Genomic DNA, 115,343 nt, shown 5'->3' with positions numbered 1-115,343 from the left:
CAGTCGAGAGTCGAGTTCTCGGCACTGGAGACGATCTGGAGGGCGATCTCCTTCTTTGCCGGATCGTCGAGGTCGGCCGTCTCGGCGGCCCGGCCGACGCTCATGGCGACGATGGCGGGCACGGCGGCGAGCGCCATGGCGAGGGCGATCCGGAGTCCGGTACGTCGTCGGCGGGGATGCCGTCGGAACGGTGGGGAGACGGACCCCGGGCGGGGTGTGCGCATGTGGTTCCTCCACTTTCCTTGCGGTTGTGGGGCATGCCGGCGCCGGTCCTGCAGCAGTGGGGGCGGCAGCAGTTGACTGTTAGGAAGCTTTCCTTCCTATTGCTGGCCACATTGGTACGCTGTCGGCGAGTCGGGCGCAAGGGTGCGCGCGCAAAAAATATAGGACTACCGGGTGGGCGGGGGGAGTTGGGTGCCCGACGCCCGACGGGGAAGAACCTCCCGGTGAACTGCCCGAATATCAGACGCACTTCGCCCCCGGGGGCGTGAACGTCACCCTGGGGGCGCCCCACACGTTCGGTGCTCTCCTGGAGCGGTTCAGGAACCGGGGCCCACCGTGGTCAGCCCGTGTGCGTGGGTCGGGGGTGTGCCGGCGGGCGTACGGTCACGCGTCGGCCGGTGCCGTGTACTGGCGGCACTCGCCGGTGAAGACGGCCGCGAGCTCGGCGGCGATCACCGATGCCGACAGCTCGTCCGCGGGCACCCCGTTCACCCCGGCGGGATCGCGGTAGACCTGCATCGCGAGCCCTTCCGTCACGGCGGTGAGGCGAACGGCCGCCGGCCAGGGATCCAGGTCCGCCTCGACCTCGCCGCACTCCTTGCCGTGGTGGACGGCCCGGGCGATGTCCTCGCGCAACTGCCGGGCGGTCTCCACGTCGACCTCGGCGAGGGCGGGCGCGTCCAGGGCGCGGCCGGCGAACGCCCTGGTGACCCGGAACTCGGTGCGGCGTCTGTCGTCGAGGGGGATGAACTCGACCATCGCCTCGGCCAGGACCCGCGAAATGGGCCGCCGGTGCTCGGCCCCGGCCCGGATGTGCTCGTCGGCCCGGCTCCGGATGCGCGCGCCGACCTCGTTGAACGCGTGCAGCAGCATCTGGTCCTTGGTGCGGAAGTAGTGCTGCACGAGTCCCACCGACATCCCGGCGGCGCCTGCCGTGCGGGCGACCGTGACGGCGTCGAGCCCGTGTTCCGAGATGAGTTCGCAGATGGCATCGGCGATCTGGCGTCGGCGTTCGTCATGGTCCGCAGTCCTTGGCACTTGATAACCGTACCAGCGTACGGTAAAAACCATATGGCCATACGGTTATCAGTCCTGCCTTCGAGGAACGATGAGGAACCCCATGCGTATCCGCCTGCGGCGCGCCGTCGCGAGCACGTTCGCCCTCCTGTTGTGTTTACTCCTCTGCGCACCGGCGGCCTCGGCCACCGACCCGTCTCGCCGGTCCGAGCGTTTCGCCGCGATCGACGCCTACGTCCGCGACCGGATGGAGGCCACCCGCACGCCCGGAATCTCCTACGCGGTGGTCGGCCCCGACGGGCCGGTCCACCGGAGGCCCTGGGGAACGGACGGACGGGGCCGGCGGGTCGGGGCCGGAACGCCGTTCCTGTGGGGGTCGGTGGCCAAGCCGATCGCCGCGACCGGTGTGATGACCCTCGTTCAGGACGGCCGCCTGAGCCTGGAGGACCGAGTCGTCGACCATCTGCCCGCATTCCGGTTCGGCGGTGCCGCGCACGCGTCCGGGGTCACGGTCCGCCATCTGCTCAACCAGACCTCCGGGCTCCCCGAGTCGGCCACCTTCGACGTCGCCGACTGCCTGGACGCCGACTGCCCCCGTCCGGCCGAACGCATCGGCGACCTGGACGAGGTGCGCCCGCTCGGCCCGCCCGGCACCGCGTACGCCTACACCAGCGCCAACTACGTGGTCCTCGCCGCCGTGGTCGAGTCCGTCACCGGGCGCCCCTTCGCCGACCACCTCAGGCGGAGCGTGTTCGAACCGGCGGGCATGCGCGGTGCCATCGCCGACCAGGCATCGGCCAGGAAGCGGAACCTGGCTCCCGGACACCAGCTGCTGTGGGGCATACCCGCCGCGATCGCCGGTGGGGTGGACAACCACGGCGCGGCCTACGGCTACACGGGCGGCGACCTGAACGACCTGGCGGCCTTCGCCTCGTTCCAGCTCCGGTCGGGGAGGACCGCCGACGGCGACACCGTCCTCACCCCCGACTCCGTACGGCTGATGCGCGAAGAGGGCAGACTCCGGCCCACCGGCACCAGGAACGGGACCGGCGTCGGTACCGGCTACGGGCTGGGCTGGCGGGTCGGCGGTCCGGACGCCCCGCTCGACGATGCCATCTGGCACACGGGTGCGACTCCCGGCTACTCCGCGATGCTGTTCCTGCTGCCGAAGCGGAACATCGCCCTCGTCCTGGAACAGAACCTGTACGGACTGCTCCAGGACGGGGCGGTCATGCAGGTCGGCTTCGGGGCCGCCCGCATCCTCGCGGGCGGTGAGACGCCCACGGGCGACGGGTCCGCCTCCGGCTACTACGCGACCGTCTGGGGAACCACCGCCCTGGCCGCCACCCTGATCCTGGCGGTGGGCCGCTCGTTCCTGCTCCTGCGGCGCCCGCTCCCGCCCGCCTCCGCGCAGCGCCGCACCACCCTGACCGCCCTGTGGTGCCTGGCGGGCGCGCTGCCCTGGATCGGCCTGACCCTGATCGTGGGGCAGATGGGTCCCGGCCAGCTGATGAACTGGGTCCCCGACACGTTCATCGCCCTCTGTGTCGCGGCGCTCGCGGGCGCCATGACCATCGTTCTGCGCCTCGCCCTCGCGATCCGCTCCTCCCGTACCGGCGGCGGGCGAACGAACTTTGGGCGTACGACGGCCCCGCCGATGCCGCCATGAAGGCGACGGCGTCACCGATGACCAGGAGACGGCAGGCGTAAGGGTGTTGACCTGGACCGGCCCGGACCCCGTGGGCTACCGGACGGGGCCGACCAGGCCCGACTCCCAGGCGGCCAGCGCCGCCTCCACGCGGTTGCGCACCCCGAGCTTGCCGAGGATCGCGCTGACGTGTGCCTTCACCGTGCCCTCGACCAGGTGCAGGCGGGTGGCGATCTCGGCGTTGGACAGGCCGACGCCGAGGAGCGAGAGGACGGAGTGTTCGCGTTCGGTGAGCGTGTTCACCGGGTGGTGGGGCGCCGCGCCGACCGGCATGCCGTGCGTGCGCAGTCCACTGATCACCCGCGCGGCGACCCTGGGCGACAGATAGGCGCCCCCGGCGGCCACGGCGTGCACTCCTGCCAGCAGTTCCCTGGGGTCGTCCGCCTTGAGGAGGAATCCACTGGCACCCGACCGCAGGGCACGGGCGATGAAGTCGTCCTCGCCGAAGGTGGTCAGCATGACCGTTGCCGTGTCCGGCAGTTCGCGGTAGATCCGGGCAGCGGCGGCGATCCCGTCCATCCTCGGCATCCGGATGTCCACAAGAGCCACGGCGGGCCGGTGCTCGCGCACCGCCTCGACGGCGGCGAGGCCGTCGGCCGCTTCGGCGACGACCTCGATCGCGGGATCCCGCGCCAGGATCGCGCACACCCCGGCACGGACCATCGCCTCGTCGTCGGCCACCAGCACTCGTACCACCGGCACAGAGTAACCAGGGACTGTTCCGCGATCCCCGGCGGGCGCACGTGGACCCACCGGCGGCGAAGGGCGGAGGGACGGCCCCCGGCCGCATGCGGCGGACTGCCGTACGGCGGAGGCCCCCTGACGAAAGTAGGGGGTGTGATCACCTCCACCGGACGGATGTGGCGGGTGCCCGTCGGTTTCTACCGTCTGGGGAGACCTGGAGAACAACGGCGGACGGAGAGTGCGCATGATCACCCTGAGGGATCTGACGAAGCGGTACGGAGAGAGGGTCGCCGTCGACCGGTTGACCTTCGACATCGCGGAAGGGCAGGTGACCGGGTTCCTCGGCCCGAACGGGGCGGGCAAGTCCACGACCATGAGGATGATCCTCGGCCTGGACCACCCCTCCCGGGGGGAGGCGCTCATCGACGGCCGGCCCTACTCCGCGTACCGCCACCCCCTCCGGGAAGTGGGAACACTGCTCGACGCGAAGGCACTGCACCCCACGCGATCCGCACGCAGCCACCTCCTCGCACAGGCCCGGAGCAACGGCATCTCCGCGAAGCGGGTCGACGACGTACTGGAGACGGTGGGGCTGGCCACGGTGGCGCGGCGGCGGACGGGGGCGTTCTCGCTCGGCATGTACCAGCGACTCGGCATCGCGGGGGCCCTGTTGGGCGATCCGAAGGTGCTCGTCCTCGACGAGCCGGTCAACGGCCTGGACCCCGACGGAGTGCGCTGGGTGCGTGACCTCGTCCGGGAGCAGGCGGCGGAGGGCCGGACGGTCTTCCTCTCCAGCCACCTCATGAGCGAGATGCAGTTGACGGCGGACCGGCTGGTCATCATCGGGAAGGGCAGACTGCTCGCGGACCGGCCCATGCCGGAACTGCTGGCGAGCAGTTCCCGGACCTCGGTGCGCGTGCACGTACCCGGCCAGGAGGGTCTGCGCCATCTGGTCGAGCATCTGACCGGGCGCCCCTCGGTGGAGGTCGCCTCCGCCGGTGAGGGACTGGTCGACATCAAGGGATGCGGTGCCGGTGAGGTCGGCGACCTCGCCCACCGGTTGGGTGTGCGTCTGCATGAACTGCGCACAATCTCGGCGTCTTTGGAGGATGCGTACATGGAACTCACGGCCCGCAGCGTGGAGTACGGGGTCGCCTCCGAACCGGCACCGAAGGAGCGGGTGTGAGTACCGGAAGCATCGCGCAGGCCACCCGGTCAACCGGACAGCGGAACCGCGGGGGCGGGGTGTCCGGAGCGATCCGCGCCGAATGGGTCAAGCTGTGGTCGGTCCGCTCGCCCTATGTCTGTCTGACGGCGGGCGTGGTGGTGACGGCGATCTTCACCTTCTACTACGGTTCCATCGCCCGCATCAACGACCAGCCGCTCCAGCCGGTCGGCAACGCGTCGGCGGCCTCCTTGCTCCTCGTGCAGTTCACCTGCGCCGTTCTCGCGATGCTGACGGTGACCGGCGAATACGCGACGGGCAGCGTCCGCGCCTCGCTGCTGTGGGTGCCGGTCAGGCAGCGGGTGCAGCTTGCCAAGACGGTCGTGGCCGCGGCGGTGGCGTTCGCCGCCGGAGCGCTGTTCGGTGTGCTGGGCATCGCCGTGGCGTGGGTGCCCTTCCGCGGCCATGCGACGTTCCAACTGGCTTCAACCGTGGGCCAGGTGACCGCGATGGGTGTGTACTGCGCGCTGATCGCGGCGACGGCGGTGGGGGTGTCGTTCCTCCTGCGGGCGTCGGCGGGAGCGCTGACGGTGCTCTTCATCCTGATCGCGGCCGTGCCGAGCGTGCTCACCGGGCTGGGGGGAGACATGCTGCTGGCGGTCAACGACGTCATGCCGCAGACCGCGGGCATGCACCTGATGCGGGCAGGCGCGGACGCGCCGTACACGTGGCCGGTGGCCTTGCTCATCGTGCTGTCGTGGACGGTCGCCGCGTACCTGGCGGGCTCTCTGCGGCTGCGGAGCCGTGACGCGTGAGGCATGGGTGTGACGCGCTGAAGGGGCCGTCCGCCCGTCCGGGGGTCCAGGGGATCACCCGCTGCCCGGTCCCCGGGGGTCACCGACCGCCCGGGGTCCCAAGGAATCATTCGCTGCCCGGCAGCACGTCCTTGGACACCAGCCGGGAGTCCGACCAGCAGAGCCGGTACACGTCCACCTGCTCCAGGAGATCGCTGCCCGACCGGTAGAAGTCGCAGGTGGACCGCGGGGGAGCGGGGACCGCTCTCATGCGGTCGGACGGATAGCGGAACGGCCGTGCCGGAAACACCGCGCGGTGATCCGCACGTGCGGCACCGATCCGCAGCGCGGCATAGTCCGTCGGGTGCAGCACGGCAGTGGACATCTGGTAGCCGAGCAGCCCGGCGGACAGGAGAGCGACGAGTCCCACTCCGGCCGGGGCGACGAACGCGAGAGCGAAACGCAGCCGGGCGCGGCGACGGGCGGACGAGGCCAGCTCACCGACGGCGGACGAGGCCAGCTCACCGACGGCGGACGGGGCCGGGGCGCCCACGGTGGGTGTGGCCGGGTCGACCGCGGCGGCCGGGGCCGCGGTTCCCGGCCGGGAACCGGTGGTCCTCGGCCGCCCGGCGCGGGGGTCGTCCGGGAGGACGGCCACTACGTCGAAGCCGCCCGCGGCGGGTTGCGTCCGCAGCGTCCCCCCGAGCATCAGGACGCGCTCCCGCAGCCCGGTCAGCCCGTGGCCCGGCAGCGCGGCCGGTGCCGTCGGACCCTGCCGGGGACGGGAGTTGGTCACCCGAACCCGCGTCCGGCCGCTCTCCCTCACGATGCGTACGAGCACCTCGCTGCCGGGCGCGTGCTTGATGGCGTTGGTCAGCGACTCCTGCACCACCCGGTACGCCGCTCGGTCCACGAGCGGCGGCAGCACAGGCGTCCCGCCGTCGCGGCGCAGTGCGACGGAGACGCCCGACTCCCTTACCCGCTCGACGAGTTGTTCCACGGACTCGGCCGGCAGGGTCCCCGGCGTCCGGGGCGGCTCCGGGGCCGAGGACATCCCCCGTTCATCGGGGACGACGTCCTCCCGCAGAATCCCGATGACGTCGCGGAGCTGGTCGACCGCGTCCGTGACCATCACCCGAAGCTCGGCGACATCGTCCCGGTCCTGGCCGGCCAGCGTCGGGGAGAGCTCCAGGGCCCCGGCGCGCAGCGCGATGAGGCTGAGCACATGGCCGAGGGAGTCGTGCATGTCGGCCGCGATCCTGGTCCGCTCCCGCAGCCGGGCCTGTTCGACGACGTACCGTTGCTCCTTCTCCAGGTTCCGCGCCCGTTGCCAGCCGCCGTGAACCAGTGCCTGCCGGGCGTGCCAGTAGCGGCCGGTCAGCCACGGCAGCACCATGGCCACCGGGAGCAGTGTCACGGCGTAGAACCAGTGCACGGCTGCGGACCCCAGCGCGGCGCAGACCCCCAGGTCGACCGCCACACAGCCCGCGAACACGCCCGAAGCCGCCCGTGCGCCGGCCGACCTCGTGCCCAGCAGGAAGGACAGGACGCCCAACGCCAGCAGGTAGGGGTTCGCCGGTGTTCCTGGCGCGGCCAGACCGAGCGCGCACAGTCCGTTGGCGAGGAGCACGGCGCGTCCCGGGTGCCCGCGACGGCTGTCCGGTATCGCCACCGCCAGCACCAGCGCGGGTATCAACAGCCCGGTGAGAAGCGGTGATTGCGACCGGTCCAGATACCACAGGACGCCGCTTCCCATGAGTGCCGTCCACAGCGCGGCATCCATCAGAGCCGGCCCTGCGGCCGGGTACCGGGCCCGCGAGGCCCACCGTGCGCCATTCCTGCCCACACCCGTACGACTGATCACCCGCCGAGGCTACCGAGGGAGTTCCCGGACCTCCGGAGGCAGGCAGGGCGAAGTCCCGTGCGGACGCGCGTCTCCGTATACGCGATCGCCCTCGACGAGGCCCGTCCGCTGTTGACGCGGCGCTCGGCCGCCTTACAGATGCTCGCTCCCGGGCTCCGGCATCTCCCCGGCGGATTCCGCTGCCGGACCTGGGGAATCACCGCTGTCCCCGGCCGCCGCCGACGGTCTCGCGATCACCGGGGGCCTCGCCATGATCGGCAAGGGAGCCGGTGCACCCGCGCGTGCCACCGGACCGGACCGTCGCCGGCCCGGCCCCGGGCTCCGATCGCGGCATCCCGCCCAGGTGACACCGGCTGGAGGGGCGACACCGTTTGGTTGATCAAAATGGCAGCGGGTTACCATATGAGCGCCGCCTAGCTCGAAAGATAAACCTGTGACTGTCAATGAAGACGCGTTCACCAACTGGAAGCACCGCGAGGAGATCGCGGAGTCGATGATCCCGATCATCGGGAAGCTGCACCGGGAGCGGGACATCACCGTCCTGCTCCACAGCCGTTCCTTGGTCAACAAGTCGGTGGTCAGCATCCTCAAGATCCACCGATTCGCCCGGCAGATCGCCGGTGAGGAGCTCTCGGTCACCGAGACGCTGCCGTTCCTGAACGCGCTCACCGCGCTCGACCTCGGCCCGTCCCAGATCGACATCGGCATGCTCGCCGCGACGTACGCGACCGATGGGCGTGGCCTCTCGGTCGAGGAGTTCACCGCCGAGGCCGTCGCCGGAGCCACGGGCGCCGACAAGATCGAGCGCCGTGAACCGCGCGATGTCGTCCTGTACGGATTCGGCCGCATCGGCCGCCTCATCGCCCGCCTGCTCATCGAGAAGGCGGGCTCCGGCAACGGTCTGCGGCTGCGCGCCATCGTCGTCCGCAGGGGCGTCGGCCAGGACATCGTCAAGCGCGCCTCCCTGCTGCGCCGTGACTCCATCCACGGCCAGTTCCAGGGCACGATCACCGTCGACGAGGCGAACAGCAGGATCATCGCCAACGGCAACGAGATCAGCATGATCTACTCCGACGATCCGACGTCGGTGGACTACACGGCGTACGGCATCAAGGACGCCATCCTCATCGACAACACCGGCAAGTGGCGCGACCGCGAGGGCCTGTCGAAGCACCTGCGTCCCGGCATCGCCAAGGTCGTCCTGACCGCGCCGGGCAAGGGCGACGTCCCCAACATCGTGCACGGCGTCAACCACGACACCATCAAGCCGGACGAGCAGATCCTGTCCTGCGCGTCCTGCACCACCAACGCGATCGTCCCGCCGCTGAAGGCGATGGCGGACGAGTACGGGGTCCTGCGCGGCCACGTGGAGACCATCCACTCGTACACCAATGACCAGAACCTGCTGGACAACTACCACTCGGGCGACCGCCGCGGCCGTTCGGCGGCGCTCAACATGGTCATCACCGAGACCGGCGCCGCCTCGGCCGTCGCCAAGGCGCTGCCCGAGCTGGACGCGCCGATCACCGGCAGCTCGATCCGTGTCCCGGTGCCGGACGTCTCGATCGCGATCCTCAGCCTGCGGCTCGCACGCGAGACCACCCGCGAGGAGGTCCTCGACCACCTCCGGGACGTCTCGCTGACCTCGCCGCTCAGGCGACAGATCGACTTCATCAGCGCCCCCGACGCGGTCTCCAGCGACTTCATCGGCTCGCGCCACGCCTCGATCGTCGATGCCGGCGCCACCAAGGTCGACGGCGACAACGCGATCCTCTACCTCTGGTACGACAACGAGTTCGGCTACTCCTGCCAGGTCATCCGGGTGGTCCAGCACGTCTCCGGGGTGGAATACCCGACGTACCCGGCCCCGGCGGTCTGATCCCGGGTTCCGGGATCGATCCCGCGACTTCGCCGGCCATGAAGGCGGTTCGTCGGCAGTGGGCCGGCGAGTCCGCGATCGCTTCGGCGAGGGCAGCGTTCAGTTGGCGGCCTCCTCGCAGGGCGCGGAGTGTGACGGACGCGAGGTGGGGTCTTCCGCCGGTGGAAGACCCCACAGGCCCCTGGACAGCTGAGGTCACCAACGTTCGTGCGTTCTCGGGGAGCTCGGGCCGGGAAGCGTGCGGATTCTCGCCCTCTGCCCAGCGGGCGCCCGGCACGTCCGGTCCCTCCCTGCCGCCCCGCCGTCCCGGCTACGGCACGAACGAGATGTCCGGGTAGCGCGGGGACGGTGCGGACAGCAGACGGCTGTCGTGGCCGCGCAGATGGAGGTCGAAGAATGCGCCCAGATAGGCGCGTTCGGCGGCGACGGCCCGGTCGGCGTCGATCGTGCCGATGCCGGCGGTCAACTGGGCCACCACCTCCGGCGGGAGGGGGAGCGCCCGCTCCAACTGCTGTACCAGCGGCGACAGATCGGTATAGGTCTGGTGTCCCGAGTCGCGCAGGCGCAGTTCGAGGTGCCAGCCACGCAGATGTGACCAGAACTGTTTCCAGGACGGGTCGTTGTGACGCCCGTGGTTGGCGTTGCTCATCAGCAGGAACGGGCGGTCGAGGCCGGTGGCGGCGACGGCTCCGTTGAAACTGCCGTCCAGATCGACACCGGCGAGCACACGGCTGTCCCGTGCCATGACCTCGGCGGCGGTGTCACCGCCGAGTGAATGCCCGAACATGCCGATCCTCGACAGATCGAGGGAGCCGCGCACCCCCCGGGGCAGCTGCCCGTGTCCGGCGCCCGAACCGCTGCCGCTGTGCGCGGCATTCGTCGCCCTCCCGGCGTTCAGCGCGGCGAGTCTGTCCAGGACGAACCCGGCGTCGTCCATACGGACCCGCAGCGCCTTCCTGACGTCGGCATCGGTCGGCCGGGCCGGCTGCCTGCCCAGCTCCAGCCGGCCGCCGGGGAACTCCACGATCTGACTGTCGTACGTGTGGTCGATGGTCACGACCGCATAGCCCCGGCCGGCCAGGTCCTCGGCGAGCGCGGTACTGAGCCCACGCTGCGCGCGGTAGCCGGGGGAGAAGAGGATCACCGGATGACCGCCGGGGTACGGGCGCACGGGCGCGCCCTCATGGCCGTGGGTCAGTGGGAAGTCCACGTGGTCCATCGGCGTCCGCAGGTCCTTGCTGATCTGCTGCCGGAACTGGGCCGCCGCCTTGGGTGGCAGCAAGGGGGCGCGCCGGAAGCCCCGGGTGCTCCGTGCCGGGTACCACAGGGTGATCATCAGCTCGCGCGGTGACGGGTGCGACGTCCACGGATCCTGGCGCGCACGGTCGATCAGGTGCAGGGAGAGGGTCCCGATCTGCCGCGGTCCGGCCGGCCTCGGCAGCGTCAGCCGTACCCGGCCCGTCCGGATTCCGGTGGCCGATCGTGAGCCCGCCCCCGCGGGCAGGGCGCCGAGAGGGCGGGTGTGCGCCTCGGCCACGCCCGCGGTGGCGAGCACAAGTCCCGCCGCCCCGGCTGCGGTCAGTACTGATCTGCGTGTCGGGCGGCCTGCTGCGTCGCTCATCGGCATTCCTCATCTGTGGTCGGAGGTCACGCGGCCTTCTCCCGTCGAGACTGGCAGCGTCGCGGCGCCCGCCGACGGCGCACGGCGGGAACTCCGGGTACGACCGGGGACATCCCCGACTCGCGCTCAGGGGCGCGTACGCCGCCGGTGAAGGGAGCCTCGGGACGGGTGGGACGGGGCGAGACGAGACGGGGGGCCGGGGAGGATGTGGAGCGGGCTTCCGTCGGCCATCACGCGGTTCCGGCCCGCAGGTCATGGATCGAGCGGAGCACGACCTCCCAACGCTCCTCGTGAAGCCAGCCGTGCCCGGCGTCGTCAAGGATCCGGTGCTCACCGTGCGGGACCGAGGCGACCAACTGCGCGTGCAGCGCGGTCTTGGCCTCGTTGATCCTTCGCAGGGTCTGCGCGGACCACAGCTGGGCCTGGGTGTCGTCGTGCCCCAGGACCGTGATCACGGTCAGCGGTACGTCCGGGAGGTCCGGCGCGTTCCGGAGTTCGTCGGCGACCTCGCCGTACAGATTCCGGTCCTCGTGCAGCCCGGCCTTCCAGGCGGCCGTGATGTGGTGCTCGATGAGCGGTTCGCGGACGGGGAGCGGCCATGTCTCGAAGAGCGGTGCGACCTGGTCACGGGCTTGCCGGAGCTGTTCCCGCGTCAGCTCCGGCACGTCCCGGGCGTGCATCTGCGCCAGCTTGTCCCGTGCCTCCTGGGGGCCGTGCGCGTGAAGGTCCTCGTGGAAGGGGTCCAGCAGGAGCAGCCCGGCCACCTCGTCGGGGAAGCGCTGCGCGTAACGGCGCGCGTAGGCGCCGCCCAGTGAGTGGCCCACCAGTACGTAAGGAGCGGGAACACCGGCGGCGCGCAGGACCGCGTGGAGTTCGTCGGCAACCTCGGCGGCGGAGCGGGGGAGTTGGGCCCGCGCACTCCACCCGGTCCCGGCGCGGTCGTAGAGCACGCTGGTGGTGAACTCGGCCACCTTGTCGTGAGTGTTCAGATAGTCCAGGCCCACCATCCCGGCGCCCGGCAGGAAGACGACGGCCGGGCCCCCGGTGCCGGAGCGGTGCAGCATCAGCTGTCGCCCCCCGATGTCGTACAACCGGCCGAGCGGTGGCCGCGGGAGTGCGGTCCGGGGCTGATCTGCGGGTGACTGACGCGACATGGTCCGCTCCTGGTGTTCTCAAGTTTGAGAAAGGTATCGAAGATGAGAACATACATCCATGGACACGGTCGATCTGCTCCTGCACCCCGTACGCATGCGCATCGTGCACGCCATGTACGACGGTGGGACGCGCACGACCACCGAACTCTGCGCACTCCTGCCCGATGTCTCGAAGGCCACCGTCTACCGGCATGTCGGCCTGCTGGCCGACGGCGGCCTGCTGACGGTGGAGGGTGAGCGGCGGGTCCGCGGCTCCGTCGAGCGTCAGTACCGGCTGCACCGCTCCCGCGCGACGATCGACGCCGCCACGGCCTCGTCGATGTCGCTGGAGGACTACCGCCGCGGCTTCGCCGTGGCCATGGCCACCTTGATGGCCGAATTCGACGCCTACCTCGACCGTGACGGCGCCGAACCGACCGCGGACCTGGTGGGTTTCCGTCAGCACGCGCTCTGGCTGAGCCAGGATGAACTCGCCGAGATGATCAACGACCTGCGCGGCGTGATCGTGGCCCGAATGAACCGTGAACCCTCGCCGGAGCGCTCGCGCTATCTGCTCAGCCCGATCCTGTTTCCCGCCGAGACGCGAACGCCGCGAACGCCGGACCCGTACGCCTGACCCGTACGCCGGGCAGGAGTGGTGGGCGGTCCTCCGGTTCTCCACGCAGCCGGCCGTGCGGCGCGGTTCACCATGTGCCGCAGCGCCGGCAACGCCCCTTCCGCTCCGGTGCCGTGAGCTGTTGACGTCTCCGGAGTGAAGGCCATAGGTTCGTGGAAAGCGCTTTCCAGGCGTATCCACAGGAGACTCGGACATGAGCAGTCCACTGCGTATCACGCATGCCCACGGGGACCGGATCACGGTCACGGACGAGAGCGGCGGCGTCGATCTCATCAGCTACGTCTACCGGCCGGAAGCGGCCTGGGAGGCCCCGAAGCCGTATCTGCATCCCATCCGCACGCTCGGCGATAACGTTGTCACCGACTACCGTCCGAACGACCACCGATGGCACAAGGGCCTGCAGATGACGGCCTCCCATCTGTCCGGACAGAATCTGTGGGGCGGCAACACCTATGTCCACGGCCAGGACTACGTGCCGCTGCCCGAACGCGTCGGCTCCATGGCCCACCTGGGCTTCGACGAGGTCGCGGCGTCGGACGGGCGCGCGGTCGTCGCCGAGCGGCTGAGCTGGCGTCATCATGACGGTACGCACTGGGCGGACGAGCTGCGCCGTATCGAGGTGCACGACGTGGAGTACGCCCCCGCGCCCACCGGCACGGGGGCGACCGCCGAAACGGGCGGCACCTGGACCCTGACCTGGTCCAGCGCCATCACCAACCGGCGTGCCGAGCCGCTGCGCTTCGGCAGCCCCACCACCCACGGCCGGGAGGCCGCGGGCTACACCGGGCTCTTCTGGCGCGGGCCGCGCGCGTTCCGGGGCGGGCGGGTGCTCGGCCCGGAGGGTGAGGGGCCCGGACTGATGGGGACGCAGGCCCCCTGGCTCGCCTACAGCGGGGAGCACGACGGCGCCGACGGGCACGGCACGCTGATCTTCCGGCACGCCCCGGAGAACGACCACATGGGGAAGGACGGCACCCATCCCGCGCACTGGTTCGTCCGCAACGAGCCCTTCGCCGCCGTCGCCCCGTCCTTCGCGTTCTTCGACGAACTGGAACTCGCGCCGGGCGACACCCTCGCCCGCCGCTACCGCGTCACCGTCGCGGACGGCGCGTGGGACCGCGGACGGATCGAGACGTACCTGGAGGAGCACCCGTGGTGAGTACAGGTACGAACGACGCCCGCCTGTACGTGGAGTTGACGCTCGACGACGATGAGCGGGCGCGCCTTCGCAACCTCTGGCGCGGGCCGGTCCGGTTCGCGGAGCCGGGGACCACCGGCGCCGACGACGCGCGGGCCCTCGCCGACGCCGACGTAGCCCTGGGCAATCCGCGGGCGGACCGGGTCGCCTCGGCGCCCCGGCTGCGCTGGCTACAGCTCGCCTCGGTCGGGATCGACAGCTACCTGGGGCTCGACTGGGCGGTCCTGGGGAGGCGGTTGACCGTCACCAACCTCGGCGACCTCTTCGCCGACCCGGTGGCCGAGTCGTGCCTGGCAGGCATCCTCGCGCTCCACCGGGGCATCGATGAGCTGTCCGGCCTCCGTGCGCGGGGTACCTGGGCCAAGCCCGTGGTGCGGCCCCGGCTGCGCCTGCTGACCGGCGCGCGGGTGCTCGTCCTGGGCCGGGGGTCCATCGCCCGGCGGCTGGCCGAACTGCTCGGCCCCTTCGGCTGCGCCGTGTCGCACTTCGCCCGCGGTACGGGGGACATCCGTACCCTCGCGGAGCTCGATGAGCGACTGCCGTCCTTCGACGTGGTGGTCGGACTTCTGCCGGGCACCGCGGAGACCCGCGGTCTGCTCGACGCGCGTCGGCTCGCCCGGCTGCGGCCCGGCGCGGTCCTGGTGAACGCGGGGAGGGGATCGCTGGTGGACGAGGACGCCCTGGTGGCCGAACTCGCCTCCGGCCGGCTCGGCGGCGCGGTGCTCGACGTCACCGAGCAGGAGCCCCTGCCCTCCGGGCACCCGCTGTGGACCTGCCCGAACGTCGTCCTCACCCAGCACACCGCCGGCGGCTCGGACGACGAGAGCAGCCGGGTCATCGATCTGTTCGCGGAGAACAGGCTGCGATACGGGACCAGGGCACCGCTGCGCAACACCGTGCAGTGGACCCGGGGATTCTGAGGTGACGACAGGATGAGTGAACGCACAGATCCCGGCGCCCGGATCGCGGCGATCCGGCCGGTGCTGCTCAGCGCTCCGTACGCGGATCCGGAGAACCTCGAAGTGATCACGTCCCTGCCCACGGGGTGGCGGACGACCGGCCTGGTCGAGGTGACTCTGGACGACGGCACGACCGGGCTCGGCGAGGCGTACCTCGCGGTCTTCGCGCCGCGGGTCTTCACGTCGACGGTCGAGCTGATGGCCCCCTATCTGGTGGGACGCCCGGCCGATGATCTGGCCGGCCGGTATCGCGACATGGTTCTCGTCACGGGGTACTGGAGCCTCCAGGGGGCCGCCCGGCACGTCGTGTCGGCCGTCGAGACCGCCCTTGTCGACGCGCTCGGCAAGCGGGCGGGCCGCCCGGCGTACGAGGTGCTGGGCGGCCGCCGCGCCGACCGCATCCGGCTGTACGCCAGTGGGGGTGATTCGGCCTCGCCCCCGGCGATGGGTGCCGAGATCGAGGCCGTCGCCGCACTCGGCATCGGCACGTTCAAGATCAGGGCCCGCGGCCACGAGGTGGACAAGGCCGTGTGGACGCTGGAGCATGCCGCGCGCCACGGCGTGGGCATCGCCATCGACATGGCGCAGAACCTGGCCGATCCCGGACAGTCGGCGGCGGACACCCTGGCGTTCCTGGACGCGGTCAGGGCCAGGACCCGGGAGCCGGTGCACTTCCTGGAGGAGCCGTTGGGCCCGGCCCGTACGGCGGACTACCCCGCTCTCCGGCGGGCTGCGGGCTGCCCCGTGGCGGGCGGCGAAACGGTTTCCACGGCCGAGGAGCTGGCCGAGCGGATGGCGCGGGGGTGCTACGACATGGTGCAGCCGGACGTCACCGTCGTCGGCGGCCCGCGGCAGGCGCTGGCCGTCTTCGCCGGGGCTCGGGAGCACGGTGTCGAGCCGGTCGTCCACTGCTGGGGCAGTGCCGTGTGCCAGGCCGCGAACTACCATGTGGCCTTCGCCGGGGGCGGGCGGCTGGCCGAGTGGCCGATGCCCGGCTACCCCTTGCGGTCCGAACTCCTCGCCGAACCCTTCCGGCTGGAGTCGGGACACCTCCGTGCCCCGCGGGCTCCGGGGCTCGGTGTACGGCTCGACCCGGAGACGGAGCGGCGCTACCCGTTCCGTGAGGACGCCGTCTACCGCTGTCTGGTCACCCTGCCGCAGGCAGCGCCGGGAGTGTGGGACATGGCCTGATCGCCACCCGCCCGCCAACTCGGGCCACTTGGTCCAGACCTATTGACCGGAGGTCTGGACCATTTTACGGTTTGGCAGGGTCACGACATGGGTGGGGTCGGGTGCGAACCTTTCGCGCCGGACGGCGGCAGGCCCTGGCGGGAAGGGACACGGATGATGGGTCGCACGTCACGTCTGCTGGGCATCGGTCTGGCAACGGCGTTCGTCGTACAGATGATGGTCGCGGCGGCGCCGCCGAGTGCGGAGCGGGCGGACACGCCGAGCGCGGCGCAGGCGGACACCTGCGCGGTGAAGTCGAAACCTGCGGGCAAGGTCCTCCAGGGCTACTGGGAGAACTGGGACGGCGCGGCGAACGGGGTGCACCCGCCGCTCGGCTGGATCCCGATCACCGACTCCCGCATCACGGGCCACGGGTACAACGTCATCAACGCGGCCTTCCCCGTCATCCGCTCGGACGGAACCGTCCTGTGGGAGGACGGGATGGACGCGACGGTCAAGGTCGCGACCCCGGCGGAGATGTGTCAGGCCAAGGCGTCCGGCCTCACCACCCTCATGTCGATCGGTGGTGCGGCGGCCGGGATCGACCTGAGCTCCAGCGCCGTCGCCGACCGCTTCGTCGCGACGGTGGTGCCGATTCTGAAGAAGTACAACTTCGACGGCATCGACATCGACATCGAGACAGGGCTTGTCGGCAGCGGCAACATCAATCAGCTGTCGGCCTCGCAGGCCAACCTCATCCGGATCATCGACGGGGTGCTCGCTCAGATGCCGTCGAACTTCGGCCTCACGATGGCTCCCGAGACGGCGTACGTCACCGGGGGCAGCGTGGTCTACGGCTCCATCTGGGGCGCGTACCTGCCCATCATCAAGAAGTACGCCGACAACGGCCGCCTCTGGTGGCTGAACATGCAGTACTACAACGGCAGCATGTACGGCTGCTCCGGAGACTCCTACTCCGCGGGAACGGTCCAGGGATTCACCGCGCAGACCGACTGCCTCAACGCCGGGCTCGTCGTCCAGGGCACCACGATCAAGGTGCCCTACGACAAGCAGGTGCCCGGACTGCCCGCGCAGCCTGGCGCCGGTGGCGGCCATATGTCGACCGGGCTCGTCTCGCAGGCATGGAACCGCTACAGCGGCGCGCTGAAGGGCCTGATGACCTGGTCCCTCAACTGGGACGGTTCGAAGGGCTGGACCTTCGGTGACAACGTGAAGTCCCTGCAAGGCCGTTGACCGACACGGTGCACCGGGCGGCGTCGGCGCCCGGTGCACCACCGGCCGGCTCCTCCGGGACGGAGCGGCCCGCCGGTGTGCCGCTCGCCGTCGGACCGCGGCGCGAACCGGTCAGCGCGGCCGCAGGCGGCGCCGGGGATCGGGTACATATCGTGGTGCCCGTCCGCACCGGGCGGTGGCCCGCCCGCGCGGGCCGACCGACGACAACGAGGAGAACCGATGGTGCACGAACGGGCCGGGCAGCCGGCACAGCCCGGAGATCTGGTCGATGTGGCGCGGCTGGTGACGGCCTATTACGCCCTCCACCCCGACCCGGCGGAACCCTCCCAGCGCGTGGCCTTCGGCACCTCGGGACACCGCGGCTCGGCCCTCTCGGCCGCGTTCAACGAGGACCACATCGCCGCCACCACCCAGGCGATCTGCGAGTACCGGTCCCGGCAGGGAACCGACGGGCCGCTCTTCCTCGGCGCCGACACCCACGCCCTGTCCGAGCCCGCCCGGGTCACCGCGATCGAGGTGCTCGCCGCCAACGGGGCGCTCGTCCTCATCGACTCCGACGACGGCTACACCCCCACCCCCGCCGTCTCGCACGCCATCCTCACGTACAACAGGGGCCGCACCGGCGGCCTCGCCGACGGCATCGTGGTCACCCCGTCGCACAACCCGCCCGCCGACGGCGGTTTCAAGTACAACCCGCCGAACGGCGGACCGGCCGGCTCGGACGCCACCTCGTGGATCCAGGACCGCGCCAATACCCTGATCGAGGGCGGGCTCAAGGAAGTCCGCCGCATCCCGTACACCCGGGCGCTGGCCGCCGCGACCACCGGCCGCCACGACTTCCTGACCGGATACGTGGACGACCTGCCGTCCGTACTCGACCTGGACGCCGTACGGGAGGCGGGGATCAGGATCGGCGCCGATCCGCTCGGCGGCGCCTCGGTCGCGTACTGGGGCCGTATCGCCGAACGTCACCGGCTCGACCTCACCGTGGTCAATCCGCTCGCCGACCCGACCTGGCGGTTCATGACGCTGGACTGGGACGGCAGGATCCGGATGGACTGCTCCTCGCCGCACGCCATGGCCTCACTGATCGCCCAGCGCGACGCCTACACGATCGCCACCGGGAACGACGCCGACGCCGACCGGCACGGCATCGTCACCCCGGACGGCGGTCTGATGAACCCCAACCACTATCTGGCCGTCGCCATCCGCTACCTCTTCTCGCACCGCGAGGGATGGCCCGCCGGTACGGGTATCGGCAAGACCCTCGTCTCCTCGTCGATGATCGACCGGGTCGCCGACGACCTCGGCCGCCCGCTGGTGGAGGTGCCGGTGGGATTCAAGTGGTTCGTCGACGGGCTCTTCGACGGCACTCTGGGCTTCGGCGGCGAGGAGTCGGCCGGCGCCTCGTTCCTGCGCCGCGACGGCCGCGTCTGGACGACCGACAAGGACGGCATCCTGCTCGCCCTGCTGGCCTCCGAGATCACCGCGGTCACCGGGTCCACCCCGTCCCAGCACTACGGCGAGCTCACCGCCCGCTTCGGTGACCCGGCCTACGCCCGCGTCGACGCGCCCGCGACACGGGAGGAGAAGGCGGTGCTGGCCCGGCTCTCCCCGGACCAGGTCACGGCCGACACCCTCGCGGGGGAGCCCATCACGGCCGTCCTCACCGAGGCGCCGGGCAACGGTGCCGCGATCGGCGGCCTCAAGGTCTGCACGGACAGCGCCTGGTTCGCCGCCCGGCCCTCCGGCACCGAGGACGTCTACAAGGTGTACGCGGAGAGCTTCCAGGGCCCCGCTCACCTGGGCCAGGTGCAGGAGGAGGCCCGCGCCCTGGTCTCCACCGCCCTGGGCGGCGCCGGCTGACGGCCGCCGGGTCCGGCTCCAGGATCTCCGGAGCCGGACCCGCCGGTGGGAGCCCCTGGCCGTCACCGGGCTTTCCCGAGGTGCTCAGGTGCCGGGAACGGTCCGGTGCACCTGACGGAGGAACGTGGCGTTGTCCGGGGTGCGGCGGAGCTTGTCCAGCAGCGTCTCCAGGGTGGCCTGACCGTCCCTGGCGTGGAGGGCGCGGCGCAGTCCCCGAACGACGGTCAGTTCGGCTGCGGGCAGCAGGAGTTCGTCCCGGCGGGTGCCCGACGGGGCGATGTCGACGGCCGGGAAGATCCGCTTGTCCGCGAGCGTCCGGTCCAGGCGGAGTTCCATGTTGCCGGTGCCCTTCAGCTCCTCGAAGAAGTAGTCGTCGGCCCGGGATCCGGTTTCCACCAGGGCCGTTGCCAGGATGGTGAGCGAACCGCCCTCCTCGGCCAGGCGCGCGGCACCGAACAGCTTCTTGGGGCCGCCGAGCGCGGCCGCGTCGACGCCACCGCTCAGCGTGCGCCCGCCCGCTCCGGCCGCGTTGTTGTGGGCCCGGCACAGCCGGGTGAGGGAGTCCAGCAGCAGGACGACGTCCTGGCCCTGCTCGACCAGGCGCTTGGCGCGTTCCACCGCGAGGTCGGCGAGAGCGATGTGCTCCTTGGCGGGCCGGTCGAAGGTCGAGGCGAACACTTCGCCCCGTACCGAACGGCGCATGTCGGTGACCTCCTCCGGACGCTCGTCCAGGAGGACCACCATCAGATGGCACTCGGGATGGTTGGTGGCGACGGCCGCGGCGAGCTGTTGCAGCAGCACGGTCTTGCCGGTCTTGGGCGGTGCGACGATCAGTCCGCGCTGTCCCTTGCCGACGGGCGCGATCAGGTCGACCAGGCGCATCGCGGGCCCGCCCTGCGCGGTCTCCAGGCGCAGCCGGTCGCGGGGGTGGAGCGGGGTGAGATCGCGGAAGTGGGGGCGGCCGAGCAGCGCGCGGGGGTCACGGCCGTTGATCCGGTCGATCGCGGTCAGGGCGCGCGGCCGCTCGCAGGTGCCCTCGACGACATCGCCCTTGCGCAGGCCGTGCCGGCGGATCAGTGCGGGCGACACCTGAATGTCGTCGGGGGAGGGGTGGCCGCCGTTGACGCGGAGCGTGCCGTGTCCGTTGTTCGTGGTGTCGAGGACACCAGCGGTCCGGACGGGCCGGTGTTCGGCGGCAATGGGGCGTTCGAGTGTGGTGGTCATGAGAGGAGGTCCTTTCGCGGACAGGCGAACGAGAGGCCCGGCGATCGGAGGGGCGGCGATATCACGCCCCGTACCACGGGCGGAAAGAGCCCGGACCGGACTGAGAAGTGGTGCGAGAAAGCTGGATCACGGGTCCTGAGAAGGACGAGCGCAACAGCGGGGGAGAGAAATTAGCACCGGAGCCCGAATACGGGGGCTTACACACGTGCTGTTCGCACTGTACCACTAAGAATGGAGGCAAGGGGAGAGGGGGGCGACGGACGGAAGGCCGACCGCCCGACCGCCGCCGCCGGGCAGCCCGCACCGCACTACTACTGCCTGCCTGCCGCCCCCGCACAAGGTCGAGGCCCGGTGCGGGGGCGGGGGCGTCCGGCCGATCAGCCGCGCGGCCCCGGCGTCGTCCCATCGCCGTCACCGCTGCCATCGACAGCGTCGCCGTCGCCGCGGAAGACACCGAGAATGCGCTCGGCGGCGAGTGTGGCCGTCAACTCGCCTTCCCGTACGCGGTGTTCGAGATCCGGGGCGAGCTCCCGTACCGCCGGATGGTTGCGCAGGCTGTCCAGCAGGTCGTCGCGGACCATCGTCCATGTCCAGTCCACCTGCTGCTCGCTGCGCTTGGCCACCAGCCGCCCCGTGGACTCCAGGAGGGACCGGTGCTGCTCCAGCCGCTCCCACAGCGTGTCGAGACCGCTCGACTCCCGGGCGCTGCAGGTGAGGACCGGGGGAGTCCAGGCGGCGTCGACCGGGTGCATCAACCGCAGCGCGCCCGCCAGTTCACGCGCCGCCGAACGGGCATCGCGCTCGTGCGGACCGTCGGCCTTGTTGACCGCGATGGCGTCCGCCAGCTCCAGCACCCCCTTCTTGATGCCCTGGAGCTGATCGCCGGTGCGGGCCAGGGTGAGCAGCAGGAACGTGTCGACCATGTTGGCGACGGCCGTCTCGGACTGGCCGACGCCGACCGTTTCCACCAGCACCACGTCGTAACCCGCCGCCTCCATGACCACCATGGACTCACGGGTCGCCCGTGCCACCCCGCCCAGTGTTCCGGCGGTGGGCGAGGGGCGTACGAACGCGTTCCGGTCGACGGCCAGCCGTTCCATCCTGGTCTTGTCACCCAGGATGGAGCCGCCCGTGCGGCTGGACGACGGGTCGACAGCCAGCACCGCGACCCGGTGCCCGAGCCCCGTGAGCATGGTGCCGAGGGCGTCGATGAACGTGGACTTGCCCACGCCGGGCACTCCGCTGACGCCGATGCGCCGGGCCCGCCCGGAATGCGGCAGCAGCTCACCGAGCAGACGCTGGGCCAGCGCCCGGTGATCGGGGCGGGTCGACTCGACGAGAGTGATGGCGCGGGCGATGAACGCCCGTTTCCCGTCGAGCACCCCGTTGACATAGGCGTCGATGTCGATCTTCACAGCCATCCGGTCAGCGGCTCACAGCTCGTGGCCGAGCGCGGCGGCGAGCCGCGTGACCAGGTCGTGTGCGGCGTCCGGGATCACCGTTCCCGGCGGGAACACCGAGGCGGCGCCCGCCTCGTGCAGGGCCTCGATGTCCTGCGGCGGAATCACCCCGCCCACCACGATCATGATGTCCTCGCGCCCCTCCGCGGCCAGTTCCTCGCGCAGCGCCGGGACGAGGGTGAGGTGCCCGGCGGCCAGCGAGGAGACGCCCACGATGTGCACGTCGGCCTCGACCGCCTGGCGGGCGACCTCGCCCGGCGTCTGGAAGAGCGGGCCGACGTCGACGTCGAAGCCCAGGTCGGCGAAGGCGGTCGCGATCACCTTCTGGCCGCGGTCGTGGCCGTCCTGGCCCATCTTGGCCACCAGGATGCGCGGACGGCGGCCCTCGGCCTCCTCGAACTCGTCGACCAGCTTGCGCGTGCGGTCCACCGAGGGGGACTCTCCTGCCTCTTTGCGGTACACCCCGGAGATCGTACGGATCTGGCCCGCGTGCCTGCCGTAGACCTTCTCCAGAGCGTCCGAGATCTCCCCGACCGTGGCCATGGCGCGCGCGGCCTCGACCGCCAGCGCCAGCAGATTGCCCTCCAGGCCCGGCCCCGGCTCCCGTCCGGCCGCGTCCGTCAGCGCGCGCAACGCGTCCTGGCAGACCCTCTCGTCGCGTTCCTCGCGCAGCCGGCGCAGCTTCTCGATCTGCTGGGTGCGGACGGAGGAGTTGTCGACCTTGAGCACATCGATCTGCTCATCGGTCTCCACCCGGTACTTGTTGACCCCGATGACGGGCTGGCGCCCCGAGTCGATCCGGGCCTGGGTGCGGGCGGCGGCCTCCTCGACCCGGAGCTTGGGGATGCCGGCGTCGATGGCCTTCGCCATCCCTCCGGCCGCCTCGACCTCCTCGATGTGCTGCCAGGCCCGCTCCGCCAGGTCGTGCGTCAGCTTCTCCACGTACGCGCTGCCGCCCCACGGGTCGATGACCCGGCAGGTGCCGGACTCCTGCTGGAGCAGCAGCTGGGTGTTGCGGGCGATCCGCGCCGAGAAGTCCGTCGGCAGGGCCAGGGCCTCATCCAGGGCGTTCGTGTGGAGCGACTGGGTGTGCCCCTGGGTGGCGGCCATGGCCTCCACACAGGTGCGGGTGACGTTGTTGAACACGTCCTGCGCGGTCAGGGACCAGCCCGAGGTCTGCGAATGGGTCCGCAGGGAGAGGGACTTGGCGTTCTTCGGCTCGAACTCCTTGACGAGCCTGGCCCACAGCAGCCGGGCCGCCCGCAGCTTGGCGATCTCCATGAAGAAGTTCATGCCGATCGCCCAGAAGAAGGAGAGCCGCGGTGCGAACGCGTCGACGTCGAGCCCCGCCGCCCGGCCCGCCCGCAGATACTCCACACCGTCGGCCAGGGTGTAGGCCAGCTCCAGATCGGCCGTCGCCCCGGCCTCCTGGATGTGATAGCCGGAGATGGAGATCGAGTTGTAGCGCGGCATCCTCTGCGAGGTGAACGCGAAGATGTCGGAGATGATCCGCATCGAGGGGCCGGGCGGATAGATGTAGGTGTTGCGGACCATGAACTCCTTGAGGATGTCGTTCTGAATGGTCCCGGCCAGCTTCTCCGGCGGTACGCCCTGCTCCTCGGCGGCCACGATGTACAGCGCCAGCACGGGGAGCACCGCACCGTTCATCGTCATCGACACCGACATCCTGTCCAGCGGGATGCCGTCGAACAGCTGACGCATGTCGTAGATCGAGTCGATCGCGACCCCCGCCATGCCGACATCGCCCGTCACCCGGGGGTGATCGCTGTCGTAGCCGCGGTGGGTCGGCAGATCGAACGCGACCGAGAGGCCCTTCTGCCCCGCCGCGAGGTTGCGCCGGTAGAAGGCGTTGGACTCCTCGGCCGTGGAGAAACCCGCGTACTGACGGATCGTCCACGGCTGGTTCACGTACATCGTCGGGTACGGGCCGCGCAGATACGGCGCGATGCCGGGGTACGTCCCCAGGGAGTCCAGACCGTCGAGGTCCTGCCCGGTGTACAGCGGCTTGACCGTGATGCCCTCGGGGGTCTCCCACAGCAGATCGGTCTCAGGGCCGCCGGTCGACTCCTTCACCGCGGCCCGCCACGCGTCGGCCGTCGCGGTGGGCGGTGCCTGGGACTCCAGCGGGACGGTGGAGAAGTCCGGCACCGGGCTCACGGGTGTCCCCGCGGCCATGGAGGTCTCGCGGGTGTCGGGGGTCTGCATCACGCCACTCCCATGCGGTCGAGTACGGAGGAGAGGACGGCGATCGCGTCGCAGCCGGCGAATACGAAGGAGTCGACGCCGGGGTGATCTCCGGGCCGTCCGGCGAGGAACACCTGACCGGCGCCCGCGGACCTGAGCGCCGAAGTCACCCCTTCCGCGTGCTCCGCGTAGAGCGGGTCGGAGGAGCACAGGCACGCGACCGTCGCCCCACTGGCGGCGAACGCCCCGGCGGCCGTCGACGCGTCCACCGACACCGGGTCGTGCACCGCCTCGATCCCGCCGGCGAGGAAGAGGTTCGCCGCGAAGGAAGCCCGCGCCGTGTGTGCCGAAGCGGGGCCCAGTGCGGCGATGAACACCTTCGGGCGCGCCCCCGTCGCCGCCAGATGAGCGTCCGAACGGGCCCGCAGCGCCTCGAACGCCTCGTCACGGCGGACCTTCGGCAGCCCGCCCTCCGGTGCGCCGGGGCCGGCGGGCACGGGCTCGCGCTCCACCGGCCGCTCCATCAGCTGCGGGAACTCGCTGACCCCGGTCACCGGCTCCTTGCGCCGGGCCAGGTCCTTGGACCGGGCCGCCCAGGTGGCCGCGAGCCGCTCCGCGACCAGCCCGGAGCGCAGGGCGGTGGCCAGGCCGCCCGCCCGTTCGATCTCCTGGAAGAAGGACCAGGCGGCGGCGGCGAGTTCGTCGGTGAGCCGCTCCACGTACCAGGAACCGCCCGCCGGGTCGATGACCCGCGCCAGATGCGACTCCTCCATCAGGATCGTCGAGGTGTTGCGGGCGATCCGCCGGGCGAACGCGTCCGGCAGGCCCAGCGCGTGATCGAACGGCAGTACGGTGACGGCGTCGGCCCCGCCGACGCCCGCGGCCAGCGCGGCCAGTGTGGTCCGGAGCATGTTCACCCACGGATCACGGCGCGTCATCATCACCGGTGAGGTCACGGCGTGCTGACGCTGCGCCCCCGCTCCGGCGGCCCCGCACGCCTCGGCGACCCGCGCCCACAGCCGGCGCGCGGCCCGCAGCTTGGCGATGGTCAGGAACTGGTCGGCGGTGGCCGCGTAACGGAACTCCAGCTGTGCGCAGGCCGCTTCGACGGACATCCCGGCCCCGGTCAGCGCCCGCAGATAGGCGACCCCGGTCGCCAGGGAGAGACCCAGTTCCTCGGCGGCCGAGCCACCGGCGCCGTGGTACGGCAGCGCGTCCACGCCCATCGCACGCAGCCCGGGGTACTCGCGGTCGCACACCCCAGCCCAGTGGACGGCGGCGGTGAGGTCGGGCTCGGCGCCGGTGCGGGCCGCCTGTCCGAGCGGGTCCGCGCCGAGACTGCCGCGCGCGGCGGCCTTCGGTACTCCCCGCTCCTCGTACAGGCGGAGCAACTCCCGTACCGCTGAATCGAATTCGGTGGGGGCGTCGAGGGCGACGGGTGCCAGGTCGAGATAGACGCCGTCCAGCGCGCGGGCGAGGCCGGAGACCGGAATCCCGGTGGGGGCGCCCACGGTCAGCCACAGTGAGGTGACGCCGTTCTCCAGATCGCCGAGCACGGCCTCGTTGAGCCGGGCGGGGTCCGGCAGCGCGTGGCGCTGCCGGACATCCCAGCCGGCCGCTGCCGTCCCCTCCGCCCTGCTGCCTCTGGTGAAGGGGGCGAAGCCGGGAAAACCGGTGTCGGGCGAGGTGTCGTGCGAGGTGTAGAGGGGCCGGGTGGTGAGCCCGTCCTCCAGCGTGGTGGACAGCGCTTCCTCCGCTGCCGCGCCCGAGACTTCCTTGCCCGACTTGCGCAGTACGCCTTCGACGAGGCTCTGCCACTGGTCATGGGAGGGGTCAGGGAACCCGGCGGCCGGAGGGAGCCCGTCAGCAGGCAGGACCGTCATGCTCAGATGTTAGGTCAGGGCATGGAATGAGCAGCAGGGGCACCGTCTGTGACCTTGCCCTCTCCGGAACGCACTTGATCCTTTACGTACCGTGGCGTAACCGGCCGGGCCGTGCGGCGTCGGAGGGGCCGCGCGGGTGTGGCGGGCCGCTCCGCGCCCGCCGGGGATCGGCGACCGGCCGATGCCCCGGAGTGGTGTCCGGCGTTTTCCGTTGTCGATTCCCGCGCCGCATGCGACGTTGATCCTGATATGCGTAATTCACGTAGTTAATCAGGAAAAGAGGCATTTCATCGTGCAGACCGCCCGGGCCGTCCCGGCCGCCACCGTTGTCAATCTGCGCGATCTGGGCGGCATCGCCCTGGGGTGCGGCCGCCGGGTGCGGCAGGGAGTCCTCCTGCGCTCGGGGCAATTGAGCGACCTCGATCCGCAGCGCGACATGGCGGTGGCCGCACTCGGCATCCGTACCGTTGTCGATCTGCGCACCGCCGATGAGCGCCAGTGGGCCCCGGACCGGCTGCCGGCCGGGGCCAGGCTCTTCGTCGCCGATGTGCTCGGGGGGCACCCGGGTGTCGCCCCGGCCAGGCTGCGGGCGCTGCTGGCCGACCCGGAGGAGGCGAGCCGGGCGCTGGGCGGCGGCAGGGCCGAGGGGCTGTTCGCCGACACCTATCGGCAGCTGGTGCTCTCGCCCGGTGCCGCGGCAGCGTACCGGGCTCTGGTGGAGACGGCGGCCGATCCACGGGCGAGACCGGTGCTCTTCCACTGCACGGCGGGCAAGGACCGTACCGGCTGGGCGGCGGCCCTCCTCCTGATGATCGTGGGCGCGTCGAGGGAGGTCGTCAGGGCGGAGTTCCTGGCGGTGAACCCGGCGGTGCGGGCGGCATTCGCGCCGTACGTCCAGAAGTTCCTCGACGCGGGCGGCGACCCCGACATCGCCTCCGCGATCACCGAGGTCCGCCCCCGCTATCTGGACGTGGCGCTGGATGCCATGGAGGAGCGGTGGGGCGGGCTCGACGGATATGTGCGTGACGGGCTGCGGATCCCCGAATCCGCGATGGAGCGGCTGCGCGGCGAACTGGTGATGCCCGTCTGAGGGCTGCCCCGAGCTCGGCCCAACACCCCTGGGGGCGCTCTGCGCGCCGGAGAGCCGGGCGGTCTCGGCCTCACCGTGAGCAGGAACGGCCGCCCGGTCACCGGCCTCCGGCCCTGTTTTGGGCGTACGGGCACCTCGTCGCCCTGCACTCGGGCGACCCGGCCCCTCTGTACTCCCACCCGAACGAGGGCGGACCCGGCACGGAGGTGCTCTTCACGGCGACCGCGCCCAGCGAGGGCACCTGCCGGCTGCGGCGGTCTGTGTATCGTGAATGTGCTGGATCGGAAGACCTTCGAGAGGGGCACGCGGTGACTGAACGGAAGCCGGCCGGGGTCAGTTTCGAATCCTGGGTCGACAAGCAGATCCGTGAGGCCGAACAGCGTGGCGACTTCTCCCGGCTGCCCGGTTTCGGCAAGCCGCTCGCCGGCCTGGAACGCCCGTACGACGAGGCGTGGTGGATCAAGGCGAAGATGCAGCGTGAGGGCCTGTCCGTACTGCCACCGGCCCTGGCACTGCGCAAAGAGGCGGAGGACGCCCGCGACGCGTTGCCCGGAGCCAGGAACGAGGCCGAGGTGCGGCGGATCCTGACCGAGGTGAACGAGAAGATCCGGAAGGCGGTCCTGATGCCGCCCGCGGGGCCGCCGCTGAACCTCACGCCCTTCGACGTCGAGGCCACCGTCCAGGAATGGCGCGCCGAGCACGGCCGCGCCTGACGCGTTCGCCCCCTTCGGTCTCCTTCCCTCCCTCTCGCCCTTCCCTTCCCGCCCCCTGCCTCCCTGCTGCCCGCAGGACCCGTCGGAGCCGGACCGGCCCACGTCCGACGCATCGAAGTCCTCGCTCCGGGCACTCGCGTTGTACGCAGATGTGCCGCGCACCAGGAGATGAAGGAGGCCGACGTGACATCAGCACACGCCCATGGGCGACGTGGTGGAGCGAAGCGGGGAGGCAGACGCTCCGCGCAACGCTCCGCCCCGCGCGAGACGTTCACCGCCGCGGGCCGGGCGGGATTCATGGCCCGCGGCGTGGTCTATGTCCTCATAGGGGTCCTGGCGGCCCGGATCGGTCTCGGCGACCGCGGGGAACAGGCCGACCGGCAGGGCGCGCTGGGGCAGGTCGCCGCGCAGCCGTTCGGCAACGTGATGCTGTGGACACTGGTCGTCGGTTTCGCGGGCATGGCCCTGTGGCGGGGCTCCCGCGCGGTCCGTGGCAAGGGCGGCGGCGCCAAACAGGCGGGTTCGCGGCTGCTGGACGCGGGCCGGGCCGTCTTCTATGTCTCCGTCGGCTGGGGAACGGCCGTCTACGCGGCCGGGCAGGGTCAGGGGGCCGACGGCGACGCCCAGTCGCGCGACTGGACTGCCAAGGCACTGGAACTTCCCTACGGGCAGGTCATGGTGGGCGCCGCGGGCTGTGTGCTGATCGGCGTCGGCGTCGTACTCGCCGGGCGCGCGGGGCTGAGGCGCTTCCTGCGCCGCCTGGACACGGGCGCGATGAGCCGCCGGACCAAGCGAGCGGTCACGGTGCTCGGCGTCGGCGGGGGAGTGGCTCGCGGCGCCGTGTTCGCCGCGGCGGGTCTCTTCGTCGTGGTCGCGGCGGTCCGCTTCCAACCGGACGAGGCCAAGGGGGTCGACGAGACGCTCCGCAGCTTCGCCACGACCCCGGCGGGTCCATGGCTGCTGATCGCGGTCGCCTTCGGCCTCGTGCTGTTCGGGGTGTTCTCGTTCGCCTCCGCCCGCTGGCGCCGACTGTGAGTGCCCACCTGACCGATACGTCATACTTCCTGTATGACGTCACGCATGACGACCTCGCGGAGCGGCCCGCACCGCGACGACGTGGTGATCCGGCGGGCGACGGCGGGCGACGCCAAGCGGCTCACCCGGTTGGTCAGGACCTCGCGTGCGTATGAGGGCCCCTACGCGCCGATGGTGGCGGGCTACCGGGTCGGACCGGACTACATCGAGACGCACCGGGTCTTCGTGGCCACGACCGGGGCCACCGCCGCCGCCCCCGGAACCGAAGCTGCCGGCCCCCGGGTGTTCGGCTTCTACTCGCTGGTCCTCTCGCCGCCGGAGCTCGACCTGATGTTCGTCGCCGACGACGCCCAGGGGCTCGGCATCGGGCGGCTCCTCGTCGGCCATCTGCGCGACGAGGCGCGGCGTGCCGGGCTGAGCGGTGTGCGCATCGTCGCGCACCCGCCCGCCGAGGGTTTCTACCGCAGTGTGGGGGCCGAGCGCACCGGCACACTGGCCGCCAACCCGCCCGCGGTGATGTGGGACCGGCCCGAACTGATGCTCGCGGTCGTTTGAGCGATCCGGCCAGGTCCGAGAGCTTCGCGTCGGCGCGCCCCCTGAGTGTGCCGACGGGCGGGAAGAAGGCGCGGAGGGCGCCCGGCCGGCAGTGGCCGGGCGCCCTCCGCGTTCCGACGCGCTCAGGGAGTCCGAGGGCTACGACCAGCCGCCGTACGGACGCGTGATGAGCTCCAGGGCATGACCGCTCGGATCGAGGAAGTACACGCCCCGGCCGCCGTCATTGTGGTTGATCTCGCCGGGGAGCTTCTTGTGGGGATCGCCGTAGTAGGCGATGTCCTGTTCCTTGATCCGGGCGAACGCCGTGTCGAACTCCGCCTCCGAAATGAGGAAGGCGTAGTGCTGCATCGTGATCGAACCCTCGGGAATCGTCGCGAAGTCCAGGGTGACGCCGTTCGCGAGGACGACCGGAATGAAGGGGCCCCATTCCGCCCCGACCTCCAGGTCCAGAAGGTGCGCCAGGAACTCGGCGGATTCCCGATTGTTCCGGCAATGAACGATGGTGTGATTCAACTCGACTGACACTGTGGAATGCCTCCAACGGGCATCTCACGGGCTACCTCCACGCCTCACCCGGCCGGTGACCGACGCGCGATGCCGTGCGAGTGATCCTAGGCGCGCGGGCGGAAGGGCGTCGAGAGCCCAGGATGCGATGGCTGGTTTCCGCCCGCCGGGCGGGCCGTCGCCCCGCGGTCGTTCCGGCGGGCGGAGTCGCCCGTGATGCGGTCACCTTGGAGATACCGGGTTCACCTCGCGGCACCGGGGGAACCCGTAGCACCTCGCGCACCGTGAGGGAGCCGACCCGCACAGGCGCAGTGAGGAGGCAGCCGGTGGTACGGAGATCCGGCGGTGCCCGGGACACGGGCACGGACCGCGGGGAGAACCCGGACAGCGGGCGTCAGGAGACCGAGGAGGAGCGGGCGGACCGGCGGTGGAGCGATCTGCTCCAGGAGTTGCGCGTCGCCCAGACCGGCGTGCAGATCCTGTTCGGCTTTCTGCTCGCCGTGGTCTTCCAGCCACGGTTCGCCGAGCTTTCGGTGGCCGACCGCAACATCTACGTGGTGACGGTGCTGCTCGGCGCGGCGACGGCGGCCACGCTCATCGGGCCCGTCTCGTACCACCGGCTGCTCACCGGCCGCCGGCTGAAACCGCAGACGGTCACCTGGGCCTCGCGCCTGACGGTGCTCGGGCTCGTGCTGCTGTTCTGCACGATGTGCTCGGCCCTGCTGCTGATCCTCCGTGTCACCCTGCACAACGGGCTTGCCCTGTGGCTGGCGGGCGGCATGGCGCTGTGGTTCCTGATCTGCTGGTTCGCGTTCCCGCTCCGGGAACGCGTCCGCGCCGCCGCGGGTACGGCCCCGCACCGGCGGTCCGGGCCGCCCAACTGACGGGGTCAGCCCCCCGTGGACGCCGGGCTGCGCACATCGGTGATGGTGAAGAGCGCGCCGTCCGGGTCGCGCAGGGTCGCCTCACGGCCCCGGAGCACGGCCTGCTCCTCGATCAGCGTCCCGCCGTGCGCTCGCGCGGCCGCGACCGTTTCGGCCAGGTCCGCCACGGGGAACTGGACCTGCCAGTGCGGGCGCACCACGGGGTCCACGGCCGCTTCCACCGCTCCGGAGCTGATCCGGGCCAGCGGGCGCCCCTCGCACCGGACGATGACCTCTTCCCCCTCGTACGCCACGTCGCAGCAGCCGGGGCGCCCGCCGGCCCAGTCGAGCACCTCGCCGTAGAAGATCGCGGCGTCGAACGCGTTCCGGGTCCGCAGCCGCAGCCAGGCGTGCGAATGGTCCTCCGGTGCGGGGGGCGAGGTGGCGGGTGCGGTCCGCTCCCAGAGGCCGAACGCCGCACCGTCCCGGTCGGCCGCCAGGACCCCGCGCCCCTTGCCGAGCGCCAGCGGGCCCACGGCCACCGTTCCGCTGCGCTCACGGATCCGGGCGGAGGCGACATCGGCGTCCTCGACGGCGAAGTACGGCATCCAGGCCACGGCGACCTGGTAGACGGCCGACATGGCGCTGATCCCGGCGACGGGCACCCCGTCGCGGCGTGCGACGGAGAACTCCTGGCCGAGCCTCCCCGGGCGGAACGTCCAGCCCAGCACCTCACCGTAGAACTGCTGCGCGGCCACCAGATCGCGGGTCATCAGATTGACCCAGCACGGTGCCCCCGCTCCTGTCAGCGGCGCCGGACCCGGGGCCGTACCCGATGCGCTTGTGCTCATGACCCCACCGCCTTCATCGGTTCTGCGGGGGATCCACGTCGGGCGGGATCACCTCATTGCCGTGGTCGCCGAGCTCGTACGGTGACAGGCCCCGGCCGTCCTCGGGAAACCGGTCCGAGCCGTGCACGTCGGGCTCCTCGATATGGCTGCGGTGGTCGGGCATGTGCGGTTGCTCGTCGGGGCGCGGAGGCGGCAGTTCCGCGTCCCGTTTGCGCATGCCCCACCAGAAGGCACCGATCAGCACGGCCACCACGGCGACCCCGGCGATGGGCAGCACGACCCCGAGGGCTCCCGCGTCCGCGAGCGTGGTGGCGAGGGAAGCCTGGGCTCCGTTCGTTACGTCCATGCATGCCGCATACCCCGGATAAAGCCCAACAGTCGACTAACTGCGTTAATTCATATTTTATGGGGATGTAAAAGAAAAAATGTTTCATATGGTGCGCCCGGCTCCCTGACCCGCTGATCATCACGGTTCGCCGGGCACGGCCCGTGCCCGGCGAACCGGGTGGCGCTCTCGTGTCGCCGCCGGCCGGCTGCTGGGTGAGCCTGGAGGGGGTCCCCGAATTCCCGGCTCCCAGCGGAAGGAACCACGGTGAACAGCACGCGAGAGCAGAGTCGAGACCACCCGGCGGGCCGCGAAGTCGTGGTCGCGCTGACCGGATGCGCCACGGAGGACGCCAGGACCGTCTTCGACGTGCTGCGTCGCTCCTTCGACTCCGACCGCCCCGGGAGCGACGCACCCCAGGAGGGGGCGGGACCGCGCCCGACCGTGTGGATGGCCACGGTCGACGTGTCCGAAGCGAGGGCGCCGGCCGAACCCGCACAGCTCTCGGCCCCGGTCACGGTCGATGTGCAGGGCGGCTACTGGGCCGTCGAGCGATTGCGCGGCCAACTGACGGGCGCGTTCACGGTACGGGTCGTCGGCACCGCCGCCGGTGACCAGGAGGAAGAAGTCCGACTGCGGCTGGAGAGCCACTGATGGAACCCCTCGACTCCATGCCGCTGGACGCCGGAAGCCACGACACCGGACGGCGCCGGGCGGCCGACGAGCGCTCCACCCTCACCCTGTACGTCAACGGCACGGCGACGACCCTGACCCTCGACCACCGCACCACCGTCCTGGACATGCTGCGTGAGCACCTGGGGCTCACCGGGGCGAAGAAGGGCTGCGACCACGGGCAGTGCGGTGCCTGCACCGTGATCGTCGACGGCCGCCGCGCCAACAGCTGTCTGCTGCTGGCCGTCGCCCACGACGGCGCCTCGGTCACCACGGTCGAGGGACTGGCCGACGGGGACTCGCCGCACCCCGTGCAGCGGGCCTTCGTGGACCGGGACGCCCTCCAGTGCGGCTACTGCACTCCGGGACAGATCTGTTCCGCCGTCGGCATGCTCGGCGAGGCGGCGGACGGCTTCCCCTCGCACGTCACCCCCCGGTCCACCGGGCCCGGCGGACCCGCCGCCCTGGACGCGGACGAGATCCGCGAGCGCATGAGCGGCAATCTGTGCCGCTGCGGCGCCTACCCCCGCATGGTCGAAGCGATCGAGGACGTGGCGCCATGAAACCGTTCGCCTACCTGCGCCCCGCGTCCGCCGCCGAGGCGGTCCGCCTCGGCGCCGCCCGGCCCGGCTCCCGGTTCCTCGGCGGCGGCACCAACCTCGTCGACCTGATGAAACTCGGGGTCGAGACGCCCGGACTGCTCATCGACATCGGCGGACTGCCACTGGACCGGGTGACCCGTACCCCGGACGGCGGCCTGCGCATCGGCGCGACCGTGCGCAACAGCGACCTCGCCGCGCATCCGGACGTACGCGTCCACTACCCCGCCCTCTCCCAGGCCCTGCTGGCCGGCGCCTCGGGACAGCTCCGCAACACGGCCACCACCGGCGGAAACCTGCTCCAGCGCACCCGCTGCCCGTACTTCCAGGACATCTCCAAGCCCTGCAACAAGCGCTCACCCGGCTCCGGCTGCCCCGCCCGCGAGGGCGCCCACCGGGACCTCGCGGTCCTGGGACACTCCGCGGAGTGCGTCGCCACCAACCCCTCGGACATGGCGGTCGCCCTCGCCGCGCTCGACGCCACCGTCCTGCTGCTCGGACCCGAGGGCGAACGAGCCGTGCCCCTCACCGAATTCCACCGGCTGCCCGGTGAGAACCCGGATCAGGACACCGTCGTCCGGCCCGGGGAACTGATCACCGACGTGCTGCTCCCACCGCGCCCCGACGGCGCCGTCTCCCTCTACCGCAAGGCCCGCGACCGGGCCTCGTACGCCTTCGCCCTGGCCTCCGTCGCCGCGCTCGTCCAGGTACGCGACGGGCGCATCACACACGCCGCACTGGCCTTCGGCGGACTCGCCCACCGACCCTGGCGCGCCCGTACCGCGGAAGGGGTCCTGCGGGGCGCACCTGCCACGAGGGCCACGTTCGCGCGGGCCGCGGACGCCGAACTCGACGCCGCCCGGCCGCTGCGCGACAACGCGTTCAAGGTGGACCTCGCCCGCAGGATGGCGGTCGACGCCCTGGGCGAACTCACCGGGCAGCCCGCGCCGACGACCTGAAACCCCCGACAACCCGAACCCGCCCCGACGACCCGACACCGGATCAAGGACCCCGCCATGACCCACGCCCCCCACCCGCTGGGCGCCCCCGTCGTCCGCCGCGAGGCCCTGGACAAGGTCACCGGCAGCGCGCGCTACGCGTCGGAGCACACCCCGCCCGGCTGTCTGTACGCCTGGCCCGTCCCCGCCGCCATCGCCTCCGGGCGCGTCACCGCCGTGCGCACCGCCGACGCCCTCGCCGTCCCCGGCGTCCACGCCGTCCTCACCCACGAGAACGCCCCTCGGCTCAAGGAGCCCGACGACCCCATCCTCGCCCTCCTCCAGGACGACCGGGTCCCGCATCGCGGCTGGTACATCGCCCTCGTGGTGGCGGACAGCCTCGAATCCGCCAGGGAGGGCGCCGAGGCCCTCCTCATCGAGTACGCGAGCGCCCCGCACGATGTCACGCTCACCGAGGACCACCCGGGCCTCTACACCCCGGAACAGGCCAACGGCGGCCACCCGGCCGTCCGGGAACGCGGCGACTTCGACGGAGCCTTCAGGGCGGCCCCCGTACAGATCGACGCGACCTACCGCCTCGGCGCCCTGCACAACCACCCCATGGAGCCGCACGCCTCCACCGCGGTGTGGGCCGACGGGCATCTGAGCGTCCATGACTCCAGTCAGGGCTCCACCTCGGTCCGCGACAGCCTCGCCTCCGCCTTCGGCCTCGAACCCTCGCGGATCACCGTCGTCTCCGAGCACGTCGGCGGCGGCTTCGGCTCCAAGGGCACCGCGCGCCCGCAGGTGGTGCTCGCCGCGATGGCCGCCCGGCACACCGGACGTCCGGTCAAACTCTCCCTGCCTCGAGGTCAGTTGGCCGGGGTCGTCGGGCACCGTGCCCCCACGCTCCAGCGGGTACGGCTCGGCGCCGACCTCGACGGAATCCTCACGGCGCTCGCCCATGAGGCGGTCACCCACACCTCCACGGTCAAGGAGTTCGTCGAGCAGTCCGCCGTGCCCGCCCGCACCATGTACATCTCCCCGCACAGCCGCACCACCCACCGGGTGGCCGTACTGGACGTCCCCAGCCCGTCCTGGATGCGCGCACCGGGGGAGGCGTCCGGGATGTACGCGCTGGAGTCGGCGATGGACGAACTGGCCTGCGCGCTCGGTGTCGACCCGGTCGAACTGCGCGTGCGCAACGAACCGGCGAGCGAACCGGACAGCGGCCGCCCGTTCAGCAGCCGGGGTCTGTCCGCCTGCCTGCGCGAGGGCGCCGAACGCTTCGGCTGGTACGACCGGGACCCCGCGCCCGCCATCCGCCGGGACGGGCCGTGGCTGCTCGGCACCGGGGTGGCCTCGGCGACGTACCCCGTACTCGTCTCCCGCTCCAGCGCGTCGGCGCACGCGGCCCCGGACGGCGGCTACCGCATCGCCGTCAACGCCACGGACATCGGCACCGGTGCGCGTACGGTCCTCGCGCAGATCGCCGCCTCGGTCCTGGGCACACCCGTGGAGAACATCCGGATCGCCATCGGCGACAGCGACCTGCCCACCGCCCCGCTGGCCGGCGGTTCCTCCGGTACGGCCTCCTGGGGCTGGGCGGTGCACAAGGCCGCCACCGCCCTCGCCGCACGGCTGGGCGAGCACACCGGGCCGCTCCCGGCCGACGGGCTCACCGTCACCGCCGACACCGAGGAGGAGACCGCCGCGGAGTCCCCGTACGCGCGTCACGCCTTCGGCGCCCACTTCGCCGAGGTGGCCGTCGACACCGTCACGGGAGAGATCCGGGTACGCCGGCTGCTCGGCGTGTACGCGGCCGGGCGCATCCTCAACTCCCGTACCGCACGCTCCCAGTTCATCGGCGGCATGGCCATGGGTCTGGGCATGGCGCTGACCGAGGGAAGCAGCATGGACCCCATCTTCGGCGACTTCACCCAGAGCGATCTCGCCTCCTACCATGTGCCGGTCCACGCGGACGTGCCCGACATCCAGGCCCACTGGATCGACGAGGAGGACCCCCACCTCAACCCCATGGGCAGCAAGGGCATCGGGGAGATCGGCATCGTCGGCACCGCCGCCGCCATCGGGAACGCCGTGCGCCACGCCACCGGAGCGAGGCTGCGTGAACTGCCGCTCACCCCGGACCGGCTTCTGCCCTATCTGCCCTGACCCGTCGAAGGTGCGGGGCGGAGACCGGCTCCCGACCGGGGAGTGCGGGCCCGACAGAAGATCCGGCCCCCGAAAACCGCACTATCAGGTCAAATGGCCTATCTGTTGCGCATTCGACACTGCCGGGTCACCCTAATGAGTGACCCATACGTGATAAGTGCTCACGCTTCGTATTCGGGGGTCGGTGGTTCATCAGGGTGAAGCACGTGGGCCTCGTGGTGAGGAGCCTCGACGATGACCGTTCCACTCGACCGGCACTACCTGGTCGAACTGCAGGTGTCCGCAGAGCGGGTTCCCCAGCTGCGGCGGATCGTCGCCGCACACCTGCGTCACTGGAGCCTCGAACTGCACGTCCGGCCGGTGTGCCGGGCCCTGGACGAGCTCCTGACCAACGTCCGCCGGCATGTCGGTGACGACAACGCGTGCGTCATCGAACTCCGCTGGACGGGACGGCACCTGACGGTGTCGGTTTCCGACAACGGGAGCGAGATGCCCCGGCTGCTCGGCACCGGCGGCGGACTGAGCCGGGTCATGGCCCTCAGCGACAGCTGGGGAACCTGCCGGACCACCGACGGAAAAGTGGTCTGGTTCACCCGCTACGCGGAGGCGCCGCGCACCGCGGACCTGCTGCCGCTCACGCCGCCGGACGGCGTACGCGAAACCCGGCTCCAGCCGCTCGCCGTTCTGGTGTGAGCGTCGCGCACGGCTCTCCGGCCGGTGCGGATCGGGTGCCCCCGCGCACGCATGATCCGCGCCGGCCGGGTACGTGTGGGGGACGAGGGGCCGCGTTGCGCGGCGGCGCGAGGCGCGGCACGGTCGGAGTACCGATGCAAGGAGGCCACTGCCATGCCCATCGCGACGGTCAACCCCGCGAACGGCGAGCTGCTCAAGGCGTACGAAGCGCTGGGCGAGGAGGAGATCGAGAGCAGGCTCGCCGCCGCCGAGAGCACCTTCCGCCACTACCGGACCACCACGTTCGCCGAACGGGCGGAGCGGCTGAACCGGGCCGCCGACCTGCTGGACGAGGACCGGGACGACATCGCCCGCACCATGACCACCGAAATGGGGAAACCCATCGGGGCGGCCCGCGCGGAGGCCGCGAAGTGCGCCAGGGCGATGCGCTGGTACGCGGCCAACGCCGAACGGCTGCTGTCCGACGAGCACCCCACGGACGCCGACGCGCACGACTCCGGTGCCTCCCGTGCCCTGGTCCGCTACCGCCCCCTCGGCGTCGTCCTCGCCGTGATGCCGTGGAACTTCCCGCTGTGGCAGGTGGTGCGCTTCGCCGCCCCCGCGCTGATGGCGGGCAACGTCGGACTGCTCAAGCACGCCTCGAACGTGCCGGGGACCGCCCTGTACCTGGAGGATCTGTTCCACCGGGCCGGCTTTCCCGCAGGCTGCTTCCGGACGCTGCTGGTCGGCTCCGGCGCCATCGAGGCGATCCTGCGGGACAGCAGGGTCGTCGCCGCCACCCTCACCGGCAGCGAACCGGCCGGCCGCTCGGTCGCGGCGATCGCGGGCGACGAGGTGAAGAAGACCGTACTGGAACTGGGCGGCAGCGACCCGTACCTCGTCCTGCCGTCGGCGGACGTCGAGCAGGCGGCCGCGACGGCGGTGACGGCGCGCGTCCAGAACAACGGCCAGTCCTGCATCGCCGCCAAGCGCTTCATCGTCCACACCGACGTGTACGACGCGTTCGCCGAGCGCTTCACCGCGGGCATGGCCGCCCTGACCGTCGGGGACCCGATGGAGGAGTCCACCGACATCGGACCGCTCGCCAGCGAGCAGGGCCGCACCGACCTGGAGGAGCTGGTCGACGACGCCGTGGACCGGGGCGCGAGCGTGCTGTGCGGCGGCGGCAGGCCGGAGAACCTGGGCGGCGGCCTGGACCGGGGCTGGTTCTACCGCCCCACCGTGCTCGCCGGGATCACCCCGTCGATGCGCGTCCACCGCGAGGAGACCTTCGGCCCGGTGGCCACGCTCTACCGCGTCGCCGACCTGGACGAAGCGGTGAGCCTGGCCAACGACACCCCGTTCGGGCTCAGTTCCAACGTATGGACGAGGGACCCGGCGGAGATGGACCGCTGCGTACGCGACCTGGAGGCGGGCGGTGTCTTCTTCAACGGGATGACGGCCTCGCACCCGGCGCTGCCCTTCGGCGGAGTCAAGCGCTCCGGCTACGGACGGGAGCTCGCCGGTCACGGCATCCGCGAGTTCTGCAACGCCACCACGGTCTGGTACGGCCCCGTCCGCCCGTAGCCGTAGCCGTAGCCGTAGCCGTAGCCGTAGCCGTAGCCGTAGCCGTAGCCGTAGCCGTGGTGGCAGACGTGCTTGTCGCCCTTCTCATCCTTGGGCCGTGGGCCGGACGACGAGTTCGGTGACATCCACACCGGCGGTCTGAGGGCGTGGAGGACCGCCTCACCGGTCGCGGCGGCGGTCATCGCGATGTCCGTCCGATCAGTCCGCCGGCCGGCCCCGGAGCGGCCGACGCGCCCGCTACCCGAGGGACCGCCGTTCTTCGTCATGGGCGATCATGAGGGCGTTGGATGCCACGAGGGGGAGAGAGTGCCGTGAAGCTGCGCTGTGCCGTGATCGACGACTTCCAGTCCGTCGCCACCACCGTCGTCGACTGGTCCCCGGTGGCCGAGGACGTCGAGGTCGTCCCGTTCCGCGAGCACTTCGGTACGGAGGGCGAACTGGCCGCCGCGCTGGCGGACTTCGAGATCGTGGTCACCCTGCGCGAACGCGTCCGTTTCCCGGCGACGCTGTTCGCCCGGCTGCCCCGGCTCAGGCTGCTCGTCGCCTCCGGTATGCGCAACTCCGTCATCGACTTCGCCGCCGCCGAACAGCACGGCGTCACCGTCTGCGGCACCGCCAGCTCCGTCACCGCACCCGTCGAGCTGACCTGGGCCCTGCTGCTCGGCCTGGCCCGGGGGATCGTTCCCGAGGCCACCGCCCTGCGTACCGGCGGCCCTTGGCAGTCCACCCTCGGGGCCGACCTGCACGGCAGGCGCCTCGGTCTGCTGGGTCTGGGCAGGATCGGCGGCCGGGTGGCCGCGGTCGGCGGGGCCTTCGGCATGGACGTCGTGGCGTGGAGTCAGAACCTCACGACGGAGCGCGCCGAGGAGGTCGGGGTCCGTCGTGCCGCCTCCAGGGAAGAACTGCTGGGGACCAGTGACTTCGTCTCCGTCCACCTGGCGCTCGGCGAGCGTACGCGGGGGCTGATCGGGGCGGCCGAACTCGCCCTCATGCGCCCCACCGCGTATCTGATCAACACCTCCCGGGCCGCCATCGTCGACCAGGACGCGCTGCTCGCCGCGCTGCACGGCGGAACCATCGCCGGTGCGGGCGTCGATGTGTTCGACGTGGAGCCCCTCCCGGCCGACCACCCGATGCGCACCGCACCGCGACTGCTGGCCACCCCGCACCTCGGCTATGTGTCGCGCGGCAACTACGAGACGTACTACGGCCAGGCGGTCGAGGACATCAGGGCGTTCCTCGCGGGCCGGCCCGTCCGCCGGCTCGGCTGACGGTGTGCGCCGGGCGGGCGCCTCGCGGTGTCACCGGCCGGGCGGGCGCCCCCCGGCCGCCCGCCTTTCCACCGGTTCAGTAGCGCAGGGCCGCCGCGATCCGTCCGTGTCCGGCGAGGGAGTCGTCGGCGACGAAGACCACGTCGGCGCCGCTGTCCAGGGCCGCCTCGACGAGTTCGTCCACGATGTCCTCGCGCACCTCTCCGTCCGCCGTCCGAGCGGCGTCCACGCCGACCGGCTCCAGATGCCCGTCCGTCACCCTGACGGTCCGCTGGACGTGTTCCTCCACCGCGACGAGACCGGCGCGACCCTCCCGTACGGCGGCCCACACCTCGTCGAGACCACCGGCGAACGTGTGGCTGCCGCGCGCGTGGTCGAGCCTGGTCTCGATCTCGTCCGCCGTCCGGCCCGACCCCGCCTCCAGTGCGGGCCGCAGCTCCCGGAGCAGTTCGGCGGGGGAGATGTCGGCCGGCGCTCCCTTGGTGACGCGGCCGATGGCCGTCCCGGCGCTCTCGCCGACCTCGTCGAGCAGCGCGAGCGCGGGCGCCAGACCGATGAGGTACAGGGGGCGCGGGTCCGCAGCGAGCACCGCGCGCAGCTTCTCGTCGACCGTACGCAGGAACTGCCGCGTCTCCTCGTCGCTGAAGGTGCTCGGGGTGTCGCCGATCCGCTCCTCGCGCTGCGGGTTCGGCGCCTCCTTGGGCGCCGTCAGCGGGAAGCCGTTCCGCTCCTCCGGGCGGACCGCGTCCGCGGTGCCGCTCCACAGGGCCGCGTGGTCGGCGGCGACGGTGAGCACCCAGAACGGCCGGGCCTGTGCCTTCGCGGCGACGAGGTTGCGGGTGAGGAAGGTGTCGCTCAGGACCACTCGTTCGGGTGCGGTACGCGGCAGCTGCCAGATCTGGTACTCCTCGGCCGTGGCGAGGATGACCAGCGAGTCCAGTGCCCGGCGCGGGTCCACCTCGGCGACCGCCCGGTCCAGCTGTTCCCGGACGGCGGCGCGGGCCTCGCGGGTCACCTGAGGGTCGGCCTCCAGCCGGTTGCCGGCCTCCGCCACGAGGTTGCGCAGCCGTACGGCGTCCTGGGCGTTGTCCGGGGCCCGGCGGTGGGTCGGCATGGTCAGGGAGACGGCCGGATAGGGCCTGGTCGCCCGCAGCTCCCTCAACAGACCGGCGGTCAGGGCATCCGTATCCATCGTTCCCTCCCAGGGCTTGTCCCCGCTCCCGTATGGAACAGGTGATTCAACGAGTTAATTCATACCTTTTGATCCTAATATGGGCGAATTGGTCATCAGGGGTTTTCTCCCGATTGGACGGAGCGTCCGTGAACCGGAACAGTCCTCCGCGGTTGCCGCGCGGCAACCGCGCCGCCCGCGCCCTGGTTCCCGCCGTGCCCGCGGCGGTGGTCCTCGCGGGGAGCGCGGCCCGCCCCCGGACCGCCCGGGCCGGGCGCGGCTGAGGGCCGGGCCCCGATGAGCGCCGCCGACGCCGTGACCGATGCCCTGCGGGAACTGCGCGCCGAGTTCATCGGCGTACGTGAGGGGCAACTGGCCGACTACATCCCGAAGTTGACCCTTGCCGACCCGGACGCCTTCGGGCTGGCCCTGGTCAGCATGGACGGACATCGCTACAGCATGGGTGAGGCGGAGATCCCCTTCACCCTTCAGTCGATCTCCAAGCCGTTCGTCTACGCGCTCGCCCTGTCCGTCCTCGGCCTCGACGAGGTGGGCCGCTGGGTGAGCGCGGAACCGAGCGGCGAGGCGTTCAACGCCATCAGCCTGGAACCGGTCACCGGACGGCCGGCCAACGCCATGGTCAACGCGGGCGCCATCGTCACCACCGCGCTGATCCCCGACACCCCCGACGAGCCCGCGTTCGACCGGATCCTGCACTGCCTGGGCAGCTTCGCCGGACGGCGTCTCGACGTCGACGAGGAGGTGTACGCCTCCGAGGCGGCGACCGGGGACCGCAACCGGGCGCTCGCCTATCTGATCCGCAGCGCCGGAACCCTGCCCGTCGACCCCGTGGCGGCGGTGGAGACGTACTTCCGGCAGTGTGCCGTCCGGGCCACCGCCGTCGATCTCGCCACGATGGCCGCGACCCTCGCCCACGGTGGCGTCAATCCACTCACGGGGGACACCGTGGTCTCGGCCGAGGTCGCGGCACAGGTCCTCGCCGTCATGGCCACCTGCGGCATGTACGACGCCTCCGGCGACTGGCTGCTGCGGGTCGGTCTGCCGGCCAAGAGCGGAGTGTCCGGCGGACTGATCGCGGCGGGCCCGGCCCGTTTCGGTCTGGCCACCTACAGCCCGCCGCTGGACGCGTCCGGCACGTCGGTGCGCGGGCACGCCGCGCTGGGCGCACTGTCGCGGCGGCTCGGACTCCATCTGATGAACAACCCGGCGCTCCCCGGATCCACCGTCACCCTCGCCACCACCGCCGACGATCTGCCGTCGGCGCCCGCCGACGACCGCGAACGCGCACTGCGGGAAAGGGTGGGGGTGGTCGCCGCGCAGGGCGCCCTCGACTTCACGGCCGCGGAACGGGTGCTCTACGCCCTGGACGAGTCCGGACCTGAGCGGACCGGCTCCGTCGTGCTCGACCTGCGCGAGGTCACCACCATCGACTCCGTGGCCCTCGCGATGCTGCACACCGGGCTCTCCCGGCTCGCGGGGGACGGCCGGCGCGCGGCTGTCGTCGACCCGGCGGACCGGCTCGGTCCGCCCGACCTCGTCAGGGAGCGCACCGGCCAGGATCTGCCGCGCTACGCCTCCCGCGAGCAGGCCGTCCAGTACTGCGCCCACGCACTGCCGGGGGCCGGCTGACCGGGGCGGCGCGTGCGGCGGAAGGGGCTCGGCCGGGAACGCTCCCCGACGCGGTGGCACGACGTGGCGCGGGAGGGCACCCGCGTTCAGGTGCGCGCCGCATCGTGCCGGACAGCCGTCCGCGTGGGGGAGCGTGGCCGGAGCGGTCCGCCTACCAGATGGCCTCGACCCATTCGGGGTGGTCGATGAACGGGTTCCGGTTGTGCTGGTACTGGTCGAATATGACGTCGTTGCGCCGCTGTTCGAAGGTGTCCGGCGGGTCTTCCTGGCTCCACTGCTTCAGTACGGACAGCTTGCCGATGTTCGGGGCGGAACCGTTTCCGACCCGGTCGTTGGGTTCGAGGTCGGCGAAGGAGTCGTCGCCCTCGTACCGCACCGCCATGTAGAGGATCATCCGGGCGACATCGCCCTTGACCGCGTCACGCGGTTCGAAGGAGTCGCTGTCGGTGTAGTTGCCCGGGGCCTCGCCCAACTGGCTGCCGCCGTTGTCGAAGTCCTTGTTGCCGCGGGTGGAGTTGACCGAGACATCCTCGGGGCGCAGGTGGTGGATGTCGGTGCCGGGGCCGGTCGCCGTGCCGAAGTCGCCGTGCGACTTGGCCCAGACGTGCTCCCGGTTCCACTGGTCCGCGTTGCCGCCGTTCTCGCTCTTGGACTGCGAGCGCCCGGTGTAGAGGAGGATGACGTTGGAGGAGTTGGCGGGGTCCTCGTCGGTGTTCTTGAGGGCGTCCCACACCTGGCTGTAGGAGAGCTTGGTCTGGTCGCTGATGATCGTGTGCAGGGCGCCCTTGAGCTCGGTACCGGTCTTGCCGAGGGCGTCCTGGTAGTACGTGTCGTCGAGGGCGGTGGACGGGGCCGCCGAGGCCGCTCCGTCCGGCCGGGGCTGGGCCGGTGCGGCGGCCGCGGTGCCCGCGAGCACGGCGACGGCGGCCGCGGTGGCCAGTAGTGGACGCGCGTAGAACAGGTGACGACGGGACATGTGGGGTGTCCTCTCCGGAACGCGGGCACCACGGACGCCGGCACTGGGTTGGGGACGGCATCGCGGTGGTCGTGTGGTGTGTGGTCAGCCGGGAGCCTTCCACACGCACCGTGCCCCCTGTGTGAACGCTGCGTACCTATCATGTGCAGGTCAAGTGAGGGTGGCCCGTACCGCCCCGCCGGGGCGCCTCGGCGGGGCCGCGACCAGTCCGGGAGCGGGTCCGGGAGTGGGTCCGGGACCGGCCCGGGACCGATCCCGGCGGGCGGCTTCCCGACCCGGATGCGGTCACGTCCGTGCGGCGCGAGAATTGCCGGGAAGGACGAGGAGGCGGCATGAGCGAAGAGCCCGAATCCGTATCCGTGACCACACCTGTGCCCGAGTGGCAGGAGGTGACTCCCGACCGTCTTCTGCACACGGGCGGGAGCGACCGGCCGACCGCGGAGGACCTGGTGCTCGCCTCCGGGCGGGATCTGACACCGCAGACGCTGGAGTGGGCGCGGCGCAAGCTGGCCGCCGAGGGGCGGTCGGCCATCGACAAGCAGCTTCCGTAGCGGGTCCGGAGGAGCGGCCGGGAGCGGCCGGGAGCGCGGGGCCCGGCGACGGCCGGCCCCGCCGATGGCCGCCGGACGCGTGCGTCCCGTGAGGGTGGCGCGGCGGGATGCGGGCAAGCGCCGGGGTGCGCGCGGTGACGGGCTGAACCGGCGGTGAGGTGTGCGTGGCGACGCTGGCGAACCGGCGCCGGGGCGGCCCGGGCGGCCCGGGTGCGCAGGGCGCCCCCGGAGGTTTCACCGGCGCTCGGCTAGCCTGGGTGCACAATGAACCGTTTGACGACGTCACAGGGCGCTTTCGATCTCGCCCGCTTCCCCGAGCACCCGCGCGACCCGTTCCGGGCGTGGGACGCGGCCGATGAGTATCTGCTGCGGCAGCTGGAGGACCCCGACGCCGCCGCGCCCGTCGACCTCTCCGGCACCGTGGTCGTCGTGGGCGACCGCTGGGGCGCTCTGACCACCGTGCTCGCGGACCACCGGCCCGTACAGATCACCGACTCGTACCTCGCGCAGCGCGCCACCCTGGCGAACCTCGCCCGCAACGGGACCGACGGCGACCGGGTGCGGCTGCTGTCCGCACGCGACACCCCGCCGGACCGGATCGACGTGCTGCTGGTGAGGGTGCCCAAGAGTCTCGCCCTCCTGGAGGACCAGCTGCACCGCCTCGCGCCGTCCGTCCACGCGGGCACCGTGGTGATCGGCACCGGCATGGTCAAGGAGATCCACACCTCCACGCTCAAGCTCTTCGAGCGGATCCTCGGGCCGACCCGCACCTCCCTCGCGGTGAAGAAGGCGCGGCTGATCTTCTGCACCCCCGGACCGGACCGGACCTCCGCGCCCAGCCCGTGGCCGTACCGCTACGAGCTGCCCGGCGACGTCGGCGCCGTGTCCGGCCGCACCGTGACCAACCATGCCGGGATCTTCTGCGCCGAACGCCTCGACATCGGCACCCGCTTCTTCCTCAACCACCTGCCCGCGCGCACCGGCCCCGACCATGTCGTCGACCTGGGCTGCGGCAACGGTGTCCTCGGTCTGTCCGCCGCACTCGCCAATCCCGACGCGGCGCTCACCTTCGTCGACGAGTCCTACCAGGCGGTCGCGTCGGCCGAGGCGACCTTCCGGGCCAACACGCCCGCCGGCGCCAAGGCCGACTTCATCGTCGGCGACGGTCTCGCGGACCTCGCCCCCGGCAGCGTGGACCTGGTGCTCAACAACCCGCCGTTCCACTCCCATCTGGCCACCACCGACGCCACCGCCCGCAACATGTTCCACGCGGCGCGCACGGCGCTGCGGCAGGGCGGTGAACTCTGGGTCGTCGGCAACCGGCATCTCGGCTACCACACCCAGCTGCGCCGGACCTTCGGCAACTGCGTCACCGTGGCCGGTGACCCGAAGTTCGTCGTCCTGCGCGCCGTCAAGCGCTGACGGCGGACGGCGGCTTTCCGGTCCTCCGGTCGTCGCCCTTCCAGATTCTTGCAACACGTTCTACTCTGTGCGCCGCCGCGCACGGACGACGCGAACGCGAGACTCTGGAGGGGCAGTGCACCTCGAATACACGCCTGAGCAGCAGCAGTTGCGCGCCGAGCTGCGCGCGTACTTCGCCGGCCTGGTCCCCGACAACGCCTATGCGCGCTACGCGGAACCCGCCGCTCAGAAACGCTTCTACCGCGAGACCATCCGCCGGCTCGGCACCGACGGCTGGCTCGGCGTCGGCTGGCCCCGCGAGTACGGCGGACGCGGGCTGTCCCCGATGGAACAGTTCATCTTCTTCGACGAGGCCGCCCAGGCCGGCGTACCGCTGCCGCTGATGGCCCTCAACACCGTCGGACCGACGATCATGCAGTTCGGCACCGACGAGCAGAAGGAGTACTTCCTGCCCAAGGTGCTCGCCGGGGAGCTCGACTTCGCGATCGGCTACAGCGAACCCGACGCGGGCACCGACCTCGCCGCCCTGCGGACCAGGGCCGTCCGTGAGGGCGACGAGGCCACCGGCCACTACACCGTCAACGGGCAGAAGATCTGGACCACCAACGGCGACACCGCCGACTGGGTCTGGCTCGCCGTGCGCACCGACCCCGGGGCGCCGCCGCACAAGGGCATCACCATGCTGCTGGTGCCGACGGACGACCCCGGATACTCCTGCACCCTGATCAACACGCTCGCCTCGCACGACACCACCGCCAGCTACTACGAGAACATCAAGGTCCCCGTCTCCCGGCGCGTCGGCGAGGAGAACAAGGGCTGGCGCCTCATCACCAACCAGCTCAACCACGAACGCGTCACCCTCGCCGCCCACGGCACCATGGCCGTCCGCGCCCTGCACAACGTCCAGCGCTGGGCCGCCGACACCAGACTGACCGACGGCCGCCGCGTCATCGACCTCGGCTGGGTCCGGGCCCTGCTCGCCCGCACCCACACCCGGCTCGACGCGATGAAACTCCTCAACTGGCAGATGGTCTCCGCGCTCCAGGACGCCACCCTCACCCCGCAGGACGCCTCGGCCGTGAAGGTGTACGGCTCCGAGGCCCGCCGCGACGCCTACGCGTGGCTGATGGAGATCGTCGGATCGGCGGGGCCCCTCAAGGAGGGCTCGGCGGGCGCGGTCCTGCACGGCGAACTCGAACGCGGCTACCGGTCCGCCGTCATCTTCACCTTCGGCGGGGGCAACAACGAGATCCAGCGGGAGATCATCTCGTGGATCGGCCTCGGAATGCCGCGCGTACGCCGGTGAGCGGGAGGTACCTACGGCACCACCGGGGCCGCCGAGACGGCGGGCGCCGGGGTGCACTGCGCCGAGGCCGACTCCTGCCTCCAGGTCGAACGCCGCTCCGGCTGTCCGCTCGCCGACGCCCGGGCCGACCGCTGTGTCGACGAACACCGCGAGGGGGCGCGCCCGGTCGGCCTCGATCCGGACCACGTCCCCGCCTCCGCCGCACACCTCGCCGCCTGCTTCGACCGGGTGCTCCCCGAACTCCTCGCCAGGCAGGAGGCGTTCGGGGGCGACGGCTTTCTCCGCAGGCCGCCCGTCCACGCCCTCCTCGTCCCGGCGCGTGCGCTGCTCCGGCGGCGCGTGGCGGCACTCGGCTACCCGGCGCTGCCTCCGTACGCCCATGAGCCGTACGGCAGACCAGCGCCGCCCCCGCACGTCGTCGACCGCCGTCTGCGCGCCACCGGCGCCCTGCTGCGGGCCATCCCCGCCAGGCTGCGCCGGCAACTGCCGCCCGGACATACTCCGAAGGCGATGGCGCGGCTCGGCCCGGACAGCCGCCCCACCCCGTACAAACTCCGCGGCCGGGCCGCCATACTGGACGGGCCGGGGAGGGCGCAGCAGTAGGCGGAGCGACGGGGGCGAGAAGCAGGCGATGGCGGACACCAGGCTGATCCAGAGCCGGTACCGGCTGCTCGATGTGATCGGGCGCGGGGGCATGGGTGAGGTGTGGCGGGCCCGGGACGAGTCGCTCGGCCGCCAGGTCGCCGTCAAATGCCTCAAGCCGCTGGGGCCCCAGCACGATCAGTCCTTCACCCGGATCCTGCGCGAACGCTTCCGTCGCGAGGCCCGGGTGGCCGCCGCGCTCCAGCACCGGGGCGTCACCGTCGTCCATGACTTCGGCGAGCACGAGGGCGTCCTCTTCCTGGTCATGGAACTCCTGGACGGGAGCAATCTGAGCCAGCTCCTGGAGGGGAACGCACAGCACCCGCTGCCGGTCGAGGACGTCGTCGACATCGCGGAGCAGGTCGCCGACGCCCTCGGCTACACCCATCAGCAGGGCATCGTGCACCGGGACCTCAAGCCCGCCAACATCATGCGCCTCGCCGACGGCACGGTGAAGATCTGCGACTTCGGCATCGCGCGGCTCGGCCACGACATCGGCTTCACCTCGCGTCTCACCGGCACGGGCATCGCGATGGGCACCCCGCACTACATGTCGCCCGAGCAGATCAGCGGCGGCCAGGTCGACCACCGCAGCGACCTCTACTCGCTGGGCTGCGTGCTGTACGAGATCGCCACCGGCGTACCGCCGTTCGACCTGGACGATGCCTGGGCCATCCTGGTCGGACACCGCGACACCCAGCCGCAGCCGCTGCGCACCCACCGCGCCGAACTCCCGGGATTCCTCGACCGCGTCGTCCTCGACCTGCTGGCCAAGACCCCCGACGAGCGGCCCACCGACGCGGGAGACCTGCGCCGCCGCATCGTCCTCGGGCGGACCGGCGGACAGCCCTACGCGGGCCTGTCCGGGCCGGACCGTCCCGCCCCGCACGCCTCCGTCCCGCTGCCGGGCCGCCCGGCCGCGGCCCGGCAGCCGGCTCTGCCGTCGTGGACCCGCAGCATGACCACGGGGCACAAGGCGGGCGGGGGGCGCCCCGGCCCGCAGCTGCCCGACCACACGGCCGGACTGACCGGACAGTGGACGACCGGCGTCGTACTGCCGACGTCCTCGGCCGGTCACCCCTCCGGTCACCCGTCCGGTCACCCGTCGGTCCGCCCGGAGACCCCCCTTCCCACTCCCTCGCCCGAATCGCTCGCCACCCTCGCCGAACGGCACCGCGCGGGCATCGACCTCGGCCGCCGCGGCCACTGGCACGAGGCGGGCGGGGTCCACCGCTCGGTCGCCGCCGAGCGGGAACAGGTACTCGGCCCCGATCACCCCGACACGCTCGCCAGCCGCTACGAGGTCGGGTTCACCCTCAGCCGCACCGGCCGTGCCACCGACGCGCTGCGGGAGTTCGGCCGGGTCGCCGAGGGCCGCGCGCGCACACTGGGCCCGGACCACCCGGAGACCCTGGCAGCCCGTCAGGAGACCGCGTACGTACTGGGCCAGCTCGGCCGGCACCTCGACGCCCACCAGGTGTACGCGGCCGTCCTCGTGTCCAGGGAGCGCTCGATGGGGCCCGACCACCCGGACACCCTGCGCTGCCGCCACAACCTGGCGTTCAGCCTCAGCAGGCTCGGACGTCCGGAGGACGCGTACCGGATGGCCCGGGAGGTCGCGGACGCGCGTGCCCGGCTGCTCGGCGCGGCGCACCCCGACACCCTCGTCACCCTGTACGAGGTGGCGTACACCCTCGGTCAGCTGGGCCGCTGGGAGGAGGCGCTGCGGACCTACGAGGGTGTCGCGCGGGCCCGTGCCGTCGCGCTCGGCGCCGACCATCCCGACACCCTCGCCGCCCGTTACGAGGTGGGCATCAGCCTCGGCAGGCTGGGGCGCGGCACCGAGGCGCTGGAGCTGTACCGCGCCCTGGTCGAGGACCGGACGAGGATCAACGGGCCCGCCGACGCGGAGACCCTGCGCGCCCGCCACATACTCGGCGTCAACCTGGGCCGGGCCGCCCGCTGGGAGGAGGCGCTCGTCGAGTCGCTGGACGTGTGCGCGATCCGGGAGCGGACCCTGGGCCCGGATCACCCCGACACCCTGGTCAGCCGCCGCGAGGTGGCCGTCGGCATGGGCTGGCTGGGCCGCTGGGCGGACGCGCTCACCGTCTACCGGCAGGTCGCCGAGGCCCGCGACCGGATCCTGGGCGCGGACCACCCCGACGCCCTGGCCAGCCGCAACGACGAGGCGCACTGCCTGGAACGGCTGGGGCGCGGCGCCGAGGCCGCGGAGCTGTACCGGTCGGTCGCCGCGCGCCACGGACAGGGCGCCCTCCCACCGCACTGAGCCGACGCCGCGCCAGGGGGCCTCCCCGCGGGGGTGCTCGGCGGGGTCGGTCACGGCACGGCACACAGAGGGGGCGGGCGTCCGGTGCGGCGAAGGTGTTCCGCCCACCGGATGCCCGCCCCCGCCGGACGGCTACTGGCCGAACACGCCCCGCAGCGCGGCGAGCTTGCGCGGCAGGTCGTACTCCGCACCGCCCTCGTGCCCGTTGTACGTGAACACCTCGATCTCGGCCGGTCCCGCGTAACGGTGATAGGCCGCGAACACCGTCGAGGAGGGACAGATCTTGTCCATCAGCCCCACCGAGAACCACGCCGGAGCGGTCGCCCGCGCCGCGAAGTTGACGCCGTCGAAGTACGACAGGGTCTCCATCGCCTCCTCGGCCCGGAACCGGTGCCCCGAGAGCCAGCGGGCGATCTCCGCGTACGGCCCGGCGTCCGTGATCTGGGAGGCGCGCCGGTAGTGGCAGAGGAAGGGCACATCGGCGACCGCCGCCGCCAGGTCGTCGCGCAGCCCGGCGACGGCGAGCGCGAGCCCGCCGCCCTGGCTGCCGCCGAGGACCGCGACCCGCGAGGAGTCCACGGCCTCATGGGCCTTCGCCGCGTCGACGGCCCGCACCGCGTCGGTGATGAGCCGGCGGTAGTAGTGCTTGTACGGGTCCTCGATGCCCCGGGTGAGGAAGCCGGGGGAGGAGGAACCGTGCCCGTCCGGCCCGATGTCCGCGGTGTCCGCGGTCTGCTTGCCACCGCCGCCCTGGCCCCGGTTGTCCATGATCAGGTGGGCGTAGCCGAGCGCGCTCCAGGTCAGCCAGGAGTAGGGGATGCCGCGGCCGCCGTTGTAGCCGATGTACTGCACCACCGCGGGCAGCGGGCCCGAGCGGACCTTGGGCAGCATCAGCCAGGCCTTCACGGGCTGGCCGCCCCAGCCGCGGAACGTCACGTCGAAGACGTCGACGGTCGCGAACCCGGCGTCGTACGGCACGAACTCGGCGTCGAGGCCGTGGCGTTCCGTCTCGGTCAGGGTCTTCGCCCAGAAGGCGTCGAAGTCGGCCGGCTCCTGCGGCTCCGGCCGGTATTCGCGCAGCCGCTCCAGGGGCATGTCGAACAGCAAGGGTCTAGCTCCTCTTCAGCGTGAGGTTGAGGGTCGCACCGTGGTGTGCGGCGGTGTCGGCGGTGATCCTGATGCCGTCGGCGGTGGGCGCGGCGCTGACCCCGGGGTCGGACGAGGCGAGCGTCAGGCCCCGCCCGGTCAGCTCGACGACGACGGAGGACCGCAGCTGCGTCGGATCGGACAGCGACACGGTCACCGTCTTTCCGTCCGGGCGCACGAGCACCGAGGCCGGACCGTCGGCCTTGAGCTCCTGCGCCGTGCCGGCGGTCCAGAAGTTGGCGGCGAGCAGGCCGTCCGCGCAGCGGCGTACCGCGTGCACGGCGGTGGAGTCGGCGACCAGCTTCAGCGGCGGGGCGGTGGACAGCAGCTTTGTGCGCTCGGCGGAGGTCGCCGGGGCCTGGAGGTAGAAGTAGCCCGCACCGCTCGGTGCGGTGCCGTGGTCCTGCCACAGCGTCAGATACGGTCGGGTCACCGGGGTGTCCGTGCCGTACTTGAGGTTGATCTCCCGCCAGGTCGCGGTGCGCTCCTCGCGCAGTCCGCGCAGGGTGGTGGCCGTGGGGAAGACATAGCCGCCGGTCCCGGCGACATGCAGCCACTTCACCTTCTCCAGCTGTGCCGACCAGCCCGCGTCGGTGGGCGCCGCGGTGCCGTTGACCAGCAGCGCCGCCTTCGGGTCGCGCAGTTTGCGGTTCTCCACGACCGTCTCGGCCCGGCCCGCCTCCGCGGTGATGCCCGAACCCACACACGCGATGACATCGTCCAGGCAGAACCAGCTCTTCAGCCCGTGCAGGGTGCTGCCGAACGCGCGCAGTTCCATGCCGTAGGCGCCGAGCGTCGTCCCCGGCAGCGCGGTGCCGCCCGCCCAGTCCGCGGTGCTGGTGGTGCGCTGGCCCGCCGCGTCCGCCGGCCGGCCCGCGATGACGGTGGTGCCGGGCAGCCTGGCCGGGTCGACGGTGGGCCAGTAGTCCTCGCTGTAGTGCCCGAGGTCGTCCGTGTACAGCAGCACCATGCCGTCGGAGAGGTGCCAGGCGCGCAGGTTCTCGTTCTGGATCGACTCGTAGTTGTAGATCCGGGTCGAGTACGCGGAGATGCCGAGCGCGAACGAGGGCCTGTGGTGCGCCGCCTTGTCCATCCGGGGGTGCTGCTTGTGCGCCACCAGCGGGCCGCGGGCGGGCGTGGCGGAGTCGATGACCTTCCGGGCGGCGACCAGGGAGGCCAGGTCGGTGACGGCGAGGAAGTCCCGGTAGGTGTCCTCGGCGATCCACTGCTTGACCAGCGCGGTCAACCGTTCGCCGCTCTCGCCGGGGAAGCTCGGGATCAGCCGCAGCACCGCCTCGATGACCGTCTGTGCCGAGACATGGCCCTGCTTGCTGGGCCGGGCGATCTCGCGTCCGCAGACCGAGGCCATCACGTCGCCGCGGGCCATCAGCGGGTCGAAGCCGTCGTCGACCCAGGTGCGGACGTTGTCGAGATCGGGGTCGGTGACCTTCCACGCCGTACCGGCCAGCAGGTTCAGCAGCCGGGAGAGGTTGTTGAGCAGCTCCTTGCCGTAGCCGCCGTTGTACGGGTGCTTGTAGTGCTGGAGGAACGAGCCGTCCGGGTAGAAGCCCTCACCGGTGCCCACCGCGTCCCCGGAGCCGTTGAAGGCGAGGACGCTGTTGGCACCCGATCCCTCGACGTCCGAAAGAGCGTCACGGACCCGGGCGAGCGCGTCGCCGTCGTCGCGCAGCACCGCGTTGACGGCGACGACGGTGGAGATCCACACGCGGTTGGCGCCGGTCGCGATCTGCCGGTCGGCCCGCCAGAGGTTCGGGTCCGGCGTGTAGTGCCGCACCGCGGTGTTGATCCGGGTCAGCCGCTCGGTGCCGAGCACGTCGAACAGCAGCACCGACGCGTCGTTGAGCGCCAGTGCGGAGCCGATCTCCCAGTCCCAGTCGTTGTCGAACCGGGTGTGCTCGGCTCCGTAGCGGTTGGTCAGCATCCAGTCGATGCCGCCGAGCAGCAGGTCGCGCAGTGCCGTGTCGCCGTACTGCGGGGTGCCGGGGACGGCCCACGCGGTCGCGGCCGTGGCGAGGCGCTTGAACGACGTGGTGACGTGGTTGGAGAGCGTGGTGCTGGTCAGATCGGGGAACAGGCCGTCGGTACGGGTGGGGTCCAGCCCCTTGGCGGCGGTGGTCGCGGCCCGGCCGATCCGGGCGACGGCGGCGGCGATCCGCGTGTCGCCCTGGTCGAGACCGGGGCCGCCGGTCAGCAGCGTGTGCCAGCGGGCGCGGAGCGCCGCCGCGTCCCCGGCCGCGGCCTGGGCGCTGCCGCCGAGGACGAGGGGAAGCGCGGCGACGGCGCCCAGAGCGGCCGCACCCGCGAGAACGGTGCGCCGGGTGGTGCCCCGGGCGGTGTCGGAGGAGGGGATCGGGGCAGTGCCTCGGGTGGTGCCTCGGTTCATGATGCGGGCCCTCACAGGAGGTGTCGGCGGTCCACGGCCGCGGCGAGCGCGGCATGGCCGGAGGGGGTGGGATGCAGGCCGTCACCGCTGTCGTAGGCGGACAGCAGGCGCGAGGGGCGGGCCGGGTCGCGCAGCGCGGCGTCGAAGTCCGCCACGCCGTCGAAGACCCGGCCCGTGCGTACGGCACGGTTGATCTGCTGCCGGACCGTGTCCAGTTCCGGTGTCCAGCGGATCCACCCCTCGAACGGGGTGATGGTGGAACCGACGATCCGCAGCCCGGCGCCCCGGGCCCGCAACGCCAGCTGCCGGTAGCCGGCCAGGACGAGCGCCGGGTCGCTCTGGCCGGGCGGCTGCTGGAGGTCGTTGATCCCCAGGTGCACGATCACGGAGCGCAGTCCCGGCAGCGAGAGCACATCGCGGTCGAAGCGGGACTGACCGCCGGGCCCGAAGCGGGCGTCGTCCAGCAGCATCCGGTTGCCGCTGATCCCGAGGTTGGCGACGGCCGAGCCGGGCAGCCGCCGGGCCAGTTGGTCGGGCCAGCGCAGATCGGCGTCGTCGGGGGTGCCGACGCCCTCCGCGATGGAGTCGCCGAGGACGGCGACGACCGGGCCGTGCGCCCCCGTCGTCTCGACGCCGGTCAGCAGGAACACGGACGTGGTGCGGACGCCGTCGACCGTGTGCGACGCATGGGTGTTGCGGTGGAAGGACAGCGGCCCGGTGGGGCCCGGCAGCCGGGTCGTCACCGTCAGCCCCGCCCCGTCCGCCGCCCGCAGTCCCTCGACGGTGTCACTGGTGAGCGAGGCGCCCGCGGCCAGCCACGCCTGGCTCCGGCCGGCGAACGTCACCGGGCGGCCGCCCGCCGTCACCGGACCCACCAGGATCGGTACGGTGCCGAAGGCGTTGCCGTACCGCAGCCGCACCTGCCCGCCCGCCGACAGCCGCAGCGCCGCGGTGAACTCGCCGTCGGTGAGACCGGCGCTCGCCACGGTGTCCGCGGGGGTCGGCGCGGTCTGCGCGGTCGCCCAGGACGTGGTCCAGCGGGAGCGGCGCCCACCCTTTTCTTCCGCGGCCTGCGCGGTGGGCGCCGTCAGTGTCACGGCGGCCATCCCCGCGGCCCCGGCGGCGGCCGTCAGTACCCCGCGTCTGGCGGGCCCCCGGCCGGTCACTGGGGGCACGCGCCGGTCGGGTTGTACGCGCTGCCGTAGGTGCCGACCGAGTCGCCGCCGGTGTTGCCGCTCATGGTGTTGGAGCAGACGTCCGCCTGCGGGGTGCGCATGAACTTGATGCCGCCGCCCGCGTTGCCCGTGATGGTGTTGCCGTAGACGCTGGTGCCGGTGCCGTCCGTGGCGGTGTCACCGCCGAGCCGGATGCCGGCGCCCGTGTTGGCGTGAATGGTGTTGTAGCGGAAGACGTTGCCGCTGCCGCGGGCGTCGAGCCCGCCCGAGCTGGAGTCCTTCTGGCCGCTGCAGTCGTTGTACTCGACGTAGTTGTTGGTCGAGTTCTCCTTCACGTCCACGCACTCGTTGCCCTGGGTGGCGATGGTGTTGTGGTGGATGCGGTTGTTCTTGCTGATGTCGGCGGCCGCGTCGGGGGCGCCGTTCGCCCCCTGCTGCTCGGGGGCGGTGCCGAGGTAGATGCCCTCGCCGTTCTTGCCGCCCCCGCCGAACTTGAAGTCGGCGACACCGCAGTTGGTGATGGTGTTGTCGTTCACCTCGGCGCCGGTGATGAGATAGCGCAGCCGCAGGCACTCGTCGGCGGCGTTCTTGAGGGTCATGCCGGTGATGTGGAGGGCGCCCACACCGTTACCGGGAGTCGTGCTCATGACATATATGAGCTTGAGGCGATAGCCCGACACATCGGTGGACGAACCGTGCAGCCCGTCCACCGTGAAGCCGCTCAGCGTCGTCGAGTCGTGCTGGACCTGGATGATCCGGGCATCGCCGGCACCCTTGACCACCGCGTTCGAGGGCCCGGTGATGGTGACCCCGGCACGCTTGGTGATCACGTCCTGCTTGTACGTACCGGCCGCGAGGTTCACCACCGCGCCGGTCGGCGCCAGGTCCACGGCCTTCTGGATCGTGGCGAGCGGGGCGCCCGCCGACGTACCGGCGTTGCTGTCGCTGCCGGACGGGGAGACGAAGTACGCGCTCGCCGTCTGGGCGGCGGACGCCGGGGACGGCAGGGCGAACGGGGCGACGCCTGCGGCGAGCGCGGCGGCCAGGGTGGTGCGCATGACACGGCTCATGGGGTATGCCTCCTGGGATCAGCGAAGGACAGAGCGAGCAGTACGGGAATGCTGGGACCCAGAAGCAGCGGACCCAGCGGTACGACGAGGGACAGCAGCACGGCGGAGATCACCGCGCCGAGCAGTGCGGTGCCCCGGGCGGGAGACCCGAAGCCGAGCGCCAGCGCGCCGAGCGACCAGGACCGGAGGGAACCCTCCGGACTCCGGCCGGCCTCGGCGGCGAGCGCCACGTGATGGATGACGAGCGCGGCCGCGATGCCCACCTGCGCGGCGAGCACCACGAACGTCCAGGGCTCGGAACGGCCCAGGAAGTACACGATGTTGGCGGCCAGCATCGCCGCGGCGGCGGTGGACAGCAGTGAGTGCCGCCACAGCGCGCGCCAGTACCGCCCGAACGAGGTGAAGGTGTTGGTGAAGCACCGGCTGTCCCCCTCCGCACGCCACCGCTGCAGGGCGGACCCCATCGCGGCGAGCGCCGGCAGCCAGGTCACCACACCCAACGCCAGCACGGCGAACGCGGCCCCGGCGGCAGCCGGATACGCCACGAACTCCAGGCGGCGCAGCAGTGTCGGCCAGCCTGACGACCGGGTCTCGGGCTCAGGTGCGGAGAGGGTTGCCTGCATGGTTCAGCCGACCTTTCCTGTGTACGGCTCGGTGACGTCGAGGAGCACCCGGCCCGCCAGTTCCAGCCGGGTGGCCGCCACGACGTACGGCGCTCCGGCGGCGGTGAGCAGGACGGCCGCCGCGTCGGCGGCGAGCGTGGCGTGGCGGATCCGGCGGGTGACGGGGGAGAGGAACACCGTCTCCGCGGCCTCCGCGCCCGCATCGCCGCCACCGTCCGGCCGGAAGGCGACGCCGTGCCCTTCCGCGCACGCGACCTCTTCGGCCGCGCAGGTCACGCCGGGCGCGATCGTGGTGAGGAAGAGCCCGTCCGAGGACCGGGCGGTCGTCGACCGCAGCGTGTGCAGGGTGCGGGTGAGGCGCAGCTCCGGCGTGCTGGACGTCGGATTGGCCTCCACTTCGGTGACCTCGCAGGTCACCGAAGCGTCCAGCGGCGCGAACTGCCGTACGAGGGCGGTGGCGGCCCCCGACCGGATCAGCCGGGCGCCGTCCGGCCGCGGCTCGGTCGGCCGGTCGGTCTGGAGCAGGAACGTCCACGCGCGCTCCTCGTCCGCCCCGGCGAGATCGAGCAGGACGAGCCGGCCCGCCGGGGTGAACACCAGGGTCCGGTCCAGGCGCCGCACCCCCAGAGCGGGGTCGTACATCGCGGCGATCTCGGCCGTGGAGTGCGCCCACCCGCCCTCCGCGTCCACCAGCACATCGCGCTGACGGGCCTGGCGCTCGTACGGGATGTCCTTGTAGACGTGGTAGCGGTCCTCGTCGGCGTACCCCTGCCCGTCCACCAGCAGCAGATTGTGGTGAGCGGCCCGCTTGCGGTTGCTGTAGCCCTCGTCCACCGCGAGGAACGCGCCCTGCGAGACCAGCACGAACGAGCCCGAGTCCGGGTGGTGATGCCCCTGGTTCAGGGTCTCCCAGCCGAGCTCCGCACGGTGCTTCTCACTGGTCTCCCACGCCCGGTGACCACCGCCGGGGCTCGCCTTGAACGACACCAGCGTGGCGTCGTCCTCCCAGCCGGTCCGCGCCGCGAGCAGCCCCAGGTCCGGGAAGAACGCCCGGGTCTCGGTGGGCCGCGCCGCCGTCACGGACGGGTCGTACCAGAGGTATTCCAGGTACGCCTCCGGCAGGATGCCCGGCCGCACCCCGCTCTCGGCGGCCTCCGCCCACAGCAGTTCCCCCGAGGCCAGATCGCCCATCCACTGCGCCTCGGGGATGCCGTACTGCGCGGCCAGACGGTAGTAGAGCCCGGCACTGTGGCCGCTGCGCCGGTCGTGGCAGTCGCCGTGGTCCACGTTGAACGCGAAGCCGGGCGCGGTCTGATGCAGCCGGTAGCGGAAGGTGTTGGTGAGGAAGCCGCCGCGGCCCCACCAGTCGATGCCCTCGGCCTCCTGGAGGAGATCCAGATGGATCGCGAGGAACGGCACCCCGTAGCGCCAGTACACGACGCCCTCGGCATGCGAACCGTCCTCGGGCATCAGATCCAGGACCGTGCCGAGATTGTCCTTGGCACGTTCGGTCCACTCCTCCTTGCCCAGCACATAGCCGGCCGTCGCCAGGCCCGCGTAGCAGATCCAGTTGTGGTTCTGCCAGTACGACGACGACCACCAGCGGCCCTCGCTCGCCACCGCGAACTCGTACAGCCGCCGACCCTGGAGCAGCAGCTTGTACCGCAGCAGGGCCCTTACGCCGTCCGGCAGGTCGTCACCGATCCACCGGTAGGCGAGCGAGAGGTGGTGCAGCAGCCAGCCCGCGTCGAGATCGTGGTCGGGCATATGGGCCTTGCCCCAGTGCGGCAGCCGCACCGCCGCCTCGATCCACCGCCGGCTCTCCGCCAGGTCGGCGGGGTCCCCGCCGATCCGGTACGCCAGCGCCGGGTTGGACGCCGCGGGGCCCAGCCAGGTGATGCTGGCCGACGGATGCGTACGGGGCGGGGTCAGCTCGCGATGCCGGGCCGCCTCCTCCCGTACCCGGGTCTCCCGCGCGGGGCGCGGGCCGGGCGGCGGGGTCGCCGAGAGCAGCAAGGATCAGCCCTCCGTCCGGAATCGTGCCGTGGCGCCGTCCGCCAGTTCCACCGTCAGCTCCTCGCCGTCCAGCCGTACATCGGTCACCGCGGGGCCCGCGGACGCCGCCTGGTACACCGAGGCGAACACCACGTGCTCCGCCTCTACGGTGAAGTCGACCCGGGTGCGCATCCGCTGCGGGTCGTCCGCGGGTCCGGGGCCCGGCCGCGTCATCGGGCGGACCGGGAGTCCGGCGGTGTGGGTGTGCCAGCCGTGCAGGGTCTCGTCCCCGTACCAGGTGGTGCGCACCGGACCGGCCGCCTGCACCTGGACGTCCAGCGAGGTGCCCGGACGCAGCTGCGCCGAGATGCGGCGCGCCTCCCGGCCCGTCACCGTCAGCAGGTCGACCAGATAGCAGTCACCGACCGCGACGCGTCGGACCGCGCGCACCGACTCGTACGCGGTGGTGACCTCGGCGGTCACCGAAGTGGCGTCCGAGCCGAGCAGCGTGCCCGTGCACTCGGCCTGTTCGCCGCCGTCCACCCGGAACGCCGGGTGCGCCCCGGTCGACGCGTACAGATCCCGGAACTCGGCATGGGCGTACGGCACCTGGCCGGGATCCGGCTGCCACGGGGTGGTGTTCCCGTACAGATACAGCGACAGCTTGTCGCGGTGCCCGTGCGAGCCGCCGTGCGGACCGAAGTCCACCAGGGCATGGATGCCCGCGGCGCGCAGCACCCCGTAACCGGCCACCGGGTACACGGTGACGGGGGCGGGCGCCGGGCGCTCGGCGAGCGGAGGGCCGGCGAACCAGCCGCCCAGCAGCGTGTCGAGGCCGTCGTCCGCCGCACCGAGCTCTTCCCGGGCCCGCCCCGCCACCGCGTCCAACGCGGCGGAGGGAACCAACTGCTGCGCGAGCGCGACCAGTTCGAGCCACTCCAGGGCGAGCGGGTCACGCAGATACGGGCCGTCGTGCAGCGCGGGAAGAATGCCGCCCGGCGTCGCGATCGTGGCCAGTACGTCCGTCATCCCGGCGAGCACGCCCACCACATCGGCGGGAATAGCCGTCGGGTCGGTGGAGCGCAGCGCCAGCAGCGCCGCCCGCAGCACGAACCCGTGGTAGTAGGTGCTGCCCTCCCACTCCCAGCCGTCCTCGGCGACGGCGACCCGCAGATGCGCGTACAGCCCGTTCTCGCCCTCCAGCCACTGCTCGGCGCCGTCCCACTCCCGGCCCCGGGCGGCCGCGGCCGCCCGGCTCGCGGAGACGCCCGCGGCGTTCAGCCACGCGGTGTAGTTGGAGGCCAGCTGCCCCTGACCGGTGAGGACGTCACGCGCGTCGAGCGCCGCCCGCTCCAGGTCGTCCAGCAGCGGCAGCAGGACCGCCAGGCCCTCGGCGCCCCGCTCGGCGAGCGTGCTCACGGTGTGCCCGACGTTCACCGCCCAGATGGCGTCCGTCAGCGCCTGGTGGAAGAGCCGGCCGCGCAGCATCCAGGTCTGCGCCTCGCCGTGCCGGTCGGTCGCCAGCTCCGCGTAGAGACCCGCGTACTCCACCAGCCGCGCCACCGCCTCGGAGTCCTGCCCGCCCCGGTGGGCGAGCACCCGCAGATGCCGCGCCCACGCCTGGTGCGACAGCACCGTCCAGGCGCCGCGCACCGCCTCGTCGTCCACCCGGCAGCCGTGCGCACAGCGTGCGCCGCCCGCCGGGAAGACCCCGGCGAGCAGATCGCCGTGGTCCAGCTCCACACCGTGCGCCGGGCAGATGTACGCGTGCCACCAGCCGCCGCGCTCCCGCGCGATCCGCCTCAACGCGGCCACACGCCACCGTCGATGTCCACCGTGGTGGCGGTGAGGAATCCGGAGGCGGGCGACGCGAGGTGCACGACCGCCGAGGCGACGTCCTCCGGCGTGCCGGCCCGGCCCACCGGGATACCCGCCTCCATCGCCTGCTGCGCCTCGGGCGCGGTGAACGTGTCGTGGAAGGCGGTGCCCTTGATGAAGCCCGGGGCGACCGTGTTGACCGTGATCCCGGTCCCGGCCAGCTCCTTGGCCAGACCCTTGGTGAAGCCGCGGATGCCGGCCTTGGCGGCGGCGTACGCCACCGAGCCGGGGCCGCCGCCGTTGTGCGCGGCCAGCGAGGACATGGTGATGATGCGCCCGGCGGACGACTTCGTCAGATGCGGCAGGGCGGCCCGCACGGTGCGGAAGGCCGACGTCAGGTTGACGGAGAGGACCTGGTCGAAGTGGTCGTCGCTCATCTCGGCGATCTTCGCGCGGCCGATGAGGTGGCCCGCGTTGCAGACGAGGACATCCAGCCCGCCGAGGAATCCGGTGGCCTCCTCGACCAGGCGGTCCACGTCGGCGCTCACCGTCACATCGGCCGGGAACGCCTTCGCCCGGCGGCCCAGCGCCTCGATCGCCGAGACCGTCTTCGCGGCCTCGTCGGCGGAGGAGTGGTAGTGGACGGCGACATCGGCGCCGGCCTCGGCGAGAGCGACGGCGATGGCACGGCCGATGCCGTGGCCCGCCCCCGTCACCAGCGCGCGGGAGCCGTGGAGATCAGCAGACATGGGTGAAGCCCTTTCGATAACCGGTCACCTGAGGACCGGAACCGGTCACTTGAGACCGGCGGTTGCGAAGCCCTGCACGAAGTAGCGCTGGCCGATGAGGAAGAGAATGACCATGGGGAGGGTGGCCAGCGTGGTGCCGGCCATCAGGAAGTGCCATTGGGGGCCGTTCTCCGTCTTGAAGACGGAGAGCCCCACCTGGATCACCCGCAGGCTGTCCGTGCGGGTCACCAGCAGCGGCCACAGGAAGTTGTTCCACGAGGACTCGAAGGTCAGCAGCGCCACGGTGGTGAGCGCGGGCTTGACCTGCGGGGTCATGATCCGGGCGTAGATCCGGAACTCGCCGAGCCCGTCGAGCCGGGCCGCCTCCTCCAGCTCCACCGGGAGGTCCAGGTAGAACTGGCGGAAGAGGAAGACCGCGAACGGGGTGACGGCACCGGGGATGATGAGTGCCCACCAGGTGTCCAGCCAGCCGCTGCCGCCCTGGCCGAGGATGTCGTTCCCGCCGGCCAGCGGCATGAAGCGGACGATCAGGAACTCCGGCAGCACCTTGGTGTACGTCGGGATCATCAGCGCCGCGATGAACAGGTAGAAGATCACGTCGCTGCCGCGGAACTTGATCCGCGCCAGTGAGTACCCGGCCATCGAGGCGATCAGCACATTGAGCACGGTGTGACTGATCGCGATGATGAAGCTGTTGCGGGCGTACGTGGCGAACGGCGCCGCCTTCAGCGCGTCGACGTAGTTCCCGAACTCCCAGTGCTCCGGCAGCAGTCCGGCGTCCTGGGAGGCGATCTCCACCGGTGTCTTGAGCGAGGTGAGCACCATCCAGATGAACGGCACCATCATCAGCAGGGAGACCACGGACAGCGTCAGATAGAGCGCGATCCTCCCGGCCGAGACCGGTTTGCGGTTCGGCCGGAGCCTTGGTGCGGGCGCCGGCTTCTGAAGCTCAGCTGTGGCCACGGGTGCCTCCCATGATCCGCCGGTTGACCAGGGTGAAGCCCATCAGCAGCACGAACAGCACGAGCGACTGCGCGGAGGCGTAACCGACGCGGAACTCCCGGAAGGCGGACTTGTAGATCTCGAACGTCATCATCGTGGTGCTGTTGGCGGGGCCGCCGTCGGTGAGGATGTAGATCTGGTCGAAGGACTGGAACGCGGTGATCATCGAGGTGATGAGCACGAAGAACGTCGCGGGCTTCAGCAGCGGCAGCGTGATGGCGAAGAACTGCCGCACCTTGGAGGCGCCGTCCACCGAGGCCGCTTCGTACAGCTCCTTCGGCATGGACTGGAGCGCGGCCAGATAGATGAGCATCTTCATGCCGATGCCCTGCCAGATGCCGACCAGGATCACCGAGGGCATCGCCCAGCCCGTCGAGGACAGCCAGGCCGGGCCGTCGATGCCGACGAACGACAGCAACGCGTTGAGCAGACCGTTGCCCGGGTTGTAGATCCACAGCCAGACCAGCGCGATGGCGACGGTCGCCGTGACCTGCGGCAGGAACACCGCGGTGCGGAAGAAGCCGCGCGCCTTGAGGCCGGTGTGCAGCGCCAGGGCCGTCAGCAGACCGAGTACCATCCCGAACGGCACGGTGAAGAAGGTGTAGATGACGGTGTTGACGATGGACTTGCGGAAGACCGCGTCGTCCATCATGTCCCGGAAGTTGTCCAGGCCCACGAACTGCGGCGCCGTCAGCACGTCGTACTTCGTGAAGGCCAGGACCACCGAGGCCACGACCGGCAGGCCGATCCACAGGGAGGCGTGCAGCAGCGCGGGCGCCACCATGAGCATGCCTGCCCGGCGGCGACGGCGCCCCGGGCCCGTGGGGACCCGGCCGGTGCGCTTCGGCGCCGATTTCTCAGGAGAGGCGGGCGGCCGCGCGGGCCGTGCCTTCAATACGGATGTCGCTCCCACAGTGACGGGTCCTCACATCCGGCCGATGGCGGCCTCGGCGAGCCGGCCGAGTTCCGCGATGGCGTCCTTCGCGGACTGGTCGCCCACGATCGCCGGCTCCAGCGTCGGCTTGATCTTTTCGCGGATCTCCATCCAGGCGGCGGTGCCGCCCTCGGAGACGGCGTGCTGAAGGTTCTGCAAGGAGAGATCCACGAACTGGTTCTCCTTCACATAGCTGGAGTCGTTGAGGTCGCGCAGACCGGGCACCGAACCGCGCTGCGCTGCCGCGCCGAGGATCGATTCGGGCGTCGCGAGGTACTCCACCAGCGCGCGTGCCGCCGCCGGGTGCTTGGAGCTCGCGGACTGGGTGACGAGGGTGCCGCCCTGGAGCATCGCCGGCCTGCGGTTGGCCAGGACGAACGCGCCCAGCTTGTCGTCCTTGATCAGCTCCGGGTTCTGCTCGGTGACCTGGACCCACAGCGCGCTCGTCGTCATCATCATCGAGGCCTTGCCGGTCGCCACGTTCGTCGGTGCGCCGAGCTCCGTCTTCTTGGCGTAGACCGCCGAACCGTCCTTGATCAGGTCCTTGAAGAACTGCAGGGCCTCGACTCCGCGGGCGTCGTTGAACAGCACCTTCTTGCCGTCCTCGCTGAACAGCTGGCCGCCGTTGGCGAAGAGGAAGGTCTCCCAGCACTGGCGCAGTTCGATGGAGAACGGGTCGAATCCGATCCGGCCGTCCCTCGTCAGCTGCTTGGCCACGGCACGCAGCTCGGCCCAGTTGGCCGGGGTCTTCTTGATCCCGGCCTCGGCGAAGTGGTCCTTGCGGTAGACCACGATGCGGGTGTCCAGCACCACCGGGAGCGCGTAGAGCTTGCCGTCGTAACGGGACGGCTCCAGCACCCGCTCCTCGTAGTCGTGCGCGGTCGCCAGCTTCTCCGGCAGTTCGGCGATCGCCTTCTTGGCGGCGAACGGCGGTATCCAGCCGACACCCATCATCAGCACGTCGGGCAGCAGCCCGCCCGCGAGACCGGTGGTGATCTTCTCGTTCAGCTGGGCGTACGTGGTGTAGTCCACGTTCACCTTGACGTCCGGATACTTCTTCCGGAACCCGCCGAGGATCTTCCCCTCCAGCAGCGTCTTGCCTTTGGCGCCTTCGTAGATCGGGGTGAGCAGCGTGATCTCACCCTCGGCGGGGCCGTCGGCCGAGCCGGCGGACGTGGAGCCGGTGCCGCAGCCGGTGATGGCCGCAGCAGTGCCCGCGCCGATGACAGCGAGCAGCGACCGTCTGTTGAGTTCCATGGGACACCCCTTTTGAGGTGGAAGCTGTGGATCGATCCAGCGATGGTGTCCCAGCCATGGCTGGGAAGTGCTGGTAAATCGATGCACTGAGACTAGGAACGCCGCGAGAGCGACGTCAACAGCTGATGCACAACAATTTTTCAGGAAAGTTAACGGGTGTATCGATGGAGAGAGTTAAGTAAATCGATACACTACGATCGGCAGGTCGTTCCGAACCGGAGGTGGCATGAGCGGGGTTACGATCCATCAGGTTGCGGCGGCTGCGGGGGTGTCCGCGAGCACCGTGTCCAACGTCCTCAACGGGCGCACGGACCGTATGCAGGCGGCGACCCTGGCCCGTGTCGAGCAGGCCATCGAGCAGCTGAACTACCGGCCCAACCGGGCGGCACGGATGCTGCGCACGGGCCGGATCAAGGTGATCGGCCTCATCGTGCCGTCCGTCGCCAACCCCTTCTGGGGGGCTCTCGCCCGGGAGCTGGAGGCCATCGCGCTCGCCGAGGGCTATCACGTCCTGCTCTGCAACAGTGAGCGCGACCCGGCCCGTGAGCTCAAGTACGGCGAGGAACTGCTCGCCGACGGGGTGAGCGGTGTGGTGCTCTGCTCCTCACTGCCCTCGCTCGAACATGTCGCGCCGCTGCTCAGCCGGGGTCTGAAGATGGTCGCCTTCGACCGGACGGCCCAGGCGGGCGACCCGGCGTCGCTGGCCAGTATCAGCGTGGACAACGCCATGGGGGCCGAGCTCGCCACCCGTCACCTGATCGAACTCGGTCACCGCAGGCTCGCCTTCGTCTCCGGCTCGGTCAACAGTGTCAACCGCCGCGAGCGGCTGCGCGGCTTCCGGGCGGCGCTGGAGTCGGCCGGTCTCGATCCGGCCGACGCGATCGTGTGGCCCGGTGCGGAGACCGCCGAGTTCGGGGACAAGGACGCCGCCGAGCTGGGCCGCAACGCGGCGCGCGAGCTGCTGGGCGGACCGCGTCCGCCCACCGCGTTCGTCGCGATCAACGACATGTGCGCGATCGGGATCTGCCGGGGCGCGAAGGACGCCGGACTCAGTGCCGGCAAGGACATCTCGGTCGTCGGCTTCGACGACATCCTGCTCGCGGACCTGTTCGAACCGCCGCTCACCACGGTCCGCCAGCCGCTCCCCGAGATGGCCGCGGAGACGTTCCAGCAGCTCAGAGCCCGGATCGACTCGGAGCCCTCGGCGGGGCGTTCGCTGCTCATCCGGCCCCGGCTGGTGGTACGGAAGTCGACGGCACCGGCGCCGGTGCTGGTGCCCTCCCCGACGTCCGCACCGTCCCCGACGCCCGCGCCCGCGCCGGTGGCGTGAGCGTGCGGGCGCCGGTGACGGTGCGGACGCGGTGAGCGGGCGTCCGGCCGGTCGGCCCGTACGGTCCACCCGGCTTCGGCCGTCCCGGATGTCTCAGTCGGCCGAAGCCGTCCAGCCGGTCGCCTCGATCCGCCGGGCGTCCCGCGGCCTCGACTCGTCGAAGACCGTGCGGCCGCCGTCCCGGACCCGGAGGCCGTCCACGTACGCGCCGCGCCCCACGTACAGCTGGTCCGTGGTGTAACGCCACCGCAGGCGCACCTCCTTGCCGCGCCAGGCGGCCAGGTCCGCCTCCAGCCGGTGCCAGCGGCGCCCCGACCAGCCGGACACCGAGCCCGTCGGGCGGTGTTCGGGCTCCCGGTCCGGGCCGGAGCCCGTCGCGAGAGTGGTGAACGGCACCGGCTGCCAGCTCGCCCCCGCGTCCGCGGACAGCTCCAGCGCGAGGGCGTCGGAGCCGGGCTCGGTGTCCCACCACAACGCACAGCTCACCTCGGACCGCGCGGACGTCAGGCGCAGCGGGGGCAGCGCGAGCGTGGCGGTGGCGGCGCTCGCCATGCCGGAGAACCAGGCGGTGCGCCCCCGGGCCGGCCGCACCGGGACCGCCCGTGCCATCCGGTTGGCCGCGGCTACCCGGGGTGCGCTGCCGGAACGCCAATTACGTACGGGATGAACGGAATTGCCCAGCACGATCAGGAACGAGTCGGTCGACGGGTCCAGGACCAGACTGGTACCGGTGAATCCGGTGTGGCCCGCGGTGCGGGGGGTGGCCATCGCTCCCATGTACCAGTGCTGGTAGAGCTCGAAGCCGAGGCCGTGCTCATCACCCGGGAACGCGGTGTTGAAGTCGGTGAACATCAGCTCCACCGACTCCTCGGACAGGATCCGGGAGCGGCCGTAGACCCCGCCGTTGAGCAGCGTACGGGCGAGGATCGCCAGGTCCCAGGCGCAGGAGAACACTCCGGCGTGGCCCGCGACCCCGTCCAGGCTGTACGCGTTCTCGTCGTGCACCTCGCCCCAGACGAGCCCGCGCTCCAGGCCCGACCACGGCAGCCGGGCGTCCTCGGTGGCGGCGATCTTCGGCTTCCAGGAGGCCGGCGGGTTGTACCGAGTGCGGTGCATCCCCAGCGGAGCGGTGATCTCGTCGCGGAGCAGTTCGTCCTGAGCGCGGCCGGTGATCTTCTCCAGGATCAGTTGCAGCGAGATCAGATTCAGGTCGGAGTAGAGATAGGCGCTGCCCGGTGTGCTCGCGGGCACCTCGTTCCACAGCAGCCGCAGCTTCCCCTCCCGGGTCGGCTCCTTGTAGAGGGGGATCCACGACCGGAAGCCGGATGTGTGCGTCAGCAGCTGGCGGACCGTGATGCCCTGCTTGCCGCCGCCCGCGAAGTCCGGGAGATACGAGGCGACCGTCGCCTCCAGTTCCAGCGTGCCCCGCTCGATCTGCTGCACGGCCAGGATCGAGGTGAAGAGCTTGGAGACCGAGGCGAGGTCGAAGACGGTGTCCTCGGCCATCGCGATCTGCCGCTCCGCCGGGAACTCCACACCCGTGTCGGTCTTCTCGTCGTACGCGGCGTAGCGCACCGCCTTGCCGATCGGCCGGTGCAGAGCCACGGTGCCGCCGCGTCCGGCGAGCAGGACCGCGCCCGCGTACCAGGGGTGCTTGGGGGAGTCGCTCAGGTACTGCTCCGCGTCGGTGACGAGCCGGTCCAGCTGTCCCTGGAGCAGTCCGGCGCGGGCGGCGGAACCGCGGCGCAGCGTGGGGCGCCCCGAAGCCGGCCCCGGTCGCGCACCCTTGTCCGTACCCACGCCCGTACCCACGCCCGTACCCACGCCCGTTCCTGTGCCCGGTTCCGCCCCGGCGGCCGTTCCCGCGAGGGGGATCGGCGCGAGGGCGAGTGCTCCGCCCAGGGCCAGTATCCCGCCCCCCAGTCTCCGGCGGCTGAATCCGCTCCCTGTCGCGTCCCCGGTCATCCGCAACCCCTCCAGCGTGTGGGGGCATCCACGGGGCGGCGCCCGCGTGGCAGCCCGCGCGAAAGTAACTTTCGAAAAGTTGGTCGAAGAGTGAAACTTCTTGCCGCCGCCGAGATTACTGGCACCCCTGCCGCCCCGTACGGCCCCGGCGGCACAAAGAATCTGACACAGCATCAGAAAATCTCTTCCTTCGGTTGTCCGGCTGCGGCATCCTGCCGCCCATGGAGACGGAGCTGAGCAGAAAACTGGGGATCGAGCACGCCATCTTCGGCTTCACGCCGTTCCCCGCGGTCGCCGCTGCCATCACCAGAGCAGGCGGGCTGGGGGTGCTCGGAGCGGTCCGGTACACCGCCCCGGACGACCTGGCGCGCGACCTCGACTGGATGACGGAGCACGTAGACGGCAAGCCGTACGGCCTGGACGTCGTCATGCCGGCCAAGAAGGTGGAAGGGGTCACCGAGGCGGATGTCGAGGCGATGATCCCGGACGGACACCGCAGATTCGTCCAGGACACCCTCGCCGCACACGGCGTCCCCGACCTCGCGGAGGGCGAGGCGTCCGGCTGGCGCATCACCGGCTGGATGGAAGAGGTCGCCCGCAACCAGCTCGATGTGGCCTTCGACTACCCGATCAAGCTCCTCGCCAACGCCCTCGGCTCCCCGCCCCCCGACGTGGTCCGCCGCGCCCACGAGCACGGTGTGCTCGTCGCCGCCCTCGCGGGCAGCGCCAAACACGCCCGGCGGCACGCCGAAGCGGGCATCGACATCGTCGTCGCCCAGGGATACGAGGCGGGCGGCCACACCGGAGAGATCGCCTCCATGGTGCTGGTCCCCGAAGTGGTCGACGCCGTCGGCCCGCTGCCCGTCCTCGCCGCCGGAGGCATCGGCAGCGGCGAACAGATCGCCGCCGGGCTCGCCCTGGGGGCCCAGGGCGTATGGCTCGGCTCCCTCTGGCTCACCACCGAGGAGGCCGACCTCCACTCCCCGGCCCTGACCCGCAAACTCCTCGACGCGGGCTCCGGCGACACCGTGCGCTCCCGCGCCCTCACGGGGAAACCCGCACGTCAGCTGCGTACCGAATGGACCGACGCCTGGGACGACGCCGCCGGACCCGGCACCCTGCCCATGCCGCTCCAGGGGCTCCTGGTCGCCGAAGCGGTCTCCCGGATCCAGAAGTACGAGATCGGGGCCCTGCTCGGTACACCGGTCGGGCAGATCGTCGGACGGATGAACGCCGAACGCGGCGTCCAGGCGGTCTTCGACGACCTGACCCGCGGCTTCGAGCGCGCCGTGGACCGGATCAACCGCATCGCCGGACGGAGCGCGTCATGAACCAGCCCCCCAACGGCTTCTGGGCCCAGGCCACCGCGGACCCCGGCCGCACCGTCCTCGTCGCACCCGACGGCGAGGAATGGAGCGCGGGCCGGCTGCACGCCGCCGCCAACCGCATGGTCCACGGACTGCGTGCCGCGGGCCTCGGGCGGGGCGACGCGTTCGCCGTCGTCCTGCCCAACGGAGTGGAGTTCCTCACCGCCTATCTCGCCGCCTCCCAGGCCGGTTTCTATCTGGTCCCCGTCAACCACCACCTCATCGGCCCCGAGATCGCCTGGATCGTCGCTGACTCCGGGGCCAAGGTCCTGATCGCGCACGAACGGTTCGCGGACGCCGCGACCGCCGCCGCCGACGAGGCGGACCTGCCCGCCACCCATCGCTACGCCGTCGGCACGGTCGACGGCTGCCGCCCGTACGCGGAACTGCTCGACGGCCGGCCGGACAGCCCGCCCGCCGACCGCACGCTGGGCTGGGTCATGAACTACACCTCGGGCACCACCGGCCGCCCCCGCGGCATCCGGCGGCCGCTCTCCGGGAAACTCCCCGAGGAGAGCCACCTCGGCGGCTTCCTGGGCATCTTCGGCATCAAACCGTTCGACGGCAATGTGCACCTGGTCTGCTCACCGCTCTACCACACGGCCGTGCTCCAGTTCGCGGGCGCGGCCCTGCACATCGGCCACCCGCTGGTCCTGATGGACAGATGGGCACCGCAGGAGATGCTCCGGGTCATCGACGCGCACCGCTGCACACACACGCACATGGTCCCCACCCAGTTCCACCGGCTCCTCGCCCTTCCCGACGAGGTCAAGCGGCGCTACGACGTCTCGACGATGCGGCACGCCATCCACGGGGCCGCCCCCTGCCCCGACCACGTCAAGCGCGCCATGATCGACTGGTGGGGGCGGTGCGTCGAGGAGTACTACGCGGCCAGCGAGGGCGGCGGCGCGTTCGCCACCGCCGAGGACTGGCTGAAGAAGCCGGGAACCGTCGGAAGGGCCTGGCCCATCAGTGAACTGGCCGTCTTCGACGACGACGGGAACCGTCTGGCGCCCGGTGAACTGGGCACCGTCTACATGAAGATGAGCACCGGCGGCTTCAGCTACCACAAGGACGAGACCAAGACCCGGAAGAACCGCATCGGCGACTTCTTCACCGTCGGTGACCTGGGCGTTCTCGACGAGGACGGCTATCTCTTCCTCCGCGACCGCAAGATCGACATGATCATCTCGGGTGGGGTCAACATCTACCCCGCCGAGATCGAGGCGGCCCTTCTCGCCCACCCCGCGGTCGCCGACGCGGCCGTCTTCGGTATCCCGCACGGCGACTGGGGGGAGCAGGTCAAGGCCGTCGTCGAAGCGGCCGAGGGCTTCGAGCCCGGCGACGAGCTAGCCGCCGGGATCCTCGCCCACTGCGAACAGCGGCTCGCCGGGTTCAAGCGGCCCAGGAGCGTCGACTTCATCGCCGCGATGCCCCGCGACCCCAACGGCAAGCTGTACAAACGACGCCTGCGCGACCCGTACTGGGAGGGCCGCGCACGCGCCCTGTGAACCGGTGGTCAGGTCCTGGGGGAGGGGTGGGCCCCTCCCCCAGGACCTGTTCGGATCAGCGGTGCTCGCGTACCCGCACCACCCGCAGCTCCGGCGAGCGCGCGATGTCCCTCTCGCAGAAGCGTGACGTCACCCAGCGCTCACCCGAGTACAGCCGGGTCTGGTCGCTGAAGTGCGGCGACACCGGATTCGAGGACTGGGAGTACGTCAGCAGCGTCCGGGCCACCGGGCACGCGCCGCCGTCCCAGCCGACCGCCTGGATGTAGCTGGAGCCGTCCGACACCTCGGTGTAGCCGCCTGCCGCCGCGTTCCACCGGGGCTCGGTCTTGTTCCAGATGCCCAGCGACTCCGTACCGCCGCCGATCGGGATGCGCCTGTCGCCGCGTACGACGAACTGGTGATCGCCCAGCGGGGCGTCCAGGGCGATGCCCGCCGCCCGCAGCTCCGCCACGGTGTCGGCGAGCGCCGCCGTCACCCCGGGAGCCGCGGTGTTGAGGGTGTTCGGGGTCCGCACCGGATCGGCGGGGCTGTACGGCACCTTCCACAGCTGGGCGGCGGGCACCTTCGTCGCCCGGCGCCAGAAACGGTCGAAGAGCAGTGCGCCCCGGCTGTCGGTGTCCACGCTCCGGTCCCAGCGCCGCAGCACCGGGCACGCCCCCGACACATCGACCGGTGAACCGTCGCTGCCCACCGCGGTGCCGCCCGGCAGCGCCGAGCAGGCCGCCGCCATGTCGGCCGCCGCCAGGTCACCGGCGGGCGCGCGGTTCGCGAACTGCTGGCGCCGCAGGTCCGCGACGCGGAGCCGTCCCCGCTCCGCCATCGCCGACACGTCCTCGATCGCCCCGCGCGTACGCATCGAGCGGTTCGTGCCGATGGTGCCGAAGACCCGCTCGTAGCCCGTCAGCGGCCGCGCGGCATTCGTCAGCCAGGCGCTGTCGTTGGAGTTCTCGACGTACGGGGTGTCCTTGAGGGTCGGCATCCGGCTCGGGCCGAAGATGCCCGGCTGCAACGCGTCCGGGTCCGACCCCGGCGCGCAGTCGCTCTTCGAACCGTCCAGCACCGCGAGCCCGGACGAGGGGTAGGTGGCGCGGCCCATCGGGGTCGAGCAGCGCTCGGCCAGCTCGTCCGTGATCCTCGGCAGGACCTGCGACTGGGAGAAGAAGGAGTGCCCGGCGGAGTCGGCGGCGATCGTGTTCACCCAGGGCAGGCCCTGCGTGCGGCGCAGCGCGTCCTGGATACCCGCGGTGCCGCGCGCCCTGCTGAAACCCAGCGCGGTGTCGGACGCCCGCAGATTCACCGCGTTCGGGTCGTTGAGCGCGTACGCGGTGCTCGCCGTCCACGGCAGCGGCAGCCCGGCGCCGAGCGAGGTGACGACCGGCCCGAACCGGGTCCACCACTGGGTGCGCGTCACCGCGGCGGAGTCCTTCACCGGCACCGACACCGTGCGCTTGGTCATCCGCTCCGGTACGCCGTCCACCAGATACGCCGTCGGATCGGCCGGATCCAGGGTGAGCTGATGCAGATTGAGCGTGACCCCCGTGGCGACCGTATGGCTCCACGCGACGTTCGCGTTGTGCCCGATCGACATCGTCGTCGAGCCGAGCAGCGAGCCGCCGGAGACGTTCAGTTCGCCGGGAATCGTCTGCTGCGACTGCCAGAACCTGCGTCCGCCCTGCCACGGGTAGTGCGGGTTGCCGAGGAGCAGTCCGCGCCCGTTCGCCGTGGTGGTCCCGTTGAACGCGACGGCGTTGGACCCCATGTCCGCGTTCTGCGTGGACAGCAGGCGCTCGGCCGCCTCCGCGGCCTCACCCGGTGTCACTCCCGGCTGCGCCGGTGCGGCGGACGGCGGCTGCGCGGCCGTGATGCCGTCGATGCCGCGGCCCTGCCCGCCGAGCACCGAGAGCGCGAAGGCCCGGACCGCCACGTCCAGTGCGGTGACGGGCCGTACCCAGGAGGCGCCGCGGCACGCCGGATCGGTGATCCGGTTCTGCTCGATCCACGCGTTGTACCCGGCCGCGAAACCGCGCATCGACTCCTTCGCGTCACGGCTCGGACCCGCCGGTGCGGGGACCTCCAGCAGCTTCTCGACGGTGCGGCTCCCGCGTACCCCGCGGAAGTACAGATCGCTGGACAGGTTCTTCGTCGCCGAGGACAGCGAACCGTCCGGCGCCGCGTCCGCACCGAGGTACCGGGACCGTTCGCCGCGCACCGTGAGGAACCCGTCGGCCAGGGTGCACACCTGATCGGCCGCCTGCGCCCAGCCGTTGCCGAAGCCCAGATGCGCGTAGTCCTTCGCCACGATGTGCGGGATGCCGTACTCGGTGTACCGGATGACGGCGGAGAGACCGCCGCCGGACGGATGCCGTTCGTGCGGGGTACCGGCGGTGGCCGACGGCAGCGACGCCGACACGCTGAACAGCGCGAGACCGGCGACCGCGGTCGTTCTCAGTCGGTTACGGAGGGACAAGGCTTCTCCCAACTCTGCGGGCGGGAAAGAGGGTTGCCCGAGTGTCCGGGCGGCCTCGCGCCACTCAGCCAGCAGACCCGTGTGCCTGTCAACCGGTTGATCGCTATCCAGCCTCTTGACCACCCGGACGTGTCCGCTCAGGATCACGCCATGACAGGTGTACGAAGCAGCACAGTCGACGGTGTCGTGACCCGCAGCGCACGGCGGACCCCCGGACGGACCGCCGTCCGTTACGCCGGGCGGACCTGGACCTACCGGTCCCTGGACACCGCGATCAGTACCGCGGCAGCCGTCCTGACGGACGAGCACGGCCTGCGCCCCGGCGACCGGGTCGCCTCCTACGCCCATAACTCCGACGTGTACCTGATCGCCTTCCTGGCCTGCGCCCGCGCCGGGCTCGTCCATGTGCCGGTCAACCAGAACCTCACCGGCGAGGACCTGACCTACCTGCTCGACCAGTCCGGCAGCTCCCTCGTCCTGACCGACCCGGACCTGGCCGGGCGGCTCCCGGCCGGACGTCCGGCCCGCACACTGCGCGACGCGCCGGACAGCCTGCTCGACGCGCCGGACAGCCTGCTCGACGCGCTGGACACCGCCAGGCCCTTCGTCCCCGAGCGCGCCCCCGGCGCCGATGACCTGGTGCAGCTGCTCTACACCTCCGGAACCACGGCCCTGCCCAAGGGCGCGATGATGACGCACGGGGCGCTCGTCCATGAGTACGTCAGCGCGATCACCGCGCTCGGCCTGACGGCCGGGGACCGGCCCGTGCACTCCCTGCCGCTGTACCACTCCGCCCAGATGCATGTGTTCCTGCTGCCGTACCTCGCGGTCGGTGCCGAGAACACCATCATCGACACCCCGGACGCCGGCCGGATCTTCGACCTGGTGGAAGCCGGGCAGGCGGACAGCCTCTTCGCCCCGCCGACCGTCTGGATCGGACTCTCCCATCACCCGGACTTCGCCACCCGTGACCTCGGCGCCCTGCGCAAGGCGTACTACGGGGCGTCGATCATGCCGGTGCCGGTCCTGGAACGCCTCCGCGAGCGGCTGCCGGAGCTGGCCTTCCACAACTGTTTCGGACAGAGCGAGATCGGGCCGCTCGCCCTCGTCCTCGGACCCGGTGAGCACGAGGGCCGGATGGACTCCTGCGGCCGGCCCGTCCTCTTCGTCGAGGCGCGCGTCGTCGACGAGGACGGCGAGGAGGTCCCCGACGGCACGGCGGGCGAAGTGGTCTACCGGTCCCCGCAACTGTGCCAGGGCTACTGGGAGAAGCCCGAGGAGACCGCGGAGGCGTTCCGCGACGGCTGGTTCCACTCCGGCGACCTCGCGGTGCGCGACCCGGAAGGGTTCTTCACGGTCGTCGACCGGGTGAAGGACGTCATCAACTCCGGCGGGGTGCTCATCGCCTCGCGCCAGGTCGAGGACGCGCTCTACACCCATCCGGCGGTCGCCGAGACCGCCGTGATCGGGCTGCCCGACGAGCGCTGGATCGAAGCCGTCACCGCCGTCGTCGTGCTGCGCGGGTCCGCGACCGACACCGAACTGATCGACCACGCCCGCGAGAAGCTCCCCCACTTCAAGGCCCCGAAACGGGTCCTGTTCGTGGACGAACTCCCGCGCAACGCCAGCGGGAAGATCCTCAAGAGGGAGCTGCGGGACCGGTTCACCACCGGCCGGCCGTAGCGGAGAGCACGGCGGACCTCGGCCGGACGTCCGGCGCCGTACGCCCGTTCGCCGTCCGCCGGGCGATTCCTCCACCGAGGCCGTCCCCGCGCCGGTGACCTGCGTAAACGATCACGCGAGAGCCGTCGCTGCGGCTGACCGAGTGACACCCGCGGCGACGGGTCATGTTGCGGAGGTGACGGGGTGTCGGTTGCCTCGGAGACGGAGCACAGCAGAGGCGCCGCGCAGACAGGCCGGACCCTGCTCCCGTTGGAGGATCCTCATGCGCAACACACGCGTCGGTACGGGAATCGGCCTGGTCATCGGTGTCCTCGCGGTGTCGGTGCCGGCGGCCGTCGCCGCCGACACCCCCACCGGTGACCGGGCGGTCAGCATCAGCCCCGGGAACGCCTCTCCGGGGTCCACGGTCACCGTCAGCACCCGCGCCTGCGGGAAGGAGACCTACGGCAAGGGCACCTCGGAGCTCGGCGGGGAGTTCCATCTCTTCGCCGGTGACAGCAAGGGCGAACTCGTCGGCCAGTTCGAGGTCCCGCGCGGGGCCGAGCCGGGCAGCGACACCGTCACCGTCAAGTGCCCGCCCCGGATCAAGCTGACGGACACGTACGAGGTCACCGGCCGGACTCCGAGCGGCTCGGTCGCCGCAGGCTTCGGATCGCCCACCGACCAGGGCACCCAGCTCGCCGTGGGCAGTGTGCTGCTCGCCGGGGCGGTCGGCGGCGGGGTGATCAGGATGCGCCGCCGGACGAGCGGTGCCGGCCTCCGGAGCTGACGGCCCGCCACGGCGCACAGTCGCACGGGCCCCGGGCACCGCACCGGTCCTGGGGCCCGGTCCGTGTCACCGGTCCGCCGGCACGGACCCCACATCCCCCGTAGCGAGGCAGAGGCAGGCTCAGACGCGATGGAAACCGGGCGCAAGACCAGCGGATCCCCGCACTCGTTCACCCCTTCGGTCAAGCATCTTGTCTGGGCCCTGCTGGCGGGTACGGTGCTGGTGATCAGCGGGACCCGCGACAACGAGCCGCCGCAGCCCTCGGCCGCCCAGGCGTTCGCCGCCCCGTCGGCCGCCCCCTCGGCCACTCCCACGGCCGTTTCCCCGGCCGCACCGAGGAGTACCGGCCCCGTGCGAGCCGCCCCTGGAACGTCCCCTGCGCACGCCGCTCCTGACCACACCGGCCCGACCGCACTCCCCACGGTCCGGCCGGTGTGGCCGCCGATGGCCCTGACCTACTTCGCCCCCGTACCGCGCCCAGCGCCCACCCGCACAGCACCTGCTCGCACAGTGCCCACCCGCACAGCACCTGCTCGCACAGTGCCCACCCGTACGGTGCCTGCCCGCACCCTGCCTGCCCGCGCCGCGCCGGTCGCGCCCCCCGGTGTCGAGCCATTGCCCCCGTCGGATCCGGTGCGGCTGCGGATCCCCGCCCTCCGCGTCGACGCCCCGATGACGAGGCTGGGCCTCGACGCGGCGGGGGCACTGCGGCCGCCGCCCGACGACAATCCGCTGCTCGCCGGGTGGTACGGGGAGGGCACATCTCCCGGCTCCAAGGGGACAGCCGTCACCGCCGGGCACGTGGACACGCGCCTCGGCCCCGGTGTCTTCCAGAAGCTTGGGCTGCTGACCAAGGGCGCCACCGTCGAGATCGTCCGGACGGACCGGCGGACGGCCGTGTTCACCGTCGACGCCGTGGAGGTGTACGACAAGAAGGGGTTCCCGGACAAGAAGGTCTACAGCCACTCCGAACGGCCCGAGCTGCGAGTGATCACCTGTGGCGGAAGCTACTCCAAGAAGACCGGCTACCGGAGCAACGTCGTGGTCTACGCGACCCTGACCGCCGTAAGGAGCTGACCGCACCTCAGGCGCTGCTCGTGCCCGAGCCGCTGACCGCACCGGGGCACCGGCGGCACCTGGGCGCCGGCCGCGCCCGGTTCAGCCGGCGTCCCGGAGGTCGATGATCCGCTTGATCTTGCCGACCGAGCGCTCCAATGACTCGGGGTCCACGATCTCGACCCCGACCGAGACCCCGATGCCGTCCTTCACCGCCGCCGTGATGGACAGCGCGGCGGCCGCCCGCTCCGCCGTCGTGGCGCCGGCCCGCGCCTCCGCCCGTACCGTCAGCGCGTCGAGCCGCCCCTGCCGGGTCAGCCGCAGCTGGAAATGGGGCGCCACTCCCGGCGTACGCAGCACGATCTCCTCGATCTGGGTCGGGAAGAGGTTCACCCCGCGCAGGATCACCAGGTCGTCGCTGCGCCCGGTGACCTTCTCCATCCGCCGGAACACCCGGGCCATGCCGGGCAGCAGCCGGGTCAGATCCCGTGTGCGGTAGCGGATCACCGGCATGGCCTCCTTGGTGAGCGAGGTGAAGACCAGTTCGCCCTCCTCCCCTTCCGGCAGGACCTCGCCGGTGAACGGGTCGACGATCTCCGGATAGAAGTGGTCCTCCCAGATGTGCAGCCCGTCCTTCGTCTCCACACACTCCTGCGCGACGCCGGGGCCCATCACCTCGGAGAGCCCGTAGATGTCGACCGCGTCGATCGCGAACCGCTCCTCGATCTCGCGCCGCATCTCCTCGGTCCACGGCTCGGCCCCGAAGATCCCGACCTTCAGCGCGGTCGTCCGCGGATCGACGCCCTGGCGCTCGAACTCGTCCAGGAGCGTCAGCATGTACGACGGCGTGATCATGATGATCTCGGGCCGGAAGTCCTGGATCAGCCGCACCTGCCGGGCCGTCATGCCGCCGGACGCGGGGATGACCGTGCAGCCGAGCCGCTCCGCGCCGTAGTGCGCCCCGAGCCCGCCGGTGAACAGCCCGTATCCGTACGCCACATGAACCTTGTGCCCCGGACGGCCCCCGGCGGCCCGTATCGACCGGGCGACCACGTCCGCCCAGACGTCCAGGTCCCGGTCCGTGTACCCGACCACGGTGGGCAGGCCGGTGGTCCCGCTGGACGCGTGGATGCGCCGGACCCGGTCCTGCGGCACGGCGAACATCCCGAAGGGGTAGTTGTCCCGCAGGTCGTCCTTGGTGGTGAAGGGGAAACGGGCGAGATCGGCGAGCGTACGGCAGTCCTCGGGCCCCAGACCGGCCGTGTCGAAGGCCGCCCGGTAGAAGGGCACGTTCTCGTACGCATGGCGGAGCGTGGCGCGCAGCCGCTCCAGTTGCAGCGCCTCCAGCTCGTCGCGGCCGAGTCGTTCCGCTGCGTCCAGCAGGGCCGTCATGCGCGTGCTCCTCTCCCCGGGCGGTCGACCGATCATTCGGTCGATCTTCCTGGGAGCAGTAATGCAGGATGCCGCGACCATGGCAAGGGGGGTGCACGGTGGACGACCGGCCGGCGCTCCGGCGCCGCCGACGGTGTACCGCTGAGGGAGGCGGAGCGCACCGCGACGCGGTTTCCGGGGGCGCGATCACCACAGCGGCCGTCCCGGGCCCGCCCGAACCGGCACTCCACGCCGAGGTGGCCGCCGTCCTGTTCCTGGCGGCCACCTCGGCGCGGAGTGCCGGTGGGGGAGAGCGCGATCAGGTCCTGTACAGCACGGAGCCGAGGACCTCGTGCAGGGTCGCCTCCGGGTCCGGCACGGGGCCCGGAGACCGCCAGGCCACGAAGCCGTCGGGGCGCACCAGGACGGCACCTTCCGCGGTGACGCCGTGTGCTTCGGCCCAGTCGGTCCCGTCCTCGGTCTTCAGATCGGAGCCCGTTCCCGCCCCGATGCCGGGGGCGTCCAGGGAGACGGACAGCCGGGCGGCGACCCGCGCGGCAGCGGCGCGCCACGCCGTGTCCCCGGCATCGCTCAGCAGCACGAAGGACCGCTCGTAGAGATCGAGGGTGGACACCCGCTCGCCGGACCGGCGCACCCACAGATGCGGTGCCCGCGACCCGGGTTCCCCCGCCAGCCGCATGCCCTCGGGCACCACCGGACCGTCGGGGTCCGCGTCCACCACGGCACCGTGGACATAGCGGTAGCCCAGTACGACCGGAAGCATCCCGCCCTTCCTTCCGCCACCGGGAGCGCCGGCCTCCGGTCCGCCCGCGTCCGGTGCGGGTGCGTAGCCGGGGTGACTGTGCTCGCCCGAGCGGGCCGAGGCGCGTGCGCCGGTCGCCCTCGCCACGGGCAGGCGCTCCGTGCCGTAGGTCTCCAGCAGTCCGGGTCCCGCCGATCCGTCGAGCACCGCGGCGAGCTTCCAGGCGAGATTGTGCGCGTCCTGGATCCCCGTGTTGGAGCCGAACGCGCCGGTGGGGGACATCTCGTGGGCCGAGTCCCCGGCGAGGAAGACCCGCCCGGACGCGTACCGCTCGGCGACCCGCTCGGCGGCGTGCCACGGCGCCTTGCCGGTGATCTCCACATCGAGACCGGGGTCGCCGATCGCCCGGCGGATGTGCTCGGCGCACCGTTCGTCGGTGAAGTCCTCCAGCGTCTCGCCCCGGTCGGGGTGCCAGGGGGCGTGGAAGACCCAGCTCTCCTCGTTGTCCACCGGCAGCAGCGCACCGTCCGCCTCGGGGTTGGTCAGATAGCAGACGATGAAGCGCCGCTCGCCCACCACCGCGGCGAGCTGCCGGGACCGGAAGGTGACGCTCACGTTGTGGAAGAGGTCACCGGCCCCCGACCGGCCGATGCGCAACTGCTCCCGGATCGGGCTGCGCGGCCCGTCGGCCGCGATGAGGTAGTCCGCGCGCACGGTGGTGTGCTCACCGCTCTCGCGGTTCTTCACCACCGCGGTGACCCCTGACGCGTCCTGGGCGAAGGACATCAGCTCGCTGGAGAACCGCAGGTCACCGCCCTGTTCGCGGGCGTGGTCCAGCAGGACCGGTTCGAGGTCGTTCTGGCTGCACAGGCACCAGCCGCTCGGGCTGAAGCGGGCGAGCGCGCCACCGGGGTCGATCTCCTTGAACAGCCACTCCTCCTCGCCGCCGGTCAGCGAGAACGCCTGCAGGATGCCGTGGTTGTCGGCGAGGACCGAGGCGGCGTCCCGGATGAGGGGCTCCGCACCGGCTACCCGGAAGACCTCCATCGTGCGCACGTTGTTGCCCCGCCCGCGCGGATGGGTCGAGGTGGCCGCGTGTTTCTCGACCAGCAGGTGCTCGACGCCGAGCCGTCCCAGGAAGAGGGAGGCGGACAGGCCCACCAGGGAGCCGCCCACGATGAGGACTGGTACGCGGAGGTCGACGTTCTCGTTCATCAGTTGGTTGCTCCAGCTCGGACGCCGTGCGGATGCAGGTTCCATGCCCGTGTTCCGAGCGGTTCGGACGTCGGCTCACCTGAACGGTTCATAAATCTCGCACCAGCCGTACCAGCGTTCCAGGATCAGTGGGAGAACGATGCCCGCGATGTGCGGGCGGACGGCACACACCAGCGGTCGGGCGGGTCCCCGCGCTGAAACTCCACTGGAAATCGACGGTTGACGCAGGGCCACGGAGGTGGCCGCCGTACCGTCTCGAAGGAGAGCGAAAGATGACCACCCTCTCGGAACGGATATCGCAGTCCGCCTTCGACGGTTCAAGGCTCAGGGTCGTGCTGCTGCTGGATCTGCACGACGGAGCGCAGAAGCAGTTCCTGGAGGCGTACGAGCACCTGCGCAACCAGGTGGCATCCGTCCCCGGACACATCAGCGACCAGCTGTGCCAGTCCATCGAGAACCCCTCGCAGTGGCTCATCACCAGCGAATGGGAGAGCGCACCGCCCTTCCTCGCCTGGGTGAACAGCGAGGAGCACGTCGAGACGGTCCAGCCGCTGCACGGCTGCGTACGCGACACCCGGTCCCTGCGCTTCAGCATCCTGCGCGAGACCGGCAACACCTTCGTGGCCGCTCCCGAACCGGCCAAGGGACGCCTCCAGTCCGCGCCCCGCCTGGGCGACGGAGTGGTGCGCCACGCCCTCACGTTCACCGTGAAGCCCGGCAGCGAGGACGCGGTCGCCAAGATCCTGGCCGACTACGACTCCCCGAGGGCCCGGGTCGACGAGACCACCCGACTGCGCCGTACCTCGCTCTTCATGCACGGCAACCGTGTCGTACGGGCCGTGGAGGTCGAGGGCGACCTGTTGGCGGCGCTGCGCCATGTGTCCCGCCAGCCCGAGGTCAGGGCCGTCGAGGAAGCGATCAATCCCTATCTGGAGCAGGACCGCGACCTCAGCGATCCCGACTCCGCCCGGATGTTCTTCACCCGGGCGGCCCTGCCGACCGTGCACCACGTGACGGCGGGCCGGCAGAAGCCCGAGGACGTCCGGCGGCACGCGCTGTTCTACCAGGCCAAGGACGGCTGTGGCATGGCGCTGGCCCGGCTCCTGGCCGGGCAGGACGAGGAAGCCGCCGACGACCAGGCGAGCCCCATCGACAGCAGCACCATCTTCCAGCGCGACGACGTCGTCGTGCGGCTCCTGGAAGTGGGCGGCCCGCTCGACGCGCGGCCCGCGCAGGCACTCGGGATCGAGGGCCTGCGCAAGGCGGCCGTGCTGGGGCGTCTCCTGGACGGCGGCGCGAACGCCGTGCCGACGAACGACGAGGAGGCCGCGCGCTTCCTCGCCCGGTCCGAGATGCGTCTGATCACCGATCGACGGGCCACGGAGTCCTGAGCGACGTACCGGCAACGCAGCGGCAACGCCGTGGAATTTCCCCGGCGTTGTCCGCCCAACACGCAGAAAGCGCCTGGAGGAGAGCAGTCATGACCACGTTCCGGCCTCGCATCGTCGACCTCAGCGAGACGCAGCCCAACCGCAGGCGCGGAGGCGACCTGCGCGCCATGCTCACCCCCACGGCGGTGGGTGCCACCAGCGGCTTCATGGGCCTGGCCCTGATCCAGCCGGGCGATCGCATCGGCGAGCACTACCACCCGTACTCCGAAGAGTTCGTGTACGTCGTGCACGGCCTGCTGGAGGTGGACCTCGACGGTGAACCGCACTCCATGCGGGCCGACCAGGGACTGCTGATCCCCCCGCATGTGCGGCACCGCTTCCGCAACGTGGGCGACGTGGAGGCGCGCATGGTCTTCCACCTCGGCCCGCTCGCGCCGCGCCCCGAACTCGGGCACGTGGACACCGAGGACACCGGCGCGGCCGACGGCAGGTCCGAAGAGCGCGGAGCGCCGCCAGAACGAACCGGGGCGGCTTCATGAACCGGCGCGTGGCGGTCACCGGAGTCGGCGTCGTGGCCCCCGGCGGGATCGGCGCGCAGGCATTCTGGGACCTCCTGGCGGCCGGCCGCACCGCGACGCGCGGCATCACGCTCTTCGACCCGACGGGCTTCCGCTCCCGGATCGCCGCCGAGTGCGACTTCGATCCCGTCGTGCACGGTCTGGACGAGGAGCAGATCGCCCGCTCGGACCGGTACGTCCAGTTCGCGCTGGTGGCCGCCGCGGAGGCGCTCGGCGACGCGGGACTGGACCCCGGGAAGGGCGATCCCTGGCGTACCGGGGTCTCGATGGGCACCGCGGTCGGCGGCACCACCCGGCTCGAACACGACTACGTCGCCGTCAGCGGGTCCGGCGCACGCTGGGACGTCGACCCCCGCCCGGCCGGCCGGCATCTGGAGCGCGCCTTCTCGCCGAGTTCCCTCGCCTCCGCGGTGGCCGAACAGGTCGGCGCGCACGGCCCGGTGCAGACCGTCTCGACGGGCTGCACCTCCGGCCTCGACGCGATCGGATACGCCTTCCACGCCATCGAGGAGGGCCGCGTCGACGTGTGCCTCGCCGGGGCGTCCGACTCGCCGATCACCCCCATCACGGTGGCCTGCTTCGACGCCATCAAGGCGACCTCGGCGAACAACGACGACCCGGAGCACGCCTCCCGGCCGTTCGACGCGGGCCGGGACGGTTTCGTGATGGGCGAGGGCGGCGCCGTACTCGTCCTGGAGGAGCTGGAACACGCCCGCGCCCGTGGTGCGACCGTGTACTGCGAGATCGCCGGCTACGCCACCTTCGGCAACGCGTACCACATGACCGGGCTGACCCCCGAGGGGCTGGAGATGGCCCGCGCCATCGACACCGCCCTCGGCCACGCCCGGATCGACGGCTCACGGATCGACTATGTCAACGCGCACGGCTCGGGCACCAAGCAGAACGACCGGCACGAGACGGCCGCGGTGAAACGGGCCCTGGGCTCCCACGCCTACAAGGTGCCGATGAGTTCGATCAAATCCATGGTCGGGCACTCGCTCGGCGCCATCGGGGCGATAGAGATAGCGGCCTGTGTGCTGGCCCTGGTCCATCAGACCGTGCCCCCGACGGCGAACTACGAGACGCCGGATCCCGAGTGCGACCTCGACTACGTGCCGCGCGTCGCGCGTCCCATGAAACTGCGCAGCGTTCTCTCGGTCGGCAGCGGGTTCGGCGGATTCCAGTCCGCGGTGGCCCTGACCCGATCCGGAGGGAGGACCCCATGAACACCTCACAGGCACGGCGGCCGGTCGTCACCGGCATCGGCGTCGTGGCCCCCAACGGAACAGGCGCCGGAGCCTTCTGGAAGACGACGCAGGAAGGCGTCAGCGTGCTGGACCGGGTGTCGCGCGAGGGATGCGAGCACCTGCCGCTGCGGGTCGCGGGCGAGGTCCGGGACTTCGATCCGGTGGCCCTCGTCGAAGAGCGGTACCTGGTGCAGACCGACCGGTTCACGCACTACGCGATGGTCGCGGCCGACCTCGCCCTGGACGACGCCCGGCTCGGCCGGGCCGACTACGAGGACGCGCCGTACGGCGTGGGCGTGGTGACCGCGGCCGGCTCCGGCGGAGGGGAGTTCGGACAGCGCGAGCTGCAACGGCTGTGGGGCCAGGGCTCCCGCTATGTCGGCCCCTACCAGTCGATCGCCTGGTTCTACGCCGCCAGCACGGGGCAGATCTCGATCCGCGGCGGTTTCAAGGGGCCGTGCGCGGTCGTCGCCAGCGACGAGGCCGGTGGTCTGGACGCGCTCATGCACGCGGCCCGGTCCATCCACCGCGGCACGGACGCCGTCGTCGTCGGTGCGGCCGAGGCACCCCTGGCCCCGTACTCGGTCGTCTGCCAGCTCGGCTACGAGGACCTCAGCACCTGCGAGGACCCGGCGCGCGCCTACCGTCCGTTCACCGCGGACGCCTGCGGGTTCGTGCCAGCCGAGGGCGGAGCCATGCTCGTGGTCGAGGACGAGACGGTGGCCCTCGCCCGCGGAGCCCGGGTCCGGGCCGAACTGGCCGGTCACGCCGCGACGTTCACCGGCGCGTCCCGCTGGGAGCAGTCCCGGGACGGCCTGGCGCGGGCGATCGGCGGCGCGCTGGCGGAGGCCGGCTGCGCACCCGAGGAGATCGACGTCGTCTTCGCCGACGCGCTCGGCGTACCGGCGGCCGACCGCGCCGAGGCCCTGGCCATCGCCGATGCCCTGGGCGCGCACGGACGACGCGTACCGGTGACGGCGCCCAAGACCGGCATCGGGCGCGCCTACTGCGGTGCGCCCGTGCTGGACACGGCCGCCGCGGTGCTGGCCATGGAGCACGGCCTGATCCCGCCCACCCCCAACGTCTTCGATGTGTGCCACGACCTCGATGTGGTCACCGGCCGCGCCCGTCCCGCGGAACTGCGGACGGCGCTGGTGCTGAGCCGGGGGCTCATGGGGTCGAACGCGGCGCTGGTGCTGCGACACCTCGACGGTCCCCTCGCATGAGAAGGAGAAGCCACTGATGACCACTCGACTGACCTACGAGGAACTCGCCGTGCTGATGAAGAACGGCGCGGGACTCACCGTCGACCCCCAGGAGATGGAGAGCCGGCCGGCCGCCGTCTTCGACGAGTTCGGTCTCGACTCGCTCGGTCTCCTGGGCATCGTCGCCGCGCTGGAGAACCGGTACGGCGTACCGCTGCCGGTCGACGCCGACCGGTGCACCTCGCCCCGGGAGTTCCTCGACCTCGTCAACAGCAGCCTCGTGACAGGAGCCTGAAGTGTCCGGACACACCGAGAACGACATCACCATCGCCGCCCCCCTGGACCTTGTCTGGGACGTGACGAACAACCTGGAGGAATGGCCGCGGCTGTTCAGCGAGTACGCGGCGGTCGAGGTGATCGAGCGGAAGGGCGAGAAGACGACCTTCCGGCTGACCATGCACCCCGACGACAACGGGAAGGTCTGGAGCTGGGTCTCCGAGCGGACCACCGACCGGGCCGCGCGCACCGTCGTGGCCCGCCGGGTCGAGCCGGGCCCGTTCCAGCACATGGACATCCGGTGGGAGTACTCCGAGGTCCCCGGCGGCACGAAGATGCACTGGAAGCAGGACTTCGCGATGCGGCCCGACGCGCCGGTCGACGACGAGTGGATGACCGACAACATCAACCGCAACTCCCGCGTCCAGATGGAACTCATCCGGGACAAGATCGAGCAGCGTGACCGGGAGCGGCGTGCCGCCTCGGTCACGGCGAGCTGACCTCCCGCCCGTCCACGGCCCCGTACTCCGCCGCGGCGGAGTACGGGGCCGTGCCCCAGAAAGGCACCCTTCGATGCACCACGCACTGATCGTCGCCCGTATGGCGCCGGAGTCGGCGCCGGACATCGCGGAACTGTTCTCCGCCTCCGACAACACCGAACTGCCGCACCTCGTCGGGGTCAACCGGCGCACGCTGTTCCAGTTCGGCGATGTGTATATGCACCTGATCGAATCCGACCGGCCGCCGGGCCCGGAGATCGCCAAGGTGACGCAGCACCCGGAGTTCAAGGACCTCAGCGACCGGCTGACCGCCTTCGTGAGTCCCTACCACCCGCAGACCTGGCGCGGTCCGAAGGACGCGATGGCCCAGGAGTTCTACCGGTGGCAGCGCGACGGCGCCGTCTGAGCGCACGGGAACGCCCCGGGTCCGGTGCCTGCACCGGACCCGGGGCGTTCCCGTGCGCCCGAGGGTGGTCTCACCCGGGGACGACGCACTCGAAGGCGTGCAGATACGCGTTGACCGGACGGATCTCACCGATGATCAGCCCGGCATCCGACATCCGGCCGACCAGACTGTCCCTGGAGTGCTTGGCGCCGCCGACATTGAGCAGCAGCAGCAGGTCCATGGCCGTGGTGAACCGCATGGAGGGGGTGTCGTCGACGAGGTTCTCGATGATCACGACCCGGGCGCCCGGTCTGGCCGCCGCGACCACGTTGCGCAGGGTCCTGCGGGTGCTCTCGTCGTCCCATTCGAGGATGTTCTTGATGATGTAGAGGTCGGCCTCGACGGGGATGCTCTCGCGGCAGTCACCGGCGACGATGTCCGCCCGGCCGGCGAGATCTCCGCCGTCGCGCAGCCGGTCGTCGGCCCTGGCCACCACACCGGGCAGATCGAGCAGGGTCCCGCGGACCTCCGGGTGCTTGTCCAGCAGACTCGCGAGCACATGGCCCTGGCCGCCGCCGATGTCGGCGACCACGGACACCCCCGTCAGGTCGAGGAGTTCGGCGACATCCAGCGCGGACTGCCTGCTGGACGTGGTCATGGCCCGGTTGAACACCTGGGCCGACTCGGCCGCGTCCTGGTGGAGGTAGTCGAAGAACCCCTTGCCGAACGCCTCGGGAAAGACGCTCGTGCCGGACCGTACGGCGTCGTCGAGCCGTGGCCAGACCTCCCAGGTCCAGGGCTCCGTGCACCACAGGGAGATGTACCGGAGGCTGTGGGGGTCGTCCTCGCGCAGCAGCCGGGACATGTCCGTGTGGACGAACGCCCCGTCCTCGGTCTCGCTGAAGATCCCGTAGCAGCACAGGGCGCGGAGCAGCCGTTGCAGCGGCAGGGTCTCGGTCTTCACCGCCTTCGCGAGTTCCGCCGCGGTGGTGGGCGATTCGCCGAGCGCGTCGGCGACGCCCAGCCGGGCGGCCGCGCGTACGGCCGCGGCGCAGGCGGCCCCGAAGGCGAGCTCCCTGAGCCGCATGGCCGGTGGCGGGACGGGGGCGGGGGGCGGCGCCTGGGCGGGGGTGGGCGCCGGGTTGGGGCTCACGGTGGTCATACCGCCTCGATTCTCCTGGTGCGGGGGGACACGCTTCAGCACATCCCCGCGGGTTCGGAAGTCCCGCACTCATTGCGGGTGAAGGTGTTGCCCGTCCCGGTGTCCCGGTTGGCGAGGTCGGCCGGCCGGTTGTCCCGCACCACGTTGTCGCTGATGCTGTTGTCGGTGTTCGGGGAGCCCACGAAGCTCTTGAACAGGACGATGCCGCCGGAGAGTGGTGTGGAGCCCACGTTGTCCTGGACCAGGTTGTTGCGCACGACGGTGCTCTCGCTGCCGGTGAGGACGATGCCGGTTCCCTGAATGGCCGACAGCCGGGGGGTCTCGGGGCAGAACTTGTTGTTCGCGACGATGCGGTTGTCCTGCACGGTCATCGCGCCGGCCTTGGGCTTCGACTCGTCGCCCACGACGAACACGCCGCTGCAGTTGCCGGTCATGGTGTTGTCGTCGATCGAGAGGTTCCTGACCCGCCGGGCGGTGACCCCGATGCGGTTGCCGGTCAGCCGGTTGTCCCGGATGTCCGTACCCAGCGTGTCGGTGGCCCCGTCCTCCTCGTCGACCGTGTTCGCGACGAAGATCCCGGCGTCGCCGTTGTCGCGGGCGGTGTTGCTCCGGAACGCGCCCCGGGTGGACCGCTCCTGGGCGATGCCCCAGGTGCCGTTCTTCTCGGTGGTCACCTTGTGGACGCTCAGGCGGTCGGTCCACGAGCCCCAGATGCCGCTCCTGTCGAAGCCCGAGACGGTCAGCGAGCGGATGTGGACACCGCCGACGGGCTTCGCCGACGTACCGATGACGCAGATGCCGTTGCCGCCCCCGGCACAGGCGTCGACGGTCGCCCCGGCCGCCTTCCCCGCAGTCTTCCCGGCCGTGGTCCCCGGCATGATCACGGTCCGGTCCCCGGACCCGGTCAGGGTCAGGTCCGGCGTCGTGATCAGCACGCTCTCCCGGTAGGTGCCGGGCAGGACGACGACGGTGTCGCCCGGCCGGGCGGCATCCACGGCCTGCTGGATCGACTCCCCGGGACGGACCACGAGGTGGTCGTGCGCGGTGGTCGCGGAGGAGGGGAGGGCCGTGGCCAGTCCCGTCGTGGTGATGACGGCCACGGCCGCCAGACATGTGATGTTTCTTGTCCTCATGAGCCGAAGCTATGGGGGATCAGCCCCCTCTGCCACACAGGGTGAGCGGATGGATACACGGGGTCCCTGAATGGCTTACTCCGGGGTCCGGCGCCCCCGCGGCCGAACGGGGGGTACGCGGGCCGTTCCGCTCCGCCGCCCGCTCAGCTCGGCGGCCCCGTGGGGGGCGCGACGACCGAGCGGGCCCACCGGTAGTCGGCCTTGCCGCTCGGTGAGCGCCGGATCCGGTCGGTGAAGACGGCGCTGCGGGGGATCTTGTAACCGGCCAGCCGGGTGCGGCAGTGCGCCTGCACCGCCGCCAGGTCCAGCGGACCGGCTCCCTCGCGCAGCTGGAGCACGGCCGCCACACGGTTGCCCCACCTCTCGTCGGGCACCCCGGCCACCAGTACGTCGTACACATCCGGATGGGCCTTGAGCGCCTGCTCGACCTCCTCCGGATAGACCTTCTCGCCCCCGGTGTTGATGCACTGCGAGCCGCGCCCGAGGACGGTGACGATGCCGTCCTCGTCGACGGTCGCCATGTCGCCGAGCAGCACCCACCGCTCCTCGCCCCGGCGGAAGAACGTCTCCGCGGTCTTCCCCGGGTCGTTGTAGTAGCCGAGCGGTACGTGCCCGCGCTGTGCGATCCGCCCCGGTTCACCAGGGGCCACCGGCTCGTACGTCGCCGGATCGACCACCTCCGTACGGGAGTTGACCCGGAGGCGGAATCCCCTGTCCGGGCCCGAATCGGCCGTCGCCGTGCCGTTGAAGCCGGACTCCGACGAGCCGAAGTTGTTGAGCAGCATCACCGTCGGCACCAAAGCCTGGAACTCCGCGCGCACCGAGTCCGACATGATCGCCCCGGAACTGGAGACGGAGAACATCGACGAGCAGTCCGTGCCCCTGAGCGGCCCCCTGAGCGAGTCGATCAACGGCCGCAGCATCGCGTCGCCGACCAGCGACACACTGGTGACCTTCTCCTTCTCGATCGTACGGAGCACCTCGTCGGGGACGAACTTGCGGTGGACGACGATCCGCTGGCCGAAGTTGAAGCCGATGAACGCGGTGAGCGTGGAGGTGCCGTGCATCAGCGGGGGAGTGGGGAAGAACGTGATCCCGTCGCCGCCCGCGGCCACCCGCTCCGCCAGCTCCTGCGGGGACTTCACCGGCTCACCGGTCGGCGCGCCGCCGCCGAGCCCGGAGAAGAACAGGTCCTCCTGGCGCCACATCACGCCCTTGGGCATGCCCGTCGTCCCACCGGTGTAGATGATGAACTGGTCGTCGCCCGAGCGCGGTGCGAACCCCCGGCCGGGGGACCCGGACGCCTCGGCGTCCGGGAACGCGACGGCTTCCGGCCCCGGGGAGCCCTCGGCGGATTCCCCCACCCGCACGAGATGGCGCAGCTTCCCGGCCTGCGGCGCGGCGATCGCGACCCGCTCGTCGAACTCGGCGTCGAAGACCAGGGCCGCCAGATCGGCATCGCGGTAGAGGTAGACCAACTCCTCCTCCACGTAGCGGTAGTTGACGTTGACCGGCACGATGCGGGCCTTGAGGCAGGCCAGTACCGTCTGGAGGTACTCGATGCCGTTGTAGAGGTGCAGGCCCAGGTGCTCACCGGGGCGGACGCCCGCTTCGGCCAGGTGGTGGGCGATCCGGTTGGCGGCGGCGTCCAGTTCCGCGTAGGTGAGCCGGCGCTCCGCGCCCGTGCCGGGATGGTCGACGTACACGAGCGCCTCGCGGTCCGGAACCACGTCGACGACCGACTCGAACAGGTCGGCAAGGTTGTACTCCACCGTTCCTCCTGACCCCGGGTGCTGAGTGACTCGGCGGTCATTAGAGCGCCGACCGGCACAAGTGGGAAGGGGCGCCGCCGAAGAAATCTGACTGACTGTCAGAAAACTATTGAACTGCGACCCCTCCTCCTGCAACCTGTTCTGGATCTGGAGACGGAGGCAGGCAATGGCTGGTACGGAACATCTCGGGATGCGGCGCGAAGGCGCCACGCTGGTGCTCACCTTGAACAGGCCGGAGGCCAAGAACGCACTCTCGCTGCCGATGCTGGTCGGGCTGTACGACGGCTGGCTCGCGGCGGACGAGGACGACTCGATCCGCTCCGTCGTGCTCACCGGCGCGGGCGGATCCTTCTGCGCCGGCATGGACCTCAAGGCCCTGGCGGGCGGGGGAATGGCGGGTGAGCAGTACCGGGACCGGCTGAAGGCCGACCCCGACCTGCACTGGAAGGCGATGCTGCGCCACCACCGCCCCCGCAAACCGGTGATCGCCGCCGTCGAGGGGCACTGTGTCGCCGGTGGCACCGAAATCCTCCAGGGCACCGATATCCGCGTCGCGGGCGCGGGCGCCACCTTCGGGCTCTTCGAGGTCCGGCGGGGGCTCTTCCCCATCGGCGGCTCGACCGTGCGGCTGCCGCGCCAGATCGCCCGTACCCACGCCCTGGAGATGCTCCTCACCGGCCGTCCGTACAGCGCGGAGGAAGCCGCCCGCATCGGGCTCGTGGGGCGGGTGGTGCCCGAGGGCACCGCGCTGGCGGCGGCCCTGGAGATCGCCGAGCGGATCAACGCCTGCGGACCGCTCGCCGTGGAAGCGGTCAAGGCCTCCGTCTACGAGAGCGCGGAGATGACCGAGACCGACGGCCTCGCGGCCGAACTCGCACGCGGCTGGCCGGTCTTCGACACCGCCGACGCCAAGGAGGGCGCCCGCGCCTTCGCCGAGAAGCGCCCGCCCGTCTACCGGCGCGCCTGAGCCAAGGAGACAACCGTGCCCGAAGTCCTCAGCGCACCGCTGGTGGTCGAATTCCCCTTCACCCGCTCGCTCGGCCCCGTGCAGAGCGCCTTCCTCACCGGACTGCGTGAGCGGACCGTGCTGGGCGTACGGACCGGCGACGGAAAGGTCCTCGTCCCACCCGTCGAGTACGACCCCGTCACCGCCGAGGAGATCCGCGACCTCGTCGAGGTCGCCGCCACCGGCACCGTCACCACCTGGGCCTGGAACCCGGCGCCCCGCCGCGACCAGCCCCTGGACACCCCCTTCGCCTGGGTCCTCGTCCGGCTCGACGGCGCCGACACCGCGCTGCTCCATGTCCTCGACGCCCCGGGACCCGAGGCCGTGCGCACCGGGATGCGGGTCCGCGTCCGCTGGGCGGCCGACCGGACCGGCGCGATCACCGACATCGCCTGCTTCGAACCGTACGAGGGCGACGCGGACGGCAGCCGGCCGGCCCCGCACAGCGGCGAGTTCACCGACCCGGTCACCACGATCGTCACTCCGGCCCGCCTCGACTACACCTACACCCCGGGCCGGGCCCAGACCGCCTACATCAACGCCCTCGCCGAACGGCGCACCGTCGGCGAGCGCTGCCCCTCCTGCCGCAAGGTGTACGTCCCGCCCCGCGGGGCCTGCCCCACCTGCGGCGTGGCCACCGCGGAGCCGGTCGAGGTCGGCCCGCGCGGCACCGTCACCACGTACTGCGTCGTGAACATCAAGGCCGCGCACACCGCGAACCTCGGCATCGAAGTCCCTTACGTCTACGCCCACATCGCCCTCGACGGCGCCGACCTCGCCCTGCACGGACGGATCGGCGGCATCCCGTACGACCAGGTGCGGATGGGCCTGCGCGTCGAGCCCGTCTGGACCGAGGGCGGCCGCTACCCCGATCACTACCGGCCCACCGGAGAGCCCGACGCCGACTACGACACGTACAAGGAGCTGCTGTAGATGCGAGACGTGGCGATCGTCGCCTTCGCGCAGACCGGCCACCGGCGGCGCACCGACGAACTCTCCGAAGTCGACATGCTGATGCCCGTCCTCCACCAGGTGCTCGGCGAGACCGGTCTGAAGGCGCGCGACATCGGCTTCACCTGCTCGGGCTCCAGCGACTACCTCGCGGGCCGGGCCTTCTCCTTCACCATGGCGCTGGACGGCGTCGGCGCCCATCCGCCGATCTCCGAGTCGCATGTGGAGATGGACGGCGCCTGGGCCCTGTACGAGGCCTGGGTGAAACTCCAGACCGGCGAGGCCGACACGGCCCTGGTCTACGCGTACGGCAAGTCCTCGCCCGGCGAGGTCCGCGACGTCCTGACCCGGCAGCTCGACCCGTACTACGTCGCACCGCTCTGGCCGGACTCCGTGGCCCTGGCCGCCCTCCAGGCCCAGGCACTCATCGACACGGGCGCCGCCGACGAGGCGGCCCTCGCCGAGGTCGCCGCCCGCAGCCGCACCGACGCGGCGGCCAACCCGTACGCCCAGCTCACCGGCGACGTCCCGGCGGGCGACTACCTCGTGCGGCCCCTGCGGACCGGCGACTGCCCGCCCGTCGGCGACGGAGCCGCGGCCGTGGTCCTCGCCGTCGGGGACACCGCCCGCGCCCTGTGTGCCCGCCCCGCCTGGATCCGGGGCATCGACCACCGCATCGAGGCCCACGGCCTCGGCGTCCGGGATCTGACCGACTCCCCCTCCACCCGGCTCGCCGCCGAACGTGCGGGGGCCTTCGAACGCCCCGTCGACACCGCCGAGCTGCACGCACCCTTCACCTCCCAGGAAGTCGTGCTCCGTACGGCCCTGGGGCTGGGGGACGAGGTCAGCGTGAACCCCTCGGGCGGTGCGCTCGCCGCCAACCCGGTGATGGCCGCCGGTCTCGTCCGGCTCGGTGAGGCCGCCGCCCGCATCCACCGCGGCGAGTCCGACCGGGCCCTCGCCCACGCCACCTCCGGACCCTGCCTGCAACAGAACCTGGTCGCCGTCCTGGAAGGGGAGAGCGCTCATGCCTAAGGAGCCCGTCGCCGTCGTCGGTATCGGCCAGACCAAGCACGTCTCCGCCCGGCACGACGTCTCCATCGCCGGACTCGTCCGTGAGGCCGCCGTAGCCGCCCTCGCCGACGCAGGTCTGACCTGGGCGGACATCGACGCCGTCGTCATCGGCAAGGCTCCCGACTTCTTCGAGGGGGTGATGATGCCGGAGCTCTATCTCGCCGACGCACTCGGCGCCGTGGGCAAACCGATGCTCCGCGTCCACACCGCCGGATCCGTCGGCGGATCGACCGCCCTCATCGCCGCCAACCTGGTGGCCGCCCGTGTCCACCGGACCGTACTGACCCTCGCGTTCGAGAAACAGTCCGAGTCCAACGCCATGTGGGGCCTCTCCCTGCCCATCCCCTTCCAGCAGCCACTGCTGGCCGGCGCGGGCGGCTTCTTCGCCCCGCACGTGCGCGCCTACATGCGCCGCAGCGGCGCCCCCGACACGGTCGGTTCCCTGGTCGCGTACAAGGACCGGCGCAACGCCCTCAAGAACCCGTACGCGCACATCCACGACCCCGGCATCACCCTGGAGAAGGTCCAGGCCGCCCCGATGCTCTGGGACCCCATCCGCTACTCCGAGACCTGCCCGTCCTCCGACGGCGCCTGCGCCATGATCCTCACCGACCGCGGCGGCGCGGCCCGTTCGCCGCACCCGCCCGCGTGGGTGCACGGCGGAGCCATGCGCAGCGAACCGACGCTCTTCGCGGGCAAGGACTTCGTCTCGCCGCAGGCGGGCAAGGACTGTGCCGCCGATGTGTACCGCCAGGCCGGGATCACCGACCCGCGCCGGGAGATCGACGCCGCGGAGATCTATGTGCCGTTCTCCTGGTACGAACCGATGTGGCTGGAGAACCTCGGGTTCGCCGACGAGGGGGAGGGCTGGAAACTCACCGAGTCCGGCGCCACCGAACTCGACGGAGACCTTCCCGTGAACCCCTCGGGCGGAGTCCTGTCCACCAACCCCATCGGGGCGTCCGGCATGATCCGTTTCGCCGAGGCGGCCCTGCAGGTACGTGGCCGGGCGGGCGAACACCAGGTGCCGGGGGCCGCCAAGGCGCTGGGCCACGCCTACGGCGGCGGGGCGCAGTTCTTCTCGATGTGGCTCGTCGGATCACAGCCGCCCGCCGGGTGAGACCGGGCGCCCAGGCGGGGCGGGCGGGGGCGGCCGTCGCCGCGCTCTTCCGCCCCGCTGCCGCCCCGCCCCCGAAGCCCTCGAAGTCCGCAGCAGCCGACGCGGCCCGCCCGTTCGGTCCCACTCCCGAACGAATGAATCCACGAACGGGCGAATCCACGAACGAGGGAATCCCGAACGGGGACCCCCCGAACGGAAACCCCCCGAACTAATGGGTGAACGCGAAGTTACCATTAGCCCATGTCCGACACCCGGATCGCCCTCGATCTCGCCCTCACCGTCCGCCACGACGGACCGGGCGGCGTCGGCGACGGTCTGCGCACCGCCGCGGACCTCACCCGATGGCTGCACCGCCACCCCGGTCTCCTCGACGCGGCATGGGAGGCCGACGATCGGGCGCTGGCCGCCGTACGGTCGCTGCGCGCCGCGGTCCGGGCACTCCTGGCGCACGCCGTACGCCCGGGTGCCCCCAGCCCCGCCGACGCGGGACGGCTCCTCCCCCTCACCGAGGCCCTCGCACGGCTCAACGCCACGGCCGCGGCCGTTCCCACCGTGCCCGTGCTGGTGTGGCCGGAGGCCGGTGAACCCGCCGCCGACGACCGTCCGGCCACCGGCGATGGCGCCGGCGCGGACCTTCCTGCCGCGGCTCTCGCCCGCGCCGCCATCCGCTTTCTGGCGGGTCCGGACCGGGCCGCCCTGCGTGCCTGCCAGGCGCCGAGATGCGTGCGCTACTTCGTCAAGGAGCACCCCCGCCAGGAATGGTGCGAGCCGTCCTGCGGCAACCGGGCACGGGTGGCCCGCCACCACGAGCGGCACCGCACGCCCCCCTCGTAGCGTCGCGCGCGGGGCGGCGAGCCGGGCCGTCCGGTCCCGCGGCATGCCCTCGCGGCCGGGGACCGGACCCGGCCCGACCGCCGTCGGCCGGGCGGGAGCGCCCGTCCTTCGCGGGCCGCCGTCCGCACGGGCCCGGCTCCGCAACGTGAGCCGGGACACGTAACATGTCCGCATGTCCTTCCTCCGTCGCCGTAGCGCCGCCACACCCGCGGGCCCGGACTTCGATGTCCTGGCCATGGACCCGGGGGACTGGCCCGGAAACCTCGGCGCCGGTCTGCTCCCCGCACCCGACGGGAGCTGTCAGGGCGTCTTCCTCCGCTACGACCTGTACGGCGGACGCGGCCCGGCCATGATCATCGGGAACCTCCCGACGGGCTCTCCCGCCCGTGAGACCGAGGAGGGCCAGGTGCCCTTCGAGGTGGCGCAGCTGCTGCTCGCCCTGGAGAACGACGAGCCGATCGAGGTGACGAGCACCGAGGACGTCCCGGTCATGCAGGGGGACAATCTGCTGATCGTCCGGCGGGTCAAGCTCTCGGAGAGCCGTATCGCCTGCGTGCAGTTCGACCGCAGTGACGGCGTGCTCGTCACCATCGCCAGCTGGGACCGGCCGATCACCGACGATCTGTACGCCCTGCTGAAGCCGCTGCCCGCGGAGCTGTTCCAGCAAGGCTGAAACGTCACTGCTGAGGCCGCCCGCATCGCGTCGGGCGGCCTTCCGCTTTTCCCCGCCCCCGCTTTTCCCGATTCGCCGGGTTCCCCGGCCCCGTGTCCGTATCCCCGGCCACTTCCGTCCACGCGCCCGTGACCTCCGTCCAAGGGGTCATTTCGTTCGGTCTCTTGCCGCGTAGTCGTCGGACCTTTACGGTGCGGTGACATGACATCCGGGATGACGCGACGCACCACAGTGAAGACGGCGGTCGGCGTAACAGGCGCCCTGGCCCTAGGAGTTCCGGCCCTCTCCGGAACAGCGGCAGCAGCCGTTACCTCCGATGAATCGCCGGATGCGGTGCACCATGACGCATCGGCGGAACTGCCCGCACCGACCCTCTGGTACAGCACCCCCGCCGCGGGCTGGGAGCGGGAGTCGCTCCCCATCGGCGGTGGCGCGCTCGGCGCGAGCGTCTTCGGGACGCTCGCCACCGAACGCCTCACCTTCAACGAGAAGACCCTGTGGACCGGCGGCCCCGGGTCGACGCAGGGATACGACTTCGGCAACTGGACCGCCGCCAGGCCCGACGCCCTCACCGGCGTCCAGGAGCGCCTCGACCGGGACGGCTCGCTCGGCCCCGACGATGTCGCCACCGAGCTGGGCCAGGCGCGCCGCGGCTACGGCGCCTACCAGGTCTTCGGTGATCTGCTGCTCGACCTGCGGGACGCCCCGGCCGCGCCGGACACCTCCTACCGGCGCGCACTCGACCTCTCCACCGCCCTCGCCACCGTCAGCTACACCCACCAGGAGACCCACCACACTCGGGAGTTCTTCGCCTCCCACCCCGGCCGGGTCCTGGCCGGGCGGCTCACGGCCGACCGGCCGGGACAGGTCGCCCTCACCCTTCGCTACACCTCGCCGCGCAGCGACTTCACCGCCACCGCCGCCGGGGACCGGCTCACCGTCCGGGGCGCCCTCCAGGACAACGGGCTGCGCTTCGAGGCCCAGATCCGGGTCCGTACCAGCGGTGGGAGCGTCACCGCCGGGGCGGACGGGACCCTCACCGTGACCGGCGCCGACAGCGCCTGGTTCGTCCTCGCCGCCGGGACCGACTACACGGACCGCTATCCCGCCTACCGGGGCGAGGACCCGCACCGGGCCGTCACCCAAGCGGTCGACGCCGCGGCCGGGACCTCGTACGAGAAGCTGCGCGAGGACCACGTCCGTGACCACCGGACCCTCTTCGACCGGGTCGCCCTCGACATCGGCCAGCGGCTGCCCGACGTCCCCACCGACCGGCTGCTCACCGCCTACACCGGCGGGGCCGGCCCGTCGGACCGGGCCCTGGAAGCGCTCTTCTTCCAGTACGGCCGCTATCTGCTCATCGCCTCCTCGCGGGCCGGATCACTGCCCGCCAACCTCCAGGGCGTCTGGAACGACTCCACCAGCCCGCCGTGGTCCGCCGACTACCACACCAACATCAATCTCCAGATGAACTACTGGCCCGCCGAGGTCACCAACCTCGCCGAGACCACGGCGCCGTACGACCGCTATATCGAGGCGATGCGGGAGCCGGGCCGCAGGACCGCCGAGGAGATGTTCGGCACGGCCGGCTGGGTGGTGCACAACGAGACCAACCCGTACGGCTTCACCGGAGTGCACGACTGGTCCACCGCCTTCTGGTTCCCCGAGGCGGCCGCCTGGCTCACCCAGCAGATGTACGAGCACTACCGGTTCAGCGGCTCCACCGACTACCTGCGCTCCACCGCGTACCCGGTGATGAAGGAAGCCGCCGAATTCTGGCTGGCCAACCTGCGCACCGACCCGCGCGACGGACAGCTCGTCGTCACCCCCAGCTACTCGCCCGAGCACGGAGACTTCACCGCCGGGGCCGCGATGTCCCAGCAGATCGTCCATGACCTCCTCACCAGCACCCTGGAGGCGGCCAGGACCCTCGGCGACGCACGCGCCTTCCGCAGCAGACTGGAAAGCACACTCGACCGGCTCGACCCCGGACTGCGGATCGGCTCCTGGGGGCAGCTCCAGGAGTGGAAGGAGGACCTCGACAGCCGGACGGACGACCACCGTCATGTCTCCCACCTCTTCGCCCTGCACCCGGGGCGGCAGATCGAACCCGGCACCGAGTGGGCCGAGGCGGCCAAGGTCTCCCTGGGCGCGCGCGGCGACGGCGGCACCGGCTGGTCCAAGGCGTGGAAGATCAACTTCTGGTCGCGGCTGCGGGACGGCGACCACGCGCACCGGATGCTCGCCGAACAGCTGAAGAGCTCGACCCTGCCCAACCTCTGGGACACCCACCCGCCGTTCCAGATCGACGGCAACTTCGGCGCCACATCCGGCATCGCCGAAATGCTGGTCCAGAGCCAGTACGGAGCGGTGGAGATCCTGCCCGCGCTGCCCGCGGCCTGGCCGGACGGTTCGGTCCGGGGCCTGCGGGCGCGCGGCGGCGTCACCGTCGACATCACCTGGGCGGGCGGAGAGCCCACCCGGATCGTCGTCACCGCGAGCCGCACCGGTGAACTGACCCTGCGCAGCGGCCTGTTCACCGGTGGTGAGAAGAAGATGAAGGCCCGGGCGGGCGGACGCTACGTGTTCACGGGCTGAGGCATCAGCACGGAGATCACCCTGGCGGCCGAAGTGCCGATCCCCGTGGGGCCGTTGAGGTGCCACGGGGCTCCGCCGGTACCCGACCGCAGGTCCGCCTCGCCGTAGCGGACGCATTCGCGGTGCCAGTTCAGAATCCCGGCCAGCCAGTTCTGCAGATCGAGCACATAGGTGTCCAGGATCTCCCTGGCATCGGCATCGAGTGCGAAGTCGTCGTAGAGGAGAGGTAGTTCGTGTTCGATGACATGCTCGAACTGCCGCAGTCGGCCCTGCATCAGCTCATGCACCATGGATACGGCCGTCGGGTAGTTGACCCCGAAGAAGTTCTGCACGACCAGGACGCAGTTGTGCACCTCGCCCTCGTACTCGATCTCCTTCTGGTAGGAGAAGAGGTCGTTCAGCAGCGTCGCGTAATCGACCGCGGCGTTCTCCAGGGAGCGGATCGGTCCGCTGCGGTAGACATCGGCGGGCACCCGGTCACCGTGCGACAGCCGGCTCAGCCGCATCGTCATGTCCGCGCCGAACGTGAACCGCCGCATCTCGATGTAGTCGACCGGGTCCGGAACGCGGTTCTGCGCCTGGTTGGCCAGCTCCCAGAGCCAGCTGTCCAGCATGTCGTCCACCGCCTTGCGGAACGTGCGCCGCGAAGCCTCGTCCATCGGCCCCGCCGTGCGCGCCCACAGGTCGGCGAGCCCGCGCTCCATGGCGTCGGTGGGCTCGGGAACGGGCTTCCCGTCCAGCGGCATGAACGACCGGAGCCGCTCGTTGGCCGCCCATGCCCCGGCCAGGTCGCGGGCCCGTCCGTAGATCACCGGATAGAGGTCGTCGCCGTACGTGCCCCACGTCAGCCAGTTCGACGACAGGTCCAGCTCCTCCGGTGTCGCGTCCGGATCGATGCCGGCCGAGCAGAGCGGCAGATCGATGTTGCGGGCCCGGCGCTCGTCCCAGACATGCGATCCGGGCCGGCCCGGCAAGGGGCCGAGCATGCCCATCCGCCGGGCCCACTCGATGTTCCGGTTCCGGGCGCCCGCCAGATGCGGACTCAGCGTGAGGGGGTACGGGAGGCCGAAGTCGGGAAGCAGGGAGGGGCCGACATGCTGGAACGGCACATGGGTATGGCTGCGCCGGCGCGCAACCTCCGCCCGGGGAGTGAGGCGGATGGACGCGGCGGCCATGCCCCAGCCGGAATCGGCGGGCCCGGCCGGAACCCCGCCGCCGTTCATGTAGCGGCTGGAGCGCATGTGCCACTCGTGCCCGCCGGACTGCCAGTCCTGGAGCCCCTTGGTGTACGCGAACACGGCGGCGGCCTCGGTGGGCGTGAGCCCCTTCTCGGCGCAGAGCGGGCCGACTTCGGTGAGCGCCGTGTTCTCGAACTGCTGGAGCCGTGAGGTCAGCAGGTCGTTCACGGCCTCGGCCGCCTCCTGCGTGGTGCACCCGAGGAAGGTCTCAAGGACCAGCACACCGTTGCTGTTCTCCTTCTCGTCCTCGACCTCGCGCTGGTACGAGAAGAGGTCGTTGCGCAGATGCACCGCGTCCGAGAAGGCGTCCCGCAACACTCCGAGCGGCCGTGATCCGGCCACCGAGGCCGGGACCTCCGCATCCGCCGCGAACTCCACCAGGCCCGCCGACCAGGGCGCGCCGCCGACCTTCCGGCGCATCTCGATGTACTCGACGGGGTTGGCGATCCGCCCCTCGTCCATGTTGGAGAGCTCCCACAGGGACTCGTTCAGCAGATGCTCGGTGTTCTCGGCGAACCGGGCCCGCCATGCGCCCGACATGGACGGCACGGTACGCGCCCACAGGTCGGCGAGCCCCGCCTCGACGGGATTCTCCGGCTCCGGCATACCGTCGGTGAGGTCCATGGGCATGAAGGCGGGCAGCCGGTCCAGGTAGCGTTTCCCGCCCTCCCGGTCCAGCGTCCGTTTGTAGGTCTCCAGGAAATGGTCGTCGAAGAAGAACACCCACACATACCAGTCGGTCACCAGCGACAACGCCTCGGCGGAGCAGTCGGGGTGGGTGTACGCGCACAGCAGCGCGTAGTCGTGCGCCTCCAGGTCCTTCTCCTCCCAGATGCCGGAACCCTCCAGCATCCGCATCCCGTGTGCCCACTCACGGGTGTGACGTCGTGCCTCCTCCAGATGAGGGTTGAGCCGTGCCGGATACGGAACATAGAAGTCCGGCAGAGAGAAGGGCTGTGCCATGGTGCGTCCGGCCTTTCGGAGATTTCCGCGCGGCGCCCGCACGGACCGTTGGTGTCCGCGCCAGCACTACCCCTCGGCCGTCCGGGGCACGCACAGCGGCAATTAGTCAGATAAACGCGGATGGGTGGCGAGTGCGGGAAACCGCAGGTAGGAGCAGTCGTCAGTGGTCTGGTCCAGTGGCTCATCGAGCCTTCTCCCCGGCACTCTTGACGCGCTATCACCTCACGTCACAGAGTGTGCGCCCATAACGAGGAACACGGACATCACCCAGGGAACGGCTCCTGTACGACCAGCTCCAGGAAGGGTTGTCATGACGTCCAGGCGGAGGACCAGACTCGCGCTCGCCCTGACCGCGGCCGGTGCGCTGAGCGCCGCCCTGCTCGCCCCCGCGGCGCAGGCCGGGGCGGACGGGGTGCGGCCCGAGTGTCCGCGCTCTCTCGACTGCGACTGGGTCCCGGCGGCCTATCAGCAGACCGGGGACCCGGCCGACAAGGAGACGTACGGCAACTACGACACCGCCGACCGGCCGCACAGCAACAAGATCAAGTTCATCGTCCTCCACGACACCGAAGTGGACTTCGACACCACTCTGAAGATCTTCCAGAACCCGCTGAACAAGACCTCCGCCCACTATGTGGTGCGCTCGTCCGACGGCCATGTCACGCAGATGGTCAAGAACAAGGATGTCGCCTGGCAGGCGGGCAACTGGTACCTCAACACCCACTCCATCGGCATCGAGCAGGAGGGCTTCGCCGCCGAGGGCGCCAAGTGGTACACGCCCCAGATGTACCGCGCGACGGCGAAACTCGTCCGCCACCTCGCCGCGCGCTACGGCATCCCGCTGGACCGGCAGCACATCATCGGCCACGACGGCGTCCCGCCCACCAGCGCCTCCGGGACCAAGAACATGCACTGGGACCCGGGCCCGTACTGGGACTGGAACCGCTTCATGGCGCTGCTCGGCGGGCCCACCGCGCCGGCCGCTCCCGGGGGCGCCGAACTCGTCACGGTCAGCGCGGACTTCAAGCGGAACAAGCAGGCGTTCCGTGACTGCGAGAAGGGCCTCGACCTGCCGCGCCAGGGGAGCAGCGCCGTCCCCCTGCACACCGGGCCCTCCACCGGCTCCCCGCTCTTCGCCGATCCGGGCCTGCATCCCGACGGCGCGCCGGGCACCAACTGCGCCGCCGACTGGGGCAGCAAGATCAGCGCCACCCAGCAGGCGGTCGTCGCGGACCGGGCCCCGGGCTGGACCGCGATCTGGTGGTACGGCGAGAAGGCATGGCTGCGGACCCCGGATCGCGCGCGGGTCATCACACCGACGGCCGGCCACGTCGTGAAGCCGAAGGCGGGCAGGGCGGAGGTGCCGGTGTACGGGGTGGCGTACCCGGAGAAGTCCGAATATCCGGCCGACCACACGGCGCCGGCCGTCGGCAGTCCGCTGGTCTACACGATCAAGAAGGGCCAGGCGTTCCCGGGCGGTGGCGAGGCGCCCACCGGGTACTTCTACGCGCCGACGATCGACTTCTCGAAGCCCTACGACCACACGTACTTCGCGGGCGGCCGGAAGTATGTGACGGTCCAGATCGGACACCGGATCGGCTTCGTGCGGGCCTCGGACGTGGATGTGGTCCGGGTGCGGTGACGCACGGCGGCGACGCGGGTCGGGTGCGCGGCGGTGAGGTCTGCCGCAGGGAGGAAGACGCGGGGAGGTGCGCGGCGGGGGAGCCTGCCGCGGGAGGCCCGTGGTGCGGCGGGGCGGAGTGGTCCCCGCCCGCCGCGCGTCGGACGGTGCTCAGTAGGCGGAGTCGACGTTGTCGATCGAGCCGTAGCGGTCCGCGGCGTAGTTGGCCGCGGCGGTGATGTTGGCGACGGGGTCGGTGAGCTTCTTCGGCGTACCACTGACGTGGTAGGTGTCGAAGGTGGGCTGGATCACCTGGAGGAGCCCCTTGGAGGGGATGCCGTTGCGGGCGTTGATGTCCCAGTCGTTGACCGCGTGCGGGTTGCCGCTGGACTCGCGCATGATGTTGCGGTGCAGCCCCTCGTAGGTGCCGGGGATGCCCTTCGACTTCATGATGTCGAGCGACTCGCGTATCCAGCCGTCCAGGTTGTTCTTGTACTGCTTGGGCGCGGGGGCGGCCTTGCGGACGGTGGAGCGGTTGGCGCTCTGCTCGGACTCGTGAGCCTTCAGGACGGCGGCCTTCGCGGCCTGCGACTTCGCGGCCGCGGCCTTCCGTGCGGCCGCGTCCTTGGCCACCGCGTCCTTGAGTATCGCGTCCTTGGTCAGCCGGGTGTCGGCTCCGGGGATTCCGGTGGACCCGGCCGCCTTGACGGCGATGGGCGCGTGCGCTGCCGCGGGCTGCGCATCGCTCGACTCACCGGTGGCGGCGAGCGCGGTGACGGAACCGGCCGCGACGAGCACGGCGGCGGTGAGCTTCTGCGAACGGTTGACGCGGATGGTGTTGCGGAGGGTGCTGAGGCGAGGCATGCGGGAGCTCTTCCGGTGGGGGACGGGCGTGGCGGCCTTCGGCGGCGCGGGGTGCAGGAACCGATGGCCCGACCTCGTTCGCCGGATGGCGTGGGTCGCAGGCTCGTTCTCGGTGCTTGCCGGGATCCATGGTTAACGGGCTGAGCAACGGGAGGCAATGACCCCCTTTACTAACCTTCATCGTGAGATAGCGCGGAATACCCCATTTGACGGCCCAGTGCGCCGGGAATGAGAGGGATGCGCCTACTACCGACCGTCGTATGTGACCCAGGTCCTGTGGTGGGCTTCACCCGGCGGCGCCCGGAAGGGCGCGTCGGCGTGGCGCTCGGTCATCGGGCGTTCACCGGGCGTGGAAGGCGTGACAGGAGGGGATCGCCGCGGAAAGGCGGCTGAGGGGGGGCGTACGGCCGCGCGAGGGCCGTGGAAGGGCTGGAGGAAGCTGCGTCAGGGCGATCCGGAAGGCGCGCCTGCCGCGCTCGGAGGCCGAGGCCCGTCAGCGCCCCGCGACCTCCCGGTCCACCTGCTCCACCGACAGCGCGTGCTCGATCGCCAGGATCCCCGCCCCGACCGCCGCCGCGTTCTCGCCCGTCCGGCTGGGCTCGATCCGCAGGACATGCGTGGCCAGCGGGTGCGAGCGCCGGTACACCGCCTCGCGCACCCCCGCGAGCAGCTGGTCGTGCACGGCGGCCAGCGCACCGCCCAGCACCACCGTGTCCGGGTTGAAGAAGTTCACCAGTCCGGCCAGTACCTCGCCCACCGCCCGGCCCGCCTCGCGCACCATCCGTACCGCGTCACGGTTGCCGGACTTCACCAGCCGCACCACATCGCTGCCCGAAGCGGCCTCCAGCCCGAGACCGGCCAGCTTCGCCGCCAGGGACGCACCGCCCGCGACGGCCTCCAGACAGCCCGAGTTGCCGCACCGGCAGGGGTCGTCCAGCTCCGCGACCCGGATGTGGCCGATGTCGCCCGCGCAGCCCTGCGCCCCCCGGTGCAGCAGGCCGTCGGAGACTATCCCGCAGCCGATGCCCGTACCGACCTTGATGTACAGCAGATAGCGGCAGTCGGGGAACGCCCGCCGCTGTTCGGCCAGCGCCATCACGTTCACGTCGTTGTCGACGAGCGCCCGCACCCCGAACCGGGCGGCGAAGAACTCCGGGATCGGATACTGGTGCCACCCCGGCATGATCGGCGGATCGACCGGGCGCCCCGTGGAGAACTCCACCGGTCCCGGCACCCCGACCCCGATCGACCGCAGGGTCGCGGGCTCGCGCCCCGCCTCCTTGAGGAGTGTGTGCAGCGTCCGTTCCACATGGCGCAGTACGGAGTCGGGCCCGTCCCCGATCGACAGGGGATCCTCCTGGGCCGCGAGCATCGTGCCGCCGATGTCCATCAGCGCCACCCGGCAGTGCGAGGCCCCCAGGTCCACTCCCGCCACCGCATGCCCGGCCGTCCTGAGCGCCAGCCTGCGCGGTGGCCGGCCACCCGTCGAGCCACCGTCCGCGTCCTCGTCCACGAAGCCGTGCCCGATCAGCGCGTCCACCCGCTGGGAGACCGTCGAGCGGGCCAGACCGGTGATCCGCGCGATGTCCGCACGGGTCGCCGCCGCCCCCGAACTGATCAGGGCGAGCACCTCGCCGGGTGAGTTCGAGGCGTTCGAGGAGGGGCGAGCCGACGGCGAAGGCATAGCAGTCACCTTAGGGACGACTTCTGCTGCTCACAAGGCGTCAGATGTTCGGTCGTCGCCATAAGTCCGGTCCAACTCCCCAGAAACTAAAGCGGTTTGGAGCCTTGACAGGTCAAAGGTGCATCACGACTCTGCTCTGCAGACCGCTTACCGAGGAGCCAGTCGATGCTGACGATGCAGGGCGTGTCCAAGAGCTTTCTCGGGGTCCGTGTGCTCCACGACGTGGGGCTCGACCTCGAAGCCGGAGAAGTGCATGCCCTCGTGGGCGAGAACGGTGCGGGCAAATCCACCCTGATGAAGATCCTCACGGGCGAGCACAGACCCGACACCGGCACCATCACCATCGACGGCACCCCGCATTCCTTCAGTCACCCCGCGCAGGCTCAGGCCGCCGGGATCGGCATCATCCACCAGGAGTTCGCGCTGCTCGCGCACCGCACCGTCGCCGAGAACGTCTTCCTCGGCCGCGAACCCACCCGCCGCGGCCTCGTCGACCGCCGCGCCATGGAGCGGCGCACGGCCGAACTCCTGGCCCGCATCGACGAGACCGGCATCACCCCGCGCACCCCCGTCCATGAACTGTCGGTGGCCCGTCGGCAGACCGTCGAGATCGTCAAGGCCCTGGCCTCCGACGTCCGGGTCCTGGTCATGGACGAGCCCACGGCCCCGCTCGCCGACCACGAGGTCGGACAACTCTCCGCCCTGGTACGGCGGCTGGCCGCCGACGGGCTCGGCATCCTCTACATCTCCCACCGATTACCCGAGGTCTTCGACCTCTCCCATCGCGTCACCGTCCTCAAGGACGGTCGCCGGGTCACCACCCTCTCCACCCGCGACACCGACCCCGACACCGTCGTACGGGCCATGGTCGGCCGCGAACTCGGCGCCTACTACCCGCCCCGCGCCCGCCCCGAGGAGCTGGGGGCGACCGCCCTCACCGTCAGCGGTGGCGCCAACTCCCGTATCTCCGGCATCGATCTGACCCTCCGCGCCGGCGAGGTCGTCGGCATCGCAGGGCTTCAGGGCTCCGGCCGCACCTCCCTGGCCCGCGCCCTGTTCGGCGCCGCCCCCTTCACCACCGGCACCATGACCGTGGCCGGTGAGCCCCTGCGTCCGGCCCGCCCGCGCGAGGCCATCAGGGCCGGGATCGCCCTGGTCACCGAGGACCGCAAGGAGGAGGGGCTCGCCCTGCGCCAGTCCGTCCGGGACAACGCCCTGCTCGTCACCCGTGCCGTACACACCCGCGGCGGACCGCCCGCGGGCCGCGAGGTCACCGCCCTGCTGGAACGCGTACGCCTGCACGCCCGCGGCGAGGACCAGCAGGTCCAGTACCTCTCCGGCGGCAACCAGCAGAAGGTCGTCATCGCCAAATGGCTCGCCGCACGCCCACGGGTGCTGCTCTTCGACGAGCCGACGCGAGGGGTCGACGTCGGTGCCAAGGCCGCCATCCACACCCTCGTACGGGAATTGGCGCGCGAGGGACTCGCCGTACTGATCATCTCCTCCGAACTGCCCGAGCTGATCGGCATGAGCGACCGCCTCCTCGTCATGTCCGAGGGCCGCCTCGCCGGTGAACTGCCCGCCGGGTCGTCGGAGGAGGCCATCATGCGCGTCGCCACCGGCGGCGACCGGCCGCGGGAGGACGCCGCATGACCGCGCTCCGGACCGGGTCCCGGCCACCGGCGCACCGCACCGGGCCGAAACCGCCCGCCGGGCTGCGCCTCACCGGCCCCGTCGCCGGGGTCTGGCTCGCCGCGCTCGGCGTCACCGTACTGGGCTGGATCGTCGTCGCCGCCCGCGGCGGGGACTTCCTCACCGTCACCAACACCGTGGCGATCCTGCAGAACTGCGTGGCCCTCGGCCTCGTCGCCGTCGGCCAGTCCCTCGTCATCCTCACCGGCTCGCTCGACCTCTCGGTCGCCTACCTCATCAGCCTCGGCACCCTCGTCGCCGCCGAGACCATGCGCGGCGGCGGCGTGCTGATCGCGATCCTGGCCGTGCTCGCCCTGTCCGCCGCCGTCGGGCTCGCCAACGGTCTGATCGTCACCGGACTCAAGGTCAACGCGTTCATCGCCACCCTCGGCACCGCCTTCATCCTGCGCGGCTGGATCGAGGACAACTACACCGGGCCCGCGGGCGAGGTCCCCGACTCCTTCCAGCGCCTCGGCTACGACCGCGTCGGACCCGTCCCGGTCTCCCTCTTCCTGCTCCTCGCCGTCGCCCTCGCCCTCTGGCTCGTCATGCGCCGCACCCGCCTGGGCCACCACATGTACGCCACCGGCGGCGACGAGCACGCCGCCCGCCTCTCCGGAGTCCGCACCCGCCGCACCGTCGTCGCCGCCCACATCCTGTGCTCGCTCTGCGTCGGCGCCGCCGCGCTCTTCCTCGCCGCCCGGCTCGGCGCCGGAGCCCCCTGGGCCGGCACCGAGGCGCGCTACGACCTGGAGTCCATCGCCGCCGTGGTCCTCGGCGGCACCGCACTCGCCGGCGGCCGCGGGGGAGTGGCGGGCACCCTCGGCGGTGTCCTCGTCCTCGCCGTGCTCGACAGCGTCTTCAACCAGCTCGCCGTCGACCCGTTCTTCAAGAACGTCGTCCGAGGCGTCGTCATCATCGCGGCCGTCGCCCTGTACGCCCGGCGCCGCCGCCACCCGCAGGGGAGGACCGCATGACCACCGCAGTCAAGGCCCCGCCCACCGGCCGCCGCGTCCTGCGCGCCCTCGGCACCGGCACCCCCGTCTGCCTGCTGCTCGCCGCACTCCTGGTGGCCCTCGCCCTCACCGACCCCGGGTTCTACGAACCGGACCGCTTCCTCGCCTTCGTCAAGCGCGCGGCGCCTCTCGTCATCCTTGCCGCAGGCCAGTATCCGGTCATCGTCTGCGGCGAGTTCGACCTGTCCGTCGGAGCGGTCGTCACCGCCGGGGTGGTTGTCGCCGCCGAACTGTACGCCGCCTTCCCCGCCGCACCCTGGCCCCTGGTCACCGCCGTCCTGCTGCTCGCCGGGGCGCTGGCCGGACTCGTCAGCGGACTGATCACCACGTTGCTCAGGGTGCCCTCCTTCATCACCACGCTCGGCATGATGCTGATCCTCGAAGGGGCCGTCTTCTTCTGGACGGGCGGCTCCCCGCAGGGTGTTCTGCCCACCGCGTTCCGGCAGCTCGGCCGGGGAACCGCGTTCGGATGGCTGCCCTGGGCCGTGCTCGCCTGCCTCACGGCCGGAGCGCTCGCCGTGGCACTCATGCGCTCCGACTTCGGCCGTACCCTGCTCGCCACCGGGGACAGCGAACGGACCGCGGCGCTCTCCGGTGTACGGGTCGCCCGCGTCCGCACCATCGCCTTCGTCCTCTCCGGCGTCGCGGCGGCACTCGCCGCCGTACTCGTCGGCGGCTTCTCCGGAGTCTCCGCGCAGGCGGGCCGCGGCTACGAGTTCGAGGCGATCACCGCCGTCGTCCTCGGCGGGGTCGTGCTCGGCGGCGGCCGGGGCTCCGTCGTCGGGGCGATGGCCGGCGCGTTCTCCCTCCAGGCCCTGTTCACCCTGCTCAACCTCCAGGGCGTCTCCGGCGCCCTGGAGTCGACCGTGCAAGGCGTCATCGTCATCGCCGCCGTCGCACTCGGCGCGGCCGACCGGTCCCGGCCGCGCCGCCGCCGTACCCCATCCCCGGGAGGGACATCCACATGAGTACGCGACCTACCCGGCACGCCCGCCTCTGCGTCACCGCGGTGCTCGGTGCCGCCCTCCTCGCCGGCTGTACGAGCGATGTGCCCCCCGATACGCCGGCCGCCGGATCGAGCGGCCCCACGGACGGCTCGGGCACCGGCGAGCAGTCGGCGTTCTTCGACCGGGCCGAGTACGACCGGCAGCTCGCTCTCGGCAAGGAGAGGGCCCAGGGCCCGGCGGACCGGCCCTGGGAACAGATGCTCCGGCCGGAGCTCGTCGACACCGCGCGGTACCGGAAGAAGGGCTCCGGCGGCCTGCACCTGTGCTTCTCCAACGCGGGGGTGTTCAACCCCTGGCGGCAGGTCGGACTGAAGAACATGCGGGCCGAGGTCGCGCTCCACGAGGAGATCACCGACTTCACCGTCCTGGACGCCCAGGGCAAGGACGACAAACAGATCTCCGACATCCAGGAACTCACCGGCCGGGGCTGCGACGCCCTGATCGTCTCCCCGAACACCACCGCCACCCTCACCCCCGCCGTGAAGCAGGCCTGCGCGAAGCTGCCCGTCATCGTCTTCGACCGCGGCGTGGAGACGGACTGCGCGGTCACCTTCATCAACCCCATCGGCGGCTACGGATACGGGGCGGCCGCCGCCGGCTTCCTGGTGGAGAAGGTCAAGCCGAAGGGCAAGGTCCTGGCCCTGCGGATCTCGCCGGGCGTCGACGTGCTGGAGACCCGCTGGTCGGCGGCGAAGCTCGCCTTCGACCGGAGCGGACTCGACGTCGTGGACGTGAAGTTCACCGACGGCGACCCGGCCAGGACCAAGTCGATCGTCACCGACGCCCTCACCCGGCACGGCGGCATCGACGGCGTGTGGATGGACTCCGGCGCGACCGCGGTCGCCGCCGTGGAGGCGTTCGAGGACGCGGGCAAGGACGTGCCGCCGATCACCGGTGAGGACCAGCAGGACTTCCTCCAGGTGTGGAAGGACAAGAAGCTCACCGCCGTCGCCCCCTCGTACCCGACCTTCCAGTGGCGTACGCCCGTGATCGCCGCGCTGAGGATCCTCAGGGGCGAGCGGGTTCCCCGGGAGTGGAAGCTGCCGCAGCCCACCGTCACCCAGGACACCCTCGACCAGTACCTCCAACCCGGTATGCCCCCGCTGCACTACGCGATGTGCGGTTGCGAGAACATGCCCGGCTTCCCGGAGAAGTGGGGTGGCAAGAAGTGAGCCCGGCTTCCCCGCCGCTCGGCGCGAACCCATGGATCTGGCACTCCCCGGTGACGTACGAAGCACTCGGCGACGTCCTGCCGCGCCTGTCCGCGTGGGGCTTCGACTGTGTCGAGATCCCGCTGGAGAACGAACGGGACTGGTCACCCGCATCGGTGGGCAGACTGCTCGACGCCTCCGGGCTCGCCCCCGCCGCGGTGATCGCGGTCATGCCGCCCGACCGCGATCTCGTCCACACCGCCCCGCGGACCGTCCAGGTCACCCAGGACTATCTGCGCCGCTGTATCGACGCCGCCCACGCGCTGCGCGCCCCCACCGTCGCCGGGCCCGTCTATACGGCGGTCGGCCGCACCTGGCGCCTGGACCGCCACGAACGCCGCGCGGCCTACGAGGAGCTGCGCGAGAACCTCGCCCCGGTCGTCGACCACGCCCGAGCCGCCGGGGTGCGCATCGCGGTCGAACCCCTCAACCGCTACGAGACAAGTCTGCTCAACACCGTCGAGCAGACCCTCGACGCACTGACCGGGCTCCCCGAGGACACCATCGGCCTGGCGCTGGACACCTACCACCAGAACATCGAGGAGCGGTCCCTGCCCGCCGCCGTGCGGCGCGCCGCGGGCCGCATCGTCCATGTGCAGGTGTGCGCCAACGACCGGGGCACACCCGGCGCCGACTGCCTCGACTGGCCGGGCTTCCTCACCGCGCTCGTCACCGCCGGGTACCGGGGGCCGCTGTGCATCGAGTCGTTCACCGCTCACAACGACGCCATCGCGGTCGCCGCCTCCGTCTGGCGGCCGCTCGCCGCCACCCAGGACACCATCGCGACCGAGGGACTGGCCTTCCTGCGTGATGCCCTCGCTGCCCTGGACCGGCCCCCGGCCGCCCCCTGACCGGACCAATCGCCGCCGCACCCCGCCCGCTCCCCGCCGCACCGCGCCCCCCGCTCGCCCACCCGCCGAGAGAGGACCCCCCACGTGAGCCGCCATCGATGGGCATGTCATGCACGTGACATAGAGCGACTGCTGGTCGCCTCAGTGAGCGCACTGCTCCTCACCCTGACCGCACTGCCCGCCACCGCCGCGACCACCGGCAAGGCGCCCGCCTTCAACGTCCTGCTCTTCACCCGAGCCGCCGGCTACGTCCACACCTCCATCCCGGCAGGCATCCAGATGTTCGAGGAGGAGGCCGCCGAGAACAACTTCTCCCTCGTCGAGACCGCCGACCCCGCCGTCTTCGACGACGCGAAGCTGAAGGACTTCGACGCCATCGTCATGCTGCAGAACTCCGGCATGGTCTGGGACACCGACGCCCAGCGGCAGGCGATGCAGACCTATGTACGCGGCGGAGGCGGCATCGTCGCCCTCCACAACACCCTCGACATGGGCGTCGAGGAGCAGTTCCCCTGGTGGGACGAGGTCATCAACGGCGGCGCCCACATGCCCGCCCATTCACCCGGCGTCCTGAAGGGCACCGCCAAGGTCGCCGACCGCGTCCACCCCTCCACCGCGGGTCTTCCCGAACGCTGGGAGCGCCCCGAGGAGTGGTACAACTTCGACGCCAACCCCCGCGGTGACGTCCATGTCCTGGTCACGGCCGACGAGAAGACCTACGACCCGGGCGGCTCCGCCATGGGCGCAGACCACCCCATCTCCTGGTGCCGCACCACCGAGGGCGGCAAGGTGTGGGCCACCGCCATGGGCCACGACATCCCCGCGTACACCGAAGCGGCCTTCCGCGACCATGTCATCGGCGGTCTCCGGTGGGCAGCGGGCAACAAGCCCGGCGACTGCGGCGGCACCGTGTGGAACGGCTACGAGAAGGTCACCCTCGACGACAACACCGCCGACCCCATGGAACTGGACGTCGCCAAGGACGGCCGGGTCTTCTACATCCAGCGCAGCGGCGAGGTGAACGTCTTCGACCCCGCCACCCACGCCACCACCACCGCCGGAAAGCTCGACGTCTACGGCGGCGGCGAGGACGGCCTGGTCGGCATGGAACTCGATCCGGACTTCACCAAGAACCACTGGATCTACCTCTACTACGCGCCCGCGGGCGCCGCGAACGACGTCAACCGGCTCTCCCGCTTCACGGTCAAGGACAAGACGCTCGACCTGACCAGCGAGAAGAAGCTCATCGACGTCCCCGCCGACCGCGACCGCACCTTCCCCGAACCCGGCCACACCGGAGGCGCCGTCGAGTTCGGTCCCGGCCGCACCCTCTACCTGGGCGTCGGCGACGACACCCCGCCCAACCTCGACCCCGACTGGCAGGGATACGCCCCGCTCGACTGGCGCGCGGGCAAGGAGATGCTCGACGCCGCCCGTACCGCGGGCAACACCAACGACCTGCGCGGCAAGATCCTGCGCATCAAGCCCACCGACGCGGGCGGCTACACCATCCCCAAGGGCAACCTCTTCGCCAAGGGCACCGCGGACACCCGCCCCGAGATCTACGCCATGGGCTTCCGCAACCCGTTCCGCTTCACCGTCGACCCGAAGACCGGCTACGTCCACGCCTCCGACTACGGCCCCGACCGCGGCCTGCCCACCACCGACCGCGGGCCCGAGGGACTGGTCGAGTACAACGTCATCAAGAAGGCCGGGAACTTCGGCTGGCCGTTCTGCCACGGCAACAACCAGGCGTACGCCCCCTACAACCCCGACACCAAGGAAGTCGGCCCCAAGTTCGACTGTGCCGAGCCGGTCAACGCCTCGCCCAACAACACCGGCCTGAGCGCACTCCCCCCGATCCAGCAGCCGGAGATCTGGTACGGATACGGCGCCTCCGAGGAGTTCCCCGAGGTCGGCAGCGGCGGTTCCGCCCCGATGAGCGGACCGGTCTACCACTACGACAGCGAGAACCCCTCCACCACCAAGTTCCCCGCCTACTTCGAGGGCGCGAGCTTCTTCTACGAGTGGGCGCGCAACTACGTCAAGGAAGTCCGCTTCGACAAGGACGACAAGGTCCTGAAGATCAACGACTTCCTGTCCTCGCAGAAGTTCAACAAGCCGATGGACATGACGTTCGGACCCGACGGATCGCTGTACGTCCTCGAATGGGGCTCCTCCTTCGGCGGCGGCAACAACGACTCCGGCCTCTACCGCATCGACTACGCCCAGGGGCAACGCATCCCGGTCGCCAAGGCCACCGCCTCCGCCACCGACGGCCCCGTGCCGCTGAAGGTCGACTTCTCCGGCGAGGGCAGCGCCGACCCCGACGGCGACCCGCTCGGCTACGCCTGGGACTTCGACGGCGACGGCACCTACGACTCCACCGAAGCCACCCCCAGCCACACCTACACCGCCAAGGGGGACTTCGCCGCCCAGCTGAAGGTCACCGACTCCAGCGGCAAGTCCGGCTACGCCAACATCCCCATCACGGCGGGCAACACCGCACCCGAGGTCACCATCGACTTCCCCGTCAGCGGCAGGCTCATCGAGTTCGGCGACAGGATCCCGTACAAGGTGACCGTCACCGACCCGGAGGACGGCCCGGTCGACTGCGCCGCGGTCACCGTCAACCCGGCCCTCGGCCACGACGACCACGAGCACCCCACCACCGACATCCCCGGCTGCGAGGGCACCGTGGACACCGGCGACCTGGGCGGCCACCCCGAGGGCGCCGATCTCACCTACGTACTCAACGCCAAGTACACCGACAAGGGCGGTGACGGCGTCTCCCGTCTCACCGGGTACGGGCGCACCGTGCTCCAGCCCCAGCACAAGCAGGCCGAGTACTACGATGCCCAGTCCGGCACCCGGATCGTCGCCCAGGAAGGCGCCGAGAACGGCAAACGGATCGGTGACGTCTCCGACGGCGACTGGGTCGCCTTCGATCCGATGAGCGTCGAAGGCATCGCCACCGTCAGTTACACCCTCTCCTCACCCAACGGCGTCGGCGCGATCGAACTGCGGGCCGACGCCCCCGACGGGACTCTGCTGGCCACCACCCCCGTTCCCCGCACCGGCGGCTGGGACACCTACCGGGCAACGCCACCCGTTCCCGTCCAGGCACTGACCGGAACCCACAAGCTCTATCTGGTCTTCACCTCGCCGCAGAACAACTCCTTCGACGTGGACGCCGTGGACTTCGCCACCGGCTGACCCCCCTCCGGCCGACTCCTCGGCCCCGACCGGCGAACGAACAGCGCGCTGTGGGACCGGTGTGTCGGCACCGGTCCCACAGCGCGCTTCCCCATCGCCGCGGTCACTTGACACGGGCCGCCGTGCAGAGGCCCGCCCTCCTACCTCGTCCTGTTCACCGTGTGCCGACCGCTGCCCGCACAGCCCGCCGCGCCATGGCGCAGTCGTCGTGCAGCCTGCGCAGCAGCAGCCGCTGCTCCTCGCCCGAGAAATGCGGACCCGGCCGGTCCTGGGCGGAGCCCGCCGGTGGCGTCTCGCGCATGGTGCGCTGCACCGCCGTCTCGTACTGACGGATCTCCCGCGTCAGCACGAGCATCAGATTCACCAGGAACGCGTCGCGTGCCGAGGGGCCGGCGGCCTGCGCCAGCTGGCTGATCTGCCGCCGTGCCACCGGCGCGTCACCGAGCACGGCCCACAGCGTCGCCAGGTCGTACCCCGGCAGATACCAGCCCGCGTGCTCCCAGTCGACCAGCACCGGCCCGGTGGGCGAAAGGAGGATGTTGGAGAGCAGCGCGTCGCCGTGGCAGAACTGCCCCATGCCCTGCCGCCCGCCCGCAACCGCCAGTCCGTGCAGCAGCTTCTGCAGATCACCCAGATCACGGTCGGTGAACAGACCCAGCTCGTGATAGCGGGCGATCCGCGAGGCGTAGTCCAGCGGCGCGTCGAACAGCCCGGCGGGCGGCCGCCAGGCGTTGACCCGGCTGATCGCACCGAGCGCGGCTCGCACATCGGCCCGGGGGGGAGCCTCGGACGGATGCCGCGTCAGAGCCGCGACCCGCCCCGGCATCCGCTCGATGACCAGCGTGCAGTTCTCCGGGTCCGCCGCGATCAGCCGGGGCACCCGAACCGGTGGGCGGTGCCGGACGAACGCGCGGTACGCCGCTATTTCGTGCCGGAACCGTTCCGTCCATGCCGGGGAGTGGTCCAGTAAGCACTTGGCCACGGCGGTCGCGCGGCCGGTGGTGCCGACGATCAGGACGGACCGGCCGCTGCGGCGCAGCACCTGGACCGGGTTGAACTCCGGGCAGATGCGCTGCACCGAGACGATGGCCATCCTTACCTGCGCGCCCTGTGGCCCGGACAGGTCGATCCTCCCGCTGGGGGGCCCGGCGACCGGCCCCCCCGCCCGCCGCGGCCGGCCCAGCACCGGCACCGGTGCGCCGGGGTGCGGGGCGAGATACGGACCGCTGCCCGGCCCCATGGGACGGAGCGGCCGGGGCGGGGCGGACACGGAGGACGATGCTGTGTACATGGGCGAGACAGATCCCTTCGCGCGCCGACAGATTGCGTGCGCCGCCCCGGCCGGCGGCCGATCGGCACCCTGGGGAGTACCTAGGGCTGCCGGGCGGGGTGGCGCTTTCCTACCTGACACCGCGCCACGGGTGGCAGACCATCTGGCGTGCCCTGGCGAACCCTGGCGAATAGTCGACCGGCATCTGACAGGGGGTTAGTGTCAAGTCAGCCGAGAACCTGGGGGCTTGACGTGACCGGAGAACCCAACACCCGCCTTTCTGACCTGTTCGGCCTGGCCGGCTGGTCCAAGGGCGAACTCGCGAGAATGGTGAACCGGCAGGCGGCGGCCATGGGCCACCCCCAGCTGGCGACCGACACCTCGCGGGTCAGACGCTGGATCGACATGGGGGAGTCCCCCCGTGATCCCGTGCCCGAAGTGCTGGCAGCCCTGTTCACCGAGCGGCTCGGCCGTGTCGTGACCATCGAGGACCTCGGGTTCGGCCGACGCGGGCGTGTGGGGAAACGGCGTGACTCCGGGACGGAAGAGAATCCCGACGGATTGCCGTGGGCGCCCGAACGGACGGCAGCGGTCCTCACCGAATTCACGGGAATGGACCTCATGCTCAACCGACGCGGCTTGGTGGGGGCGGGCGCCGCGCTCGCCGCCGGATCAGCCATCACCGGCGCCATGCACGACTGGCTGCACAGCGATCCCGCTCTGGCGGCCGACGCTCCACGTCCCGACGATCCCCTGCACGCCGACCCCGCCGGTTTCGACCGGTACGAGGCCGCACCGGTCGGGTCCCAGGAGATCGAGGCACTGGAGCACTCGGTCGAGGTGTTCCGCGCCTGGGACGCCGCCCGGGGCGGCGGACTCCAGCGCAAGGCGGTCGTGGGCCAACTCAACGAGGTGGGCGGGATGCTCGCCTACCGCCACCCCGACCATCTGCAGCGGCGGCTGTGGGGCGTCGCCGCCAACCTCGCCGTACTCGCGGGCTGGATGTCCCACGACGTCGGTCTCGAACCCACGGCCCAGAAGTACTTCGTCATCGCCGCGCACGCGGCCCGCGAGGGCGGCGACCGGCCACGCGCCGGTGAAGCACTCTCCAGGGCGGCCCGCCAGATGGTGCATCTGGGCCGCCCCGACGAGGCGCTGGACCTGATGAAGCTCGCCAAGTCGGGCTCCGGCGACGAGACACTGCCCCGCACCCAGGCGATGCTGCACACCATCGAGGCATGGGCGCACGCGGCCCTGGGGCGCGGACAGGCCATGCGGCGCACCCTGGGCGAGGCCGAGGAACTCTTCGTCTCGGACAAGGGCGATGTGCCGTCGCC

At 71.4% G+C, this 115,343-nt stretch carries 93 protein-coding genes and 2 pseudogenes (2 of these 95 cut by a window edge); 57 read left to right on the top strand and 38 right to left on the bottom strand.

What is annotated here, in order from left to right; translation table 11 throughout:
- Both OG251_RS03665 and OG251_RS03660 read right to left on the bottom strand, forming a co-directional pair.
- A pseudogene (locus tag OG251_RS03665) lies at positions 1-224 on the bottom strand (chitosanase); its annotated part reaches 616 nt to the left of the window's first position; the annotation flags it as partial.
- 382 nt (positions 225-606) lie between these two features.
- A complete protein-coding gene (locus tag OG251_RS03660) occupies positions 607-1,260 on the bottom strand; it encodes a TetR/AcrR family transcriptional regulator (protein WP_326675614.1) in 654 nt (217 codons plus the stop codon).
- Between the two features lie 82 nt (positions 1,261-1,342).
- Between OG251_RS03660 and OG251_RS03655 the strand changes: the two genes are divergently transcribed.
- On the top strand, positions 1,343-2,908 hold the full coding sequence (locus OG251_RS03655; RefSeq protein ID WP_326675613.1) for a serine hydrolase domain-containing protein: 1,566 nt from the start codon (positions 1,343-1,345) through the stop codon (positions 2,906-2,908).
- A 75-nt stretch (positions 2,909-2,983) separates the two neighbouring features.
- On the opposite strand, the gene OG251_RS03650 is transcribed toward OG251_RS03655, so the two are convergent.
- On the bottom strand, positions 2,984-3,634 hold the full coding sequence (locus tag OG251_RS03650; RefSeq protein ID WP_326681133.1) for a response regulator transcription factor: 651 nt from the start codon (positions 3,632-3,634) through the stop codon (positions 2,984-2,986).
- 241 nt (positions 3,635-3,875) lie between these two features.
- Here OG251_RS03650 and OG251_RS03645 point away from each other — a divergent pair, with 241 nt between their 5' ends.
- Together OG251_RS03645 and OG251_RS03640 are read left to right on the top strand one after the other, a co-directional pair.
- On the top strand, positions 3,876-4,817 hold the full coding sequence (locus tag OG251_RS03645) for an ABC transporter ATP-binding protein (RefSeq protein WP_326675612.1): 942 nt from the start codon (positions 3,876-3,878) through the stop codon (positions 4,815-4,817).
- The gene (locus tag OG251_RS03640) at positions 4,814-5,611 is read left to right on the top strand and encodes an ABC transporter permease (protein WP_326675610.1); all 798 of its coding nucleotides are present in this window, start codon (positions 4,814-4,816) and stop codon (positions 5,609-5,611) included. Before OG251_RS03645 ends, OG251_RS03640 begins: the two co-directional genes overlap by 4 nt.
- A 106-nt stretch (positions 5,612-5,717) precedes the next feature.
- On the opposite strand, the gene OG251_RS03635 is transcribed toward OG251_RS03640, so the two are convergent.
- A complete protein-coding gene (locus OG251_RS03635; RefSeq protein WP_326675609.1) occupies positions 5,718-7,373 on the bottom strand; it encodes a sensor histidine kinase in 1,656 nt (551 codons plus the stop codon).
- Positions 7,374-7,887: 514 nt separating this feature from the next.
- On the opposite strand from OG251_RS03635, the gene OG251_RS03630 reads away from it, so the two are divergent.
- Positions 7,888-9,333 carry a glyceraldehyde-3-phosphate dehydrogenase gene (locus OG251_RS03630; RefSeq protein WP_326675608.1) on the top strand — a complete coding sequence of 482 codons (1,446 nt, stop codon included), beginning with the start codon at positions 7,888-7,890 and terminating at the stop codon, positions 9,331-9,333.
- Positions 9,334-9,643: 310 nt separating this feature from the next.
- On the opposite strand, the gene OG251_RS03625 is transcribed toward OG251_RS03630, so the two are convergent.
- The gene (locus OG251_RS03625; protein ID WP_326675606.1) at positions 9,644-10,954 is read right to left on the bottom strand and encodes an alpha/beta hydrolase family protein; all 1,311 of its coding nucleotides are present in this window, start codon (positions 10,952-10,954) and stop codon (positions 9,644-9,646) included.
- A gap of 230 nt (positions 10,955-11,184) precedes the next feature.
- Positions 11,185-12,108 carry an alpha/beta hydrolase gene (locus OG251_RS03620; RefSeq protein WP_326675605.1) on the bottom strand — a complete coding sequence of 308 codons (924 nt, stop codon included), beginning with the start codon at positions 12,106-12,108 and terminating at the stop codon, positions 11,185-11,187.
- Between the two features lie 58 nt (positions 12,109-12,166).
- Between OG251_RS03620 and OG251_RS03615 the strand changes: the two genes are divergently transcribed.
- From OG251_RS03615 to pgm, 6 genes are all read left to right on the top strand, one after another.
- Complete coding sequence (locus OG251_RS03615) at positions 12,167-12,724, top strand: helix-turn-helix domain-containing protein (RefSeq protein WP_326675604.1); 558 nt, start codon at positions 12,167-12,169, stop codon at positions 12,722-12,724.
- Positions 12,725-12,917: 193 nt separating this feature from the next.
- A complete protein-coding gene (locus OG251_RS03610; RefSeq protein WP_326675602.1) occupies positions 12,918-13,883 on the top strand; it encodes a PmoA family protein in 966 nt (321 codons plus the stop codon).
- On the top strand, positions 13,880-14,842 hold the full coding sequence (locus OG251_RS03605) for a D-2-hydroxyacid dehydrogenase (RefSeq protein WP_326675600.1): 963 nt from the start codon (positions 13,880-13,882) through the stop codon (positions 14,840-14,842). The genes OG251_RS03610 and OG251_RS03605 overlap by 4 nt, the downstream gene beginning before the upstream one ends.
- A gap of 12 nt (positions 14,843-14,854) precedes the next feature.
- Positions 14,855-16,072 carry a mandelate racemase/muconate lactonizing enzyme family protein gene (locus tag OG251_RS03600; RefSeq protein WP_326675599.1) on the top strand — a complete coding sequence of 406 codons (1,218 nt, stop codon included), beginning with the start codon at positions 14,855-14,857 and terminating at the stop codon, positions 16,070-16,072.
- 156 nt (positions 16,073-16,228) lie between these two features.
- Positions 16,229-17,305, top strand: a complete 1,077-nt coding sequence (locus OG251_RS03595) for a chitinase (RefSeq protein WP_326681132.1) — start codon at positions 16,229-16,231, stop codon at positions 17,303-17,305.
- A gap of 219 nt (positions 17,306-17,524) precedes the next feature.
- Positions 17,525-19,171: a phosphoglucomutase (alpha-D-glucose-1,6-bisphosphate-dependent) gene (gene pgm, locus OG251_RS03590; RefSeq protein WP_326675598.1), complete on the top strand. Its 1,647-nt coding sequence runs from the start codon at positions 17,525-17,527 to the stop codon at positions 19,169-19,171.
- Between the two features lie 84 nt (positions 19,172-19,255).
- Here pgm and rho read toward each other — a convergent pair whose 3' ends face one another.
- From rho to OG251_RS03570, 4 genes are all read right to left on the bottom strand, one after another.
- Positions 19,256-20,395: a transcription termination factor Rho gene (gene rho / locus OG251_RS03585; RefSeq protein ID WP_326675597.1), complete on the bottom strand. Its 1,140-nt coding sequence runs from the start codon at positions 20,393-20,395 to the stop codon at positions 19,256-19,258.
- Between the two features lie 377 nt (positions 20,396-20,772).
- Entirely contained in the window at positions 20,773-21,816 is a 1,044-nt protein-coding gene (gene meaB / locus OG251_RS03580; protein WP_326675596.1) for a methylmalonyl Co-A mutase-associated GTPase MeaB, read from the bottom strand.
- A 12-nt stretch (positions 21,817-21,828) separates the two neighbouring features.
- Positions 21,829-24,081: a methylmalonyl-CoA mutase gene (gene scpA / locus OG251_RS03575; RefSeq protein ID WP_326675595.1), complete on the bottom strand. Its 2,253-nt coding sequence runs from the start codon at positions 24,079-24,081 to the stop codon at positions 21,829-21,831.
- Positions 24,081-25,943, bottom strand: a complete 1,863-nt coding sequence (locus OG251_RS03570) for a methylmalonyl-CoA mutase family protein (RefSeq protein ID WP_326675594.1) — start codon at positions 25,941-25,943, stop codon at positions 24,081-24,083. Before OG251_RS03570 ends, scpA begins: the two co-directional genes overlap by 1 nt.
- Before the next feature lie 292 nt (positions 25,944-26,235).
- On the opposite strand from OG251_RS03570, the gene OG251_RS03565 reads away from it, so the two are divergent.
- The 4 genes from OG251_RS03565 to OG251_RS03550 all read left to right on the top strand — a co-directional run bounded on the left by OG251_RS03565 (position 26,236) and on the right by OG251_RS03550 (position 29,336).
- A complete protein-coding gene (locus OG251_RS03565) occupies positions 26,236-27,033 on the top strand; it encodes a tyrosine-protein phosphatase (protein WP_326675593.1) in 798 nt (265 codons plus the stop codon).
- Positions 27,034-27,341: 308 nt separating this feature from the next.
- Positions 27,342-27,746: a J-domain-containing protein gene (locus OG251_RS03560; protein WP_326675592.1), complete on the top strand. Its 405-nt coding sequence runs from the start codon at positions 27,342-27,344 to the stop codon at positions 27,744-27,746.
- A 183-nt stretch (positions 27,747-27,929) separates the two neighbouring features.
- Entirely contained in the window at positions 27,930-28,781 is an 852-nt protein-coding gene (locus OG251_RS03555) for a DUF1206 domain-containing protein (protein WP_326675591.1), read from the top strand.
- A gap of 33 nt (positions 28,782-28,814) precedes the next feature.
- Positions 28,815-29,336: a GNAT family N-acetyltransferase gene (locus OG251_RS03550; RefSeq protein ID WP_326675590.1), complete on the top strand. Its 522-nt coding sequence runs from the start codon at positions 28,815-28,817 to the stop codon at positions 29,334-29,336.
- Between the two features lie 138 nt (positions 29,337-29,474).
- On the opposite strand, the gene OG251_RS03545 is transcribed toward OG251_RS03550, so the two are convergent.
- The gene (locus OG251_RS03545; protein WP_326675588.1) at positions 29,475-29,861 is read right to left on the bottom strand and encodes a VOC family protein; all 387 of its coding nucleotides are present in this window, start codon (positions 29,859-29,861) and stop codon (positions 29,475-29,477) included.
- Positions 29,862-30,166: 305 nt separating this feature from the next.
- Between OG251_RS03545 and OG251_RS03540 the strand changes: the two genes are divergently transcribed.
- A complete protein-coding gene (locus OG251_RS03540; RefSeq protein WP_326675586.1) occupies positions 30,167-30,724 on the top strand; it encodes a DUF6328 family protein in 558 nt (185 codons plus the stop codon).
- A 5-nt stretch (positions 30,725-30,729) separates the two neighbouring features.
- Here OG251_RS03540 and OG251_RS03535 read toward each other — a convergent pair whose 3' ends face one another.
- Both OG251_RS03535 and OG251_RS03530 read right to left on the bottom strand, forming a co-directional pair.
- Positions 30,730-31,554: a VOC family protein gene (locus OG251_RS03535; protein ID WP_326675585.1), complete on the bottom strand. Its 825-nt coding sequence runs from the start codon at positions 31,552-31,554 to the stop codon at positions 30,730-30,732.
- Positions 31,555-31,567: 13 nt separating this feature from the next.
- Positions 31,568-31,900 (bottom strand): DUF6479 family protein, encoded by a 333-nt coding sequence (locus OG251_RS03530; RefSeq protein WP_326675584.1) that lies wholly within the window; start codon positions 31,898-31,900, stop codon positions 31,568-31,570.
- Between the two features lie 246 nt (positions 31,901-32,146).
- Here OG251_RS03530 and OG251_RS03525 point away from each other — a divergent pair, with 246 nt between their 5' ends.
- The 6 genes from OG251_RS03525 (at position 32,147) to OG251_RS03500 (ending at position 38,522) form a co-directional block, all read left to right on the top strand.
- Positions 32,147-32,533: a hypothetical protein gene (locus tag OG251_RS03525; protein ID WP_326675583.1), complete on the top strand. Its 387-nt coding sequence runs from the start codon at positions 32,147-32,149 to the stop codon at positions 32,531-32,533.
- A 17-nt stretch (positions 32,534-32,550) separates the two neighbouring features.
- Positions 32,551-33,114, top strand: a complete 564-nt coding sequence (locus OG251_RS03520; RefSeq protein ID WP_326681131.1) for a 2Fe-2S iron-sulfur cluster-binding protein — start codon at positions 32,551-32,553, stop codon at positions 33,112-33,114.
- On the top strand, positions 33,111-34,109 hold the full coding sequence (locus tag OG251_RS03515) for an FAD binding domain-containing protein (RefSeq protein WP_326675581.1): 999 nt from the start codon (positions 33,111-33,113) through the stop codon (positions 34,107-34,109). The genes OG251_RS03520 and OG251_RS03515 overlap by 4 nt, the downstream gene beginning before the upstream one ends.
- A gap of 57 nt (positions 34,110-34,166) precedes the next feature.
- On the top strand, positions 34,167-36,263 hold the full coding sequence (locus tag OG251_RS03510) for a xanthine dehydrogenase family protein molybdopterin-binding subunit (protein ID WP_326675580.1): 2,097 nt from the start codon (positions 34,167-34,169) through the stop codon (positions 36,261-36,263).
- Positions 36,264-36,497: 234 nt separating this feature from the next.
- Positions 36,498-36,956, top strand: a complete 459-nt coding sequence (locus tag OG251_RS03505; protein WP_326675578.1) for an ATP-binding protein — start codon at positions 36,498-36,500, stop codon at positions 36,954-36,956.
- Positions 36,957-37,109: 153 nt separating this feature from the next.
- Positions 37,110-38,522, top strand: coding sequence for an NADP-dependent succinic semialdehyde dehydrogenase (locus OG251_RS03500; protein ID WP_326675576.1), 1,413 nt, complete (start codon positions 37,110-37,112; stop codon positions 38,520-38,522).
- On the opposite strand, the gene OG251_RS03495 is transcribed toward OG251_RS03500, so the two are convergent.
- Positions 38,462-38,704: a hypothetical protein gene (locus OG251_RS03495; protein WP_326675575.1), complete on the bottom strand. Its 243-nt coding sequence runs from the start codon at positions 38,702-38,704 to the stop codon at positions 38,462-38,464. The genes OG251_RS03500 and OG251_RS03495 overlap by 61 nt on opposite strands.
- 129 nt (positions 38,705-38,833) lie before the next feature.
- On the opposite strand from OG251_RS03495, the gene OG251_RS03490 reads away from it, so the two are divergent.
- The gene (locus tag OG251_RS03490) at positions 38,834-39,793 is read left to right on the top strand and encodes a D-2-hydroxyacid dehydrogenase family protein (RefSeq protein ID WP_326675573.1); all 960 of its coding nucleotides are present in this window, start codon (positions 38,834-38,836) and stop codon (positions 39,791-39,793) included.
- A gap of 76 nt (positions 39,794-39,869) precedes the next feature.
- Here OG251_RS03490 and OG251_RS03485 read toward each other — a convergent pair whose 3' ends face one another.
- Entirely contained in the window at positions 39,870-40,985 is a 1,116-nt protein-coding gene (locus OG251_RS03485) for a baeRF3 domain-containing protein (protein ID WP_326675572.1), read from the bottom strand.
- Between the two features lie 128 nt (positions 40,986-41,113).
- Between OG251_RS03485 and OG251_RS03480 the strand changes: the two genes are divergently transcribed.
- Both OG251_RS03480 and glsA read left to right on the top strand, forming a co-directional pair.
- Positions 41,114-41,248, top strand: coding sequence for a hypothetical protein (locus tag OG251_RS03480; RefSeq protein WP_326675571.1), 135 nt, complete (start codon positions 41,114-41,116; stop codon positions 41,246-41,248).
- A gap of 13 nt (positions 41,249-41,261) precedes the next feature.
- The gene (glsA, locus tag OG251_RS03475; RefSeq protein ID WP_326675570.1) at positions 41,262-42,614 is read left to right on the top strand and encodes a glutaminase A; all 1,353 of its coding nucleotides are present in this window, start codon (positions 41,262-41,264) and stop codon (positions 42,612-42,614) included.
- A 151-nt stretch (positions 42,615-42,765) separates the two neighbouring features.
- Here glsA and OG251_RS03470 read toward each other — a convergent pair whose 3' ends face one another.
- Positions 42,766-43,590 (bottom strand): endonuclease I family protein, encoded by an 825-nt coding sequence (locus OG251_RS03470; RefSeq protein ID WP_326675569.1) that lies wholly within the window; start codon positions 43,588-43,590, stop codon positions 42,766-42,768.
- Positions 43,591-43,922: 332 nt separating this feature from the next.
- Between OG251_RS03470 and OG251_RS03465 the strand changes: the two genes are divergently transcribed.
- From OG251_RS03465 to OG251_RS03445, 5 genes and pseudogenes are all read left to right on the top strand, one after another.
- A complete protein-coding gene (locus tag OG251_RS03465) occupies positions 43,923-44,141 on the top strand; it encodes a hypothetical protein (protein ID WP_326675567.1) in 219 nt (72 codons plus the stop codon).
- A 264-nt stretch (positions 44,142-44,405) separates the two neighbouring features.
- Positions 44,406-45,563: a methyltransferase gene (locus OG251_RS03460; protein ID WP_326675565.1), complete on the top strand. Its 1,158-nt coding sequence runs from the start codon at positions 44,406-44,408 to the stop codon at positions 45,561-45,563.
- A 115-nt stretch (positions 45,564-45,678) separates the two neighbouring features.
- Positions 45,679-46,869 (top strand): acyl-CoA dehydrogenase family protein, encoded by a 1,191-nt coding sequence (locus OG251_RS03455; protein ID WP_326675564.1) that lies wholly within the window; start codon positions 45,679-45,681, stop codon positions 46,867-46,869.
- 9 nt (positions 46,870-46,878) lie between these two features.
- Positions 46,879-47,472, top strand: a pseudogene (locus tag OG251_RS03450) (oxygenase MpaB family protein); the annotation flags it as partial.
- Positions 47,473-47,500: 28 nt separating this feature from the next.
- Positions 47,501-49,798 (top strand): serine/threonine-protein kinase, encoded by a 2,298-nt coding sequence (locus OG251_RS03445; RefSeq protein ID WP_326675561.1) that lies wholly within the window; start codon positions 47,501-47,503, stop codon positions 49,796-49,798.
- Positions 49,799-49,930: 132 nt separating this feature from the next.
- On the opposite strand, the gene OG251_RS03440 is transcribed toward OG251_RS03445, so the two are convergent.
- The 11 genes from OG251_RS03440 to OG251_RS03390 form a co-directional block, all read right to left on the bottom strand.
- Positions 49,931-50,905, bottom strand: coding sequence for an acetylxylan esterase (locus OG251_RS03440; protein WP_326675560.1), 975 nt, complete (start codon positions 50,903-50,905; stop codon positions 49,931-49,933).
- A gap of 4 nt (positions 50,906-50,909) precedes the next feature.
- Complete coding sequence (locus tag OG251_RS03435; protein WP_326675559.1) at positions 50,910-53,348, bottom strand: polysaccharide lyase 8 family protein; 2,439 nt, start codon at positions 53,346-53,348, stop codon at positions 50,910-50,912.
- 11 nt (positions 53,349-53,359) lie between these two features.
- Positions 53,360-54,514 carry an SGNH/GDSL hydrolase family protein gene (locus OG251_RS03430; protein ID WP_326681130.1) on the bottom strand — a complete coding sequence of 385 codons (1,155 nt, stop codon included), beginning with the start codon at positions 54,512-54,514 and terminating at the stop codon, positions 53,360-53,362.
- A complete protein-coding gene (locus OG251_RS03425; protein ID WP_326675557.1) occupies positions 54,511-55,593 on the bottom strand; it encodes a right-handed parallel beta-helix repeat-containing protein in 1,083 nt (360 codons plus the stop codon). Before OG251_RS03425 ends, OG251_RS03430 begins: the two co-directional genes overlap by 4 nt.
- A complete protein-coding gene (locus tag OG251_RS03420; RefSeq protein ID WP_326675555.1) occupies positions 55,590-56,216 on the bottom strand; it encodes a hypothetical protein in 627 nt (208 codons plus the stop codon). The genes OG251_RS03425 and OG251_RS03420 overlap by 4 nt, the downstream gene beginning before the upstream one ends.
- Before the next feature lie 3 nt (positions 56,217-56,219).
- Positions 56,220-58,232 (bottom strand): hypothetical protein, encoded by a 2,013-nt coding sequence (locus tag OG251_RS03415; protein WP_326675554.1) that lies wholly within the window; start codon positions 58,230-58,232, stop codon positions 56,220-56,222.
- Positions 58,233-58,235: 3 nt separating this feature from the next.
- On the bottom strand, positions 58,236-60,026 hold the full coding sequence (locus OG251_RS03410; protein ID WP_326675553.1) for a heparinase II/III domain-containing protein: 1,791 nt from the start codon (positions 60,024-60,026) through the stop codon (positions 58,236-58,238).
- Positions 60,014-60,778, bottom strand: a complete 765-nt coding sequence (locus OG251_RS03405) for an SDR family NAD(P)-dependent oxidoreductase (protein WP_326675552.1) — start codon at positions 60,776-60,778, stop codon at positions 60,014-60,016. Before OG251_RS03405 ends, OG251_RS03410 begins: the two co-directional genes overlap by 13 nt.
- Before the next feature lie 45 nt (positions 60,779-60,823).
- Entirely contained in the window at positions 60,824-61,741 is a 918-nt protein-coding gene (locus tag OG251_RS03400; RefSeq protein WP_326675550.1) for a carbohydrate ABC transporter permease, read from the bottom strand.
- Complete coding sequence (locus OG251_RS03395; protein WP_241838826.1) at positions 61,728-62,564, bottom strand: carbohydrate ABC transporter permease; 837 nt, start codon at positions 62,562-62,564, stop codon at positions 61,728-61,730. The genes OG251_RS03400 and OG251_RS03395 overlap by 14 nt, the downstream gene beginning before the upstream one ends.
- A 141-nt stretch (positions 62,565-62,705) precedes the next feature.
- Positions 62,706-63,971 (bottom strand): ABC transporter substrate-binding protein, encoded by a 1,266-nt coding sequence (locus tag OG251_RS03390; RefSeq protein WP_326675549.1) that lies wholly within the window; start codon positions 63,969-63,971, stop codon positions 62,706-62,708.
- A gap of 226 nt (positions 63,972-64,197) precedes the next feature.
- Here OG251_RS03390 and OG251_RS03385 point away from each other — a divergent pair, with 226 nt between their 5' ends.
- A complete protein-coding gene (locus tag OG251_RS03385; protein ID WP_326675548.1) occupies positions 64,198-65,301 on the top strand; it encodes a LacI family DNA-binding transcriptional regulator in 1,104 nt (367 codons plus the stop codon).
- Between the two features lie 93 nt (positions 65,302-65,394).
- Here OG251_RS03385 and OG251_RS03380 read toward each other — a convergent pair whose 3' ends face one another.
- Entirely contained in the window at positions 65,395-67,266 is a 1,872-nt protein-coding gene (locus tag OG251_RS03380; protein WP_326675547.1) for a serine hydrolase, read from the bottom strand.
- 221 nt (positions 67,267-67,487) lie between these two features.
- Between OG251_RS03380 and OG251_RS03375 the strand changes: the two genes are divergently transcribed.
- Positions 67,488-68,597 (top strand): nitronate monooxygenase, encoded by a 1,110-nt coding sequence (locus tag OG251_RS03375; RefSeq protein WP_073728901.1) that lies wholly within the window; start codon positions 67,488-67,490, stop codon positions 68,595-68,597.
- Positions 68,594-70,144 (top strand): acyl-CoA synthetase, encoded by a 1,551-nt coding sequence (locus OG251_RS03370; protein WP_326675544.1) that lies wholly within the window; start codon positions 68,594-68,596, stop codon positions 70,142-70,144. The genes OG251_RS03375 and OG251_RS03370 overlap by 4 nt, the downstream gene beginning before the upstream one ends.
- Positions 70,145-70,199: 55 nt before the next feature.
- Here OG251_RS03370 and OG251_RS03365 read toward each other — a convergent pair whose 3' ends face one another.
- Positions 70,200-72,611: a penicillin acylase family protein gene (locus OG251_RS03365; RefSeq protein ID WP_326675543.1), complete on the bottom strand. Its 2,412-nt coding sequence runs from the start codon at positions 72,609-72,611 to the stop codon at positions 70,200-70,202.
- A gap of 150 nt (positions 72,612-72,761) precedes the next feature.
- Here OG251_RS03365 and OG251_RS03360 point away from each other — a divergent pair, with 150 nt between their 5' ends.
- The 3 genes from OG251_RS03360 to OG251_RS03350 all read left to right on the top strand — a co-directional run bounded on the left by OG251_RS03360 (position 72,762) and on the right by OG251_RS03350 (position 76,140).
- Positions 72,762-74,294: an acyl-CoA synthetase gene (locus OG251_RS03360; protein ID WP_326675542.1), complete on the top strand. Its 1,533-nt coding sequence runs from the start codon at positions 72,762-72,764 to the stop codon at positions 74,292-74,294.
- 262 nt (positions 74,295-74,556) lie between these two features.
- Positions 74,557-75,063, top strand: a complete 507-nt coding sequence (locus OG251_RS03355; RefSeq protein ID WP_326675541.1) for a sortase — start codon at positions 74,557-74,559, stop codon at positions 75,061-75,063.
- Positions 75,064-75,507: 444 nt separating this feature from the next.
- Complete coding sequence (locus OG251_RS03350; RefSeq protein ID WP_442818409.1) at positions 75,508-76,140, top strand: class F sortase; 633 nt, start codon at positions 75,508-75,510, stop codon at positions 76,138-76,140.
- Positions 76,141-76,221: 81 nt separating this feature from the next.
- Here OG251_RS03350 and paaK read toward each other — a convergent pair whose 3' ends face one another.
- Entirely contained in the window at positions 76,222-77,511 is a 1,290-nt protein-coding gene (gene paaK / locus OG251_RS03345) for a phenylacetate--CoA ligase PaaK (RefSeq protein ID WP_326675540.1), read from the bottom strand.
- 298 nt (positions 77,512-77,809) lie between these two features.
- Positions 77,810-79,468, bottom strand: a complete 1,659-nt coding sequence (locus OG251_RS03340; RefSeq protein WP_326675538.1) for an FAD-dependent oxidoreductase — start codon at positions 79,466-79,468, stop codon at positions 77,810-77,812.
- Between the two features lie 272 nt (positions 79,469-79,740).
- Here OG251_RS03340 and OG251_RS03335 point away from each other — a divergent pair, with 272 nt between their 5' ends.
- The 7 genes from OG251_RS03335 (at position 79,741) to OG251_RS03305 (ending at position 85,071) form a co-directional block, all read left to right on the top strand.
- A complete protein-coding gene (locus OG251_RS03335; RefSeq protein ID WP_326675536.1) occupies positions 79,741-80,859 on the top strand; it encodes a TcmI family type II polyketide cyclase in 1,119 nt (372 codons plus the stop codon).
- Positions 80,860-80,948: 89 nt separating this feature from the next.
- A complete protein-coding gene (locus OG251_RS03330) occupies positions 80,949-81,398 on the top strand; it encodes a cupin domain-containing protein (protein ID WP_326675534.1) in 450 nt (149 codons plus the stop codon).
- A complete protein-coding gene (locus OG251_RS03325; RefSeq protein ID WP_326675532.1) occupies positions 81,395-82,663 on the top strand; it encodes a beta-ketoacyl-[acyl-carrier-protein] synthase family protein in 1,269 nt (422 codons plus the stop codon). Before OG251_RS03330 ends, OG251_RS03325 begins: the two co-directional genes overlap by 4 nt.
- Positions 82,660-83,910 carry a ketosynthase chain-length factor gene (locus OG251_RS03320; protein ID WP_326675530.1) on the top strand — a complete coding sequence of 417 codons (1,251 nt, stop codon included), beginning with the start codon at positions 82,660-82,662 and terminating at the stop codon, positions 83,908-83,910. The genes OG251_RS03325 and OG251_RS03320 overlap by 4 nt, the downstream gene beginning before the upstream one ends.
- A gap of 16 nt (positions 83,911-83,926) precedes the next feature.
- Positions 83,927-84,184, top strand: coding sequence for an acyl carrier protein (locus tag OG251_RS03315; RefSeq protein WP_326675529.1), 258 nt, complete (start codon positions 83,927-83,929; stop codon positions 84,182-84,184).
- Position 84,185: 1 nt separating this feature from the next.
- On the top strand, positions 84,186-84,665 hold the full coding sequence (locus OG251_RS03310; RefSeq protein ID WP_326675527.1) for an SRPBCC family protein: 480 nt from the start codon (positions 84,186-84,188) through the stop codon (positions 84,663-84,665).
- A 73-nt stretch (positions 84,666-84,738) separates the two neighbouring features.
- A complete protein-coding gene (locus OG251_RS03305) occupies positions 84,739-85,071 on the top strand; it encodes a TcmI family type II polyketide cyclase (protein ID WP_326675526.1) in 333 nt (110 codons plus the stop codon).
- 70 nt (positions 85,072-85,141) lie between these two features.
- Here the strand turns inward: OG251_RS03305 and OG251_RS03300 are convergent, their stop codons facing one another.
- The 3 genes from OG251_RS03300 to OG251_RS03290 form a co-directional block, all read right to left on the bottom strand.
- Positions 85,142-86,212 carry a methyltransferase gene (locus OG251_RS03300; RefSeq protein WP_326675525.1) on the bottom strand — a complete coding sequence of 357 codons (1,071 nt, stop codon included), beginning with the start codon at positions 86,210-86,212 and terminating at the stop codon, positions 85,142-85,144.
- Positions 86,213-86,247: 35 nt separating this feature from the next.
- Positions 86,248-87,345: a right-handed parallel beta-helix repeat-containing protein gene (locus OG251_RS03295; protein WP_326675524.1), complete on the bottom strand. Its 1,098-nt coding sequence runs from the start codon at positions 87,343-87,345 to the stop codon at positions 86,248-86,250.
- Between the two features lie 143 nt (positions 87,346-87,488).
- On the bottom strand, positions 87,489-89,117 hold the full coding sequence (locus OG251_RS03290) for an acyl-CoA synthetase (protein WP_326675523.1): 1,629 nt from the start codon (positions 89,115-89,117) through the stop codon (positions 87,489-87,491).
- A gap of 166 nt (positions 89,118-89,283) precedes the next feature.
- Here OG251_RS03290 and OG251_RS03285 point away from each other — a divergent pair, with 166 nt between their 5' ends.
- From OG251_RS03285 to OG251_RS03255, 7 genes are all read left to right on the top strand, one after another.
- A complete protein-coding gene (locus OG251_RS03285; protein WP_326675522.1) occupies positions 89,284-90,084 on the top strand; it encodes a crotonase/enoyl-CoA hydratase family protein in 801 nt (266 codons plus the stop codon).
- A gap of 15 nt (positions 90,085-90,099) precedes the next feature.
- Positions 90,100-91,056: a Zn-ribbon domain-containing OB-fold protein gene (locus OG251_RS03280; RefSeq protein ID WP_326675520.1), complete on the top strand. Its 957-nt coding sequence runs from the start codon at positions 90,100-90,102 to the stop codon at positions 91,054-91,056.
- Positions 91,057-92,109, top strand: a complete 1,053-nt coding sequence (locus tag OG251_RS03275) for a thiolase domain-containing protein (protein WP_326675519.1) — start codon at positions 91,057-91,059, stop codon at positions 92,107-92,109.
- Entirely contained in the window at positions 92,102-93,268 is a 1,167-nt protein-coding gene (locus OG251_RS03270; protein ID WP_326675517.1) for a thiolase domain-containing protein, read from the top strand. The genes OG251_RS03275 and OG251_RS03270 overlap by 8 nt, the downstream gene beginning before the upstream one ends.
- 240 nt (positions 93,269-93,508) lie before the next feature.
- Complete coding sequence (locus OG251_RS03265; protein WP_326675515.1) at positions 93,509-94,102, top strand: CGNR zinc finger domain-containing protein; 594 nt, start codon at positions 93,509-93,511, stop codon at positions 94,100-94,102.
- Positions 94,103-94,274: 172 nt separating this feature from the next.
- Positions 94,275-94,775 carry a hypothetical protein gene (locus tag OG251_RS03260; RefSeq protein WP_073728595.1) on the top strand — a complete coding sequence of 167 codons (501 nt, stop codon included), beginning with the start codon at positions 94,275-94,277 and terminating at the stop codon, positions 94,773-94,775.
- Positions 94,776-94,976: 201 nt separating this feature from the next.
- Entirely contained in the window at positions 94,977-97,373 is a 2,397-nt protein-coding gene (locus OG251_RS03255; protein WP_326675513.1) for a glycoside hydrolase family 95 protein, read from the top strand.
- Here OG251_RS03255 and OG251_RS03250 read toward each other — a convergent pair.
- Positions 97,355-99,574, bottom strand: coding sequence for a terpene synthase family protein (locus OG251_RS03250; protein WP_326675512.1), 2,220 nt, complete (start codon positions 99,572-99,574; stop codon positions 97,355-97,357). The two genes, OG251_RS03255 and OG251_RS03250, sit on opposite strands and share 19 nt — an antisense overlap.
- Positions 99,575-99,884: 310 nt before the next feature.
- On the opposite strand from OG251_RS03250, the gene OG251_RS03245 reads away from it, so the two are divergent.
- Positions 99,885-101,216 (top strand): N-acetylmuramoyl-L-alanine amidase, encoded by a 1,332-nt coding sequence (locus tag OG251_RS03245; protein ID WP_326675511.1) that lies wholly within the window; start codon positions 99,885-99,887, stop codon positions 101,214-101,216.
- 150 nt (positions 101,217-101,366) lie between these two features.
- Here the strand turns inward: OG251_RS03245 and OG251_RS03240 are convergent, their stop codons facing one another.
- Both OG251_RS03240 and OG251_RS03235 read right to left on the bottom strand, forming a co-directional pair.
- The gene (locus tag OG251_RS03240) at positions 101,367-102,059 is read right to left on the bottom strand and encodes a transglycosylase SLT domain-containing protein (protein WP_326675510.1); all 693 of its coding nucleotides are present in this window, start codon (positions 102,057-102,059) and stop codon (positions 101,367-101,369) included.
- A gap of 493 nt (positions 102,060-102,552) precedes the next feature.
- The gene (locus tag OG251_RS03235; RefSeq protein ID WP_326675509.1) at positions 102,553-103,743 is read right to left on the bottom strand and encodes an ROK family transcriptional regulator; all 1,191 of its coding nucleotides are present in this window, start codon (positions 103,741-103,743) and stop codon (positions 102,553-102,555) included.
- Between the two features lie 165 nt (positions 103,744-103,908).
- On the opposite strand from OG251_RS03235, the gene OG251_RS03230 reads away from it, so the two are divergent.
- From OG251_RS03230 to OG251_RS03205, 6 genes are all read left to right on the top strand, one after another.
- Positions 103,909-105,396: a sugar ABC transporter ATP-binding protein gene (locus OG251_RS03230; protein ID WP_326675508.1), complete on the top strand. Its 1,488-nt coding sequence runs from the start codon at positions 103,909-103,911 to the stop codon at positions 105,394-105,396.
- Positions 105,393-106,412 (top strand): ABC transporter permease, encoded by a 1,020-nt coding sequence (locus tag OG251_RS03225; protein ID WP_326675507.1) that lies wholly within the window; start codon positions 105,393-105,395, stop codon positions 106,410-106,412. The genes OG251_RS03230 and OG251_RS03225 overlap by 4 nt, the downstream gene beginning before the upstream one ends.
- On the top strand, positions 106,409-107,419 hold the full coding sequence (locus OG251_RS03220; protein ID WP_326675506.1) for an ABC transporter permease: 1,011 nt from the start codon (positions 106,409-106,411) through the stop codon (positions 107,417-107,419). The genes OG251_RS03225 and OG251_RS03220 overlap by 4 nt, the downstream gene beginning before the upstream one ends.
- Complete coding sequence (locus OG251_RS03215; RefSeq protein WP_326675505.1) at positions 107,416-108,630, top strand: substrate-binding domain-containing protein; 1,215 nt, start codon at positions 107,416-107,418, stop codon at positions 108,628-108,630. Before OG251_RS03220 ends, OG251_RS03215 begins: the two co-directional genes overlap by 4 nt.
- Positions 108,627-109,520 carry a sugar phosphate isomerase/epimerase family protein gene (locus OG251_RS03210; protein WP_326675504.1) on the top strand — a complete coding sequence of 298 codons (894 nt, stop codon included), beginning with the start codon at positions 108,627-108,629 and terminating at the stop codon, positions 109,518-109,520. The genes OG251_RS03215 and OG251_RS03210 overlap by 4 nt, the downstream gene beginning before the upstream one ends.
- A gap of 144 nt (positions 109,521-109,664) precedes the next feature.
- Complete coding sequence (locus OG251_RS03205; RefSeq protein ID WP_442818304.1) at positions 109,665-112,736, top strand: ThuA domain-containing protein; 3,072 nt, start codon at positions 109,665-109,667, stop codon at positions 112,734-112,736.
- Positions 112,737-112,890: 154 nt separating this feature from the next.
- On the opposite strand, the gene OG251_RS03200 is transcribed toward OG251_RS03205, so the two are convergent.
- Entirely contained in the window at positions 112,891-114,027 is a 1,137-nt protein-coding gene (locus OG251_RS03200) for an aminoglycoside phosphotransferase family protein (RefSeq protein ID WP_326675503.1), read from the bottom strand.
- A gap of 231 nt (positions 114,028-114,258) precedes the next feature.
- Here OG251_RS03200 and OG251_RS03195 point away from each other — a divergent pair, with 231 nt between their 5' ends.
- Positions 114,259-115,343, top strand: partial view of a DNA-binding protein NsdB gene (locus OG251_RS03195; RefSeq protein ID WP_326675502.1) — the 5' portion only. Its footprint extends 409 nt past the window's final position; only the first 1,085 of its 1,494 coding nucleotides appear in the window; the start codon lies at positions 114,259-114,261; its stop codon lies beyond the right edge, outside the window.

It is taken from the genome of Streptomyces sp. NBC_01237, assembly GCF_035917275.1.
Taxonomy (GTDB): domain Bacteria; phylum Actinomycetota; class Actinomycetes; order Streptomycetales; family Streptomycetaceae; genus Streptomyces.
This window is presented reverse-complemented; position numbering and strand designations above follow the sequence as displayed.

Bases quoted from the DNA above. Each gene is read 5' to 3' on its own strand.
- OG251_RS03655 (WP_326675613.1), top strand. From the start codon at position 1,343: ATGCGTATCCGCCTGCGGCGCGCCGTCGCGAGCACGTTCGCCCTCCTG.
- OG251_RS03645 (WP_326675612.1), top strand. From the start codon at position 3,876: ATGATCACCCTGAGGGATCTGACGAAGCGGTACGGAGAGAGGGTCGCC.
- OG251_RS03635 (WP_326675609.1), bottom strand. From the start codon at position 7,373: ATGGATGCCGCGCTGTGGACGGCACTCATGGGAAGCGGCGTCCTGTGG.
- OG251_RS03625 (WP_326675606.1), bottom strand. From the start codon at position 10,954: ATGAGCGACGCAGCAGGCCGCCCGACACGCAGATCAGTACTGACCGCA.
- OG251_RS03620 (WP_326675605.1), bottom strand. From the start codon at position 12,108: ATGTCGCGTCAGTCACCCGCAGATCAGCCCCGGACCGCACTCCCGCGG.
- OG251_RS03615 (WP_326675604.1), top strand. From the start codon at position 12,167: ATGGACACGGTCGATCTGCTCCTGCACCCCGTACGCATGCGCATCGTG.
- OG251_RS03610 (WP_326675602.1), top strand. From the start codon at position 12,918: ATGAGCAGTCCACTGCGTATCACGCATGCCCACGGGGACCGGATCACG.
- OG251_RS03600 (WP_326675599.1), top strand. From the start codon at position 14,855: ATGAGTGAACGCACAGATCCCGGCGCCCGGATCGCGGCGATCCGGCCG.
- OG251_RS03595 (WP_326681132.1), top strand. From the start codon at position 16,229: ATGGGTCGCACGTCACGTCTGCTGGGCATCGGTCTGGCAACGGCGTTC.
- pgm (WP_326675598.1), top strand. From the start codon at position 17,525: ATGGTGCACGAACGGGCCGGGCAGCCGGCACAGCCCGGAGATCTGGTC.
- rho (WP_326675597.1), bottom strand. From the start codon at position 20,395: ATGACCACCACACTCGAACGCCCCATTGCCGCCGAACACCGGCCCGTC.
- meaB (WP_326675596.1), bottom strand. From the start codon at position 21,816: ATGGCTGTGAAGATCGACATCGACGCCTATGTCAACGGGGTGCTCGAC.
- scpA (WP_326675595.1), bottom strand. From the start codon at position 24,081: ATGCAGACCCCCGACACCCGCGAGACCTCCATGGCCGCGGGGACACCC.
- OG251_RS03570 (WP_326675594.1), bottom strand. From the start codon at position 25,943: ATGACGGTCCTGCCTGCTGACGGGCTCCCTCCGGCCGCCGGGTTCCCT.
- OG251_RS03550 (WP_326675590.1), top strand. From the start codon at position 28,815: ATGACGTCACGCATGACGACCTCGCGGAGCGGCCCGCACCGCGACGAC.
- OG251_RS03535 (WP_326675585.1), bottom strand. From the start codon at position 31,554: ATGAGCACAAGCGCATCGGGTACGGCCCCGGGTCCGGCGCCGCTGACA.
- OG251_RS03530 (WP_326675584.1), bottom strand. From the start codon at position 31,900: ATGGACGTAACGAACGGAGCCCAGGCTTCCCTCGCCACCACGCTCGCG.
- OG251_RS03520 (WP_326681131.1), top strand. From the start codon at position 32,551: ATGCCGCTGGACGCCGGAAGCCACGACACCGGACGGCGCCGGGCGGCC.
- OG251_RS03515 (WP_326675581.1), top strand. From the start codon at position 33,111: ATGAAACCGTTCGCCTACCTGCGCCCCGCGTCCGCCGCCGAGGCGGTC.
- OG251_RS03510 (WP_326675580.1), top strand. From the start codon at position 34,167: ATGACCCACGCCCCCCACCCGCTGGGCGCCCCCGTCGTCCGCCGCGAG.
- OG251_RS03505 (WP_326675578.1), top strand. From the start codon at position 36,498: ATGACCGTTCCACTCGACCGGCACTACCTGGTCGAACTGCAGGTGTCC.
- OG251_RS03500 (WP_326675576.1), top strand. From the start codon at position 37,110: ATGCCCATCGCGACGGTCAACCCCGCGAACGGCGAGCTGCTCAAGGCG.
- OG251_RS03495 (WP_326675575.1), bottom strand. From the start codon at position 38,704: ATGACCGCCGCCGCGACCGGTGAGGCGGTCCTCCACGCCCTCAGACCG.
- OG251_RS03485 (WP_326675572.1), bottom strand. From the start codon at position 40,985: ATGGATACGGATGCCCTGACCGCCGGTCTGTTGAGGGAGCTGCGGGCG.
- glsA (WP_326675570.1), top strand. From the start codon at position 41,262: ATGAGCGCCGCCGACGCCGTGACCGATGCCCTGCGGGAACTGCGCGCC.
- OG251_RS03470 (WP_326675569.1), bottom strand. From the start codon at position 43,590: ATGTCCCGTCGTCACCTGTTCTACGCGCGTCCACTACTGGCCACCGCG.
- OG251_RS03465 (WP_326675567.1), top strand. From the start codon at position 43,923: ATGAGCGAAGAGCCCGAATCCGTATCCGTGACCACACCTGTGCCCGAG.
- OG251_RS03460 (WP_326675565.1), top strand. From the start codon at position 44,406: ATGAACCGTTTGACGACGTCACAGGGCGCTTTCGATCTCGCCCGCTTC.
- OG251_RS03445 (WP_326675561.1), top strand. From the start codon at position 47,501: ATGGCGGACACCAGGCTGATCCAGAGCCGGTACCGGCTGCTCGATGTG.
- OG251_RS03435 (WP_326675559.1), bottom strand. From the start codon at position 53,348: ATGAACCGAGGCACCACCCGAGGCACTGCCCCGATCCCCTCCTCCGAC.
- OG251_RS03425 (WP_326675557.1), bottom strand. From the start codon at position 55,593: ATGAGCCGTGTCATGCGCACCACCCTGGCCGCCGCGCTCGCCGCAGGC.
- OG251_RS03420 (WP_326675555.1), bottom strand. From the start codon at position 56,216: ATGCAGGCAACCCTCTCCGCACCTGAGCCCGAGACCCGGTCGTCAGGC.
- OG251_RS03405 (WP_326675552.1), bottom strand. From the start codon at position 60,778: ATGTCTGCTGATCTCCACGGCTCCCGCGCGCTGGTGACGGGGGCGGGC.
- OG251_RS03395 (WP_241838826.1), bottom strand. From the start codon at position 62,564: ATGGTGGCGCCCGCGCTGCTGCACGCCTCCCTGTGGATCGGCCTGCCG.
- OG251_RS03390 (WP_326675549.1), bottom strand. From the start codon at position 63,971: ATGGAACTCAACAGACGGTCGCTGCTCGCTGTCATCGGCGCGGGCACT.
- OG251_RS03385 (WP_326675548.1), top strand. From the start codon at position 64,198: ATGAGCGGGGTTACGATCCATCAGGTTGCGGCGGCTGCGGGGGTGTCC.
- OG251_RS03380 (WP_326675547.1), bottom strand. From the start codon at position 67,266: ATGACCGGGGACGCGACAGGGAGCGGATTCAGCCGCCGGAGACTGGGG.
- OG251_RS03375 (WP_073728901.1), top strand. From the start codon at position 67,488: ATGGAGACGGAGCTGAGCAGAAAACTGGGGATCGAGCACGCCATCTTC.
- OG251_RS03370 (WP_326675544.1), top strand. From the start codon at position 68,594: ATGAACCAGCCCCCCAACGGCTTCTGGGCCCAGGCCACCGCGGACCCC.
- OG251_RS03360 (WP_326675542.1), top strand. From the start codon at position 72,762: ATGACAGGTGTACGAAGCAGCACAGTCGACGGTGTCGTGACCCGCAGC.
- OG251_RS03355 (WP_326675541.1), top strand. From the start codon at position 74,557: ATGCGCAACACACGCGTCGGTACGGGAATCGGCCTGGTCATCGGTGTC.
- OG251_RS03350 (WP_442818409.1), top strand. From the start codon at position 75,508: ATGGCCCTGACCTACTTCGCCCCCGTACCGCGCCCAGCGCCCACCCGC.
- paaK (WP_326675540.1), bottom strand. From the start codon at position 77,511: ATGACGGCCCTGCTGGACGCAGCGGAACGACTCGGCCGCGACGAGCTG.
- OG251_RS03340 (WP_326675538.1), bottom strand. From the start codon at position 79,468: ATGAACGAGAACGTCGACCTCCGCGTACCAGTCCTCATCGTGGGCGGC.
- OG251_RS03335 (WP_326675536.1), top strand. From the start codon at position 79,741: ATGACCACCCTCTCGGAACGGATATCGCAGTCCGCCTTCGACGGTTCA.
- OG251_RS03330 (WP_326675534.1), top strand. From the start codon at position 80,949: ATGACCACGTTCCGGCCTCGCATCGTCGACCTCAGCGAGACGCAGCCC.
- OG251_RS03325 (WP_326675532.1), top strand. From the start codon at position 81,395: ATGAACCGGCGCGTGGCGGTCACCGGAGTCGGCGTCGTGGCCCCCGGC.
- OG251_RS03320 (WP_326675530.1), top strand. From the start codon at position 82,660: ATGAACACCTCACAGGCACGGCGGCCGGTCGTCACCGGCATCGGCGTC.
- OG251_RS03315 (WP_326675529.1), top strand. From the start codon at position 83,927: ATGACCACTCGACTGACCTACGAGGAACTCGCCGTGCTGATGAAGAAC.
- OG251_RS03305 (WP_326675526.1), top strand. From the start codon at position 84,739: ATGCACCACGCACTGATCGTCGCCCGTATGGCGCCGGAGTCGGCGCCG.
- OG251_RS03300 (WP_326675525.1), bottom strand. From the start codon at position 86,212: ATGACCACCGTGAGCCCCAACCCGGCGCCCACCCCCGCCCAGGCGCCG.
- OG251_RS03295 (WP_326675524.1), bottom strand. From the start codon at position 87,345: ATGAGGACAAGAAACATCACATGTCTGGCGGCCGTGGCCGTCATCACC.
- OG251_RS03285 (WP_326675522.1), top strand. From the start codon at position 89,284: ATGGCTGGTACGGAACATCTCGGGATGCGGCGCGAAGGCGCCACGCTG.
- OG251_RS03275 (WP_326675519.1), top strand. From the start codon at position 91,057: ATGCGAGACGTGGCGATCGTCGCCTTCGCGCAGACCGGCCACCGGCGG.
- OG251_RS03270 (WP_326675517.1), top strand. From the start codon at position 92,102: ATGCCTAAGGAGCCCGTCGCCGTCGTCGGTATCGGCCAGACCAAGCAC.
- OG251_RS03265 (WP_326675515.1), top strand. From the start codon at position 93,509: ATGTCCGACACCCGGATCGCCCTCGATCTCGCCCTCACCGTCCGCCAC.
- OG251_RS03260 (WP_073728595.1), top strand. From the start codon at position 94,275: ATGTCCTTCCTCCGTCGCCGTAGCGCCGCCACACCCGCGGGCCCGGAC.
- OG251_RS03255 (WP_326675513.1), top strand. From the start codon at position 94,977: ATGACATCCGGGATGACGCGACGCACCACAGTGAAGACGGCGGTCGGC.
- OG251_RS03250 (WP_326675512.1), bottom strand. From the start codon at position 99,574: ATGGCACAGCCCTTCTCTCTGCCGGACTTCTATGTTCCGTATCCGGCA.
- OG251_RS03245 (WP_326675511.1), top strand. From the start codon at position 99,885: ATGACGTCCAGGCGGAGGACCAGACTCGCGCTCGCCCTGACCGCGGCC.
- OG251_RS03240 (WP_326675510.1), bottom strand. From the start codon at position 102,059: ATGCCTCGCCTCAGCACCCTCCGCAACACCATCCGCGTCAACCGTTCG.
- OG251_RS03235 (WP_326675509.1), bottom strand. From the start codon at position 103,743: ATGCCTTCGCCGTCGGCTCGCCCCTCCTCGAACGCCTCGAACTCACCC.
- OG251_RS03230 (WP_326675508.1), top strand. From the start codon at position 103,909: ATGCTGACGATGCAGGGCGTGTCCAAGAGCTTTCTCGGGGTCCGTGTG.
- OG251_RS03225 (WP_326675507.1), top strand. From the start codon at position 105,393: ATGACCGCGCTCCGGACCGGGTCCCGGCCACCGGCGCACCGCACCGGG.
- OG251_RS03220 (WP_326675506.1), top strand. From the start codon at position 106,409: ATGACCACCGCAGTCAAGGCCCCGCCCACCGGCCGCCGCGTCCTGCGC.
- OG251_RS03215 (WP_326675505.1), top strand. From the start codon at position 107,416: ATGAGTACGCGACCTACCCGGCACGCCCGCCTCTGCGTCACCGCGGTG.
- OG251_RS03200 (WP_326675503.1), bottom strand. From the start codon at position 114,027: ATGTACACAGCATCGTCCTCCGTGTCCGCCCCGCCCCGGCCGCTCCGT.